At 29.1% G+C, this 94,034-nt stretch carries 79 protein-coding genes and 1 pseudogene (1 of these 80 only partly in view); 13 read left to right on the top strand and 67 right to left on the bottom strand.

Annotated elements, in window-relative coordinates; all coding sequences use genetic code 11:
- Positions 1 to 443 (bottom strand): annotated as a pseudogene (locus CHL78_RS21300) (hypothetical protein); the annotation flags it as partial.
- Positions 444 to 640: 197 nt separating this feature from the next.
- Between CHL78_RS21300 and CHL78_RS06635 the strand changes: the two are divergent.
- Positions 641 to 2,020, top strand: a complete 1,380-nt coding sequence (locus tag CHL78_RS06635; RefSeq protein ID WP_116041296.1) for a GntP family permease — start codon at positions 641 to 643, stop codon at positions 2,018 to 2,020.
- A 100-nt stretch (positions 2,021 to 2,120) separates the two neighbouring features.
- Here the strand turns inward: CHL78_RS06635 and CHL78_RS06630 are convergent, their stop codons facing one another.
- From CHL78_RS06630 to CHL78_RS06575, 12 genes are all read right to left on the bottom strand, one after another.
- Complete coding sequence (locus CHL78_RS06630; protein ID WP_116041294.1) at positions 2,121 to 3,056, bottom strand: S8 family peptidase; 936 nt, start codon at positions 3,054 to 3,056, stop codon at positions 2,121 to 2,123.
- A 158-nt stretch (positions 3,057 to 3,214) separates the two neighbouring features.
- Entirely contained in the window at positions 3,215 to 3,517 is a 303-nt protein-coding gene (gene hfq, locus CHL78_RS06625; protein WP_094369029.1) for an RNA chaperone Hfq, read from the bottom strand.
- Positions 3,518 to 3,596: 79 nt separating this feature from the next.
- A complete protein-coding gene (gene miaA / locus CHL78_RS06620) occupies positions 3,597 to 4,538 on the bottom strand; it encodes a tRNA (adenosine(37)-N6)-dimethylallyltransferase MiaA (protein WP_094369030.1) in 942 nt (313 codons plus the stop codon).
- A 19-nt stretch (positions 4,539 to 4,557) separates the two neighbouring features.
- Positions 4,558 to 6,714 (bottom strand): DNA mismatch repair endonuclease MutL, encoded by a 2,157-nt coding sequence (gene mutL, locus CHL78_RS06615; protein ID WP_094369031.1) that lies wholly within the window; start codon positions 6,712 to 6,714, stop codon positions 4,558 to 4,560.
- Positions 6,715 to 6,731: 17 nt separating this feature from the next.
- Positions 6,732 to 9,596: a DNA mismatch repair protein MutS gene (mutS, locus tag CHL78_RS06610; RefSeq protein WP_094369032.1), complete on the bottom strand. Its 2,865-nt coding sequence runs from the start codon at positions 9,594 to 9,596 to the stop codon at positions 6,732 to 6,734.
- A gap of 208 nt (positions 9,597 to 9,804) precedes the next feature.
- A complete protein-coding gene (locus CHL78_RS20965; RefSeq protein WP_116041292.1) occupies positions 9,805 to 11,016 on the bottom strand; it encodes a glycosyltransferase in 1,212 nt (403 codons plus the stop codon).
- Positions 11,017 to 11,053: 37 nt separating this feature from the next.
- On the bottom strand, positions 11,054 to 13,570 hold the full coding sequence (locus CHL78_RS06600; RefSeq protein ID WP_158540648.1) for a glycoside hydrolase family 99-like domain-containing protein: 2,517 nt from the start codon (positions 13,568 to 13,570) through the stop codon (positions 11,054 to 11,056).
- A gap of 70 nt (positions 13,571 to 13,640) precedes the next feature.
- Positions 13,641 to 14,750: a glycoside hydrolase family 10 protein gene (locus CHL78_RS06595; protein WP_094369034.1), complete on the bottom strand. Its 1,110-nt coding sequence runs from the start codon at positions 14,748 to 14,750 to the stop codon at positions 13,641 to 13,643.
- Between the two features lie 276 nt (positions 14,751 to 15,026).
- Positions 15,027 to 15,233, bottom strand: a complete 207-nt coding sequence (locus CHL78_RS06590) for a helix-turn-helix domain-containing protein (protein WP_094369035.1) — start codon at positions 15,231 to 15,233, stop codon at positions 15,027 to 15,029.
- 242 nt (positions 15,234 to 15,475) lie between these two features.
- The gene (locus tag CHL78_RS06585) at positions 15,476 to 16,357 is read right to left on the bottom strand and encodes a DMT family transporter (RefSeq protein ID WP_094369036.1); all 882 of its coding nucleotides are present in this window, start codon (positions 16,355 to 16,357) and stop codon (positions 15,476 to 15,478) included.
- A 211-nt stretch (positions 16,358 to 16,568) separates the two neighbouring features.
- Entirely contained in the window at positions 16,569 to 17,525 is a 957-nt protein-coding gene (locus CHL78_RS06580) for a (4Fe-4S)-binding protein (protein ID WP_094369037.1), read from the bottom strand.
- A gap of 1 nt (position 17,526) precedes the next feature.
- Positions 17,527 to 19,155, bottom strand: coding sequence for an FAD-dependent oxidoreductase (locus CHL78_RS06575; protein WP_094369038.1), 1,629 nt, complete (start codon positions 19,153 to 19,155; stop codon positions 17,527 to 17,529).
- Between the two features lie 160 nt (positions 19,156 to 19,315).
- Between CHL78_RS06575 and CHL78_RS06570 the strand changes: the two genes are divergently transcribed.
- The gene (locus CHL78_RS06570) at positions 19,316 to 20,197 is read left to right on the top strand and encodes a LysR family transcriptional regulator (protein ID WP_094369039.1); all 882 of its coding nucleotides are present in this window, start codon (positions 19,316 to 19,318) and stop codon (positions 20,195 to 20,197) included.
- 66 nt (positions 20,198 to 20,263) lie between these two features.
- On the opposite strand, the gene CHL78_RS06565 is transcribed toward CHL78_RS06570, so the two are convergent.
- The 11 genes from CHL78_RS06565 to CHL78_RS06515 form a co-directional block, all read right to left on the bottom strand.
- The gene (locus CHL78_RS06565; protein ID WP_094369040.1) at positions 20,264 to 20,686 is read right to left on the bottom strand and encodes a PH domain-containing protein; all 423 of its coding nucleotides are present in this window, start codon (positions 20,684 to 20,686) and stop codon (positions 20,264 to 20,266) included.
- Positions 20,679 to 20,873: a hypothetical protein gene (locus CHL78_RS06560; protein ID WP_094369041.1), complete on the bottom strand. Its 195-nt coding sequence runs from the start codon at positions 20,871 to 20,873 to the stop codon at positions 20,679 to 20,681. Before CHL78_RS06560 ends, CHL78_RS06565 begins: the two co-directional genes overlap by 8 nt.
- Positions 20,874 to 20,946: 73 nt before the next feature.
- Positions 20,947 to 21,987 (bottom strand): M42 family metallopeptidase, encoded by a 1,041-nt coding sequence (locus CHL78_RS06555; RefSeq protein ID WP_094369042.1) that lies wholly within the window; start codon positions 21,985 to 21,987, stop codon positions 20,947 to 20,949.
- Positions 21,988 to 22,028: 41 nt separating this feature from the next.
- The gene (locus CHL78_RS06550; protein ID WP_158540647.1) at positions 22,029 to 22,973 is read right to left on the bottom strand and encodes an ABC transporter ATP-binding protein; all 945 of its coding nucleotides are present in this window, start codon (positions 22,971 to 22,973) and stop codon (positions 22,029 to 22,031) included.
- Entirely contained in the window at positions 22,966 to 23,988 is a 1,023-nt protein-coding gene (locus tag CHL78_RS06545) for an ABC transporter ATP-binding protein (RefSeq protein ID WP_199534007.1), read from the bottom strand. The genes CHL78_RS06550 and CHL78_RS06545 overlap by 8 nt, the downstream gene beginning before the upstream one ends.
- A 12-nt stretch (positions 23,989 to 24,000) precedes the next feature.
- Positions 24,001 to 24,903 carry an ABC transporter permease gene (locus CHL78_RS06540; protein WP_094369043.1) on the bottom strand — a complete coding sequence of 301 codons (903 nt, stop codon included), beginning with the start codon at positions 24,901 to 24,903 and terminating at the stop codon, positions 24,001 to 24,003.
- A gap of 14 nt (positions 24,904 to 24,917) precedes the next feature.
- A complete protein-coding gene (nikB, locus tag CHL78_RS06535; protein ID WP_094369044.1) occupies positions 24,918 to 25,844 on the bottom strand; it encodes a nickel ABC transporter permease in 927 nt (308 codons plus the stop codon).
- A 19-nt stretch (positions 25,845 to 25,863) separates the two neighbouring features.
- Complete coding sequence (locus CHL78_RS06530) at positions 25,864 to 27,408, bottom strand: ABC transporter substrate-binding protein (protein WP_158540646.1); 1,545 nt, start codon at positions 27,406 to 27,408, stop codon at positions 25,864 to 25,866.
- 211 nt (positions 27,409 to 27,619) lie between these two features.
- Positions 27,620 to 28,768, bottom strand: coding sequence for a beta-aspartyl-peptidase (gene iadA / locus CHL78_RS06525; protein ID WP_094369051.1), 1,149 nt, complete (start codon positions 28,766 to 28,768; stop codon positions 27,620 to 27,622).
- A gap of 4 nt (positions 28,769 to 28,772) precedes the next feature.
- Entirely contained in the window at positions 28,773 to 30,215 is a 1,443-nt protein-coding gene (nhaC, locus tag CHL78_RS06520) for a Na+/H+ antiporter NhaC (protein WP_094369046.1), read from the bottom strand.
- Between the two features lie 215 nt (positions 30,216 to 30,430).
- The gene (locus tag CHL78_RS06515) at positions 30,431 to 32,458 is read right to left on the bottom strand and encodes a sigma-54 interaction domain-containing protein (protein ID WP_094369047.1); all 2,028 of its coding nucleotides are present in this window, start codon (positions 32,456 to 32,458) and stop codon (positions 30,431 to 30,433) included.
- Between the two features lie 221 nt (positions 32,459 to 32,679).
- Between CHL78_RS06515 and CHL78_RS06510 the strand changes: the two genes are divergently transcribed.
- Positions 32,680 to 33,756: a M24 family metallopeptidase gene (locus CHL78_RS06510; protein WP_116041290.1), complete on the top strand. Its 1,077-nt coding sequence runs from the start codon at positions 32,680 to 32,682 to the stop codon at positions 33,754 to 33,756.
- 213 nt (positions 33,757 to 33,969) lie between these two features.
- Here CHL78_RS06510 and CHL78_RS06505 read toward each other — a convergent pair whose 3' ends face one another.
- The 4 genes from CHL78_RS06505 to CHL78_RS06495 all read right to left on the bottom strand — a co-directional run bounded on the left by CHL78_RS06505 (position 33,970) and on the right by CHL78_RS06495 (position 37,471).
- Positions 33,970 to 35,382 carry an APC family permease gene (locus tag CHL78_RS06505; RefSeq protein ID WP_116041288.1) on the bottom strand — a complete coding sequence of 471 codons (1,413 nt, stop codon included), beginning with the start codon at positions 35,380 to 35,382 and terminating at the stop codon, positions 33,970 to 33,972.
- A gap of 148 nt (positions 35,383 to 35,530) precedes the next feature.
- Entirely contained in the window at positions 35,531 to 36,232 is a 702-nt protein-coding gene (locus tag CHL78_RS06500) for a Type 1 glutamine amidotransferase-like domain-containing protein (RefSeq protein ID WP_116041286.1), read from the bottom strand.
- Positions 36,233 to 36,449: 217 nt separating this feature from the next.
- Positions 36,450 to 36,575: a hypothetical protein gene (locus CHL78_RS21295; protein ID WP_274541840.1), complete on the bottom strand. Its 126-nt coding sequence runs from the start codon at positions 36,573 to 36,575 to the stop codon at positions 36,450 to 36,452.
- A 155-nt stretch (positions 36,576 to 36,730) separates the two neighbouring features.
- Positions 36,731 to 37,471, bottom strand: coding sequence for a YwaF family protein (locus CHL78_RS06495; protein ID WP_116041284.1), 741 nt, complete (start codon positions 37,469 to 37,471; stop codon positions 36,731 to 36,733).
- Positions 37,472 to 37,905: 434 nt separating this feature from the next.
- Between CHL78_RS06495 and nhaC (CHL78_RS06490) the strand changes: the two genes are divergently transcribed.
- A complete protein-coding gene (gene nhaC, locus CHL78_RS06490; RefSeq protein ID WP_116041282.1) occupies positions 37,906 to 39,321 on the top strand; it encodes a Na+/H+ antiporter NhaC in 1,416 nt (471 codons plus the stop codon).
- Between the two features lie 82 nt (positions 39,322 to 39,403).
- Here the strand turns inward: nhaC (CHL78_RS06490) and CHL78_RS06485 are convergent, their stop codons facing one another.
- From CHL78_RS06485 to ord, 11 genes are all read right to left on the bottom strand, one after another.
- Positions 39,404 to 43,192 (bottom strand): polysaccharide lyase family 8 super-sandwich domain-containing protein, encoded by a 3,789-nt coding sequence (locus CHL78_RS06485; RefSeq protein WP_094368622.1) that lies wholly within the window; start codon positions 43,190 to 43,192, stop codon positions 39,404 to 39,406.
- An 801-nt stretch (positions 43,193 to 43,993) separates the two neighbouring features.
- Complete coding sequence (rocF, locus tag CHL78_RS06475; protein ID WP_094368620.1) at positions 43,994 to 44,926, bottom strand: arginase; 933 nt, start codon at positions 44,924 to 44,926, stop codon at positions 43,994 to 43,996.
- 43 nt (positions 44,927 to 44,969) lie between these two features.
- Positions 44,970 to 46,616, bottom strand: a complete 1,647-nt coding sequence (locus CHL78_RS06470; protein ID WP_199534006.1) for a M20/M25/M40 family metallo-hydrolase — start codon at positions 46,614 to 46,616, stop codon at positions 44,970 to 44,972.
- A 31-nt stretch (positions 46,617 to 46,647) separates the two neighbouring features.
- Positions 46,648 to 48,000 carry an alanine/glycine:cation symporter family protein gene (locus tag CHL78_RS06465; RefSeq protein ID WP_094368618.1) on the bottom strand — a complete coding sequence of 451 codons (1,353 nt, stop codon included), beginning with the start codon at positions 47,998 to 48,000 and terminating at the stop codon, positions 46,648 to 46,650.
- Positions 48,001 to 48,113: 113 nt separating this feature from the next.
- Positions 48,114 to 49,199, bottom strand: coding sequence for an ornithine racemase Orr (orr, locus tag CHL78_RS06460; RefSeq protein ID WP_094368617.1), 1,086 nt, complete (start codon positions 49,197 to 49,199; stop codon positions 48,114 to 48,116).
- A gap of 41 nt (positions 49,200 to 49,240) precedes the next feature.
- On the bottom strand, positions 49,241 to 50,626 hold the full coding sequence (locus CHL78_RS06455; protein WP_094368616.1) for a GlmL-related ornithine degradation protein: 1,386 nt from the start codon (positions 50,624 to 50,626) through the stop codon (positions 49,241 to 49,243).
- Complete coding sequence (gene oraE, locus CHL78_RS06450) at positions 50,627 to 52,843, bottom strand: D-ornithine 4,5-aminomutase subunit OraE (protein ID WP_094368615.1); 2,217 nt, start codon at positions 52,841 to 52,843, stop codon at positions 50,627 to 50,629.
- Complete coding sequence (locus CHL78_RS06445; protein ID WP_094368614.1) at positions 52,837 to 53,211, bottom strand: ornithine aminomutase subunit alpha; 375 nt, start codon at positions 53,209 to 53,211, stop codon at positions 52,837 to 52,839. The genes oraE and CHL78_RS06445 overlap by 7 nt, the downstream gene beginning before the upstream one ends.
- A 96-nt stretch (positions 53,212 to 53,307) precedes the next feature.
- Complete coding sequence (ortB, locus tag CHL78_RS06440) at positions 53,308 to 54,741, bottom strand: 2-amino-4-oxopentanoate thiolase subunit OrtB (RefSeq protein WP_094368613.1); 1,434 nt, start codon at positions 54,739 to 54,741, stop codon at positions 53,308 to 53,310.
- On the bottom strand, positions 54,734 to 55,042 hold the full coding sequence (ortA, locus tag CHL78_RS06435) for a 2-amino-4-oxopentanoate thiolase subunit OrtA (RefSeq protein WP_094368612.1): 309 nt from the start codon (positions 55,040 to 55,042) through the stop codon (positions 54,734 to 54,736). The genes ortB and ortA overlap by 8 nt, the downstream gene beginning before the upstream one ends.
- Before the next feature lie 116 nt (positions 55,043 to 55,158).
- On the bottom strand, positions 55,159 to 56,229 hold the full coding sequence (gene ord, locus CHL78_RS06430; RefSeq protein ID WP_094368611.1) for a 2,4-diaminopentanoate dehydrogenase: 1,071 nt from the start codon (positions 56,227 to 56,229) through the stop codon (positions 55,159 to 55,161).
- 403 nt (positions 56,230 to 56,632) lie between these two features.
- Between ord and CHL78_RS06425 the strand changes: the two genes are divergently transcribed.
- Positions 56,633 to 57,103 (top strand): GNAT family N-acetyltransferase, encoded by a 471-nt coding sequence (locus CHL78_RS06425; RefSeq protein ID WP_094368610.1) that lies wholly within the window; start codon positions 56,633 to 56,635, stop codon positions 57,101 to 57,103.
- Between the two features lie 181 nt (positions 57,104 to 57,284).
- Here the strand turns inward: CHL78_RS06425 and CHL78_RS06420 are convergent, their stop codons facing one another.
- Positions 57,285 to 58,679, bottom strand: a complete 1,395-nt coding sequence (locus CHL78_RS06420; RefSeq protein WP_094368609.1) for a sigma-54 interaction domain-containing protein — start codon at positions 58,677 to 58,679, stop codon at positions 57,285 to 57,287.
- 417 nt (positions 58,680 to 59,096) lie between these two features.
- Here CHL78_RS06420 and pgaC point away from each other — a divergent pair, with 417 nt between their 5' ends.
- The 3 genes from pgaC (at position 59,097) to CHL78_RS06405 (ending at position 61,605) form a co-directional block, all read left to right on the top strand.
- Complete coding sequence (gene pgaC / locus CHL78_RS06415; RefSeq protein ID WP_243446386.1) at positions 59,097 to 60,278, top strand: poly-beta-1,6-N-acetyl-D-glucosamine synthase; 1,182 nt, start codon at positions 59,097 to 59,099, stop codon at positions 60,276 to 60,278.
- Entirely contained in the window at positions 60,239 to 60,736 is a 498-nt protein-coding gene (locus CHL78_RS06410; protein WP_094368607.1) for a hypothetical protein, read from the top strand. Before pgaC ends, CHL78_RS06410 begins: the two co-directional genes overlap by 40 nt.
- Positions 60,737 to 60,906: 170 nt before the next feature.
- A complete protein-coding gene (locus tag CHL78_RS06405; RefSeq protein ID WP_199534005.1) occupies positions 60,907 to 61,605 on the top strand; it encodes a polysaccharide deacetylase family protein in 699 nt (232 codons plus the stop codon).
- 77 nt (positions 61,606 to 61,682) lie between these two features.
- Here the strand turns inward: CHL78_RS06405 and CHL78_RS06400 are convergent, their stop codons facing one another.
- Positions 61,683 to 62,123, bottom strand: coding sequence for a hypothetical protein (locus CHL78_RS06400; RefSeq protein WP_094368606.1), 441 nt, complete (start codon positions 62,121 to 62,123; stop codon positions 61,683 to 61,685).
- Between the two features lie 75 nt (positions 62,124 to 62,198).
- Between CHL78_RS06400 and CHL78_RS06395 the strand changes: the two genes are divergently transcribed.
- Together CHL78_RS06395 and CHL78_RS06390 are read left to right on the top strand one after the other, a co-directional pair.
- Positions 62,199 to 63,323, top strand: a complete 1,125-nt coding sequence (locus CHL78_RS06395; protein WP_094368605.1) for a serine/threonine-protein kinase — start codon at positions 62,199 to 62,201, stop codon at positions 63,321 to 63,323.
- 95 nt (positions 63,324 to 63,418) lie between these two features.
- Positions 63,419 to 63,829 carry an FxLYD domain-containing protein gene (locus CHL78_RS06390; protein WP_094368604.1) on the top strand — a complete coding sequence of 137 codons (411 nt, stop codon included), beginning with the start codon at positions 63,419 to 63,421 and terminating at the stop codon, positions 63,827 to 63,829.
- A gap of 36 nt (positions 63,830 to 63,865) precedes the next feature.
- On the opposite strand, the gene CHL78_RS06385 is transcribed toward CHL78_RS06390, so the two are convergent.
- From CHL78_RS06385 to CHL78_RS06325, 13 genes are all read right to left on the bottom strand, one after another.
- On the bottom strand, positions 63,866 to 64,432 hold the full coding sequence (locus CHL78_RS06385; RefSeq protein WP_094368603.1) for a class I SAM-dependent methyltransferase: 567 nt from the start codon (positions 64,430 to 64,432) through the stop codon (positions 63,866 to 63,868).
- A gap of 449 nt (positions 64,433 to 64,881) precedes the next feature.
- Complete coding sequence (locus CHL78_RS06380; RefSeq protein WP_094368602.1) at positions 64,882 to 65,697, bottom strand: ZIP family metal transporter; 816 nt, start codon at positions 65,695 to 65,697, stop codon at positions 64,882 to 64,884.
- A gap of 767 nt (positions 65,698 to 66,464) precedes the next feature.
- Positions 66,465 to 67,034, bottom strand: a complete 570-nt coding sequence (locus tag CHL78_RS06375) for a hypothetical protein (protein WP_094368601.1) — start codon at positions 67,032 to 67,034, stop codon at positions 66,465 to 66,467.
- A gap of 290 nt (positions 67,035 to 67,324) precedes the next feature.
- Positions 67,325 to 67,810 carry a thiol peroxidase gene (tpx, locus tag CHL78_RS06370; protein WP_094368600.1) on the bottom strand — a complete coding sequence of 162 codons (486 nt, stop codon included), beginning with the start codon at positions 67,808 to 67,810 and terminating at the stop codon, positions 67,325 to 67,327.
- Between the two features lie 87 nt (positions 67,811 to 67,897).
- Positions 67,898 to 69,292: a Na+/H+ antiporter NhaC family protein gene (locus CHL78_RS06365; RefSeq protein WP_116041280.1), complete on the bottom strand. Its 1,395-nt coding sequence runs from the start codon at positions 69,290 to 69,292 to the stop codon at positions 67,898 to 67,900.
- Between the two features lie 155 nt (positions 69,293 to 69,447).
- Positions 69,448 to 70,263: a histidinol-phosphatase HisJ family protein gene (locus tag CHL78_RS06360; RefSeq protein ID WP_094366898.1), complete on the bottom strand. Its 816-nt coding sequence runs from the start codon at positions 70,261 to 70,263 to the stop codon at positions 69,448 to 69,450.
- Positions 70,264 to 70,449: 186 nt separating this feature from the next.
- Positions 70,450 to 70,644, bottom strand: a complete 195-nt coding sequence (locus CHL78_RS06355) for a hypothetical protein (protein WP_094366897.1) — start codon at positions 70,642 to 70,644, stop codon at positions 70,450 to 70,452.
- A gap of 111 nt (positions 70,645 to 70,755) precedes the next feature.
- Positions 70,756 to 71,673, bottom strand: a complete 918-nt coding sequence (locus tag CHL78_RS06350) for a prenyltransferase/squalene oxidase repeat-containing protein (RefSeq protein ID WP_094366900.1) — start codon at positions 71,671 to 71,673, stop codon at positions 70,756 to 70,758.
- Positions 71,674 to 71,765: 92 nt separating this feature from the next.
- Entirely contained in the window at positions 71,766 to 72,032 is a 267-nt protein-coding gene (locus CHL78_RS06345) for a hypothetical protein (protein ID WP_116041278.1), read from the bottom strand.
- Between the two features lie 147 nt (positions 72,033 to 72,179).
- Positions 72,180 to 73,193: a GH25 family lysozyme gene (locus CHL78_RS06340; protein WP_116041276.1), complete on the bottom strand. Its 1,014-nt coding sequence runs from the start codon at positions 73,191 to 73,193 to the stop codon at positions 72,180 to 72,182.
- A 210-nt stretch (positions 73,194 to 73,403) separates the two neighbouring features.
- On the bottom strand, positions 73,404 to 73,892 hold the full coding sequence (locus CHL78_RS06335; RefSeq protein ID WP_116041274.1) for a hypothetical protein: 489 nt from the start codon (positions 73,890 to 73,892) through the stop codon (positions 73,404 to 73,406).
- A gap of 83 nt (positions 73,893 to 73,975) precedes the next feature.
- Complete coding sequence (locus CHL78_RS06330) at positions 73,976 to 74,308, bottom strand: inorganic diphosphatase (RefSeq protein ID WP_116041272.1); 333 nt, start codon at positions 74,306 to 74,308, stop codon at positions 73,976 to 73,978.
- A gap of 150 nt (positions 74,309 to 74,458) precedes the next feature.
- Entirely contained in the window at positions 74,459 to 75,301 is an 843-nt protein-coding gene (locus CHL78_RS06325; protein WP_116041270.1) for a pentapeptide repeat-containing protein, read from the bottom strand.
- Positions 75,302 to 75,440: 139 nt separating this feature from the next.
- Between CHL78_RS06325 and CHL78_RS20675 the strand changes: the two genes are divergently transcribed.
- A complete protein-coding gene (locus CHL78_RS20675) occupies positions 75,441 to 75,599 on the top strand; it encodes a hypothetical protein (protein ID WP_158540645.1) in 159 nt (52 codons plus the stop codon).
- Positions 75,600 to 75,707: 108 nt separating this feature from the next.
- Here CHL78_RS20675 and CHL78_RS06320 read toward each other — a convergent pair whose 3' ends face one another.
- Positions 75,708 to 77,105 carry a metallophosphoesterase gene (locus CHL78_RS06320; RefSeq protein WP_116041269.1) on the bottom strand — a complete coding sequence of 466 codons (1,398 nt, stop codon included), beginning with the start codon at positions 77,103 to 77,105 and terminating at the stop codon, positions 75,708 to 75,710.
- A 329-nt stretch (positions 77,106 to 77,434) separates the two neighbouring features.
- Here CHL78_RS06320 and CHL78_RS06315 point away from each other — a divergent pair, with 329 nt between their 5' ends.
- Positions 77,435 to 78,289 (top strand): thermonuclease family protein, encoded by an 855-nt coding sequence (locus CHL78_RS06315; protein WP_116041267.1) that lies wholly within the window; start codon positions 77,435 to 77,437, stop codon positions 78,287 to 78,289.
- A gap of 68 nt (positions 78,290 to 78,357) precedes the next feature.
- On the opposite strand, the gene CHL78_RS06310 is transcribed toward CHL78_RS06315, so the two are convergent.
- The 4 genes from CHL78_RS06310 to CHL78_RS06295 all read right to left on the bottom strand — a co-directional run bounded on the left by CHL78_RS06310 (position 78,358) and on the right by CHL78_RS06295 (position 86,794).
- Entirely contained in the window at positions 78,358 to 81,585 is a 3,228-nt protein-coding gene (locus CHL78_RS06310; RefSeq protein ID WP_094369432.1) for a ligand-binding sensor domain-containing protein, read from the bottom strand.
- 169 nt (positions 81,586 to 81,754) lie between these two features.
- Positions 81,755 to 84,166 (bottom strand): PAS domain S-box protein, encoded by a 2,412-nt coding sequence (locus tag CHL78_RS06305; RefSeq protein WP_094369431.1) that lies wholly within the window; start codon positions 84,164 to 84,166, stop codon positions 81,755 to 81,757.
- Between the two features lie 188 nt (positions 84,167 to 84,354).
- A complete protein-coding gene (locus CHL78_RS06300) occupies positions 84,355 to 84,663 on the bottom strand; it encodes a hypothetical protein (protein ID WP_094369430.1) in 309 nt (102 codons plus the stop codon).
- Positions 84,664 to 84,748: 85 nt separating this feature from the next.
- Positions 84,749 to 86,794: a beta-galactosidase gene (locus CHL78_RS06295; protein ID WP_094369429.1), complete on the bottom strand. Its 2,046-nt coding sequence runs from the start codon at positions 86,792 to 86,794 to the stop codon at positions 84,749 to 84,751.
- Between the two features lie 321 nt (positions 86,795 to 87,115).
- On the opposite strand from CHL78_RS06295, the gene CHL78_RS06290 reads away from it, so the two are divergent.
- The gene (locus tag CHL78_RS06290) at positions 87,116 to 88,114 is read left to right on the top strand and encodes a LacI family DNA-binding transcriptional regulator (RefSeq protein ID WP_094369428.1); all 999 of its coding nucleotides are present in this window, start codon (positions 87,116 to 87,118) and stop codon (positions 88,112 to 88,114) included.
- A 43-nt stretch (positions 88,115 to 88,157) separates the two neighbouring features.
- On the opposite strand, the gene CHL78_RS06285 is transcribed toward CHL78_RS06290, so the two are convergent.
- The 8 genes from CHL78_RS06285 to CHL78_RS06250 form a co-directional block, all read right to left on the bottom strand.
- Positions 88,158 to 89,543 (bottom strand): sensor histidine kinase, encoded by a 1,386-nt coding sequence (locus CHL78_RS06285; protein WP_094369427.1) that lies wholly within the window; start codon positions 89,541 to 89,543, stop codon positions 88,158 to 88,160.
- Entirely contained in the window at positions 89,536 to 90,213 is a 678-nt protein-coding gene (locus CHL78_RS06280) for a response regulator transcription factor (protein WP_094369426.1), read from the bottom strand. The genes CHL78_RS06285 and CHL78_RS06280 overlap by 8 nt, the downstream gene beginning before the upstream one ends.
- Before the next feature lie 26 nt (positions 90,214 to 90,239).
- On the bottom strand, positions 90,240 to 90,806 hold the full coding sequence (locus tag CHL78_RS06275; protein ID WP_330408589.1) for a TlpA family protein disulfide reductase: 567 nt from the start codon (positions 90,804 to 90,806) through the stop codon (positions 90,240 to 90,242).
- 21 nt (positions 90,807 to 90,827) lie between these two features.
- A complete protein-coding gene (locus CHL78_RS06270; RefSeq protein WP_094369425.1) occupies positions 90,828 to 91,511 on the bottom strand; it encodes a cytochrome c biogenesis CcdA family protein in 684 nt (227 codons plus the stop codon).
- A gap of 10 nt (positions 91,512 to 91,521) precedes the next feature.
- Positions 91,522 to 92,004, bottom strand: coding sequence for a hypothetical protein (locus CHL78_RS06265; RefSeq protein ID WP_094369424.1), 483 nt, complete (start codon positions 92,002 to 92,004; stop codon positions 91,522 to 91,524).
- A gap of 228 nt (positions 92,005 to 92,232) precedes the next feature.
- On the bottom strand, positions 92,233 to 93,303 hold the full coding sequence (locus tag CHL78_RS06260; RefSeq protein WP_094369423.1) for an FUSC family protein: 1,071 nt from the start codon (positions 93,301 to 93,303) through the stop codon (positions 92,233 to 92,235).
- A 50-nt stretch (positions 93,304 to 93,353) separates the two neighbouring features.
- Positions 93,354 to 93,764, bottom strand: coding sequence for a MarR family winged helix-turn-helix transcriptional regulator (locus tag CHL78_RS06255; protein ID WP_094369434.1), 411 nt, complete (start codon positions 93,762 to 93,764; stop codon positions 93,354 to 93,356).
- A gap of 184 nt (positions 93,765 to 93,948) precedes the next feature.
- Positions 93,949 to 94,034, bottom strand: partial view of an ABC transporter permease gene (locus CHL78_RS06250; RefSeq protein WP_094369422.1) — the 3' end only. Its footprint extends 1,993 nt past the window's final position; the window shows 86 of its 2,079 coding nt (coding positions 1,994-2,079); its start codon lies off the right edge, out of view; it ends in the stop codon at positions 93,949 to 93,951.

Genomic DNA, 94,034 nt, shown 5'->3' with positions numbered 1-94,034 from the left:
TCTCCTGTATTTCCTGTTGGACCTACTAATCCTTGTTGACCTGGCTCTCCTTGACTTCCTGTTGGTCCCATTAATCCTTGTTCACCTGGTTCTCCTGTATTTCCTGTTGGGCCTATTAATCCCTGTTGACCTGATTCTCCTGTATTTCCTGTTGGACCTACTAATCCTTGACTTCCTGTAGGTCCTGTTATTCCCATTGATCCTTGTTGACCTGGATCCCCTGTATTTCCTGTCGGTCCAGTTGGTCCTGTTACTCCTTTTGATCCTCGTATTCCAGGATCTCCTTGCGGACCAACCATACACCAACATTCACAACAAGTATACTCATTACATCTACACTTATTACAGCAGTTACAATCGTTACTACATTTGTACTCCCTTGTTAAGCAATTTTTCTTATTATCATCTCGATTGCTAAAGTTATTATTATAAGATGAATCCATTTTATCACCTCTATAGAAATATAATTAGTCTAACATGATATTATATGAATATTTTTTTATCATGGTGATATTAAGACATTTTTTAATGCTTAAATATTGTTTATACTCATAAATACAACAATTTATCTAATTAATACTCAAATATATTAGATATTTGGGGCATAATAGTTATTATTAATTAGAAAGAGGACTAATTTATGTTTAGCTTAATTGGATTGATTTTATCATTATCACTTATAATGTATTTAGCCTATAAGGGATTTTCAACAATCATAACCGCACCAATTGTCGCTTTATTGACAGTATTAATTATAGTTGGAATTGATGGACACTTAATGGCTAATTATACAGAGGTGTACATGAGTGGTTTTTCAAACTTTATAAAAAACTACTTCCCAATATTTTTAACTGGAGCTATATTTGCAAAACTTATGGAAGAAGCTCTTTATGCAAAGTCTATTGCATATTTTATTACTAAGAATTTAGGAAAGGATAAAACTATCTTCGCAGTTGTACTTGCAGGTGCTTTACTTACATACGGAGGTGTCTCTTTATTCACAGTCGCGTTTGTATTGTATCCTATAGCAAATGTATTATTTAAAGAATCTAATATACCAAAAAGATTAATTCCAGGTACAATAGCACTTGGTTCTTTTACATTTACAATGACAGCTCTTCCAGGTACACCAGAAATACAAAATGTTATACCTATGAGTTATTTTGGCACAGATACTTTTTCTGCACCTATCATTGGTATAATTGCAAGTATACTTATGCTAGGACTTGGTATGAGTTGGCTTACTTATCGTGCTAAGTCAGCAGAGCTTATTAAGGAAGGATATGGTTCACATATATATGAAGATTTAAATGAATCTGACGAAGAGCTTCCAAATATTTTTTTAGCAATATTGCCTATAGTAATAATATTTGTAAGTAATTTATTTTTTTCAAAGATATTTTATCCTAGGGTTGATGGTAGCTACTTAGGACAATACAATACTACATTAAGTAGTGTCTCTGGTACGTGGAGTGTTATTATTTCAATCGTTATTTCAATAATATATATAATAACTTTAAACTTTAATAAAATAAAACATATGAGTAATGTTTTAAATGCTGGAATAAGTAATTCTTTTTTACCCTTACTTAGCTCTAGTGCCATTGTTGGCTATGGAAGTGTAATCAAATCACTTGCTGTTTTTACAACTATACAAACAATAATTTTAGGTATATCTACTAACCCTATTATTTCTGAGGCTTTATCTGTAAATATTATATGCGGTATTACAGCTTCAGCTTCTGGCGGACTGACTATAACTCTAGATTCTCTAGCGCCAACTTTTATTTCAATGGCACATACTTTAAATATTTCGCCTGAAATACTCCATAGAATAGCATCATTAGCTTCTGGCGGTCTTGATACTTTACCGCATAATGGTGCTGTAATTACTACACTTGCTATATGTAAATTGACACATAAACAATCCTATAAAGATATTTTTGTAACGTCTGTTGTTATACCAATAGCTGTTACTGCATTTGTTGTAGCTCTTTTATCTATTAAGTTTATATCATGATTTTTTTAATACAACTTATAACGTACTGTGAATTTATTATATAACTAAGAAAAGTCACCTTGTATACCAAGTTTGTGATATATAGGGTGACCTGTATTATTTATTTTGTTGTCACTGGGTCTAAATAAACATATCCATTTCCCTGTATAGTCCTTTCTATATTAATTGAAACTGTATTTTTTACTAATTGAGCATATAGCTCTGGTTCATCTAGTGTTCTACCAAATTCTTGCCTTGACCATTCAATTAACAATGCTAAACTTCCGGAAACAAATGGGGTTGCCATGCTTGTTCCACTTAATATAGCGTACATTCCATTTTTATATGTCGATAGTATATTAACTCCAGGTGCTAATACGTCGACTTCTTTGTTTGAATTAGTAAAGTATGCAGGTTCTTTATTTTTGTCAATAGCACCTACTGATATTGATTCTTTATATGCTCCCGGAAAACTTAATTCATTAGTATAAGGTAAATTATCTCCTTCATTTCCAGCAGCAGCTACAACTAATATATTATTACATACTGCTCTAACTATTGCTTCATGTAACTCTTTTATATCGTCTTCACCACCTAAGGACATAGATATTATATCAACCTTTCTTTCTATCGCATAATCTATAGCACCTATAATCCAAGAATACTCCCCTGATCCATTTTTGTCTAGAGCTTTTAATACTAATAACTTAGAATCAGGTGCTACTCCTACTACACCTCTCTTTTTTTTATTTCCAGCAGCTATTATTCCAGCAACGTGAGTACCATGACCATTATAGTCTCTGTAAATTCTTGGATTATAATTATCATCTGATGTAAAGTTTTTTCCACCTATTATCTTTCCCCTAAGATCAGGATGTCTTGTGTCACAACCTGTGTCTATTATTGCTATAGTTACTTTTTTGCCAGTATATCCATTTCTCCACATATATGGTGCATTTATTAAATCTATCCCATATGGTATTGTATAGTTTATTTTTTTTATTTCTTTTTCTAGTATATAGTCTGTAACAACACTATTTATATTTTGATTAGTCATATTTATATACTTCCTTTAGCTAATATAAAGTTTATAGTATATAAATATGATACTTATATTTTTTCGTGTATTTGTTTTCTTCTTAGACATAATAAATAAGAAACTCCACAAAATCTGTGGAGTTTCTTATTTGTTATGTATTACTTTATTTTATATCATTATCTACGGTTATTATAGTTATTATTGTTTTCATGTGATGCATGGTAGTTATTATTAGTACCTTGTTGTGTATTGTTGTTTTGTAAATTTATAGTTTTTGAAGGTAATATAGTAGAAACTGCATGCTTATAAATCATATTTTGTTGTTTGTTATCTCCCTCTACTAATATAACATAGCTATCAAAACCTTTAACAATCCCTTTTACTTGAACTCCATTCATTAAGTATATTGTTACAGGTATTCTTTCTTTTCTTGCATTATTTAAAAATAAGTCCTGTAAATTTAACACTGAGTTTTTCATTAGCCTAATACCCTCCCGAAATTTTAAAATAAGAATAATATTTATTTAATATTTTCTATAATCTTCCTTATCTTATATATTATACAAGTTGAAGTGATTTTTCAACATACATAAGTATATCTTCTTTAAGTATATTTATATCCTTATACTCATCTAAATTGTACCACTTGGCATTTTCATATCTTCTAAACCAAGTTATCTGTCTTTTTGCATATCTTCTTGAGTCTCTTTTTATTATTTCGACAGCTTCATCATATGTGTATTCATCATCTAAATATTTTATTATTTCTTTGTATCCTATTCCTTGCATAGATATTAAGTCTTTGGTATATCCCATATTAAGAAGCTCTTTTACTTCTTTTTCTAGTCCACCATTTATCATAATATCTACTCTTTTGTTTATTCTTTCGTATAAATGTTCTCTTTCTCTATTAAGAACTATGATAATAGGTTCATATTTATCATTGAATCTTAAATCATTTGAAAAATCATTCATTTTCTTACCACTAAGACATACTTCTAAAGCTCTTATTACTCTTTTAGTATTATTTTTGTGTATTCTATTTGCTGATTCTTCGTCTAGCTCTCTTAGCTTATTATGCATATAGTCTATGCCATGTTCTTCAAGTTCTAACCTTAATTGTTCTCTTAATTCATCGTTAGCATCAGATTTTGCAAAGTCCATATTATATATTAGAGAATTAAGGTAAAGACCTGTCCCTCCAGTTACAAGGACTCTGTTCTCATTTTCATCAATCTCTTTTATATACTTATCTGCTCTTTCTTGAAACTCAGATACTGAAAAAGAAAAGTCAGGATCTACTTCATCAATTAAATGATGTACAACTCCGTTCATTTCTTCCTTAGTTACCTTTGCACTACCGATATCCATATGCTTATATATTTGCATTGAATCAGCAGATATTATTTCAGCATTTAAATCTTTTGCTAGTCTTATTGATAAATCTGTTTTTCCAACAGCAGTGGGTCCTGTAAGTATAATAAGTGGTATCTTCTTCATAATGTTCCTTTCTTAAAAGCTACATAATTCTTTTAAACATCTTTTCTATTTCTTTTTTAGATATTTCAACTATTATAGGTCTACCATGAGGACAAGTAAATGGATTTTTACAGTATTGCATTTGATCAAGTAGACTTTCTATTTCTATAGTGTGTATTTTATCATTAGCTTTTATAGCTGCTCTACAAGCCATAGATGCAAATTTTTCTCCCTTTAGCTCATAGTTATTTTTTATTTCATTTATATTGTCTATAATTTGTAGTATGAATTTTTCTGACTCAGGAATTCCAAATGTAGTTGGCACACATCTTATCATTATATGATTATTACCAAATAGTTCTATTTCAAAACCAAAATTAGTAAATAAGTCTAAGTTATTTTCTACTTGTAACATATCTACATTAGATAGTTCTAGAATTATTGGATCAAGAAGCATCTGCATACTTATATCATGGTTATAGAACTTCTCCATGTATTTTTCATAAAGAATTCTTTCATGCGCTACATGCTGGTCTAGTAAATACATAGAATTTCCTTTTTCTAGTACAATATAAGTACTAAATACTGAGCCTATTATCTTATAGTTTTTTAGAGAGAATTTATCTTCATTTTCTTCAAAAAACATTTCTTGTTTTGACTCTTGTGGATCTATGATATTTTTTTCCTCAGAAGTCTTAATACTTGTATCATACATATTATAAGTTTGATTTAAATTAGCATTTGCTTCATCACTTAAGATTTGCTTACCTTGTGATTTAAATTCATACAGTGAATTTTCTTCTTTGACTGTATCTGTATTCTGTTGTAGCTCTTGTGGTTTTATTTTATCCAGCTTTTCCAGTTCTTCAATACTAAAAGATTTACTTATATCAAGATTTCCTTCAATTATATATTCATCTTTTTTGTTTGATAATTCTTTTATAAGTGTAATATTTTCTAGTGGTAAATCTATCTCATTTGATGCTACTTTTTCTTTATCTTCATGTATATTTAGTGCAGAGTTAATATTTCTAAAACTATTATCAGCTTCTTCTTTATTTAATATATCTGATACTGATTTAAAGCTCTCTATTGGCTTTTCATCTGTATTATTTATATCATGAACCGGTATTTCTTTTGGTGCACTCACACGGCTTATAATCTTTTGTTGTGGTGAATTATAAGTTTCATATTTACCTATTAATGTTGAGCCTAATAGTTTTCTTTTTAAATAATCTCTAAGCTCTACATATATTTCTTGTTCATTTTCAAACTTCACTTCAAGTTTTGTTGGATGTATATTTACATCTATTGTTGAAGGTTTTATTTCTAAGTCTAAAAAGCATACTGCATGCTTTCCTCCAGGTATAATAGACTTATAGCTTTCATTTATGGCATCTAGTATTAATTTACTTTTTACAAATCTTTTGTTTATATATATATGTTGCAGATTTTTATTAGATCTATAAACATTATTATTTCCTATATATCCACTTAGCTTAAAGTTAGAACACTCATATTCAACTTCTATTAAGTTGCCTGTTATGTCTTTACCATAGATACTTCTTATAACACTTAATAGCTTATTATCTCCTGGTGTATTTAGCATTGGCTTTCCATTATTGATGTATTTAATTTGAATATTTGGGTTTCCTATTGCAAGTTTATTTATTAAATCACTTATATTTATTGTTTCTGCATGTGTTGACTTTAAAAACTTTTGTCTAACAGGAGTATTGTAAAATATGTCCTTAATAATTATTGTAGTACCATTGGTTGCTCCTATAGGTTCCTTAGTTATTACCTTTCCACCTTCTACATAAACTCTTGTACCAACAGCCTCATCTTTAGTTTTTGTTATCATCTCAAGCTTTGAAACTGCTGATATAGAAGCAAGTGCTTCTCCTCTAAATCCTAGTGAATATAAGTCATATAAATCATCAATCTCTTTTATTTTACTAGTGGCATGTCTTAAAAATGATTTACTTACTTCACTTGAAGGTATGCCTATTCCATTATCTGTAATTCTAATTGATTTTTTACCACCATCAACTATATCTACTATTATTTTAGTAGATTTTGCATCTACACAGTTTTCTATTAATTCTTTAACTACAGAAGAGGGTCTTTCAACTACCTCTCCTGCAGCAATTTTATTTATTGTTAAATCATCTAGTATGTTAATTCTATTTTCCATATCTACCTCCATGAGGTTTAAATTGATTTTGCTTTTTTATGAAGGCTATATAAAGCATTCATAGCATCAAGTGGAGTCATATTTAGTATATCTAGATTCATTATCTCTTCTGCTAAATCATTTTCTGCTATACTATCAAATGACATCTGAGTTACTGCTACTTCATTATTTACTTGTTGACTTTCTAGTTTTTCATTTAAATCTTTATATTCTTTATTTAAATTTTCATATTGTTTTTTATTATCTTCGTAGCTTTTACATAAAGCATCGTGTTCTATCTTTAACTTTTCATATTCTTTATTAAAGTTATTTCCACTTAATTTTTTTAATTCTTCTTGTAACTTATTGATCTTTAACTTTGCTTCATTCAATTCATAAGATGAAGTACTATTCTTAACTTGCTTACTAGAATTTACTTCTAGGCTGTTTGTTTGTTCATTATTAATAGCTACACTATTATATACATGATTTTTTTCTAAATCACTTAATATTTCTCTTGATCTTTCTATTACCTCATCTGGAAGCTTGGCAAGTTTTGCAACATATATACCGTAACTTTTATCTGCTCCTTGAGGTATTATCTTTCTTAAGAATATTATACCTTCTCCATCTTCCTTAACTGCTATTGAATAGTTTTTAACCTCACCAAATTCATTTTCAAGGTCTATTAGTTCATGATAGTGAGTTGCAAATAGTGTTTTGCATTTAATATTATTTTGAATGTATTCTACTATTGACCACGCAAGACTTATTCCATCATAAGTACTTGTCCCTCTACCGATTTCATCTAGTATTACTAAACTTTTTTCTGTAGCATTTTTTAATATATGAGATACCTCTGTCATCTCAACCATAAATGTAGATTGACCTTGAGATAAATCATCACTTGCTCCAACTCTTGTAAATATTCTATCTAGTACTGGTACATTTGCGTATTCTGCTGGTACGAATGAACCAATATGAGCCATAAGAGATATTATTGCACTTTGTCTCATGTAAGTAGATTTACCTGCCATGTTTGGTCCAGTTATTATGTTAATTATATTTTCGCCAGTATTTAAGTAAGTATCATTAGGTACGAAATTTTCTTCTCCCACTATATTTTCAACAACAGGATGACGCCCATTTTTTATGTCTAACTTATTATCTTCATTTATAATCGGTTTAACATAATTATTCATGTATGCGACACTAGCTAGGGATACGAATACGTCTATGTTTGCTATTATTCTTGCAACCTTTTGTATTCTATCTATATTTTTGTAGATTGTGTCTCTTATATTTACAAATATTTCATATTCTAAAGTCTTTATTTTGTCTTCTGCATTTAATATTTTGTCTTCTATTTCCTTAAGTTCTTGTGTTATAAATCTTTCAGCATTACTTAAAGTTTGCTTTCTTACATATCCATCATCAATCTTTGCTGTAGCTAAATTTGCTTTAGTAATTTCAATAAAATATCCAAATACCTTGTTAAATCCTATTTTTAAAGATTTTACACCTGTTTTTTCTCTTTCACGATTTTCTATTTCTTTAATCATGTAAGCACCGTTTTTTGATATATCACGAAGTTCTTTTAGCCCATCATTAAAATCTGATTTTATTATATTTCCATCTTTTATAGTAATAGATGATTCTTCCATAATAGCTTCATCTATTAAATTATAAAGATCATCTAGGTTTTCCATTTCACTTATATAATTTTTAAGTATGTTTGCATTAGAAGAACTTATAGTATTTTTTAAACTTGGAAGTTTTTCTACTGAGTTCTTTAAGTGAATCATTTCCTTTGGAGTTACTTTTTCAAAGGCAATTTTTCCACAAATTCTTTCGATATCATATACATTTTTTAAGATTTCGGTTAGATCTTCTCTAAGCATAAAATCATCTTTAATTTCTTCTATAACATTAAGTCTCTCATCTATTTTTTTCTTATTAACTAATGGTTCTTCCACATATTTTCTAAGAAGTCTACCACCCATAGCAGTAGATGTCTTATCCATTACATGAAGTAATGAACCTTTCTTTTTACTTCCTCTTATAGTTTGAGTAAGCTCAAGGTTTACTCTTGTAAACATATCTAGAACCATATATTCAGTTGCATTATAAACGTTTATACTATTTATGTTTGATGTTACTTGCTTTTGAGTGTTGTAGATATAGTTTAAAAGTATTGATAAACTATTTTTTATTAAATTGTCATTATCAAACTTTACATTTTGTAGATACTCTTCACTAAAGTATTGATTTAATATGTTCAAATCTAAATAGTTTTCACTAAAGTTTTCATTTATATATATATTACTTACTGTAGCTATATTTCTTAATTTATCTATAAAGCTTAAATCGTTAAGTATAATCTCAGTTGGATGTATTTTTGCTATTTCTTCAACTACTTTATCATCTTTTAAATAAGTCGCATTTACTTCTCCTGTACTTATATCTACATAAGTTAAACCTATATCGTCTCCTGATTTATATAGTGATAGTAGGTAGTTATTTTTTTTATTTTCAAGTAAGCTTCCTTCAAGTACTGTACCTGGTGTAACTACTCTTACTACGTCTCTTTTTACTAATCCTTTTGTAGTTGCAGGATCTTCAAGCTGTTCTCCTATTGCTACCTTGTATCCACTTTCTACAAGTTTTGATATGTATGCATTTGCTGCATGGAAAGGTATACCACACATAGGTGCACGCTCTTCAAGCCCGCATGATTTTCCTGTTAGTGCTATTTCTAATGTTTTTGATGCTACTATTGCATCTTCAAAAAACATTTCATAAAAATCTCCTAATCTAAAAAACAGTATACAATCAGGATATCTATCTTTTGCATCGAAGTACTGTTTCATCATAGGAGTTAATTTGTTTCTATCTATTATCATGGATGTTCCTCCTTGTTACTTGCTAACTATAAATTGTTTATTTTACTTATGTCTAATTTATTATTATATCATAGTTTTCTATTTAATTTAAATAGAAAACTTTTCTTTGATCTACATTAATAATATTATCTATACTATAAAAAACTCTATCAATGTCATACTTTATTTTGACATTGATAGAGTTTCTTATTACATATCTATATTATTTTTATTCATTAGCTGAGTCTATAAATTTTTCTATATTATTGCTAAGCAATAGTGGTATATGCTTTTGTATTTTATCATAATCCCAGTTCCACCATTCTATTTCTAATAGTTTTTTAATAGTTTCTTCATCAAATCTATATTTTATTACTTTAGCTGGACAGCCTCCTACAATAGCATAAGGTGGAACATCTTTAGTTACTAATGATCTAGTACCTACTACAGCCCCATGGCCTATAGTTACTCCTGACATTATTGTACTACCATATCCAACCCAAACATCATTACCTATTATTACATCTCCCTTTGACACACCACTTGATTCTCTATGTGAGTACTCTCTCATAAATTTATCAAACGGATATGTGGTTACCCATTCTGGTCTATGCTGTTCTCCTAAAAAAATTGTTGTTTCATCTGCAATTGAGCAGAACTTTCCTATTTTTATTTTATTATCACATTCAAATATAACTAATTTTGGAGTTCCATAAGTAAATGGTCCAATTTCTACTTTGGGTGGTGAAGATCTTATTGGAATTGCTTGCTCTAATTTATTAATATAGTTACTTTTATCATTATAATAGTATCTTAATAAATTAGAGTCTTTTATATTTTCTAAATTATCTTCTGATTCTTTTATGCCTATGCACCATGCTTTCTCTTGCTTTGGTACGACTATTTTGTATCCTCTTCTAATAAATTCCATACTTTGATAAGCACAATATAAGTATTCATTATATTCTAAATCTTCTCTCCAATCTATATCATACTGCGTCACTACCATACATTTATCTAGTTCATCTACAAATTCATAGTCCTTAGTTACTTCTCTAGAATCTAACTCTACGATTTTATTGTCTATATTATTACTTACATTTCCGATTTTAGTTTTTTCAATATTATTGTCTTTTAAAGTGTGTTTATATCCTACTACACCTATCATAGCTATCAACTGATCATTAAATATTTTTAATATATCATAAAAAAAGTTTTTATTAGCTATATATATAGTAGAGTCTAAATATATTTTATATTTAGCATTATTAGCTTTCATACCTATATTATAAAATTTAGTTTTTTGATTTATTTCTGTATTTAATAAGACCTCCATATTATAACCATGAGGTATATCTATTTGATTTATAAAATCTAAGCATTTTTTATAGGATACTTCATCTTGCATATTTACTATTAAGCAGATTTTTTTATTATCCAACTCTATCCCTCCATTAATATACTCTAAGTCTACTGACTTAAAAACTCTTCCTCACATCTTCTATAGCTTTTTTTGTACTATTAAGATATGAATATCCATACTTTGAACAAGGTTCAAGTACTGCACCTTCTCCCCACTCATTCCACGCATTAATAAATACAATATCATCTTCTATATTAGGATTAATCTTATTGTATTTCATTATATCAACCAACCATTTATAATAAAGCTTAGGAGAAGCTCCTTTAAATATCCAACCTCTATTCGATTTTCTAGGTGTATTATCCCAATCAGGGATGATACATTTATATATACTCCTAAACTCATCATCAAAATATTTTTTGTTTTCAACGTAGTCTACAGCATCAAATATATATCCATAGTAATCTCTTATAAACTCAACTTCACTGTTAATCTTATTGTATTTACTAATTTCACTATTGGGATTAAATTCATTTACACCATCATAACCAAGCAATTTGTAATAATTTAAATCATTACTTTTGACATCCTTTGATGCCATGATATAAATTTCGCCTAATCCATTCTCCTTACAATAATCTCTCCAATAATTAAACACCTCATTGCTATTAGGTACATCTAAAGAGCAATGTATCATAATTAATTTCTTACCGTTTATTTTTATATATCTATCGTCTTTTAAATATTTTTGCATATCATGTATTGTTTCTTTATATTCTTTACAAGATCTAAACTGTAAAGCCAATACTTCTGAGTTATCACTTTGATATTTTTTAGTCCAATCATGATTTCCCCAATATATACAAAATGGTATATCTAGGTCTTTATCATCTAGTATTATGTCTAATGGCTTTCTTAGCACTTTTAATCCATTTGATAAATTATAATAATATATTGCAAAGCCATATATTCCACCATGTTTTGCTAATTCTATTTGTCTTTTTAAATTATCTTTTAATTCTAAGTTGTAAAATCCCATATCTTTTGGGAATCTAGGTTGGTAATGCTTCAAATACTGTGGCAGTGCTCTTGTAACATTATCCCATTCCGTTGCTCCTCTTCCCCACCAAATATTATTATTTTCATCATTGTGATATTGAGGCAAATAGTATGCAATAATTTTACTATCTCCTTTTTCATATTCAAAACCTTCATCAAGATTCTCTTCATAATAACTATTTAAATTATCCTTTTCAAATAAATAGTCAATATAATCCTTACATTTATAAATTAAATTCTTTAATTTTATTTCCTCATCAATATTTTTTTGAGATACTACAATATAATCGAATGTAATATATTGTTCTATAAGATGTGCTGCACTTAGAGAAGTTAATGTTTTAGCTTTCTCTATGGTATCATTATCAAATAAATTGGTTGTTTTATACGTTGAAATAACTGAAAAATTGCATTCAGATAGAATATTATTTATTTCGTTTACAGTATAAAACCTTAAATTTTCTTTATTTAAAATTCCTGAATCTTGGTAGGTAAAATTTCCATTTATAAGATCATACAATACATCTACGTACATAAGATTTGCTATTACTGAAATTAACTTGCCTTCTGGTTTTAGTAGTGTAGATAATTTTTCTAATAACTTTTTAGGATATATTGTTTTTTCTATAGCATTTTCTATAAATACATAATCAAAAAACTGATTATCATAACAAAGGGATAAATTGTTTACATCTTCTACTTTGGTAAATCTATTATGTGTATTTGCCAAGTTGGTGTTGATTTCAACACCATATACTTTACTTTCTCTATATATATTTTTAATGTATAAGATTGTTTCTTTAATATTACTTCCTATATACAAAACATTAAACTTTTCATTCCTACTGTTTGAAATTAGATTTATCATTTGATAATTAATAATATTTTCATCAGATTTTTCTGCTGTGTATTTATCTTTATCATCAAATATTTGAAAAACTATTGTATTCCTACATAGAATTATATCAAACAGATTACTTACTTGGTCTGATTCTAGATAGCTATCTATATCTTTTATCTTATAAAATGTATCTTTTTTCATCATGCAACAATAAGTACTTATTTTACTGCAGTAGTCCCACATTTTTTTATTTTCATGGTTGTATAAGTTTGCGTATTCTAGCTTTCCAATAGTTGAATCTGATTCAAAATCACTCAATGATGGCATAACTATGCCAATGTTATCATCACTATATAAAGCTTCGTCTAAACTCTCTAGCAATCTAGGAGTTGCTAATATTCCGCTATCTAAAAGAACTATATTATCTCCCTTTGATACCTCTAAGCCCTTATTGTAGCAGTTTTGGTAATCTAACTTTTCGTTATTATATAATACTATTAAATCATCTTGATTATTTAACCAAATTTGATTTTCTTCATTAGAGTTGTTATCAATAACTATTATCTCAGTATAATCATTATTAGTAAATTTTCTAATACTTTCTATTGAAACTTTTAAATTATATAAATCATTATTACTAATTATTAATATACTTGATGTATGATTGCAACAATTACTCTGACTGTAATTATATTCCTTTATATTTTGAATATTATAGGAAATATTCTTCATAGTATTTTCTCCTTTAATCATTCTATTTCTAAGTTGTATTTTATTTTAAGATTTTAATTAAATATATGCTTTACTTTCTGTACTTATTAAAGTACTTACTAGGTGTGATTGCCCTACAATAATATACATCCTTAAATTGCTCTACTACACCTCCAGTATTCTCTTCAATATTTGTCATACTAAAAAAAATACTGCCTTCTACTTCATCATATGTTCTATTTATCTCTATCTCCTTAGCTATCTGTTTTGCGATTTCAACATTGCCTATATTTTGACCTACATATAATCTAACATCCGTATCTTCAACTGCATCTATCCACCAATTTAAAAGTGGCTCGTAAGGACTGTTTTTATTTTCTATAGTCCAATAAATCTGAGGTGCTACATAGTCAATAATTCCATCATTTATCCAGGTTATAGTATCAGTATATGCATCATAATAACTCTCTAGATTTTTAGTATCTGAGCCTTTAATATCACTAGTTTTGTTTTTCCACACACCAAATGGGCTTACACCAAATTGTACACACCAGTTTGTTGATTTTATCGCCTTGTGCACTAGTCTAATCATATTTGTTACTGCTTCGCGCCTGCTATTAGCAACCTCTCCATCTCTATCCTCTCCTTTAGGTAGTGGATAATTATATGGGTAGAAATAATCATCTAGATGAATTCCATCTATGCAATAGTTTTTAACGATTTCATATACTGTAGTTGCAATATATTTTATTACCTCTGGATTTTCTGGATTAAAAAATAATGCATTTTCATATGATAATACCCAGTCTGGTTTTAACTTTGCTATATTATTATTTGCCAACTTATTTAAATCTGTTCCTTGTGTATTTATTCTATACGGGTTGATCCATGCATGAAACTCTATATTTCTTTTATGAGATTCTTCAATCATAAACTCAAGTGGATCATATCCTGGATTAACTCCCTGTGTACCAGTAAGATATTCTGACCATGGATTTATTTTAGATTTATATAAAGCATCACCAGCTGGTCTTATTTGAACAAATACTGCGTTAAAGTTTAATCCTTTTAGAGTTTCTAGTATTTTAATAAATTCTTTTTTCTGTTCATCAATATTATTTTTTGTTTTTGGCCAATCTATGCCGTATACGGTCGCTACCCATACACCCCTAAGTTCTACTGATTTACAATTTGAATCCATATTCTCACACTCCTATAAAATAGTATGATAATATATTTTAAAATGTTAAATGTATTAAGTTATTTTATAATTTATACATATGAATTATTTTAATATGTTGATGTATAATATTTTTATTTGTTTAGATATTATTGATAGAAATATCTCAGAATAGATAAATTGAATAGTAGAATATGCATAGAGAAATTTGCATGTTCATTTAATCTTAATGTTTGTTTATATGATTATCTTGACATAAAAATAGGAAGTAACTTTTTTAATTACCTCCTTTCTTCATTAATTTTCGATTTTTAACTTTAGATATTGTAATAACTCATAGTTAGTCATTTCATAAGATTTTGCTGCTCTAATTAATTCAATAGTATTTAAATGTGTTTCATTCTGTTCCCATTTTTTAATTGTAGATAAGCTTACATTAAGTCTTTTAGCCATATCTAATTTAGTTAAGCTTAATCTGTATCTTGCTTCTTTTAAGCTCCTCATTTTTCTATACTCCTTTAGTTTATATTGCTCTTTTATTTATTCAATAAATAAGTATTGACTTACTTATTAAATATTATACCATAAAAATCGTTTTCCTGTTAATGTTATTTTTTACTATATTGAATTTATTATGTATATTTTTATTTTCTACATGCAAAACGCTTAATTCTGACTTAAATTTTTATAAAAAGCGCAGTATATATGAAATTAATACTACGCTTTTTAATCTTATTTTTTGATTATTATTTTTGTTCAGCTTTGTCTAATCTTTTATTATCGAAAAATACATAAAATGCAGCTGAGAATACTATTAAGTACCCTATTATACTTAATGTATCAGGATATTGATTAAAAATAAAAATACTTAATATAGCCGAGAAAATAATATTACTATAGTCAAATATTGATATTTCTTTAGCTGGGGCATATTTATAAGCTAGTGTTATTCCAAATTGTCCTAAACTTGCAAATACTCCTGCTAATAATAAGTATATTAATTGAGATAATGCCATTGGCTCATATACATATATAAATATTGGCAATATTGTTATAAGAGAAAACATAGAGAAGAAAAATACTATAGTATAATACTCTTCTTTATTTCCAAGGGCTCTTAAGCAAGTGTAAGCAGAAGCTGCAAAAAATGCTCCTAACAAACCTCCAATATAAGGTATAACCTCTACACTAAATGTAGGTTTGATAATAAATAAAGCACCAATAAAAGCTACTATTATTGACCCAATTTGCTTAATACTTATCTTTTCTTTTAAAAATATAGCACATAATAGTACTACTAAAAATGGACTAAGCTTTCCTAGCATATTCGCATCCGAAAGTACCAATTTGTCAATTGTGTAGAAATTAAGTATTACACCTAGTGTTCCAAATAATGATCTTAGAAGTAATAAGTTTCTATTTTCTTTTTTACCCGTTAAACTTCCTTTGTGCTTAATTATTAGATAAAGAGCAATAGTTGCTGATACTAAGTTTCTAAAAAATACTTTTTGGAAGTTTGGTAAATCCCCTGCTAGTTTTACACAGGCAGACATAAGAGCAAAACCTAGTGCAGATGCTATTATACACACAATTCCCTTTAATCTATCCGATTTTATTATTGTACTCATAATTTCCTCCTTACTTTGTACTTATTTAGTAAATATTATTGAGTCATAAATATTCCTTCATTATTTTACCATTATTCTGTATATATACAAAAAATAAATTTTTTATATCCTAATATTTCAACTAAAATTAAATAAAAAAGTTGCCATTATGATTATCTTTTCATAAGGCAACTTTATATTATACCGTATTAAATAAAATATTGAATTATCTTTAACAAGTAGCTCCGCCTGTAACATGAAGATTTGCATCTAATATTTCTTCTTTTCTTTCTAGTATATTTCCATATAATAATTCTTCTTCTATTTTTTCAAATCCTATTCTGTCTATCATATCTCCAAAACGCTCACCTGTTTTGCCTTGCTCTCTGTATAATAATATTGTTTTTTCTAATATTTCTTTAGCTTCTTTTTCTGAATAGATTCCTTTTAATACATCCCCTGGTCTAGTTAGTTTACCCCATTTACCACCTAGTATTATCTTTAATCCTTTTTTGCCTCCTTCTATTGCATCAAAGTGGCACTTATCTATACATAGTCCACAGTTATTACATTTATCTATATCTAGTTCTAGTTTTCCATCTATAACTTTTGCTGCTCCTACTTTACAGCTAGCTTCTATTGAACATTTTTTACATCCAGAGCACATATCTTCATCATATTCTGGTACATGTTGTCCCATCACTCCAAAGTCATTTAAACTTGGTTTTATACAGTTATTAGGACATCCACCTATACCTATTTTAAACTTATGAGGTAACTTTACATCATAATATTTATTGAAAAATTCATCATGTAGCTCAGTTCCTAGCTTTTGAGTGTCTAATAATCCAAAGGTACATACTGTCCCTTTACATGGAACTATTGGTCTTACTCTAGAGCCTGTTCCACCCGATCTTAAACCATCCTTAGCTAGATAAGACTTTACTTTTTCAATATTATCAAATTCTATTCCTGGCACTTCAAGAGTTAATCTTGTTGTAAGAGATATATTTCCATTTCCATACTTTTCTGATATTTCACATACATTTTTTAATTGTGCAGATGTAAGTGCTCCATTTTCTGTTATTACTCTACATGAAAAATGTATACCATCGTTATTAGATAAAAAACCTTGACCTTTAACTTCTTTTCTTTGTTCTGGTGTTATTTTTTTATTATCTTTTGCCATTTTATAATTCCCCCATCTCTTTATTTAATGATAATCCACCTTCTAGTACGCTTATATCTGTGTATCCATAGTGCTTCATTCTATTGTAAGTTAAGTATGCTCTTTTTCCCCTTTGGCATACTAATAGAATCTTGTCATCATATTCTAAACCTTCTATTTTTCCATTTATTTTAGAAAGATCTACAAAAAGTGCATCTTCTAAAGTAGCTACTTTATTTACATCAACTATTTTATATTCATCTTGATTGTTTATAAATTCTTCAAATCTTACTATTTCTACATCCTCATAGATTTTATTTAAAAGTACATTTGCTGCATGACCTAATGGAGATATAGCTGTTGAAAACGGAGGTGCATATGCTAAATCTAAATCTTGTAAATCATTTAACTTTCCTTCAAAATGGATTGCTGTTGCTACAGTATCTATTTGTTTATCTACACTTCCCTTACCAAATACTTGAGCCCCTAATATTTTTTCACTTTTTCTATCGGCTATTAATTTAATAAATAATAAACCTGAACCAGGGTAATAGTGGGCTTTATCATCTAATGGTACTATTACACTTTCTACATTATATCCATAAACTTTTGCTTCTTCTTCTGTAAGACCCGTTCTAGCTGCACTTATATCTAGTATTTTTACTATTGATGTACCTAGTACTCCTTTAAACTTACTTTCTTTACCTGCTATAGTTCTAGCTACACATCTGCCTTCTTTATTAGCAGATGAACCCATTGGAGACCATGCTGAGTTATTAGTTAAAATATTTTTTACTGATGCACAATCACCTACCGCAAATATATCTTCATCATCAGTTTGCATCTTATAATTAACACTTATTGTTTTATTATTTTCCAGACTTATACCACAGTCATAAGCTATACGGCTATTTGGTCTTATACCAACACTCATTATAACTATATCTGCTTTTATTGCCCTTTTATCAGTTTTTATTTTACTTACTTTTTCATCTCCAATTATAGAAACTACTTTTTCATTTGTAAGTACCATTATTCCTTCATCTATAAGCTTATCTTGTAAATATCTAGATACATCTTTATCGAATCCAGGAGGAATATTTTCACACGCGTCTACTACAGTAGTTTTAATATTATTTTCTAGTAGATTTTCAGCTATTTCTAACCCTATAAATCCACCACCAACTACTACTGCTCTTTTTATATCTTCATTTTCTATAATCTCTCTTAAATTTATTGCATCTTCTGGAGTTCGTACGTAGTGTACTCCTTGTAAATTTATTCCTTCTAAGTTTGGCTTAATTGGATCTGCACCTGTTGCTATTACTAATTTATTATAGCTAAATTCATTTTCCTCATTAGTAATAGTGTTTATTGCTTTTACTGTTTTTAATTCTCTATTTATTTTTAAAGCTTCTGTATCTGTAATAACCTTTACCCCAGTTAGTTTCTCAAAATTTTTAGGAGTATTTACTATAAGACTTTCTTTGTTTTCTATTACTCCACCTACGTAATAAGGTAGTCCGCAACCTGCATAAGATATATCTTTTCCCTTTGTTATTATTGTTACATTGTAATCCCTATTCTCACGCTTTAGTTTTGCTGCAGTCTTTGTACCTGCTGCAACTCCTCCTATAACTAAAATATCCATTTTCATCACCCTTTAGATATAAATTTAACAACTCATACCTTAATTGTAGTTAGATTTTAGTATAATGTAAAATTATAAATATTTATTGAATTATAAATTTTTCTTATAGTATACTCATATCATAAGGGACAATAAGCTATTAATTTACTAGGGGGATAGTATGATTGATTTTAGATTAATTACCTTTATTGATTTATGTGAGACTAAGAACTATACAAAGACTGCAAAGAATCTTTCTATAACTCAACCAGCAGTAAGTCAACATATAAGGTATTTAGAAGAAAAATATAATTTAAAACTTTTTGATTATATAAGTAAAAAGCTTAGTTTAACTCAAGAAGGAATAGATTTTTTAAATAATGTTCAAAAACTACAGACTATGTCTATAAATATTGAGCATCATCTAAAAGATAGCAATTCAAGATATAAGTCATTAGTATTTGGTGCAACAAGAACTATAGGTGAGTATTACATTCCACCTTATATAAAAAAATATATATCCTTGTATCCTAAAAATAATATTTCTATGATTGTAAATAACACTAAATTTTTACTTGAAAACTTAAATAAGGGTAATATAGAATTTGCAATTATTGAAGGGCATTTTAATAAAGCTGAATATGAAACTCATTTAATTAGCAAAGAAAGATTAGTGGTTGTTGCCTCTCCTCAAAACAAACTTGCATCAAAGAATAATATATCTTTTGATGAACTGTTTAGTGAAACATTGATTGTAAGAGAAAAAGGCTCGGGTAGTCGTGAAATCTTTGAAATGTTTCTTTATGAAAATAACTTTACTTATAAAAATTTTGAACATGTAATTGAAATTGGCAATATTGGTATAATTAAAGATATAGTTAAGAGTAACTTAGGTATCTCTATAATGTATGAAATGGCAGCTCAAACAGAAATTACGAATAATGAACTTGCTGTATTAGATATTAATAATATGAGTATTTTTCATGAATATAATTTTATTTTTTTGAATGATTCTATTTTCAAATCAAACTATATTGATTTTTATAACTTTTTAAGAGATTAGATTTATTGATGAAATAAAAAGCACCCTATTTAGAATCTATAACTTTAATTCTAAATAGGGTACTCTTTATATACGGATATTACTTATATTTAATTTAGGGCATTTTTCTTTTAGTTTATTTATAAACTCCTCCCTATCCTTTGGAGAAATATATGCACCTAGACTTCCCTTATAAATTATCTCTATCCTATCTACTGATAGTGCAGTTGATGATAATACAGATTTTGCTTGCTTTATTTTATTGATATTATTGTAGTAAAACTTTTCCTTTATAGGTCCACTTCTAATAAATAAGTGATCCTCTTTTAATACATAGTAAGTTCCAAACCAAGTCCATATAAAAAATCCTTCTAATATTGTAAATAAAAGTATTGCTGTAATATGTCTATTCATAATAGCATCTAATAAACTTATCATCAAAGCTATTATACAAGCCCATATAACTATTCTTAGCCACCAATCTTTTTTTGAATAATATTTTTTATCCATTACTTAGTTCTTTCTTTTTCATATTTTTAAGTATTTCTAAATCGTCTGGATTTCCTATATATTGATTACCACTGTCATTTCCTATACTCATACTCATGCCTTTTTTTATTGGAGCACACAGAAAACCTATTACAACGCCTCCTAATAAGCAACTAATTCCAAGTAGTACTTTGTTTATATCTTTCATACTTATCTCTCCTTAAATTTAGATATATATTAAATACTTCTTCAAATAGTATGAGTATCCTTTTTATAAAATTTTAGTCTGTTAGCAAATAACAAAGAATTAGCTTTGTAGTATTTTCTATTGCATCTATATGAGTTCTCTCATAGTGATGGCTCGCATCAGTTCCTGGTCCAATGTTAGCAAATCTTAAATCTTCACCCCATTTAATAGCTTGCGATGCATCTGATCCATAGTTATTAAATAAATCTATATTATAATTTATATCATTTTCTTCTGCGATATCAGTAAGCTTAAACCTTAAATATGAATCATATACAGTTTGCTTATCTTTTGCAGTGATACATACACTATGCTCATTAGATGTTTGACCATCACCTACTGGAGCTATATCTATTGAAACAAGCTCTTTTGTCTTAGAAGGAATTGCTCTAGATAAGCCATGCCCTAACTCTTCATAGTTACTTATATATAAATGAGTTGTATGCTTTGGTTGTAAATTATTTTCTTTAAAGTACCTTGCTAATTCAAATAATATTGCAACTGCAGCTTTATTATCTATGTATCTAGTCTTTATAAATCCAGAATCAGTTATCTCTAATCTAGTATCAAAGTATATAAAATCACCTACACTTATTCCTAAATCTAGTACATCTTGCTTTGACATAACATTTTCATCTAATCTTATTTCCATATTGTTAAAGTTTCTTTCACTGTTTGCATTTTCTTGACCATATGTGTGAGTAGATGAATATTTAAACATTGATGTACCTCTTACGTCTCCTTTTTTTCTAGTTATTATAGTACAGTTTTCGCCCTCCACTGCTGACCAACATCCACCACCGATTTTATGATATTTTAATTTTCCATCTGTAGTTATTTCTTTGACCATTGCTCCTAGAGTATCCATATGTGCTGATATTGTAATATGATTTTCATCATCTTCTCCAAGTAATGTTGCTATTAGCCCACCTTTATTAGTTACTTTTGTAGTTAATCCTAATTCTTCAAAGTCTTTTTTAGCTTCTAGTACTGCTTTATCTGTGTATCCACCTGGACTTGGTATTGCTAAGTATTTCTCTAAGTATTCAAGTATATTATTAATATTTATATTCATATCAATCTCCTATGTATTTTAATTATATTTAATATTTATCTTTAAATGTGACATGCTACTTCATGGTTATTATCTAACTCTTTTAAGATAGGTTGCTCCTTAAAACATACATCTTTTGCATACTCACATCTTGGCGCAAACCTACACCCAGGCTTTGGATTTATAGGTGATGTTATTTCACCTTTTATTATTATTCTTTCTTTTTTCTTACCTATACTAGGTATTGGAATTGCTGATAATAGTGCTTTGGTATATGGATGTTTTGGATTGTCAAATAGTTCTGCTGAGGGTGCTTTTTCTACTACCTTTCCTAAGTACATAACTGCAATTTCATCTGAAAAATAATTTACAACTGATAAATCATGAGTTATAAATATGTAAGTTAAACCAAGATCTTTTTGAAGTGTCTTTAATAAATTCAATATTTGTGCTTGAATTGATACATCTAGTGCAGAAACCGGTTCATCGCACAATATAAATTTTGGATTAAGTGCTAGTGCCCTAGCTATACCAATTCTTTGTCTTCTTCCTCCATCAAGTTCATGAGGATATGTATTTACTAATCTCTCTGACAATCCTACAGTTTCCATTAGTTCTAAAACTCTTTTTTCTCTTTCCCCTTTATCTTTTATAATCTTATGTAATCTTAATGGTTCACCTATAATTTCACTGACTGTTTTTCTTGGATTTAGTGATGCAAATGGATCTTGAAATATTATTTGCATGTCTCTTCTTAAATCTCTTATCTCTTTTTTACTATAGTCTAATATATTTTTACCTTCAAATATTACTTCACCATCAGTAGCTTCTAAAAGTCTAAGTATAGCTCTACCTGTTGTTGATTTACCACATCCTGATTCCCCTACTATTCCAAGTGTTTTTCCTTTTTCTATAGAAAAGTTAACATCATCAACTGCATGTAATATTCCTTTTGGTGTATTAAAGTACTTCTTCAACTGTTTCACTTCAAGCAATTTATTATCCATTAATGCCACCCCCAGCTAGCTCTACGCCTACATTTTCATACGCAAGACAAGAAACATAATGTGTATCACTCAATTGTTTAATCGTTGGTACTTTAATTGAGCATTCTTCTTGTGCATACATACATCTAGGATGGAATTGACATCCTTTTGGTAAATTTGTAGGGTCTGGCATAAGTCCTTTTATTGGTATAAGCATTTCACCTCTTTTTTCTATATTGGGAAGAGAGTTGAATAACCCTTCTGTATATGGATGCTTCGTATTATTAAATATATCTTCAAGGGTTCCTTTTTCTACTATTTTACCTGCATACATAATTGCTACTTCGTCACATACTTCTGCAACTATTCCTAAATCATGGGTAATCATCATCATAGCTGTATTATATTTTTCTTTTAATGTCTTCATTAAGTCTAATACTTGTGCTTGTATTGTAACATCTAGTGCTGTTGTTGGTTCATCCGCAATTAATAGTTTTGGATTACATGCAAGCGCTATGGCTATTATAACTCTTTGTTTCATGCCTCCTGAAAACTGATGAGGATATTCATTAGCTCTATTTGGATGTATCCCTACCAAAGCTAACATATCTTTAGTTTTTTCCATAGCTTCTTTGCTACTTATATTTTCATGTATTTGTATTACCTCCGCAATTTGATCTCCTATAGGGATTACTGGATTTAGTGATGTCATAGGATCTTGGAAAATCATTGATACTTTATCTCCTCGTATATTTTCCATTTCAGCTTCTGTATATAAAAATATATCTTCTCCTTCAAGCTCAATTACTCCACTTTTAATTTTGCCTGGTGGGTTTTGCACTAATCTAAGTATTGATAGTGCCATTGTAGTCTTACCTGCACCTGTTTCTCCAACTATACCTAATGTTTTTCCTCTATCGATACTAATACTTACACCATTTACGGCCTCCACAATCCCATCATTTGTTTCGTAATGTACTACTAAATCTTTTATATCTATAATATTTTGTGTATCTATTTTATCCTCTGATGGCATAATTTTTCCCCCTTACTGTTTTAATCTTGGATCTAGGGCATCTCTTAATCCATCCCCTAATAAATTTAGTGCTAGTATTGTTATCATTATTGCTAAACCTGGAAATACAGTTATATGCCATGCGTCTCTTAAATATTGTCTACCTCCTGATAGCATAGCTCCCCATTCTGGTTCTGGAGGCTGTATTCCTAATCCTATGAAGCTTAGTGATGCGATTGATAAAATAACCCCTGCTACACTTAAAGTAACTTGTACTATTATAGGAGATAGACAGTTTGGTATTACCTCTCTAAGAATTATCGTTGCATCTGTAGCTCCTATAGCCCTAGCCGATTCAATAAACTCCTGATCCTTAACTCCTAGTACTGCCGCTCGTACTATTCTTGCATATTTTGGTATTCCTGCAATACCTAGGGCTATTATTACATTTATTAGATTTGTTCCAAATGCTGCTACTATTGTTATTGCTAATAATATACTTGGAACAGCTAATAATATATCCATAAGTCTCATTATAATATTATCAGTCTTTCCTCCATAGTAGCCAGCTATTGATCCGAAAAGTCCTCCTAATATTAAAGACATAGCTACTGATATAACACCCACTTTGATTGATATCCTTGATCCATGTACTATTCTTGAAAATATATCCCTTCCAAATTCATCAGTTCCAAATATATGTTTTTTACTTGGAGGTTGTAATCTTTCCATAATATTTTGTTTTACAACTAAAGTATCATAATCTGCTATTACATCTGCAAATATAGCAAGCAATAGTAAAATAATGATTATCACTAAACCCAACATTGCCATTTTATTTTTTTTCAAACGTGACCATACTTCTACCATTTGATTTCTTTTACGGTAGTTACTAATTTCAGTTTTCTTATCTTGTCTATGTATTTGTTTTTGCATTATATCCCCCCTACCTACTCATATTTAGCTTTTATTCTAGGATCTATATATCCATATAAAATATCTACCAACAAGTTAACCAAACTAAAACATACTGCAAATACAATCAAACAACCTAACACCATTGGTGTATCTTTTGCTTTTATTGCATCTACAATAAGTCTACCTACTCCAGGCCACGAAAATACCGTTTCTGTTAGTACTGCACCACCTAATAAGTTTCCAAACTGAAGACCTATTACTGTTATAACAGGTATTAATGCATTTCTTAATGCATGTTTTCTCACAACTTTTTTCTTATTAACCCCTTTTGCTTTTGCTGTTCTTATATAGTCTTGTCTGATAACATCTAGCATAGATGATCTTGTTGTCCTTGTTATATTTGCTGCACAAGATACCCCAATTGTTATAGCTGGCATTATTAAGCTAATATAAGAGCTTGCTCCACCTGATGGTAACCATCCTAAATTTAAAGAAAAAAGCATTATCATAAGTAATCCAAACCAAAAGTTTGGCATAGATACTCCTATTAGTGCAGCGATCATACTAATACTATCAACCAGCGAGTACTGCTTGGTTGCAGAGATTATACCTACTGGGATAGATACAATTATAGCAACTATCATTGCCCAAAATGTAAGTGCAAATGTATTAGGCAATCTTGACATTACCTCTTCAAATACATCACGTCCTGTTGCATAGGATTCTCCTAAATCTCCTGTTACACACTTTTTCATATATTTTGCATACTGAACTATTACAGGTTCATTTAGCCCAAGTTCTTCCTGTAGTTGAGCTATCGATTCTGCACTAGCATTATCTCCTAATATTATTGCTGCTGGGTCTCCAGGTGAAAAACTCATAATGTAAAATACAAGAAATGTAACTCCTAGTATTACTGGTATCAACATTAGTAGTCTGTTTCTTATATATCTGAACATATACTCACCTCTACTTTATTTATTTTTTAAAGCTTATATTTTCGTATCTATGGGTACCTATTGGATATATTTCTAGACCTTCTATCTTACTACTTGTACCTATTGCACCTAAGGGAGTGTATATTGGTGCTATTGCAGCGTCTTTTGTAATTATCTGTTGTATTTCTTCATATATTTTATTTCGTTTTATCTCATCTTGCTCAATTCTTCCTTCTCGAATTAAACTATCAACTTTTTCGTTTGAGTAGAATGTCCTATTTCCTCCACTACCTTTATTTTCTGTCAAATACAATGGTGCAAATGTGTTATCTGGTTCTGCATTTGGATTCCATCCTCTAACTGCCGCTTGAAAGTCACCGTTCATTTGCTTTTCTAACATTGCTCCAGACTCCATCATTTCTACATTAACTTTTACACCTATTTCTGCTAATGATGCTTGATATACCTGAGCTGTTTTTGATCTTACATCTGATGATGCTAATATGGTAAATTCTAGATTATTATCATATCCTGCTTGTTTTAACAAAGACTTAGCCTTTTTTAAGTTATAATCATAGTTTACTACATTGTTTGAATATCCTATAGATGTTGGCCCCATTATACCTTCTGATTTTATAGCTTCTCCATTTGTTGAAACTGCAATTATAGATGCTTTATCTGTAGCATAATTTATAGCTTCTCTTACCAATTTATTATCAAATGGAGCTTTTTCATTATTCATATCTAAAAATTCTATTGTAGTTGGACTGTACTCATTTAATACTAAATCAATGTTATCTCTTATTCTATTGTAGTCTACTGCATCAACATTAAGTAATACATCTATCTCTCCTGTCTCTAAAGCTATAGCTCGACTACTTCCTTCTGGAATAATTCTAAACTCCAATCCATCATTTTTTACCTCTCCATCAAAATAGTCATCAAATTTAATCAATATAAATCTATCTCCTGGTTTCCATGCTTCAAATTTATATGGTCCAGTGCCAATAGGATTTTCATCAATTTTTTTCCCACTAGCTTCTATTTCTTCTACTGATTTTTTATTTAAAATTGCTCCTCCTATATGTGATAAGCTTGATATTAATGTTGAAGATTTTTTATTTAAGTGAATTATAAAGTTTAAATCATCGATTACTTCTATTGATTCTATCATATCTACTAGGTGTCCTACTTTAGATGATTCCTTTTGCCTTTCTAGACTAAACTTAACATCATCTGATGTTAAAATTTCACCATTATGAAATTTGACTCCATCTTTTAATTTAAATTTTACAGTGGTATCATCTACCTGTTCCCAACTTTCTGCTAAGTCACCTTCAAAGGTATCTTCTGGTGTTAATTTGATTAATGTATTAAAGATATGCCTTGTTGCATTTGATGTTGAACTGTCATTAGCTTGATGTGGATCGAAAGATTTTACGTCTGTATTTTGTGCTAACCTTATAATGTCTTTCTCTCCATTAGAATAACTAGATGCCCCTACATTTGTGTTTAAACATCCAGTAGTTGTCATTACAACTATAGAAGCCAATACTATACTTACAATTTTTTTAGATATTTTCAAATTTACATCCCCCCTTAATCTTTTAATACTGTGAGTGTATAGTTCTAAATACATTATGTCTGATTTTTCTGATTTTTTCAATTATCAATTAATAATATTATTGTATACTTTACTTTTACTATAAATTAGAAGGAGTTTCTTAATTTGTACTTAATTAATAAAAAATAGGACTCGTTTTTACGAGTCCTATTTTTTATTAATTATAATTTTACTACATTTGTTCATATGATCCGTATACTAAAATTTTCTTATCCTCTACCATCACTTTACCATTTGCTATTACTGTACTTATATCTAGATTCTCATCTAATAAAAGTATATCTGCATCAGAGTCTTCAGCTATACATCCTTTTCTCGGATACACTTCTAATCCTTTAGCTACATTAGATGTTATATATGTTAAAGCTTCCTCTACACTAAAATCTAATTCATTTACCATATTTTTAAACTCTTCATGTAAACTTGATACACTAGATACACCCATCTTTACTAAGTTTCCACTTTCATCATACTTAGACCAACTACCATATCCATCAGAGCTTATTGTCATGTTTTCTATTGATACACCTACCTCTTTACCTTTTTGTATACATCTACCTGGAGTAAAGTCATCTCTCATTCCACAAGTTAAATCTATTTTACCTCCGCGCTTAGCATAGTCAAAAGCCTCTTCTAATAATTCTTTTCTTCTATTTACATGAGTAGGTCTTATTGTTTTTAATGGTATTTCAGTTTCTTCTAGGATTTCATTTACTTGAGATAGACCTCTTTTTCCATCCCCCATATGAAGAACTACAATTCCAGCTTTACCGCTAAGCATTCCAGCTACTCTCGCATCTGATGCTACTCTTTTTAATTCATCACTACTTACATTTGGACTTCTATGATCAGATAATGCTAACTTTACTCCTATAATCTCATCAATAAATGCAATATCTCTTTTTATTGAATCTGTCAGTGTAACTGTTGGATATTCATAAGATCCTGTATGAACAAATACTGTTATACCTTCTTCTTTTAATCCTTTTGCCTTAGCTACTAAATTTTCTACACTTCTAGTAGTACCGTCAGTTCCAAGCAAACCTACTACAGTAGTTATTCCTGCAGTTGTTAGCTTAGTTAATGTTATTTCGGGTGCTCTAGTACTAAAGCTACCCTCTCCACCTCCTCCAGTTATATGTACATGTTGATCTATAAATCCTGGAGTAAGTATTTTTCTACTTCCATCTATAATTTTTATCTTTTTATTTTCAAAGTTTATATTATCATCTATTAAAGATATTTTACCCCCACTTACAAAAACATCTTTTCTTCCTATATACTTTGGTGAGTAAACTGCTACATTTTTTATTAATATCATAGTTTTATGCTCCTTCAACTTCTTTAGTATCTTCATCATTATCTTCTATCTTAGCTATTCCAAACCCTGTTATCGCAAATATTATTGCAAATATTATTCCACTATAGTTAAGTATTGCCCATGGTAGATATTCAAGTGTTGGAACTCCTAAAGTAGCCGCCATATATGCTCCCGCTGCCGACCAAGGTACAAGAGGAACTATAACAGTACCAGAGTCTTCTAATGTTCTAGATAAGTTTTTAGCTGCTAAGTTTTTCTTTGGGTAAACCTCTTTAAATAGGTCACCTGGGATAAGTATAGAAAGATAAGAACTTCCTGTTACAAATGCAACTGTAAAACAAGACACTATAGTTGCAAGTATAATACCTACTGTTGATTTAACTTTTGACATTAATAAATCTAATACTACATCAAGCATACCAGAAACACTTACTATTCCTGCAAACCCCATTGCACAGAAAATTAGTACTGTAGTACCTGTAACTGAAACTACTCCACCTCTATTAATAAGTTTGATTACTTCTTCAGTTGGCTCACCTGCAAATCCAGTCATAGTTATATTGAATCCTTCTACTAAAGATTTAAATCCATCTACTATGCTAAATCCTTGTATTACACTCCCTAACAATATAGTAATTATACTTACACCTAGCATAGTAGGTATTGTTGGCCATTTTCTTACTGATCCTAATATTACTAATATTATAGGAAGTAGTAATATTGGATTAAAGTTAAACATTGAATCCAACTGATCCATCATTACTTGAACTAGCTCTGGAGTTACCATTTCTCCACTAGCCTTAAGCCCTACTATAAAATAAACTACTAGCGATACTAATGCTGCTGGTATTGTAGTGTATAACATATGTTTTATATGCTCGTACAACTCACTTCCTGCAGCCATTGGTGCAAGGTTTGTCGTATCTGATAAAGGTGATAATTTATCTCCAAAGAATGCTCCAGCAACTACTGCTCCTGCTGTTGCTGGTAGAGATACTCCAAGACCTCCAGCAATACCCATCATTGCAACTCCTATAGTACCTGCTGCTCCCCAAGATGTTCCTGTAACAATTGAAAGAACTGCTGATGCAAAAAATGCTGTTACTAATAAAAATTTAGGACTTATCATCTGTACTCCATAGTAAATTATCATAGGTACTGTTCCTGCAAACATCAATGATCCTATTAAAAATCCAACACTCCATAATATCAATGTCGCTGGTAAGGCACTTGAAATTTTATCTATTATAGCTTTTTGCATATCATTGTATGTGTATCCTAGTCTTAATGCTATAATAGCTGCTAAGAATGCTGAAATTATCATTATCGGCTCAATTCTTATTTTAAACACTCCATATCCAATTGTTAACGCTACTACCATGAATATTATTGGTATAAGTGCTTGTGCCAGTGTAGGCTTCTTTTTAATCGTTGATTCTTTACTCATACTAAATTACCTCCATAAAATTTATTATGCTGTTAAGTATAAGCAATTAATGTGCCAACCTTAATTTTGTATTACTTTCTTAATAATACAATGTATATTTTGAATATCACTTAAATAATTAAAAGATATTTCGAATTCTATATAAAATTTTAATTTTCTGATTTTTTATTTTTTTGTTTGATTTCTATTTTTTTATCCATTTAACCCTTTTGAATTTATATCCCAACCCTTTCCAACCCTTTATCAAGTACTTTTGTCCCATTTATCCCTTTATTAATTTCTATAAATTTTCTTTCTTTTAAGTTGCTCATTATCCGTCTTAATTTACCTTCACCTAGATTTAAGTTTTCTTCAGAAGCTAATACAGCTAGAGCCCTTCTTCCTATTCCTTTATGCTTGTAAATCTTATTCAAAACCCAAAGCTCATCTTCACTCAAATCTAAATGTTCTTCTATATTAGAAAATATATCTTTATTAATTTCTTCATATTTTTTGGCATCTATATCTTGTATTTGATTGACACTTTGTAAAATATCTCTTGGTAAATCACAAATATTTACTTTTATGCCTTCCTCTTTAGTACTAACTAAATACTCTACTATATTTATAAGCTCTCTTATATTTCCTGGCCACTTATAGCTTTCAAGTACTCTAAGAGCATCATTGCTAAAGAATGTCTCTATATTTTCTTTTACCTCAAACTTTAAAATATAATGCTTAAGCATTAACTTTATATCTTCTTTTCTTTCTCTAAGTGGTATTGAGTATATGGGCATAACATTTAATCTATAATATAAGTCTTCTCTAAATTTTTTGTCTTCTACCTCTTTTAAAAGATTCTTATTAGTCGCTGCTATTATTCTTATATCTACTGGTACTACTTCTGTACTTCCAACAGGAGTTATCTCTCTTTCCTGTAATACTCTAAGAAGCCTGGCTTGCAAATGTAGTGATGCATCTCCTATTTCATCTAAAAATATAGTTCCCTTATGAGCTTTTTTAAATAGACCTGCTTTTCCACCTTTTTTTGCACCAGTAAAAGCTCCATCTTCATAACCAAATAGCTCACTTTCAATTAGATTTTCAGAAAGTGCTGCAAAATTTACAGCTACAAATGGATATTCATATCTTGATGATTCATTGTGTATAGCCTGTGCTAAAATTTCCTTTCCTGTACCCGTTTCTCCTTGGATTAATACCGTAGAATTGCTTTTAGCTATTTTTTTAGCAAGCTTTATATTCTTAGCTGTAATTTCGCAATTTCCTATAAAATTATCAAATGTATATTTTGCATTAAGCTTTTCGCCTTTTCTTTTTCTTCTTAAGTCTTCATCTATTTTATGAATATTATCAGCTGGATTTATTACTATCATATTTCCTACAGCTATACTGTTGTTTTTTATTTCTTCTTTATTTATTAGAAGCTCTTGATCATTAATTTTTGCCATATCTTCTTTTAAACCACTAAACATTTCATATATGTCTTTAGAAATTATTTCATGCCTTTTAACATTTAAAATCTTTAGAGCTTCTTCATTTAGTACTAGTACTTTATTGTCTAAATCAGTATATATGATTCCATTTTTTTGATTATCAAGTATATTAGTAAGCATGTCTTTTAGCTTTAGTGATTTGTGAGCAGTATTTATATATTTTTTAGATATATTTACCATATTTCTATAAAAATAAGAAGATAGCATCTCCCCATGTTTATCAATATCATCTAAGCTAATAAGTACTTCTGTCAAACTTGTAATATCCATTTTTCTAGATTTTATATCTATAACTTCTTTTACTTCTTCTGGAACAATATCTATTTCACCCGGAGTAACTGCAATATTAGTTTTCTTATAACTTTTTATACCAGGATAGTAAGGAAAATAATTTACATGATCTATTCCATGACTCTTAAGTTGCTTTATTACTGTTTCACAAGTTTCTTTATCATCATTTACTAGAAGAATATTTTCACCTTTTTTTAAATTTAGAAGCTTATCTATGTAATCATGTCCTATTACTCTCTTCACCACGAGATATTTTGTACCTTGTTTTATTTTTTCTAGCACCATTTCTTCTACTATTTCACTTGAAAAAATCACTAAATCCCAATTTATATCAAAGTTTACATTTTGTTTTACATTGTACACTTCTATATATATCTTTTTATCTAATATGTTTTCTAGTTGCTCTTTTATAGTTATTCCTGTCTGATCTCCCATTGATATTATAACTATTTTTTTCATATACTCTCCTAAGGTTTATTATTTTTTACTTAATATTTGATTTTAGTATATTATATCTTAGAAATTTATAAAACAGGATACAATCTTTTTCATCAATAATTTAATAATCATTATTTTTTATATAATATTTTTTGATAGAAAATTTTGAATATAATACCTAATATGTATAAATATGTTATAATATATATGGATATACAATTACTTAAAAGGGGGCTTTTTTTATGAAAATGCAAAGACTTAATGCTGTTATTGAAAGAATGAAAGAGGATAACATAGCTCAAATGCTAGTAACTGATCCTACTGCGATCTTTTATTTAACTGGAAAAATGATTCATCCGGGGGAAAGATTACTTGCTTTATATTTAAATATAGAAGGTAATCATAAATTATTTATAAATGAATTATTCCCAGTTCACGAGGACTTAGGTGTAGAAAAGGTTTGGTTTACTGATGTTGATGATGGACTTAAAATAATAACTGAGTACGTTGATAAAAACGCTACTATGGGTGTTGATAAGAACTGGCCTGCAAAATTCTTACTTCGTTTAATGGAACTTGAAGGTGGAAATAAATTTGTTAACTCTTCTTACATAATAGATACTTTAAGAATGTGTAAAGATGAAGAAGAAAAAGATTTAATGAGAAAGGCTTCTGCTTTAAATGATGAAGCTATGAAAAGACTAAAATCTACTTTACCTTCTGGTCTTACTGAAAAACAACTTGTTGGTGAGTTAAATAAAATATATGAAGAAATAGGTGCTGATGGATTCTCATTTGACGCTATAATAGGGTTTGGTGCTAATGGCGCTGACCCTCATGCTTCTGCTGGTGATGCCTTAGTTCAAGAAGGAGATGCAGTAATATTTGATATAGGATGTATAAAGGACAACTATTGTTCAGATATGACTAGAACAGTATTCTATAAAAATGCTCCAGAAAAAGCTAAGGAAGTATTTGAAATAGTACTTGAAGCTAACAAAAGAGCTATCTCTTTAGTTAAACCAGGAGCTAGATTCTGCGATATAGATGCTGCTGCTCGTGACTATATAACTGAAAAAGGTTATGGAAAATACTTTACACACAGAACTGGTCACTCTATAGGTCTTGAAGTACATGATATGGGAGATGTTTCTGCTATAAATACAGATACATTAAAACCAGGAATGATATTCTCTGTTGAGCCAGGTATATACTTACCAGGTGAATTTGGAGTAAGAATAGAAGACTTAATATTAGTTACTGAAGATGGATATGAGAACTTAAATAAACATGATAAGGAACTATGCATAATAGGATAGTAAAACTTTTCATTTTACTTTTTTAAAATTAATATTATTTTATAAAGGAATTTAAAATCATATATAGAATTATATATATAGAATTATTTTTATAATTCACTGAGGTTAGAGCTCTATGGACTTCCACTCCTGGGGCTCTTTTAATGTTGTTTTATATATAAAAGAGCCAGATAGAATTTTATCTATCTGGCTCTTATTTATTTTAAAAGCTATCTACTTTACATTAGATGCTTTTTGTTTCTTTTCAAATCTATTCCAAATTATTATTCCTGATGCTATTACTAGCACTGCTCCACCAATCATTTGTAATTCATATACTATGTTTTCTGCTAATGTTGGCATAACTGGTGCTGCTGATAATACTATACCTACTATAGTAACTACTAAAACTAATCTAGCAACGGCTATACAAGTATTAGTGTTCTTAGATATTACATAAGGTCTAACCTCATTAGGTCTATCTTTTCTAAGTCTTATGTATGCTGCAAATAATAATACATATGGGAATAATGCTGTCAAAGCTGTCATTGTTACAAGTACATTGTATATAGCATCAACTGATGGTAAGAATGTAGTTATACATAATATAACTGAAACTATTATTGCTTGTAGCGTAACTGCCTTTACTGGTATGTTATGTTCATTTAGCTCTGTAAATTTCTTAGAGAATATCCCCTCTTTAACACTACCAAATAACATCTTTATAGGTGAAGCTATGTATAATATTATAGCTCCAAGTACTGAAAATGCTATACCAAACGCAACTATTTGAACAAACCAAGATGGTATTCCAAGTGATACACTTACAGCTGCAAGAGCATCTAATACACCTTTAGAAGCTGTTAATTCTTCTGGAGGTAGTACCATAGTTATTGCTACTGAACCTAATACATATAATACCGCTATTATTACAGCTGATATAATTATAGCTTTTGGGAAGTTCTTTTCCGGCTTATCTATTTCAGTTATAAAGTTTGCAGTAGTTTCTGCTCCTGCTAAACCAAACATAACTGCAGATATTGCAACAAATGAGTCCATATTCATTTGAGGAGTAAGTGTTGCTACTGTATAAGTAGATGCTGATTCATGCTTTCCAAGTACAAATACTGCTAAGAAAGATAAACCTATTAAAAATGCTGCTGGTATAGTTGAACCAAGTGCACCTGCATTAGTAAATATCTTTGCAAAAGACATACCTTTTGTTGCGATGTATGAAAGTACCCAAAATACTATTATAGATGTTACAAATACAAATATTTTATTATCTGCAAGTGCTGGATTACCTATAGTATAAGATACGTTTACACATAAGAACGTTAAGAATGATGTATACCAGAATATCTTAGCTGTCCAGTTTAACCAAGAAACTAAGAATCCATATTTTTCACCATAGGCTTCTTTAACCCACTCGTAAAGACCACCATCTCTTTGGTAAGTTGATGCTAGTTCTGCACATATTAATGCTCCTGGCACGAAGAATATAAAAGTAAATAATACCCACATTGGAATAGCCCCTAGACCCAATCCAAAGCTTGAAGCGGTAGATTTAGCTATCCATCTTATACCAAACATTGCTGATACGTTCATAAATACTAAGCTCCATAACCCAATTTTTTTCTTTTCCATTTTCAATTGTCCCCCTATTATGCTTTTTTATATCTAAAATAAAAGATATATCCCCTTGATAAATCAGGTATTTGTTAATAAATTTTAACATACTGTTAAATATTGTAAATACCTTCTTGATTTATATTACTAAATTTTTACAATATTTTCAATATTTTTTTGTTTTAATAAAAACAGAATAGGGTATATTTTCAAACACTTCTACATCACCAAGTAGTACTATCTCTCCTTTATTTATTAACAATCCACCTGTGTCTTTCATAGCATAAACTCTTTTCACTTTTTCATTCAATACTTTCTTTATAGAATTATTTTGTAAATCAGTATTATTGTAATGTACCTCTATATAGAAATCACTGATTATATTTAATCCTTTTTCATATGAAAATACATCATAATCTTTATCTGGTGTAATATGATAGTTTTCTAGTTGTATCATTGCACCTGCACTACTTCCCATGACAATTCCTTTGAACTCTTCTATTTCTTCTATTATTTTAAACTCCCTTAATCTATCCATCATTCTATCTGGTAGACCTCCAGTAAAGAATAAAATATCACTTTCTTGTATATTTTTCTTAGCTATTTCACTATCATCATTGAAGTAATTTAGCCATTTAATATTTTTCTCACTAATGTTATAACTTAAAAATGGATTAACTACATCATCATAGTATTTACCATCATCTTTATTATAAGCTTTTTCCCATTCATCTTTATTTGTCATCCAATCATCATGAAAAGAAAATGGTATTATTAAAACTTTATGACTATCGCTTATAATGTTTTTTAATTTTTCATAGCACCAACTCTCGTGAAAATTGTATAAATTCAATAATATATTAATCATCTTACCCCACCTTTTAAATATTTTTTAATTATATTTTAGTTTATATATTTCAAAAATGCTAACAGATTGTTATATACCACTATATTTTTATGTAATTAAAAGGAGCAACAAGTATATTATCTTGTTGCCCCTATCATATATAATACTTAATTATAAGTGAATTTTATTATGTTACGTTACATCTTAAAATATTATATGGGTATTTTGATTATGAAAATTATTTACTACTATTATCTACGTCTGCATCTACATCTGCAGCATCTACGACAGCATCCACATCTTCTACAAAGTCCAAATCCAAAAAATATTCTTCTACAGCGTCTACAACAGAAAAACAAAGCATCATCTCCTTCTAAAAAGCGATTTTTATCGCTTAGTATATTATATTAATACTTACATATTATGACACTGTTCTGCAAAATATTTTTCATTTTTGAATTTCTTTAGCAAAATAAAAGTCTAACAAAAGAATATCTCTCCTTAGACTTTAAATTGGCTTTATTTATTTTTTATTACATAATTTTTATAGAATATCAATTTAAATAATATAAACCATATGAAAAAAACACTCATAATAAAAATTTCATAATTAATTAAATAAAAAGTACTTTCTCCAAAGCATTCTATTATCGTTCCTTTAGGACCTATATTACCACTAAATCCAACGTACAAATAGTCGGTATTAAATATTGTATTTAATATTCCCATGATAACTGCTAAAGTTTGTATTATTATAAATACATTTATTGCTTCTCTTTTACTTGGTAAATATTTATATATTATTGCATAGTACATCGGAACAATTGCAATAAGAGAGTGCATACCCATAAATTGATAATATCTATAGTACATCCATGAACAAGAAACATCTGGACTTAATATAGATCCAATTCCTCCAAGTACTCCGCTAAATATTACAAAATTAAATATCTTCTTATTGTTTGTTAATAATAGAATTATACAAAGTAATGCGCTTATTGAGCATAATTGCAGTGGTAACTTGTGTATATTAAACCCTGTTTGCATCCATAGTAATATATAGTTTGATATGTAAAATATACTTAAAGATACTAACATACATATTCTAAATAGTTTGTCTATTTTGATATTAGTTTTTATTTTATATCTAAATCTACTAATACAATATATAATTGTAAATGTAATAAATATAGGTATTAATATTTCTAAAATTGTTGTTCTATGTCCAAAATTTGTATTATAATCAAAAAACTCTTTCATATGAAGCCCCCTTGAGCAAACTAGTTTTTTAATTATATGTTTTTTATATCACCTAAATACCTTCTATCTATAACGTCTATCTATTTTCATATAACATAGATCTTTTAAAGTTTTATAGTAACGAAACGTGACGTAGTGACGTAATATATAAAAATTTACTCGCGCAAGCTTTTTTGCTTTTAGCGCATATTTTTTTGCTGATTTTCTATACTAATGTATACACACTACAATCTACATGAAAATATATATTCAAACTTACTCCTCACGCCTAATTAAGCGCAATTTTCTTAATATTCTTTCCATTGAATTGAAAGTAAATTTTTTTTCTGATAAATTCATAATATGGCATATATATTGCTAAATTATTTTACATCATAAATATTTTCTATCACCTTTAGATTTCTTATATATAAGTTAAGGGAGGATAATTTAATATGAAAAAAAGAGAAAAGAAGAAGGCCACCCTGTTTGATGCCCTAATACCAATCGCATTTCTAATGTTATTTTTAGGAGTATCAATATTTAAATTTGGCTCTTCTCCTCATGTTCCATTAGTTGGTGGTACTATAATTGCTGGGCTCGTTGCAGTTTATAAGCTAGGTTATGAATGGCAAGAACTTGAAGAAAGTATGTTTAGCTCTATTAAAATGGCAATGCAAGCCATCTTAATAATTATGATTATAGGGATATTAATTGGTACATGGATTATAAGCGGTGTAGTTCCAGCTATGATTTACTGGGGTCTTGAGATATTATCTCCTAGTATATTCTTAGTGGCAACTACTTTAATATGTTCTGTTGTTTCTCTTGCTACAGGTTCTTCTTGGAGTACTATGGGAACTGTAGGTGTTGCTCTTTTAGGAATTGGTCAAGGTCTTGGTATACCAAACGGTTTAATAGCAGGTGCTATAATTTCTGGTTCTTATTTTGGTGATAAATTATCTCCACTTTCAGAAACTACTAACTTAGCTCCAGCTATGGCTGGTACTGATATATTCCAACATATTAAATACATGCTTTACTCTACTATTCCAACATTAGTTATATGTCTAATATTATATGGAATAATTGGTATGAGATATGCTGGTCAAGACTTAGATATGTCTCAGATTAATATTATCAGAGAAACTTTAGCAGCTTCATTCAATACTTTATCTCCTATTTTATTTATCCCTCCTGTTGTAGTTATCGGATTAGTTATATTTAAAGTTCCTGCTATTCCAGGATTAATAGTTGGTGCAGTTCTTGGGTTTATATTTGCTATAGTGTTCCAAGGTGCATCCGTTGGTGATATATTATCAGCTGCTCAAGATGGTTACGTCTCTACTACAGGTGTGGTGGCTGTTGATGATTTATTATCTAAGGGCGGCTTAATGGGTATGATGTCAACGGTATCTATGACAATCTGTGCTCTTGCCTTAGGTGGAATACTAGAAAAAACAGGTATGCTTGAGGTTATAGCTTCATCTATTCTTAAGCTTGCAAAGGGTGTATTTGGAACAGTTGCATGTACTATGATTACTTGTGCAATGACTAATGCTGTTGCTGGTGAACAATATCTTTCAATAGTTATCCCAGGTAGAATGTTTAAAGATGAGTATGCAAAACGCGGTCTTCATCCTAAGATGTTGTCTAGGGCACTTGAAGATAGTGGTACGTTAACATCTGCACTTATACCTTGGAATACATGTGGAGCATACATACACGGTACATTAGGAGTTAGTGCATTTACTTATTTACCATATGCATTTTTAAATATAATTAATCCATTAGTTTCTTTATTCTTAATAGCTATTAAATTTAAAATAGCTAGAATAGAACCAAGTGAGCTAGATACAGAAAAAGCATAAAAAAAAGAAGTTGTCTTTAAAGTTTTAAGACAGCTTCTCTTTTTTTACATATAAACGCTCTACTTTGTTTAAATTGATTAAATTACTTTTTTATAACGAAATCTTTGCTCATATCAGACTTATTACCTTGCTTATCTACTGCATATAGGTTTAGTATATGCTCATCTTTTGATATTTTTAATTTAATTTTTTCATTGTTTACTTTATCTATGTACTTACCGTCTAGATAAACCTCATAAAACTTTACTTTTTTATTATTATTTAGATTTTTCCAAGTAAGGCTCACTTGATTGCCTTTTATTTTTTCTATTTTTATGTCAGTTGGTGCATTTAATTTATTTTCTTCTTTTATCTTAAACTCTGCATTTATTGTAGAGCCCTTAGCATCTTTTACATTTATTTCTAGTATTAGTTTATCAGATGATTCAACTACTTTTACTCTATCATCTTTATTGATTACATCTTCAATATTCTTGTCTAATTCTACTCTGATTGTTCCTTCATTTTCCATAGTTGGATCTGATACACCTATTCTTAATACACCACTATCTTCTTTTACCATAACAGATGATTTTTTATCTGTTGAAATAAAATCAATGCTTTGGTTATCTTCCCAGAAGTTAGCTGCAGTAATATTTAATGTATTTTCTCTTACAGCGTGTATACCTTCATTATTCTCTAGAATTTCAATATTTGGGTTTTCATTATATTCTTTTACTTCTTCTTCAGATTTATTAGGTAGTAACACATATGAATATGATTCATTTTCAGGGTCTATTCCATGATCAACCCACATAGTTAAGAAGTTGTTCTCTTCAACTAAACTTGGCTCTGTTTCATTTATATCATTCCAGTTTCCTGTTCTATGATCTCTTAATATATTTATATCAGCTTTATTTGGGAAATAGTATCCTATATCTGTATTTTCTTTGCTTCCTTTAAGGTGAGCCCAACTTACTCCCTCTTTAGATGTTTTATCCCCTATGTTATTTATTGAAGCTTGTCCATCTACAGTAAATACTTCATTACCTTTTTCAGATAATCTTCTATTTTCAACTACAGTTTCAATAGTTCTTCCCTTAGTACTTGTTATATCTGAACCTATAGAAACAACTTCATCATCAAACATAAACCATGACTTTTTAGCTTTTAAATCCATCTTATACTTTTCATCTTTTTCCTTTGGATTTTCTTTATCTAAATACATGCCTGAAGCACCGTATCTTCCTTCTATTGTACTTCCACCTACCCAATTTTCTCCATTGATTACTTTTGAACCACTTGCTTCATTATATAATTTTACAGTGTCTACTGTTGTTCCTGGCAATCTATAAGGGTCTACTGTTGGCCAAAATCCTTTAGAAAATTGTTCTACATCTCCATTGTATAAATACGTCATACCGTCAGCTGTATGGTAACCCTTTGTATTTTCTTTGTTCATTGCTTCATACATGTAGGTTCTATTTGAATATGTACTTATTCCATATACAAACCCTGGTCTTCTGTGTACAACTCTATCCATATTAGCATAATTGTAATGCCCGATTAATTCTTTGCTAGGTTTTATTTTGCTATCATTTAAGATATCTTTAATCATAGCTCTAAACTCTAAATCATTAGTAGTTTCAACCATATCTTTTGAGTCATTAGATTGTAGCCAGTACTTTACAACCCCCTTAAGTCTTAAAGCTTCATCTGGTGTAGCAGCAGGAATAAAGTATTTTACAATACTCTTCATAACCCCTTCACCATTGTTAATATCTTGCCACTTAGATCTTGATATAGATCTTCCATTTACCATATCCATTATCAATCCTTTGTACATTAGAGGTTCAAATGATTTTTCTATTACGTCATAAATTATATTAACTTTATCACTTGGGATTGCCCACTCTGTTCCTTCTAAGAGATAATTCATTCTACCTATACCTGTTAGTAGTATAGCTCCATATGTACCTGTATAAGGTATAGCATCATGTTGTATAATAGACCCATCTTCATATATTCCATTTTTTTCGGTTACATACTGTAACTCTGGCAATAAGTCATTACTTGCTTCTTGTAATTTTTCACTATCTTTTATTAGTAAGCTTCTATATATCACCACTTGGCACATATCTAACCTATTAGCGCCTTCACTTTGTATAGGGTTTTCTCTTGGACTCCACTGATCTCTCGCATTTGGTACATAGTAATCTATTATATCTGTATATTTTTTAATAGTTTCGGCTGTTAAATAGTCTTTTATTAATACTAAAGTATCTGTAAGCCTTTGAGGTGCTCCTATTTGCCAATCCCACCAGTTGCCATAGTAATCTTCATTGTATCTATTTTCCATTAGCCACTCAATGCCATATACAATATCTTTTATCAGCTCGCTATCGCCTTGTAACTCTGAACCCTCTAGTAAAAATGCCTTAGCCATTTCTCTCAATCTTTCAAAGCTTTTAGTTATATGATTAGAATTTGTAGTGCTATCTAAGTCCTTCCAAAGATAATTTTTATTGTTATCTTTATTCATATTGTTCCAATAGATATTTGCTACACTAACAATTTTATCTACTGCTTCTTTATCCTTAATATCATTTGATGACAGTAAGTTATTTGGAACTAGTGAGTTATATATTTTATCTAACGAACTATCATATGTATCCTTTGTATGTTCATTTACTTTTAATTCAAATCTACCTAGCTCTTTCTTACCATCTATTGTTTTAGCTATAATATTTGTAGTTCCAGTATTTATAGCAGTTACTATTCCATCTTTAATAGTCGCTACATTGATATCTTCTACTTCTAAATTATATGATTCTGTCGTATATTCAGGATATGCTTTTGCCTTAACTATGTAATTATTATTATTATCTATATTTATTATTGAATTTTCAAATTCCACTCTTTCAATATCAACAGAGTTACTAACCTCTATATTACATTGTGACTTCAAATCTGGATAATTTTCTAACCAAACTGTGATAGTTGCAGACCCTTCTTTCTTTGATGTTATAACTCCATCTTTAACTTCAACTACGCTTGAGTCACTACTGTTCCATACAACTGGTTCCTTACTAGCTTCAATCGGATCTATATTGTATTTTAATACCCCGCTTTGATCTAAAGACATTTTAACACTTTCTTCTGATAAAGTTATACTTTGAGGCTTTGGCGTTACCTCCTCTAATTTAAAGTCATCAATGTATACTACTCCTGATGTTCCAACATGTAATCCAGAATCAAACTGTACTACCATTCTTAACCTACTTGCATTTTCATTACCTCTAAAAGAAGATTCAAAATTACTCCAATCAGTCGTACCTGAAACTGTACCTAGTGTTATTGTTTCTAAAACTTTGTTTGATGAATCTAATTGCTCTACTTTTACTAAGATAGGACTATGAGTTGTAACACTACAATCAGCTTTCGCTAAATCTTCACCCTTAATCCATGTGCTTATTTTGTACTCCTTATCCTTTTCGATCTTAGGAGATGTTGTAGTAACTGACTTGAAAAATCCAACTGATTTATCTAGAGTTATTTTAACTGCATTATTCCCACTCTTACTGTCTGATGTTATTTCTCCTATCATAGTAGGTGCAAATTGACCATAACTAGAAATCTCCCAGTTTCTAGGTTTAACTTCATCTTTCCATAAGTATGCATCTGAACTTGTTGTTTTAAATGTATCTTCAAAATCTCCATTCATATGTATTATATTATTTCTAGCTTGTGATACATTTTCAATTAAAGTTGCATTATTTTGTACTATATCCTCAGCATTTACTCTTATAGTTGCTAATGCAGCAAAATTATTAACTATTAATATAGCTGCTATGCTTTTGTATAGACCTCTATCTAACCTGCTTTTATTCATAATTACTCCCCCTATATATTTTATAAAAACGTTTTCTTTAGTTTTGTAAAACTATCCCCTATATTTACCAAAGTAAGTTCTGTATTATGAAACCACGTTTCATTTATAAAAACATTGTATATTATTTAATCATTTAAAGTCAATAATCTTTTTCATAAAATATTTAAATTTCAATTGATAAATGAATGTCTCTATATGAATTTATTTAATTATTAGACTTATATTTTAATAAAATATATAATGGTAATAATAATAATACTATTAGAATCTGAAAGGAGCTATTTATATAATGAGAGCAAAAATTGACTTATTAAAGTATCCTATATGTATAGCAATACTTACTATACTCTCTCTTATAATTCCTAAAATTTATGACATAGCTCCTCATTTGCTATATTTTGTTATGATCTCACCTTTGTTAACATGGATAGTCATACCTTACTGCTTTATCATGCAAGGGAGAATTTCTGCCTTAAATAATTATAAATTTGTATTTCCTCTATCTTTATGTTTACTGAGTATATTCTTATTTGAAATAATAACCATTTTACGAGGCATAACTCTATTGTCTGATATTATATACTTAGGAAATTTTATTTTAATAATATTTTATATTCTATCTTATATTACTGGATATGAAATCGGAAAAAATAAAGACAATAATCTTTAGAAATAAATCAAAGTTTACTGTACTTAACCATTTTGATAAGATTACGAAAACAAAGGATACCAATTACTTGGTATCCTTATTAATTAATTCTACTTTTCATATATATAAATTACTTATCTACGCATCAAGTGTTAACATTGCACCTCATTAGACAATCTTTTTTCTAATGAGAATAATAAGGCAATATGATTTAGCAAGTCTATGCATACATCTAAAGTAGTATTTTCTTCATCTATTATTGGATTAAATTCAACGAAGTCCATTGACTTTACTATATTTGTACTCATTATCCTATCTAATATATGCTTTGTATCCTCTAATGTATATCCTCCTTCGACTCTAGTTCCAGTACCAGGTACAAGATCTTTATCCATAAAATCAATATCTAAACTTATATGAATAGCGTCTATTTTTTGTTCTATACATTTCTTTACTATATCTTCTAATACAAAATCAAACCCTTTATTATCTATCATTACTTTATCATATAGATTTACTTTAGTTGACCTTATTAGTTCCTCTTCTTTTATATTTAAATCTCTAGCACCTATATGAAAAATATTCTCTTCTTTTATTTTCTTTCCCTCATAGTATAAATCTACAAGATTTTTTTTCCCAAAACCTGCTAGAGAAGCTAATGGCATACCATGATAATTCTTACTCTCTGATATTTCTTCTGTGTTAAAATCACCATGAGCATCTACCCAAACTACACCTAGATTCTTAAAGTTCCTACTTACTCCTGATATGCTACCTAGGGCTATACTATGATCTCCTCCTAGTATAATGGGAATATTTCCTGATTTAACAGAGTCATAAGTTACTTGAGCTAAGTTATTATTTACTTTATATATACTACTATAATATTTTATATTTTTATCATCTTTAAATCTATCTTCATTCTTTATTTTATCTACTTGTATATCCCCTAAATCAATGACATTAAGACCTGCTTCTCTAAATATATCTGAAATATTATTTTCTCTAAGCTTCTTAGGTCCATATTGAACTCCTTCTCTATCACATCCATAATAAATCGGAACACCGATTAAATTTATCCTCATAAAGTCCCCCTATATAATTTGAATTTTACAATCATATTATCATCTAGCCTAATAAGTTCATTATAGTTTTATAGACAAGGACAGGCGCAACTTCAAAAGAATATTTTTTCTCTATTCTTTCAGTAAACTTGTGAGCATCTTTTCCAAAGCTTCCGATATCTAATACTGGCAAATCAAGCTTTTGCATATCCTCAAGTGGTAAATAGTATTTACTTCCAAATCCAGGCATATTACTTTTAAGTGCGTGTATAATACTTGGATCTTTAGGACAAGCACCATAGCTTAGGTCACTTATATATGGAAAGAACTTCTTATATACGAGATTGTAATCTGTTTTAGTAGTATTTACAGCATTAGCAACAGCATCTAAGAGTACTCTTTCTTTTGGTGATTTTCCTTCTATATAAATATGTGGATAGTACGGTGGTGTAAAATATACTATAACAACTGGTTCTTTATTTGACCATAGCTTATGCAATTCTTCTACCATCTTTAAAGAGAAGTCTCTTTGATCTATACTAGAGTCATTTAGCATTTTACTTTCATATTCTTTCATATGTTCATCAACTTTACTTCCAATCTCATCTTTTACTTTATTGTACAATTCCTCATAAGTAAGTACTCTAGATTCCCATGGTAACTTCACATAATCTCTTTTACTAAGTTCACAAAATCTACTATACTCATTATTTAAACTTTCTATCGCACTATCAAACGCTTTTGTAGCTGCTATTTTCATTTTTATAAGAACTTCATCTGGAGTGCTACAATGAGTTGCATAGTTAAAAAATAATGTTGAAGTCTTAGCAATCTGAGCTGAATATTCTGGTTTTAAATCTCTTTGTTTTAATGTTATTGGAGGAAGAGAAACCTCGCCCTCAGCTATATCACAAAAATCTGTATTTAAATTTATTCTACTAGTAATTGCTGAAGCTATTTGATTTGGATCTAGTCCCTTAAAAGACTCTCCTACATGAGTTTCTTTACCAACAATGTAGAAAGATGGCATCAATTTTCCTACTGTGCCTACATATACATACTTATTTTCGTCTCCTTCATATTCCGAAGTCATATAATCTGTATCTAATAGTGCCAAATATTCAAAGCCTTCTTTTTCCTGCATCTTAACAAGCTCTGGAACACAAGATAGCATACCTCCTGAGTTTCCCTCTTCATCACATACTGCACAGAAGATTAAATTTCCTTCAAACTCTTCAATATTATTTGATATATCTTCCATGATTGCCATAATTATAGCATCACCTGTCTTCATATCAAATAGTCCTCTACCAAATAAATATTCGCCCGATTCTAAATCTCTTCTTACTTCTTCAGGTAAACTCACTTCTTTTAACATATCAGTAAGCTCATAAGGTTTATTTGCATATTCTTTAATATTCCCAAAATCAGATATACCAACTGTATCTGTATGACCTATCATAATTACTGTTTTTTTACTATTTCCTTTTTTACCTCTTAGTGTAACTATTAATGATTTTCTACCTAAGTTATCATTTATAACATCTACAAACTTTATGTCCTTTGGATTGTCTTTATAGTATGGCATCTGAGAAAAGATTTCATATATTTTGTTAACTGAGTCTAATTCTCCAAGTGTTTCTACTATGCTTAGTTGCTCTGTAAGCATAACAGCAATCTCTTCTATTCTCTTTGAAATATTCCTATCCATAAGTATTATCCTCCAATTAATATCTTATTGGCTAACTATTAGATTTCTCTTTACTAACTGCATCAAAGAATTTATCTGACTCTTCTTTTACTTCTTTTCTAAGCATTACAACACCAATCATATTTGTAATTATTACTCCAGCTAATGTAAAGTCTAGTAGTACTATTATCTTTTCTAAGTCAAATATTGCACCAACTATTATAAATGCTAAATAAACCACTCTTACTACTTTAGATGCCTTTAGTCCAAATAAGTATTCAGCTTGTTTTTCTCCATAAAATATTATCACTATAATTGTTGAAAGAACAAACATAAGTATACATATTGTTAAGAATGTTCCTCCAAAGAAATTACCAAGTACGCTTTGAACTGCAATAGAAGGCATAGAAGCCGCTTGACCTCCTCCAATTTCACTCCATACTCCAGTTGTTAACACTAAAAATGCTGATACTGTACATATTAAAAGAGTATCAACTAATATTTCAAATATGCCCCATAACCCTTGTCTAGCAGGAAAATCTGTTACTGCTGCAGAATGAGCAATAGTAGAAGTACCCATACCAGCTTCATTAGAGTAAGCTCCTCTTGCTGCTCCAGCTTTTATAGTAGCCGCTACTGCAGAACCGGCAAACCCACCAAATGCTGCTGTAGGAGTAAATGCGCCTTTAAGTATTAAACTAAATGCATGAGGTATTTGCTCAAAATTAACAAGTATTACGATTAATGCAACTACAAAATATGCTATTGCCATAATTGGAACCATTTTTTCTGTAACTTTTCCTATTCTTTTTATTCCACCATAAACTACTAAACCTACAATGATTATTAATGCCAAAGCACTTACCATAGGTGGGATATTAATAGTACTTGCAGTTTGAATTGCTGATGCTGCTTGAGTTGCAACAGATGGAGCTATTTCTACCATTAAGAAAAATGCAAATAAAGAACCTAGTAGTGGTAACTTTAATCCATTTTTTAGGTAGTACATTGGACCTCCAACATATTCTCCGGCTTCATTTTTTACTCTATACTTTATACCTAGTATTATCTCTGAGTACTTAAGAGCGCAACCAAATAGAGCAATTATCCACATCCAAAATATTGCTCCTGGCCCACCAGTAGCTATTGCTAATGGCACTCCTATAATATTTGCTGCACCTATTGTAGAAGCTAGTGCAGAAGTTGCTGCTTGGAATGGACTTATACTACCTTCTCCACTACTTTTTTTGAATATTCTTCCGAAAGTCTCCCTGACTATAAATGGAAACTTAGTAAATTGGAAAAATCTTAAAGTGATAGTCATTACAATTCCACCGCCAACTAATATAACTAGTACTGGATAAAGCCAAAGCCAATTAGTCAATTGTGTAAAGAGATCAAACATATTCATACCCCCATATAGTTTTTTATATTAAAGGAATGATGAGACGTGTATACATTGTCCCTAATATGAGAAAAGAAAGTAGATAAGCTACTTTCTTTTACATAAGTCACTCCTTAATATGCGGCACTGACTTTCTCATAAATTATTGATTTCTCTACGTATTTACTGGTAGATGCAGACATTAGTCCGCCATACCCTAGTAAAAACTCCACCTTATCTCCTATTAAATAGTTAGTGCTGCTATCTGTTATATCTAATATCATATGGTCTGAGCTAGCACCTAGTATTTCAATAGCCTTATCCATTGGTTCTAGTGATGTTATATCTATATCTTGCTTGCCTATTGCAAGTATTGCTCTTCTTCTAATACCTCTATCTACATATTCTGGCTTATTGCCAAAAGCATCAACACCTATTTCTCCTATAGGCTGTGATGGTTTATCTTTTAACTCTACTATTTCACAAACAAGCTTAAACGCATCTTGATAGCATCCCTTTATAGGATTTCCATAAGCTGTTTCCCTACCAAGTGCTATAGATTCACCTGGTCTTAGATTTGTTATTCCATCTGGCATTTCATCTTTATCTAATAAATAAAGTGAGCTAGAGTTTCCTCCAGAGATAAAATCTAGTTTTATTCTATAATCATCTTCTATAGATTTTGCTAAATCAACTAACCTTTGTAAATTTTCTTTACTGGGAATAATAGCTCCATAGCATGTTAAGTTTGTTGCTAAACCTATTATCTTTATATTTTCCATTTTTACCACTTCATCAATTGCGGCTAATAATTCTTCAACATTGAAAAACCCTTCTCTCAAATCCCCTAAATCTACCATAACAGCTATTTTGTGAATTTTATTTTGTCCTATCGCAACTTCATTTAATCTTCTTATTGTCTCAAGTTCTGAGTTAAAGCTTATGTCACTATATTTGACTACTTCATCTACTTCACTAATCATTGGTATTCTTAGTAAGATTTTTGGTAGTCTAATATGATTAAGGTTCTTAAGGTTATCTATTCTTGAGTCGGCTATATAATCAATACTTTCTTTTGATAAAGCTTCAACAACAGACTCTATAGCACAGTAAGATTTTGTTACCATTGCTACATCAATATTTTTATCGTGACACATTTTACATACTATTCTAGTATTTTCTCTTAGCTTCTTTACATCTATTTCTAATTTAGGGCACATACTTTTCCTCCTCTAAATTTTATTACTATATTTCTATTATTTTAAATACTTGATTCTAAGTTAAAATTAATACCGAGACTCTTTAGCATTAGCTTTAAAGATGCTTCTTCATATTTTTTTGAAAGTACTCCAAGTGATGCCATTATATAATCATTGTCTACTAAAATTTTTGTATTTTCCTTAGGAAATAATAGCTCTTTACTAATATTAAAATAAGTCATATACTCCATAATCTCTATTCTCTTAGGAAGTCTTGTTAAGGCTCCTCCTGTACCGATTAGGTATTTAACTTCTGTTAAATCCTTACCCTCAGCAATCTTTGTCTTTCCACTACTTCCGTATATATTTCTTATTTTACCTGCGTGTCTTAGCGTTGCTTTTATTACTGCCTCTCTTGCAAGTCTTTCCACAAATTTAATTTGATTTTCGGTTTTTGGTATTGGCAAATAGTTTGACATGATTTCTTCTATATCTAGATTTAAATCTTTTTGAAGTTCTTCTTTTCCTATTATCTCTACTATATTTTTCATATTTACATATACCCCAAGGTCACCTTCTACACTTCTTTTTGCCTTAGGCTCAGGATTTATTGATATTCTACCTATTGCTTCGCTTCCATCTGTTACTGAGTGTATGTCAGTAGTAGCTCCACCTACATCTATTGTCATCAAATCTCCAATATATTTACTAAGCATTTTAGATGCTTCCATTACTGCTCCTGGTGTAGGAGTTATATTTTCATTTACCATTTCTTTTATATACTTCATACCTGGAGCATTTATTATATGCTTTTCAAAAGCATTCTGTATTACTTCTCTTGTAGGCTCTATGTTTAGTAAATCTATTTTGGGATAAACATTATCTACAATATATAGTTCATAGTTTGTATCTTCAAATATTAGTTTAATTTCTTCTTGATTTTCAATATTTCCAGCATATATTACTGGTATATTTAAGTTTAGTCCTGCAATAAGCTCTGCATTGTATAGGGCAGTATCTCTTTCTCCGTAATCTACCCCACCTGCAATCAGTATTATATTAGGCTTTATTTCTTTTACTTCTTTAAGATCTGTTCTTCTTAGTTTTCCTGCTGTAACTTTATGAATTATTGCTCCTGCTCCAAGTGCTGCTTCCTTAGCAGCCTTTGCAGTCATATCGTACACAAGTCCATGTACCGTCATTTTTAATCCACCTGCTGCACTTGATGTTGCAAACATATCTTGATATTCTATTGAGCTTACATTTAAGTTTTTTGCTAAATCATCAATTGCTACCGATAGTCCATCTCTTACATCCCCACCCTCAAATACAGTAGTGGGTGCTTGACCCTGACCTATAAAGTCAGGGCAATCACCATTTATATTGTTAAAAGCATTTACAACTGTAGTGGTACTTCCAATCTCAGCAACTAGTACATCGATTTTCATCTAACACTCACCTTCTGATTTTTGCAGCTCTCTTCTTTTTTCGACTAAGAATGTAGCAACATTTATACCCTTGCTATTTCTTCCAAATCCAGCATCTATACCTTGTTCTACTGCTATTTCAGGAGTAACTTGAGTACCTCCACAAACTATCATTATCTTATCTCTTATACCTTTTTCAACACAGTACTCATGAAGTTTTTTCATATTCTTATAGTGAATATCATCATGGCTTATTATTGTTGATGCTAGGATTGCATCGGCGTTTAATTCTATTGCTGCATCTACTAATTTTTCAACTGGAACTGAAGTACCTAAATAATGACACTCTATACCAAATCGTTCTATACCACCATGTTTTATATCTATTATTTCTCTAAGGCCAACAGAGTGTTCGTCTTCTCCTACTGTTGCAGCTACAATCTTCATAGGATTATTTTCTATATCTTCTCTTATTTCTTCATCAGTTAATACTACTGGTTCTTCTGGTATTACAAGTTCATCTAAATCTACACTAAATGGTACTTTTCCCTTAAGCTCTATTCTAGTACCTTCAGCTGAGTGCATTACTTCTCTATGAATAACTTCTACTTCCTCTAAATTCATCTTTTTAGCAAACTCAATAGCTGCAAATTCTGCTGTTCTCGCATCAGTTGGTAGCATCATAGTAAGCATAACTGTACCATCTGCACACCATTCCATTTCTGGTTTTATTTTAGTCGAGTTTCTAAACTCTTCATTTTCTTTTAATCTTACATTTACATTATCAAAATCATCTAATTCATCAATATATATAATTTTTGAATGATCTTCAAAAGTACATCCATCTATTAACTTTGAAGGAGTATCTACACAAGTCTCATCATACTGAGCAACATTATTATATCCAAAGTGTGCTGTTACTGGTGCTAAGTAATCTTCATCTCTTTCATAAACTGTACCTGCTCCTACCCCACCTCTAATTTTTCTAGATATACCGTCACCATTTCTTTCTGGATAATTCCCTGAATCTACAAAGAAACCTTGTTCTACAGCTTCAAAGTATCCGCCAGCTTCGATTATTTCTTCCATGTATAGAACTGCTCTTTCTTTTAATTCACGAGCGTTTTCTCTTAATTCACCTTCATTTTTAAGTTGAATCATATCCATTAATCCATCCATACCAACTAGTGCTTGTTTTGCAGTATCACAAGCTTCTATATTGTACATATGCCATGGAACATTTCTTCCTTCATCCGGTGTAATAGTTGATTGAATATCAGCTCTTGTTAGTACTGATGTCAGTAAGTTAAGTACGTGTGTAACTGTAGCTTCTCTAGTTGATGACTCCATATATTTGGTGTTCATTTGCGCTCTCATTTTGTATTCATCAAATAAATCTCTAAGTGCTACTGCATATGGAAGGTCCATTTTTATACATGGAGCTGGAGGTGCTGTTGGTGGTACTGTCGATAAGCATATATTATCTTTTCTTATTCCTACTTCATATGAGAATATTGAGTTTAGTGCATGTTGTACCATAAGTTCTGGCATAACCTTCCATGCTTCTCTTGCTGTTGCATTGGCATTGTGTGCTCCATCTATTTGAGCCATATTTGCAAATGCCATAATATTTTTTGCTTCACAAGCATCTACAAATGATCTTATCATATTAATATTTCTGTAAAGTACATTGTATTGAGGGTCTTGATGAGCTCCATTTATACCTTCTTCAGCAAACATTACAGCTACTTCAGGTCCTGCTACACCACTTACATATGAATGATAGTTTATTGGTCTTCCTACTTCTTCTTCTATAAAATCAAGAGCTTTTCTCTGTGCTCTTATTTGTTTTCTAGTTATTGGTACTCCACCTATTCCTTGAGGTGTACCTTCAATAAGTCCATCAAAATGAGATTGACCTGCAGTTCTTATAACCATAAGGTGATCTGCTCCATGATGCGCTGCCATTCTCATTCTTCTTATATCATCTTCAAATCTACCTGAAGCTATTTCTGTAGTTATTACTGGTCCTGGTTGAGGGTCTATATTATTGAAATATTTAGCTGATGGAAGTGCCACGCTTTCTTTTAAAGGAGATGAACAATTTGAATATTTAAATGGTCCCATTTGAAGGTCTTTTATCTCCTCTCTCCATGTCCATCCAGTTCTTTGGGGAACGTATTTATCTAAATCCTTTAATATATACTCTATATCTAATTTTTGGTTTTCTTTTAGCATGTCACATCCTCCCTTCTAAATAATTCAACTACATCGTCCCATCCTTCATTATTAACTAGCATAAGACCAGCGTCTCTTATACTTATATTTTTAGTTTTAGCAAGTTTATAAACTACATTCCCACATCCTTTGCCCATAAGTCCTCTGTCTATAACTCCTTCTACTATTGGCTTAGCTTCAAGTGAAGAAAATCCCATTCTAAGCAGTACTGATCTTTCTATTGATGGACTTGTATTTTTCTTTCCAAGTTCGATCATCGGCTGTACTATGTTATGTGCTAATTCCCAAAATCTATTGTATAGCTCTTCATCAGATAAATCTTTTAGATGAGCTCTTCTTACTTCAAAATCATCTATCCTTTTTTCCATAAAGCTACCTCCCCTTAACTTATTAGTGGTATAAATTCTCCTTATAATGTTTAGACACGCTTCAGATTTTCTACTACTATTTCTAGTTACTAGATTTTATATATTTTTGACTTTATTAGCTTCTTTAATTTCACTAAGTGCTTTGTTTACAAATTCAATAGTACTCTTAGTATCTCTAGCTAAAAATTCTATGTCTTCACTGCTTATTTCATTAGAGCTATTATGCTCTAGACAGTTTCTTATATAAGATTTTCTTATTTTATCTATATTAATATCATTTATTTTAAGTAAATTTGGATGAGATGGAAGTATTAAATTTTCTCCACATATTTCATCTTGAGGATTTCCAAATTTTATTTCTATCCCGTTTTCTCTTGCAAAAGTAAGTTGAGGACAGATATGCTTTCCTGCTCCTGTGTATTCTGTTTCTTGAACTACTATTATTTTATCTTCATCTAGCTCTTGAGCTAAACAAAAAGCAGCAGTTAAAGAAGTATTTCCAGCAGGTCCTCTTTCTAATCCTTCAAGCTGAGCTAAAAGTTCAGTCATATAAAATACTTCACCTTGGTTTACCGTAACATATCTGTCCATATATCTTAGTGGTCTCGCAGCTGAACGAGGCACATCGGATCTATCTGGCCAAGTACAAAATGGTATTCCAAATCCTGTATGACCTGTAGTAAATGATTTTTTATTAAATTGTGTGTCACTAGCCATATGTAGCCCTTTTAGGTTTACACTAGCCCCTACTACTTGAGTTTCTAATGCCCCAGCTTTTATAAGACCTCTTGCAGTACCAGTTAAGTTTCCTCCTCCGGCATTTGTACATACTACTACATCTGGATCTCTTCCTTCTCTTTCTCTAAACTGCATAGAAATTTCATACCCCAAAGTTTCTACTCCAGCTATACCAAACGGAGAGTAAAGAGACGCATTGAAATATCCTGTTTCTTCTAATAATGCTAAGAATTTATAAAATAACTCTGGACCTACTGTTAATTGAACTACTTCAGCACCATAGGCTTCACATTTTCTTGCTTTTTCTATTATTTCTGGTTGACCTACTCCTTGGCTATCATAGCATTCTTGAACTATTATACATTTTAATCCTTGCATAGCTGCTTGAGATGCTACTGCAGCTCCGTAGTTTCCACTTGTTGCTGCTATTACTCCTTTATATCCCATTTTTTTAGCGTGATATACTGCTGTTGCCGCTCTTCTTGCTTTGAAACTTCCTGAAGCGTTACTTGCTTCGTCTTTTATAAATAATCTTGCTCCTTTTCCCTTAGGTGCTACCTTTCTTGCTAAGGCTGTTATATTTTTAAGTTCTATAATAGGAGTATTACCTACTGCATATCTTCCTTGTATTTCCTCTATTTGATCTAAGCTATATCCAGTTTCTCTCATCATTTTTTCATAATCAAAAGCAATTGACCCTGATTCAAATTGAGAGTAATCTATTCCTATAGCATTTTTCATTATTTCATTGTTTCTTGCCATAACTGACTCATAACTCATATCTTTACTCATTATCTACACCTCCAAATAGTATTTCTTTTGCACAAATACCTATTTGAAGTAGTTCTGGTATACATTTTCCATAATCGTGAGTATAATACGGATTTACTTCTAGCAAATTTCCACTTACTTTTCTACCTGTTATGGTTTTTATATTAACTAAATCACCAATATTTGCATCATTTTGTATGAATCCTTTGACCCATAATTCTAAAGGAACTTTTTTAGTATCATCAGGTACCTGCGGTGCTCTTTCCTCTGCTTTTAATACTGTAGTGTGTACTATTACCCAATCTCCACTTTTAGCATTCATATTAATTACCACCTTTATGTTTAATTGGGAGTTTAATACAAGATTAAACTCCCTTTTCCTACATAATTTAAAGCTATCTTATATATTTTCGACCATTTATTAAGATAAACTTGATACTAAGCTTCTACTGTAGATTCTATTTCAACCTCTATTAATTCTCTTACATCTCCCATCATAGCTCTTGGTACTGGTATGTCTAACATAGTTTTTAGACCTGGCTTTGCATTTATTACATGAGGTATAGAGTTTACACACATTGCTATTGTTCCTATTCCTCCTGGTATTTCTGGAGTTATTTGAAGATTTATATTTGGAGTACCTGTTATTGTTATGTAGTCTCCAGTTTTTTGTCCTTCTAAATGAGGTAGTACTTGTTGAGGATGTTCCATCTCTATTTTAACTTGGCCATCTACATATCCATATCCACATTGTCTACATCCAGCAACATTTCCTGCTTCTACTTCTACATAATCAGTTTTTCTATATACACTACTCATTATTGGCTCTCTAGTTTGATCTACTTTTTCTAAATTCCACCCTATACCATCAGTTATCATGTTTATTGATTCTGGGAATCCTACATGACCTGCTATAGAACCATTTTTTACTCCTTTTTCAAATGTTTCTTTAGTTATACCAACACCTTGCTCAACCATAACTGCTCTACCAAATGGTGATAAGTCGTTAACTCTAGAAGCTTTTATATGCTCTACTTCTTCACAAGTACCTGTAAGTGCAAGTATTAATAAATCTAGGACAAATCCTGGGTTAATTCCTGTTCCAAGTAGGCTTACTCCATTTGATTTAGCTACTTCATCTAAACTTTTTGCTAATTCTGGTTGTTGTGCTTGTGGGTATGCTAATTCTTCAGCAGTTGATATAACATTGATTTTTTGTTCAAGTACAAATTTTATCCTATCATAAGCATTTTTTGTAAATGAATCAGTAGCTAAAAGTGCAACATCTACACTTTTTTCAGTAAATACTAATTCTGGATTAGAATTTATTATTACTTCTGGTCTTTCTCCTCTTTCTACACCTAGTACATCATACATACTTCTATCTTTTCTTTTTGCATTTCTATCACATACTGCTACTACATCTATTCCTTCTTTCTTTAATAACATTTTTGCCATTCCACTTCCCATTGCTCCAAATCCCCATATACCAACTTTTATATTTCTCATAATTACACTCCCCTTTAATATTTATAATTTTATCGCTAGGCTTAAGCAACTTCCCTTTTGGGGTTTATTGATATTAAGACAGCGAGATATTTTTATTTATATTAATAGTTATAAGCAATAGTCATGCCATATTTATAAATGCAGTATAATCTTGATGTTTATTTTTAATTAACGTTGATATATAGCCTTTTATTTAAATATTTTATTTTTAAATAAAAACTAAAAAGCAGATTTCTTTTTTTGTTTTTTACACATAAAAAAAGCAATAGATTTTGCTTTAAGTGCAAAAAATCTTGCTTTTTTATGAAAATTTTAATTATTATTTTATCCTACTTTATATCTTTATAGTGTAAATATGAATTATAATATAGATGTATAAAAAATATTATGAATGGAGTTTCTTATGTTAATAAGAGAAATACAAGAAAAAGATAATAAAGATGTTGAGATGCTTATTAGAACTTGCTTAATAGAATTTGAAGCTAATAAACCAGGTTGTGCTTGGTCTGACCCTTATCTAGGATGCTTTTCTGAAGTATATAAAGATAAAAAATCAAAGTATTGGGTTGTAGAAGATAATAATAAAATAATTGCTGGATGTGGAATAGGACCATTAGAAAATACTAAAAACATATGTGAATTACAAAAGATGTATTGTTTTAAAGAATCAAGAGGAACTGGAATTGCAAATAAATTATTAGATCTTGCTCTAGACTTTGCTAAAGATCACTATGAGCAGTGCTATTTAGAGACTTTTAGCAATATGATTGCTGCTAACAAATTTTATAAGAAGCACGGATTTAGTGAACTAAATAAGCCAATAATTGAAACTGACCACTATGCTTGTGATGTATGGTATTTAAAATCATTGTAGAATATAAATTTCGTATAATTAAAAAGCAATACTTTTGCTTAAATGCAGAAAGTATTGCTTTTTATATAATCAGTAGCTTGATTACATGCATACTATAAAGCTACATGTTATCTTTTGTGCTACAGGTGGGCAATCTCTAATATTTATTTATGTTGTATACACTCACTTTATGTATACTTTTTTACTTTCTTTTTATATTATACTTTCTCATCTTATACTGTAGATTTTGTCTACCGATTCCAAGTACTGCTGCAGCTTTTGTTATATTGTCTTCTGTTTTATCAAGTGCTTCATTTATGTATTTTTCTTCAATATCAGCAACCACCCAATCTAGTGGCTTAGCTTCAATATCTATCATATAATTATTTTGATCCTCATAGTTATTGTACTGATTGAGGTTAATCACATCATTCGTTATAACGTTTTCCTCGTCCATCATACTCAACGATGAATATATTGTATTTTCTAGTTCTCTTACATTTCCTTTCCAATAATGACACTTTAGAAGTTTTTCACATTTTGGCGACATACTTTCTATATGTTTACCTAATTTATCGTTGTATTTTTTCAAAAATTTATTAGCAAGTAGTATTATATCATTTCCTCTTTCTCTAAGTGGAGGTATATGAACTTGTATTACATTTAATCTGTAGTATAAGTCTTCTCTTAATTTTCCTTCAGCTACTATTGAAATAGGATTTTCATTGGTCGTTGCTATTACTCTTACATCTACAGGTATATCTTTAGTACCTCCTACCCTTCTTACATATCCTTCTTGCAATACTCTAAGTAATTTTGCTTGTAGTTGAAGTGGCATAGAGTTTATTTCATCTAGTAAAAGTGTTCCATTATTAGCTTGTTCAAATAAACCTGGTCTGTCAATTGCACCAGTAAATCCACCTTTTACAGTCCCAAATAATATTCCTTCTAGTAAGCTTTCTGGAAGTGCTGCACAGTTTTGTGCAATAAATGGCTTATCCTTTCTTTTACTAGCGAAGTGTATCGATTGACTTATAAGCTCTTTACCTGTACCAGTCTCTCCATAAATTAATACTGTTGCATCACATTTTGCTGCTTTTTTTGATTTATTTATGGCATTTTTTATGCAGTCACTTTCTCCGATTATGTCTTCAAAACTGTATCCTAACTTCTCAGATTTATTTTCTTTAATACTTTTTATTTCTTCTAATTTTTCTATTTTTTCTTGTAGGTAATTTATTTGAGTAAGGTCTTTTGATATTTCTAATGCTCCGATTAGTTTATTATTTATGGTAAGTGGTATAGTTGTATTTATTGTTGTGATTTCTTTTCCATTTTGATTTAGATATTTTTGGATATTTTCTTTAATTGGCTTTTTGTTTTTTATGACACTTAGTAAGGTGCTATTTTTTATAGACATTTGCTCAGATACTCTTGCAAATGATTTATTTATAATATCTTCTTTTTTCATTCCTTCTAGTTTTGCCATTGCATCGTTGTAAATAATTGTCTTGGAATGTACATCAATAAGATGTATGCCTTCATCAATACTTTCAAGTATTTGTTTTAATATTTCAATATAAATTTTATCTACCATGAGTATCTCCTTACAAATAAATTTATATATCATAATATAATATTATTACATTTATATTCAATATCCTCTATCTATATGACATCTATAAAGTTATGAAATGTACTTTGTCTTATCTTCCTCCCCCTTTATATAATATTATCACATAATTTGTTTAATTGGGTAGTTGAAAGTAATTAGCATACACACTAATAAACTTATTGTTTCTTGGCTAAAGAGTTTCATACTAGTTGAAGTAACTTTCCATACAATAATTGTTATTGTATTATTTTGATGATTTATGTATAATATTGTCTATTATTATACTCTAGCTTGCTATAAGTTAGCTAGATAACAGGGAGGTAATCAATGGACTGGTTTAATGAATCCTCTAAATTTATTGCTATAGTACAACAATTCATTTTCCTCTATCCTTTTTTTATGTCGTTGATATGGATATCTGGAGCGTTAATATTCTCTTTTTATAGAGAAAGACATGCCAAACTTGATTTTAATAAATATAAATGGCCTAAAATTAGTATCTTAGTTCCCTGCTACAATGAGGAAGATACAATAGAAGAAACCATTAAATATCTATCTAGGCTTTCTTATCCAGAATTTGAGATAATAGCTGTCAATGATGGTAGTAAAGATAATACTGGAAATATATTAGTTAGTTTAGCTGATAAATACTCAATGCTAAGAGTAATAGATTGCCATGAAAATAGAGGTAAGGCAAATGCACTACATATGGCTGCGCATGCCTCAACATCTGAGTATTTACTTTGTATAGATTCTGATGCAATATTAGATGATAAAGCACCTTATTACCTTATTAAACATTTCTTAGAAAAAGGTGAGCGTGTTGGTGCTGTTACTGGTAATCCTAGAATAAGAAATAGAGATACTTTACTTGGTAAAATGCAACTCGTTGAATATTCTTCTATTATAGGTTCTATAAAAAGAACTCAACGTATAATGGGTAAAGTAATGACAGTTTCTGGAGTTATCGTTGCTTTTCGTAAAAAGGCACTTTTTGATGTTGGTCTATGGGATAGAGATATGATTACAGAGGATATTGCTGTGTCTTGGAAGCTTCAAAAAAGATTTTGGGATATTCGTTATGAACCTCAAGCTCTTTGTTGGATGCTAGTTCCAGAGACACTGGTAGGAATATGGAAACAACGTGTTAGATGGTCTCAAGGTGGGCAAGAAGTTGTTTTAAGACACTGGGACATATTTACTGATTGGAGACAAAGAAGGCTGTGGCCTATTTATATAGAGCAGGTATTGAGTATATTGTGGGCTTTTGCTTGGTTTTTATGTACTTTATATTTAATACTTACTGCTACTAGCTTTGGTGAGATTATGATTTGGTTTACTTTTACATCATTTGCATTAGTACTTTTGAGCCATATTCAATTAATAATTTCACTTAGAAATGATTCAAGATATGATAATACCATTAAATATTACCTATGGGCTGCGTGGTACCCTGCGCTTTACTGGATGATAAACACATTAATAGTAATAGCCGCTACACCTAAAGCAATTATGTCAAGAATAAAAGGAGGATATGCTACATGGAGTTCTCCAGATCGTGGAAAAAGAAGCAATCAATAAATGAATATGATTTAGATAATAAAAATAAGTATATTATTAAGTCTAATAAAAACTTCTTAGTAAAGATTTTAGAATTTATATTTACTTCATTACTATGGGCATATACTGCCATTGTATTTTACTTTTTTATAAGTGCGTTTTTTAACCATAATGATGATTTTATTGGAATAATAAAAACTGCTTTAAATATTTCAAATAATGATATTCAAAGCTTCATTAAAATCAGCTTATTTTATTTTCTAATTAGTTTTTTTATATTATATTTATGGAGAATATATAATATAAAAAGATTTGGATCACTAAATCGTAGAGTATATCCTGAAAATACAACAAAAAATGAAATACTTCAACTTGATTTAGTTACTCCAGAAGTTTATAAAACTTTGCAAAATAAAAAAATAATTGTATTTGAAGAGAATCCAATTAGAGATATAAACTACAAAGGAGATAAAAAGTGATTAAAAAGATATTAGGTAAGACTATTATATTTTTACTAATTGCAGTTGTTGTTTTAAAAATAGTCAGCCTAGCTTTTCCTGCTTCTAAATATATTTATGATGATCTTGAAGAAGTTACTGATAATAATGTATGTCTAGGATTAAATTATCATCGTGTAAGGACTCCTAGTATGTGGAATAGGTTTGTACAATGGGCAACTAAGACACCCGAACTTACAACCTATAACGTTTACTCTGATGATTTTGAAGAACAGATGACTAAACTTGTTGAGTCTGGTGCTTATTTTGCAACTTTAAATGAGCTATTTGAGTTCAAGAATACTGGAAAGTATCCAGATAAATGCGTTTGGATATCTTTTGACGATGTTGATGAATCGGTTTATAAAAATGCATTTCCAATTTTAAAGGAAAAAAACATTCCTTTTACTCTGTTTGTTATTTCTGGACAGGTAGGAAGCCAGAACTTTAATAATTTAAAGTTGGCTTCTTGGGATAATTTACGTGAAATGCGTGATAGTGGACTTGTATCTTTTGCTTCTCATACTTATAACATGCACTATCTTCAAGATGATAAAGCTGTATTTTTACACGAAGAAAATTATGATCAGTTTAAAAAAGATATTGAAATGAGTAAGGAAACTATGAAAAAAGAGCTAGGTATTGATGTAACTACTATTGCTTATCCTTATGGCGAGACTTCTGATGATATTACTAAAATAGTTAAGGAAAGTGGATTTGAGGGTGCTTATATTTTAAGTCCTAATCCGATAAGTGCAGATAATGACCTTTATTATCAAAATAGATATTTAGTTGATAATGAAGTATTTGAAAGAATTATCTTACCTTGGGTTAATAAAGACAATAAGTAAGGAATTATATAAGGCTATAGTCAAGAATATTGGCTATAGCCTCTTATAATTTTTACATACTGGGTTATGTATCTTTTTTACTCTTCTCCAAGTGTATTTAATTTTCGATTATAAAGCATTGTATTAATCTCTAATATTTTTATACCTCTGTTTATTCCAAAAATAATAATGCTATCCCTAGGTATTTTAGGGTAAAGCTCTGACACATTACCAAGCTTTAGAGCCTTATTACACTCCTCTAATGTAAATCCTGCTCCTATACAAAGTTGTAATATTTTATCTCTACTTGGCTTTTTATCGCCTCTTAATATTTCATAACCATAGGTTCTATCTATATCTGCGTTTTTTATTGCAGTGCTTTTACTAATTCCCTTTTGCTTTAATAATTGCTCAAAGTAGTTGGGGAAATTTAAGTTTTTTATATTTGATAATTTATCACTTAAAAAATTATTTAAGTTTGCTTCATCATCTATATTGTTTAATAAGCTCATAAGCTCTACAGTCTCGATGTTATTCATACTAATCTACCATCCTCTCAAGTAATATGATATAATTTTGAAGGCGCAAAATCAATACTAGTGGGGAGAAATATTATGAATCTAGATATAGAATATAGTTTATCTTTATATGAAGAATTAAAGTCTATATACAGCAGTAAAAAAGTTGAAATAATCTTAGTTCAAAATGTACATGACGATAGAGTTTATATAAAAAAGATATTAAAAGAATATACAAAAGATGTGTATGAGAGCTTACAAAATATAAGGAGCATATATACACCAAAAATTTATGACATATTTGAGATAAATGACAAGTTAATAGTTATAGAAGAATTTATAAATGGAGATACCTTACAAACTATTCTTGAAGAAAAAGGAAAGCTAGGTGAAGAAGTAGTAATAAAGTACATGATATCACTATGTGATGTTTTGGATATAATACATAACCTAGACCCTCCTGTTATTCATAGAGATATAAAGCCTTCTAACATAATAATAAGTAATGATAATGTTTTAAAACTTATAGATTTTGATATAGCAAGAACCTATAAAGATGGTGAAAATATGGACACTACTCTTTTAGGAACAAAGGGGTATGCTTCTCCTGAACAATTTGGATTTGACCAAACTGACTGTAGAAGTGATATATATGCTATGGGAATAATGATGAATGTTTTAAGTGTTGGAAAACACACTAAAGAAGAAATAAGTACTGGTGTTTTAAATGACATTATCAAAAAATGTACTAGTATATCAGCAAATGAAAGATATCAAAATGTAGTTGAATTGAAAAAAGACTTAGAAAATAAAATTAGTAAGAAGATAAATCTATCAAATAGTGAACCTATACAGAAAAAACTATTAAAAAAAGATAGTACTAAATATGACGATATAAAAAAATATAATGAAGAAAAAATGATTAGAAAAATACCTGGTTTTAGAAGGGGAAATCTTCTATTTATGATAACATCAAGTATGTGGTATTTATTTTTAATAATTGGTTTATTTGTTTTTAAAAATCAATCAGAGTTTTTTGCTAATATTACTGTAGTTGTAATGTTATTGGCTTTACAGCTCTTATATGCAAATTTCTTAAATATTAGAGTAAAACTCCCTATAATACGAAGTAAAAATAAAGCCATGAAGATATTTGGTTATTGGCTATATAGCATAGTTATATTCTTTATAGGCGGTATAATTCTTAATTATTTTAGCTAAAATTTTCATTGTATGCTCTCAGCATACCGATCTTCATAAGTCGATAGATATAATAAAGGTATAAAGAAATTATTTAATTTATGGAGGATATGAGGATGAAAAAAGTGTTAATAGGTGTAATAATAGGATTTGTAGTAATTATCGGTGGATGTGTAGCTATTCTAGGTGCTGGTGCTTCAAGCATTGATAGTGCTATTAAAGATGTTGAAACTCAAACAGTTGAAAATGATAAGAAAGTTGAAGAAATAGCTAAAAACATAGAATGGGAAGTAAAGAAGGATGCTTATTCAACTAAAATAGTAGGTATATTTGAAAATACAGGTGATGAGAAAATAGATTATATAGAGTTTAACTACAAATTAGTAGCCGCTGATAAAACAGTTATTGAAAGTTCTTTCACTAATGAAACTGATATAACACCTGGCGAAAAAAGAAAAGTAGAAATATTATGTATGGAAAATGATTTTGATAGCTACGAAATAACTACAAAGTCTAGTGTATTTTAATTTTTTAAGGACCCATTTGGGTCCTTTTTTAGTAATTTACTTTTTGCGGTATATGTAGGTAACTAAATAACCTCTACTGCTTTCTTTTTTTATATAGTTAATCAAATCAAATGAATCAGTTATATTATCAAAATCATCTGATTGTATTAAGTCAGTCTCCTTAATTTTAATATCAACCTTATGTATTTCTCCAAAACCACATATAAATAAAATACCATTTTTAGATATGTGATTTTTTAAGTCAACAAGTCCCTCTTTATTCATTTTGTAGTGATTTATAATAATATTATCAAATATACCAATATCTTTCAGTGCATTAGTATTATTTAAATCAACTTGCTTTAAGTTAATTAAGCAGTTATTTTTATCTGCAAACTTATATAACCTGGCAAGTGCTTCCTCACTAAAATCAATACCTGTTACATCAAACCCTTTTCCAATTAAGTACAATGCATTTCTTCCATCTCCGCATGCTATATCAAGAACAGAACCTTTTTTTAAATACTGTATGTTTTCTACTAATGATATCTCTGGTGCAAATAATGTGTCATCTCTATTCTCATATTTATTGTTCCAGTAATCTCTATCTCCAATAAAATTCATACTATCATCCCCTCTTAAATTTGCTATATATAACAATTGCAAATTTAATTATATAAATAATACTATATTTTATTATAGAGATGTAGTAGTTAAGATATGATTAATAAAATATTAATTTTTATAGCCTTACTGCTCAAATCAAACTCATTAAGTGAGAATAATCTAGACTCTTTACCTGAACAAATGAAATTTTTATATGAAAATATGAGTTATTTTTTTAACATATCAATGTATCTATATATAGAACAGTTAAAGATTCTCAGATACTCCCATATGATAAGAAAATCCTGTAATATGCTATCATGGCGGAACATGTAGCGATAATGTAAATTAGAAGATAAAAAGGCTTTCACCTTATTAAAAAAATACCATGGAGGAACGAATCGTTCCTCTATGGTATTTCTTAAATTTCCCCTAAATATTTTAACAATCTACATAAATCTTAAATCTTAGCCTAGTGCAACATCAAGGATCATCATTACCATGAATCCAACTATAACACCAATAGTTGTAAGATTTTTATTCTCAATACATGCCTCTGGTATTAGCTCTGAAGATACAACACCTATCATTGCACCTGCTGAAAATGCTAGAAGAAACGGTAAAATACTTCTCATACTTAAAGCCATCAAAACCCCAAGTACTCCTGCTATCGGCTCTACTATGCCTGATGCCTGACCATACATAAAGCTTCTAGCTCTAGAAAATCCCTCTCTTCTAAGTGGTAAAGATACTGCTGCACCTTCTGGGAAGTTTTGAAGTCCTATCCCTATTGCTAAAAATATTGCTGCTCCTACTGTACATCCTGGTATACCAAGAGCTGCCCCACCAAATGCAACACCAACTGCAAGACCTTCTGGTATATTATGAAGTGTAACTGCTAAAACCAATAGTACACTTTTCTTGAAGCTTCTAAAACTAAACTCGTCTCTAGCATATTTATTAAAATTTCCTACAAGCTGAATCTTATCTAAAAACTTATCTGAAAGTACTATAAAAAGTCCACCACAAACAAATCCAACGGAAGGTATTAGCCATGCATTGTAACCTAGCTCTTCACATAATTCTATTGCTGGATTTAATAGTGACCAAAAACTTGCTGCAATCATAACTCCTGCACCAAATCCTAACATTAGATTTAGTACACTTTTTTTAACCTCTTTAAAGAAAAGTACTAAAGATGCTCCTAGTGCTGTTACTCCCCAAGTAAATATTGTGGCAATAAGCCCTTGAAGTACTGGATTAAGTGATAAAAAATAGTCCATTCTGTCCACCTCTCAAATTGTTAATATTGTAGTATCAGTATTATATAATATGAAAGGTTGATAAAATTGTGATTTACGAGTAAGAATTTTATGCTTTGGAATATAATTTTTCCATATTGTAAGGTTATAAATATATTTATTAAAATAATGTACATTGATTTTAATTAATGAAACTACTTTGTAATTGGAAATCACTTGAATATTATGTATAATATAATCAATGTTCACAATTGTTATATACTAACAAATAAAGATTTAATAAAATTAGGGGGGTATTTGTATTGATTAGTAATTTAATAAATGCTTTGTATTATAGTTTTATTTTTTACATTGCGTATAGTCTTTTGTATAGAGTAATTGAAATTAAGAAATATTTTTAAAAATCAACTGATGATGATTCATATAGCGAATCATATAAAATAAGATATAGTAAACATTTAAAAGCTAACTGTATTTTAACATCTACAATAATGGGGATTTTTAGTTTTGCAGAAAACTACACTAACACAATATTTTCTCTGGCAATAGGTATTGTAATCGGACTATGCTTAAGCCATATTAAAAAAAAGTATTATCCAAAGCCTGAAGAGAATTTATAAAAATATTACATAATTTATTATGCGTAATTTTAATATACTACGAACGATTTATAGCAAATTAAATAAATAACCACACTTGAGTACTCAAAATATTGAAAATACTAAGATGTGGTTATTTTATACTATATCTATTACGAAGTAGGCTAACAGACCCTAATATTAATATAATTAAACTTCTCTTACATATATAATTGGTGACTCAAATCCAACAAGTACTCTATCACCTTTTTTTAGAATTTCATTTACCTCAAATCTACTTTCACTTAATGTTTCATCTAAAAGAAAAGTTGTATCTGGTCCAAATTGGCTTAAACTTCTTCCATAAAATCCTACATCTTCAGTATAATCATATGTCATAGGATTAAATTTGTCAGATATTTCAAGCTCGTTGTAATCCATTCTTAAGTCCTCATTTGAGTTAGTAAAATCCTTTTTACTTATGCTCTTTGGAATTTCATATGATATTAGTTTTACTTTACCTTCTTCTGTTTCCTCAAATAAGAATAAGTGTGGTAATACATTAGTTCTATTTGTATCTACAAAAGTGTAATAACTTTCTTCTATTACGAAAATTCCGTTAAAATCTTTCGGTAAATTATCTATCTTATCATTACAGATTGAATTAACATGTTTTGCAATAGGATGTACAATCTTTCCTTCAGCTTTTTCCTTTTCGACTTGCTCTAAATTATTAAATTTACCTACAATAACTTTTTTAAATAATTCAAATTCAGACATACTTATTACCTCTTTCATGTTTTATAGATTATAGTTACTTTATATATTATTTAGTGAAATACTTTTTTTATTAAACAATATATATTTATTCTAAATTACATCGCAATATATGTCAATTTTTGTCGAACATCCAATGTAAATCCATTTATCTTATCTAAATAAAATTGTAATAATTTGACTTGATATATATGCTACTATTATAGTATTAAGACTTATATAAATAAAAACTCATTGAGTAATCATAATAGCAATGATTATAAATGAGTTTTTTATGTGCTTATCTGCCTAATTTACTTTAAAGCTTCTAAAGCTTTATCATAATTTGGCTCTTCAGTTATTTCATTTAAGTATTCAACATAAACGACTTTGTTATTTTCATCAATTACAAATACTGCTCTTGATAAAAGTCCTAGTTCATTTATATATACTCCATAGTTTTTACCAAATTCTCTATCCTTATAATCAGAAACTGTCTTAACCTTGTCTATACCAGCAGCTCCACACCATCTGCCTTGAGCAAAAGGTAAATCCATAGATACTGTATAAACTGTCACATCTCCTAAATTAGCGGCTTCTGTATTGAATCTTCTTACTTCTGTATCACAAACTGGAGTGTCTATAGATGGCACTGTTAAAAATACTCTCTTTCCATTTGTATCACTTAGTTTTACTGGATTTAAATCATTACCAACTACTGTAAAGTCCGGTGCAGTATCTCCAACCTTTACTTGAGTTCCTTCTAAAGTTAATGGCGCTCCTTGAAATGTTACCTTCATATAAATACCTCCTAATTGATCTATGTAGATTATTTTTTATTGATTTGAATATATTTATACCCTGAAGGACTTGGTATAATCATTTTTTTATTTATTCCCACTCCGTAACGATTCGTTACTCCTTGATTTAAATGTGTTTTTTATACTACACATGATACATGTAACCAAAGGTGCTATAAAACAAAGCATAGCAAATGGAGCATAAGCTACACATGATACACCTGTAACTAGACTGATAATAAGTGCATTTATATTCCAAGGCATAAGTGGAGCTATTATTGTTCCAGTATCTGATATTGTTCTTGCTAGTACACTATTATCTACTCCAACATCTTTGTATTTTGATTTAAGTAATCTAGATGGTACTACGATTCCCATAGTCTGATCACAAGTTATAGCGGTAAGTACACCGCTAATTAAACCTGTTTTTAGTATTAATTCTTTTCTAGTACTTATTTTATAAATTATATCCTTAGTTAAATAATTTATTATACCTGTACCCTGTAATATAGAGCTAAGAGAAATTGCCCCTATGACTATAATCACAACTGATATCATGGATACAACACCACCGCTTACTAGAGTTTCATTTACAATTTTAAAGTTAGAGTTTGCACTAAACCCAAATATAATATAATTTACAAGCTCTAATATACTAGTATCTTGGAAAAATATACTTACGATTCCTCCTACTACTATACCTGATATCATGCAATAATTTGATTTTACTCCTATAATAGATAATATCACTATTGAAACTGGCATTAGTATTAAGTATGGTGATATTAAAAATTCACTATCCATAGCGTTTATTAGCTGTAGTGCTTTTTCTGAAGTCTCTGATGAAGAATATTGATTACCTATTAAGAAATATATAATTGCACAAATAATTATAGTGGGGATTATAGTATGAGTTGATGATTTTAATACTTCTTTGTAATTGGTTTCTGTTGTTGTAATTGTTAGATTTAATATTCCAGATAAAGGTGATATTTTGTCTGCTAGATAAGCCCCTGATACTATTGCTCCAACAAGTATGTGTTCTGGTATTCCAAAGCCCTTTCCTATGCCTATAATTGCTATACCAATAGTACTAATAGTTCCTACAGCAGTTCCTATAAATATTGAACTTATAGATATTAGTATAAATGCTGAAAATAGTATATTCATTCCCTCCATATAACTAAGTCCATAAAAAATCATACTTGGTACTACTCCAGATGAAAGCCATACAGAAACAGTAGCTCCTATTAATAAGACTACAATATACAGACTTCTACATTCAATAATATCCTTAAATATCATAGTTTTTATTTCATCTGTTGTAAATCCATTTTTCAATGACATCAATATTGCAAAGGTAACACTAAATAGAAATGCATATACCAATGATAGATTCATGATAACGCACAGTACTATTGGAATTATACATAGAAAAAGTGTTATATATATTTGTTTTTTACTAAATTTACAATATTCCATAATCCCTCCTAAAATTTTAACTATTTATATATTAATTCTATATTTGTATATGCTTTCCTACTCTTAGTAAGAAGTATTTATTTTTAAATCAAAAAAAGGACACAATAAAGTATCCTTTTTTGATTTAAAAATAATATGAGCACTATTATTTCTCTTTATAAACTATAAATAATCTCTCTACCAAGAGTTAAAAATTCAGTTTTTCTTTCTCTAAACAAGCATACATACTTAAATCCTAAACTATCTAATATTTCATAAGATTTATCAAAATCTCTACATACATCACTTGCTCTATGAGAATCTGAACCTAGCGTAATTACTTCTCCACCTAGCTCCTTATATCTTTGAAGAATTTCCACATTAGGATGCATTGAATTTAGGTTATATCTATATCCTGATGTATTTAATTCTATTCCTTTTCCTGAGTAGATTATTGTTTTTAGTAATGTGTCAAGTACATCTTTGTAATCATCATAGATTATTTTATTGTCTTCATAGTTTCCATATCTTATTACATAGTCTAAGTGCCCGTAAACATCAAATTTTTTAAACTCTTTAGTGGTTTTTATTATACTTTCAAAATACTTTGTATAAGCTTCTTTTTTATTTAATCCTTTGAAAAAATCAGATTGAATAAGTCTTTGTTTATCCACTCTATGTGTTGAGCATAGCACAAAGTCTAATGGAATTGAGTTTAATGATTCTTCTATCTTATCTTTGATATAACTTTGATATCCAACTTCTATACCTGCTAGTATTTCTATTTCTTTTTTATAAAGTTCCTTGTAGTTGTGAATTTGCATAATGTATTCATTAAGATCCAAACTAAATCCATCTTCACGATATTCCATATGGTCTGTAAAAGTTAAGTGTTTAACCCCTATATTTATTGCTCTTTTTATAACTTTTTCCATATGGTCTTTAGCATCACTTGAAAAATGTGTGTGCACATGATTATCTAATCTATTCATTTAAAACCTCCCTTTATTTTACTCTTCTAATTATATATTATCTTATTTTTACTCAAAAGGTTTTAAATTCTTGTAAAGTTTAAATATTCTTTTTATAAATACTAAAAAATACCCTACTATTTCTTAACTAATATTTTACAGTTAATAAATAATTGGGCATTTTTAGTATTCATAATAATTTTATATTTATATTGTTATATTATCATCTACTACTTGGCAGTTATTTACTTTGCCCATTTTAGTCAAAAGATTATCTTCTGTGTTTGATGTACTTTCTTTACTATCACCATTTATCTCACTTGCTATTATTACCAAAAATATAGGTAATAATGTAAAACCTGCAACTGCAAATATACCTTTTTTATTATCAATACACTTCATAACTCTTAACTATATCTCCTTTATAGTTTTTTATACTTTATTTCTGAGATATTTATTATAAAAATATATACCTTCTTCTAATAATCCTCTTAAATCATTCTAGTCTATAAACTATAAAGATATTCTATTAAATCTATCCAAAATAATTAAAGCTTCTAAGGTTAATACACCTGTCCACTCATTGTAAGCATTATCCAATCCTTCTTTATAAAATACGTTTCCCCAAGGAGGAATCAACCTTTCATTGAGTTTTAGTTCCCTAATTATAAAGTCTAAATTACTGTCAATTTTTGATTCTATAATTTCAAATCTGTGACTATCAGTCTTTTTTATAAAATCTAGTGGTGTAGGTACATATTTAAGCCACTTTTTTTCATCATAAACTATAACTTGATCTATTGCTATTGCTAGCTTTTTCTCTAATCTATCTTTTAAATTATTAGGTAATTCATTAAATAGTTTTAGGTAACAATATAGCTCATGCTCTGAGTTAAAATGATTCTTATTTTCTATATAACTTATTGCATATTCAACTAATAGTTCTACATCTAATGTTTTTACGTAGTCCTTGTATTTATAAAGATATCCTATTATTTCAGCTGTAGGATTTCCCCAACTCTTGTCTATAACAGTCATTTCTATCTTATCATCATAGCTCCACCAAGGTGCATGTGGAAAGTCATTTACTTCTTTTGGTACTGAAAACCAACCATTTCTATATGTATTATAAGTTTTTTCAAGATAATCTATTGCTAATTTTATAATATCATTAACTTCTTTACTTCTCTCTAAGTTAGATAGTAATCTCAAACCTACTGATGTTGCCATTGGAGATGATTGAGGTAATATAAAATCTGATTCTATCCCATTACCAAATCCTCCGTCTTCATTTTGATATTTCTTTAACTCAAGTATAATGTCTTCCTCTGGTCCGTCTTTAAAATATTTTTGATAAACACTCTTCTCAAGTGGCCTTGCGTACTTCATTATTGATTCACTCGCCTGATTAAAACATTCTCTACTTATCATTATCAATTTTATCCCCCTATAAACTTAATAATTATTAAATAAATACTTTAAAGTTACACTTATTTTTTTATATCATGAATTGTCATTTCGATTTATTCTGATAACTCTTTATTATTATTTATATTTTTACACACAGATATTGATATAATGATCATCGATACTACAAGTACAAACATTATGAAGTTTGCAGTAGTATTATAGCCACTATTATTTTCAAATAAAGAGTAGTTAAATTTAGAAATAAAAATCTCATCTATACATGTTACTGCAAGTCTAGAAACTGCCCAAGACGCTATAAATCCTCCTATACCCCATATTGCTATTTTTGTTATATTTTTTTCTTCAGTAATTTTACTCATTATTCTCCCCTTTTCCCTTATTTTCCCATATACTTATATATTAGCAAATATCATCCAAAATATATAGTTACAATATGTCTATAAATAAAATGCTTTAGTCCATAGATAAAATAAGTATCTATGAACTAAAGCCATTACTCTTTGAATTTAATTACCTTTTTTTATTTTTAAAACTTGATTTACATATATTAAGTTAACATTAGATAGATGATTTAAGTTAGCTATACTTCTTACCGTTGTATTATACTTATTAGCTATTTCTGATAATGTATCTCCTGATTTTACCCTATAACTTATATATTGGCTACTTGGTGTTGCTGTAGTTTTATTACCTTCATCTATTTTTAAGACTTGACCTATATCTATTATATTAGGGTTTGATATGTTATTAAGACTTGCTATGCTACTTACTGTTGTATTATATTTTTGTGCTATTTGCGATAATGTATCTCCTGGTTGTACTGTATAGTGTATATAGCCATCACTATTTGTTCCTTCATTGTTATTATTTGATGTGTTATTATCACTTTGATTTTCATTGAATGAACCATTATATTTTAATAATATTTCTGGTCTAAATTCATCCATATCAACTTTTCCTGATATACCTCTTACGCTACCTGATTCAGAGTATTGAAATCCTATCCAACTATCCCATACACCATTATATCCAGGCGTACTTACGCCATAATGTGCAATCCATACTGGATAAACACTTATTGCCTTATTAAAGTGCTCTTTTGCAAAAGATGTATAAGTGTATACTACTACATCTAGTCCTGTAAGCTTTTTAACTTCTTCTAAAAATTTCATACATAAATTTGTTATATTAGATTTACTTAATCCATTAGCTACTTCTATATCTAAGGCTAATCTACAATCTGATTCATAATTTTTAATTGTTTTTACAAAATAACGAGCTTCAGCTAGTGCATCTGATTCAGTACTTGGTCTAAAGAAATGATAAAAACCTACTAATAATCCTTGAGCTTTTGCATTTTTATAATTAGTGTGTAGTGTTGGATCTACATAATTTGTGCCTTCACTTGACTTCATATAGACTATCTTTATTCCACTTTCTGCAACACTTTTATAGTTTATACTTCCTGACCAATGACTCACATCTATTCCTTTATAATTACTATTGCTTCTGCTTTGCATTAAATTCTCTCCTTTATATAAACATTCTTATCCTTATATCATATGACTGTCTTGACAAAATGTTTATAAATTTGATAGATTTTGCGAAACAAAAATATTGTTTAAAGTCTAATGGCTAGTTTATATAAATATTCTTGCATAATATACATATTTTGAATATTATATAAAAAAGTGTCCACTAAAACAGATGCTTTATTGAACACTTACTTATTATTCTATTCCTGCAAATTGATCTCCCATTATTTCTTTTAAGTCAGATATTATTTTTTCATCATCCCCAATATATTGAACTATAATCTTTCCTTTTTTATAAAAATGCGGAGTTCTGGCCCATTCAATTTGTGTCTTATTGTTAGTTCTACTAATTTGGCTAGCATCTTTATTTATAGTACTTGCATCTTTTTTCATTTCTCCATTATCTTCATAAGAGTAAATAATTACATCGGTATCATATAATATAACTTGCTTACCATCTATTATCATGCTATCATTTAAAATCATATATTGAGATACAGGTGTTAGTATACTCTCTTGCAAATCCTGTCTTTTATATTCATATCCTTTTGATTTCATTTTATTTTCAAAGTATACTAAATCAAATCCACTTTCTAATTTCTCTACACTATTACAACCCATTACTCCAACCAAACTAACAATTACTAATAAGCCTAAAATTAATACTTGCCTTAATTTTATCATGTTTTATCTTTAGAGAGAGTGTATCATAAGTACCAAACTCCCACTAAAGTTTACCTCCTTTCATTTTATACACTTTTTAGTGTCTAATAAGTTAATATTGTAGATTCAAAAAATCTTTCTTGAAATTCTACTAACACTTTTATTTGCTCTTTGTTATATTTATTTAATTCTTTACAAACTACTAATTTATCCTCAATATCATTTGTTCTTTTTATTATTGCTACAACATATCCTTCATATGTTTCCAAAGGTTCAAATTCTCCAATAACATATGCATCAATTTCTTCTCCATCTCCTGATGTTGTATTAGGAATGAAACCATAATTTAAAGGGTATATAAAGTTATGTTTAGGGTGCTTAGAGCCTAATGGTCTATCCATTTTAACTGTAACAAGTTCCCCTAAATAGGATTCCATATAATTTCCTCCTTATTTTATACTTTTTATTTTATCTATTGCTTTATTAACCTTTTCGATAGTTTCTTGGTTTTTCTTTTCGGCAAATGCCTTTAAACCTTATGTATTTTTGTTATTTTTATAATACTTTTATATGACATTATAAAACCATTACTTCTCCCAATAAAAAGGTCTATTAAGTGTTTTAGGAAGCTTTGTACTAAAATCTCCTTTGGCTGTGTTAATTTGAGACTGAGTAATATAAATACATTCCGATAAATCCGCACCTCTAATATCTGCATCTCTTAAATCTGCACCAATCAAGTCAGCTTTACTTAAATCAACACCTCTAAGATTTGTAGCAATAAGAAATGCTCCTCTTAAGTTAGCTCCTTTTAGATTGAACTTTCTAAGGTCTGAACCTATACAATCAAGACCTCTTGGTATCTTTTTATTGTTTTTCACTTTAGCACGTTCTTTGCTTCTAACTATTTCACTAGTTTCTAAAAGCAGTTCATTTACAGTATCTTGATGAGATGATATATTTAATACTAAAAGTTCTTCTGGTTTTAAGAATGTAAGCTTCTCTGTTTCTTCTATCATAAGCATAATCTTATTATGTATATTTCTATTTTCCTCAAATGATATAGCTTGGTTTAAGTACCATAACATTTCATGTAACTGTCTCATAACTAAAAATACATCATACATTTGACTTGAAGACTTGTTGTTTTTTCTCCAGTCACATCCACCATATGTTACCTGAGCTACTTTTTGCCCAGCACCAAAACAATCATATGCTGTGCATCCCTTAAGTCCTTCTTCTCTAAGATTTTTATGAATTGAACATCTAAAATCAGATTCTAAATTTATACATGGCTTACCTGCGTCCTTATCAGTTGGAAATCCTTCTGAGGAAGAAAAATATAATGCAACACAACATAGTCCAAAACATTTTTCACAATCTACCCTTAAATCTTTATAGCGTTCTTCATTTTTACTTATATATTCCATATCTATTTCTCCTATATCTAATACTTCTTCCCTATATATTTTTTACATGTTTTCTTATTAAGTATAACATATACTCGTAATAGATTTGATAGTCTTTAGTCATTAACTAATCATACACTATAATTAGGGAGGTGAGTTTATGAGTTATTTACTTGATCTAATTGGTGTAAATTATTCAAATTGGGAGTGGATAAGCTGGGCAGGTTTAATTTACTCTGTATTTTTAATTATAAGTATAGCCTATTATTTTGGTGAAATAGCTGTGAATAATTATAGAATTAAGAAATTTCATCAGTAGCCATTATTTCTCAAAATTATCTTTATTTGAATATAAAAAAGAGCCAATAATATTAGGATTGGCTCTTAATTCCTTAATGATTCAAAGTTTAAATACTAAAATGCAGTATTATTTTTTAATATGCGTTAAATAAGTAGTAAAAGCATCTTCTCCTTTTTCTACTTTGAATCTATCATTATCATTAGGATATATGGTAATTACATTGTCTTTATAATCCGACTCATCAAAATCTATATCTACTCCCATTTCACTTGCGTAGGCATATACATAACAAACTACCTTCTCATCCTTCATAAATACCATTTGAATCACATCTTCACTTTCAGTTTCAGTAATGTTTCTCCACTTGTATCCTACCGTATTATATATAATATCTCTAGGTGTAGAAGTTTTAAACTTATATGCCTTGTCCCACTCAAATGAAGATATTTCTGATAAATTAATTTCTTCTTTTTTACCATCGATTGAAGCAATATCATATATTAATTTCCCAAAATTATCAACCTCTGGACTTTTTTCAAATTGTGTAATCTTACTAGATTTGCTTACAACTTCCCATCCATCTTTATTTTTATCTAGTTTAAAATTTATCTTAGAAATACATTCTGCATGCTTACCTGGCTGAGTAACTATAACATCTTCTCCAGACTTATTCTTATAATCATGTTGTTCAATCTGTTTATGAGTGTGACCTGCAACTATTGCATCTATACCTTCAACCTCTTGAGCTATTTCTTGTATTCTATTTCCAGGATTTTTGGGTTTTTTAGGTTTTTCTCCTGAGTGAACAACGGCTACAATAATATCTGCTTTATCTTCTTTCATTACTTTAACCCATTTTTTAGCATCTTCCACTAAATCATTCATATATAATTGTCCATCATATCCATATTGATCTTTTAACTCTCTAGACTTTGCTGGCACCAAGTTTCCATTTTCATCAAAATCATTTTTTTCTCCCACCTCTTTTATAGTAAGTCCTAAGATACCTAAATTAACAGTTCCCTCAGATGTGTCTACTTGTTTTATTGTATAAGGCTTCACATAACTTTTTCTATCTGATTCATAAGTGTTAGCAGATAATACATCTATCCCTTGTTTTTCAAAATCTGATATCATATTATCTAATGAAGATTTATTATTAGCTATAAACTCGTGATTTCCCAGTACTACAGCATCATATCCCACTTCCTTCATTTCTTTTGCTATAGGTGCTTCTATGTACTCATTGCTATTATTCTCAAAAGCTTTTCTTCTTTTTCTAAAATACTTTTCCATATCCCCTGAAGACCCATCACTAGAATCAAAAAAATCTCCTGCATCTACTAACGTTATATTCTTATCTTTTTCTACCTCCTCTTTTACATAAGACGATAACTCATAAGGTAGCGAACCATGTATGTCTGTAGTTGCCAATACATTTAACTCTACTGTCTTGATATCACTGCATCCAATCATAAATAGTGCGGTTAGTCCTAATATACTCGTTACTATTTTCTTTTTCATAATATCCCCTTTTTATCTTTTATTTTATTAATACTTAAATTATATATATAAATAATTATATTTTGATATATTTCTCTAATTTATATTTGAAAATAACATTACAAATCAACTATAAAAGGATATCACCCTTTATTTTTTTCTACAATATATTTGACCCAACTGGTATACTAAATTGCACAACTGTCATGTTTTATTGTGTTCTTATATTAATATTGGTAATTGTAACTTTATAAGCTAAATGAATATATTTTATTAAAATTCGACATATTTTTCCGTCTAAGTCAAATATTGTAGTATAATATATAAATCAGGTTTATAGGAGGTTGTGTATGTTTTTAAAGAATAAAAAGAACTTACTTGTATCATTGATTGCGTCTCTTGCTTTATTTGTAGGAGGATGTAGCTCTAATCAAAATACAGTTAAACAGTCTAGTACTGTATCATCTAGTAATATTTCAACAAATAGTCATACTAGTGCTATATCTAATAAAATAGATATAAATAATATAGGTAATAATGTCATAAAAGCAACTGTTGATAGAGTGGTAGATGGAGACACTGTCGAAATCATTCTTCCAAGTGGAGAAGAAGTTGATACTAGATTGCTTTTAATAGATACTCCAGAGACAAAGCATCCAAACCTTGGAGTTCAAAAGTTTGGTCCTGAAGCTTCTGAGTTTGCAAAGTCTGTTCTACAACAAGGTGATACAGTTTACTTTGAACTAGATGGAAAATCTAAGACTGACAAATATGGAAGGTATCTAGGATATCTATGGTATACTTGTCCTGAACATAGCACTGTTGAGATGTATAATGAAAGAGTTGTAGAAGAGGGACTTGCTAGAGTTGGATATATTTATGACCAAACTAAGCATCTTGATGCTCTTTTAGAAACGGAAACTGTTGCTAAAAATAATAAAGCTAACATATGGTCAATTGATGGATATGTTACTGATAAAGGTTTTGATATGTCTAAGGTTGATACTTCTAGCGATATAGATAGTTCGCCTAATGATACTTCTAGTGGTGATAGTTCTGAGGTTGTTTATCTAAATGGTGGAAAGAGCTCTTCCAATGTTTTTCATAAGAGTAGTAACGCTCACGGTATGAAGGGCGCTGTTAAAACGACTAAAAAAGATGCAATTGATAAGGGATATACTCCTTGTTCAAGTTGCTTTAAGTAATTTAATAGACCGTATATACTTAGGTATATACGGTCTATTTTTATATTAATTGTAAATATACTCAATTATTATTTATCAGTTATATTTTCTAAATTTAGATTGACTGGTAATATTATTATAAATTTACTACCTTCTCCAGGCTTACTTTCTACAGATATTTCACCCTTATGTAGCTTCACTATTTGATTAGTTATTGTAAGACCTAATCCACTTCCACATTTTACTTCATTATCTAAATCTACTACTTGGTTAAATCTATCAAATATTACTTTATGATATTTTTCATCTATTCCAATACCTGTATCTAAGACACTAATCATAACTTTATCATCTAAATCTTTAATACTTATAGTTATACTTCCACCTTCAGCTGTAAACTTAACTGCATTTCCAACTAAATTAATCACACATCTTTCAATATCATTATGATCGCACCAAATAATTTTTTCTTCAATTTCTGGATCTATTATAAGTTCTATATTCTTTGATTTTACATAATCAGTTAATGTTAATGCAGTTTCTTCAACTAAATAGACTATATCTACTTCTTTTAAATTTATTACATACATATCATTTTGAAGCTTAGTACCATCCACTATATTATTAACTAGATTTAATAGTCTATTGCTGTTTCTTTGGGATATATCAATATAATGAATTAACTTTTCTTCTTTAATAGGAGTATTTTTTTTGATTAATCCTAGTATTAACTGATTAGTGCTACTTATAACATTTAAAGGTGTTCTTAATTCATGAGATAAATTTACTAAATATTTATTTTTATTTTCTTCTAATTTTATATTCTTGTTAAATAAAACTACATTTCGCTCCATCTCCTCTTCTAGCTTTTCTGTTCTCTTTCTTACTAATTGGTCTAATGTCTTTACCTTATTTTTCTGTATAATTATAAATAGTGCTATTAAAATCATATAAATAATAAAAGCAGCAGGACTTATCCAGAAAGGATACTCTATTGAAAAACTAACACTTGCCTTATCACTTATATATCCTCTACTATCTAGTGCACTTACCTCAAAAATATAATTACCAGGACGTAAGTCATTATAAATAACGTAATTCTCCTTAGTTGTTGATGTTGCTGAGCTAGTTCCAATTAACTTATATTCATAGCTATAATTTTTATTACTAGAATATATAGGAGTGAAGAATTTTATTTTTAAAGTATCTGTTTTTTTATCTAGCTTTAATCCTTGAATATTCGAATACTCTCTGTTATTTACTTCAAAACCATCAAATAATATTTTTGATTTGCTACCTACATTATTTATCTCACCTGGATAAAAAGAGTTTAATCCATTAGTACCACCAAAGAATAGTTCTCCACTATTACTTTTAAATGAAGCATTTCCATTAAATTCATTCCCCTGAAGCCCATCTGTAACACTTAGGTTATTAATGGTATTATCCTTAGGATTGATTTTACTAATTCCCTTATTTGTACTTATCCATATATTATCATCATCGTCAATTAATACTCCATATATTGTATTATTAGCTATTTTATCTTTAGTTGTATATCTATTGAATTTTTCTGTTTTTGGATCAAGCTTATTCAATCCATAACTAGTTCCAATCCAAATATTACCTTCAGAGTCTCCATTTATATACCTTATACGATTGCTACTTATACTATTTTTATCTCCTTTTATATTCTTATAATATTTAATATAGTTTTCATTAGTATTTATAACGCATAAACCACCATCTTTTAATAGACCTAAATAATAATTTCCATAACTGTCTTGATATATATGCCTAACATATGCCCCTTCTGTTATATGCTTACTCATATCAATAACCTCATCAGTTTCTATATTAAGTATACTCAGCCCATTGGTTGTTCCTAGCCATAAATAGCCTTTATCATCTACTAAAATATCTTTAATCTTTTCATTTATTATTCCATCTTCTAAGTTATAGTTTTTTATATTTTTAGATTTTTTATCTATCTTTATTAGTCCATTATCTGTTGCTATAAATATAAAATCTTCATATCCTGTTATATCATTTATAGAGTTGCTACTCATTGTGATATTATTTTCAGTATCAATATAAGTAGATGTCATATTTTTTCTATCTATTATATTAACACCTTTTGATTTTGTACCTACCCAAATATATCCTTCATTATCTTCATATACACCGTGAATCATATTTTCATTTAATAGGTAATCATCATCTGGACCAGCATTATAATGTGTTATGCTACTCTTTGTATCAAATATACTAATTCCAGAATATGTTCCAACCCATATTACACCTTCTCTATCTTCTATCAAAGACCTTACATCATCATATACTAAGCTATTTTTATCATAAATCTTATTTTTATAAATATCAAAGTTATCATTCTGTTCGTTATAAGTAGCAAGCCCATCTGTAGTTCCAATCCACAAATTACCTTCTCTATCTCTCATTATTGCACCAATTTGATTTGATGGAATAGATTTTTTATCCATAGGATTGTTTCTGTATCCAGTTATATTTTTTATCTTTGTATCTATTTTAAATACACCTGAACTATCCGTACCTGCCCATACAAGATCAGATTCATCGTCACAATATAATACATAAACTTCACTTTCACCTAATGAATTTTCTGTCACACTAATTGGATAAGTCTCTAAAACTTCAAAATCCTTAGATACCTTATTAACTCCCAACTCAGTTCCTATCCATATGTTCCCATATTTATCTTCTTCTACAGCATAAATAACATTACTTAATATACCATCGTCTTCATCTAGTACTGTATCAAATCTATCAGTCTTTTCATTATAAATATTTAATCCTTCATATGTTCCCACTAAAACCTTATCGTTCTGGGTCGTTAAAATTTCACTAGTACTGTCCTCTTTTATTCTACTATTATATTCAGTATAGCTATTTATTTGATCTGTATCCGGATTTATTTTGCTCACACCTTGAACAGTTGCAACCCATATATTTCCTTCTTCATCTTCAGTTATATCAGTTATACCATTGTGGCTTATACTATTTTGATCTTCTTCGTAATTGTATATTTTAAAGTCATATCCATTATATCTATTTAGACCATCATTAGTCCCAAGCCAGATATAGCCCTTACTATCTTGGAATATAACTTCTATAGTCGATTGACTTATTCCATGCTCTATATTTATATTGTTAAAAGTCAAATTCTTTTGTTTAGCATATGACTTATCTCCTACAAGTACAAATATACTAACATTAAGTAGTATTCCTACTATAAATTTATTAAGCCGTTTATTTATAAACATATTTCTACCTTTCATATAAGTCTAAATATTTCTAAAGCTTTTCTATTATATATTATAATAATTTCCATAATATGACAATATTTTCCAATTATATATTATATCTTAATTTAATTTGATCATTAAATAGAGTAATAAAAAAACACATTGATAAAATATCAATGTGTTTTATATTTCTAGAATCTTTCTACGAGTATATATCAGAGAATTCTATATTACATTTTTCTATCTGTGTGACTTTTGAAATATCTCTGTCTAATATAATCTTAGAGTTATCTTTAGCTAATATATCCGGTAGTTCAAAGGTAAATTCTGAACCTAGGCCTAGTTCACTATTTACATATATATTTCCATTTTGTAGCTCTACTAGTGATTTTACTAAAGATAATCCGATTCCACTTCCTTCACACTTTCGGTTTAGATTATTATCTATTTTTTTAAATCTATCAAAAATTATATCTAGTTTATCCTTAGACATTCCTACTCCGCTATCCTTAACAGATACCTTTACTTTATTATTTTCGACTTGTAAATCTACATATATATATCCATCTTTATCTGTATATTTTATTGCGTTAGATAATAAATTTAGCACTATCCTCTCTATTTTATCTGGATCACAAGCAATTATTTTTTCTTCGCTATCCGTATCAAATATAAGGTTTACACCTTGATCTTTAGTATACTGTGCTACTGATAAAGTAATATTTTCTACTATATCTACTATATTATAATTTCCTAACTGTAACTGATAATATCCTGAATCAATACATGTAATATCAATAAGATTATTTACTAACCTTAACAATCTATATGAATTTTGCTTTATGTAATTTATATGATCTTCTAAATTTAAACTACTATCCCAACTTATTTTATTTTTTTCTACGTTTCTCTGCATAAGTTGCATGGTTCCTAATATTATATTAAGCGGTGTTCTAAATTCATGAGATATATTTGCGAAAAATTCATTTTTTAAACTCTCCATCTGAATAGCTTCTTCTAGAAGTTTTCTTTCATCTTCTTGTTTTCTTTGTTCACTTATGTCTTTAGCTGTGATAATGAATTTATCCTCAGCTCTTATTATTTTGTAATTAAGCTCTATCCATTTATAGCTACCATCTTTACAAATCAATTTACTAACTATACACCCAGAGTCATCTTTTGAACCATTTAGAATATTTTTGTATTCATTTCTATTATCTGGATGAACTATATCTAACATATTCATAGACAATAACTCATCTTCAGTCCATCCCAAGGTTTTTGACCAGTTGCTATTTATATGTTTTATCCCTCCATATAAATTCCCCCTAGCTATAAGATCTACAGAAATATCTAAGAAAAGTTCTAGTTCACTTTCTATTTGTCTACGCTTTTTAAACTCTTCTTGCACAGACTTAGATAGTGTATGACTTTTAATCATAGTAGCAATATTTCCAGATATAGTTTTTAAATAATCAAATTTATTGAACTTTAGCATATTATTTTCTAAGAAAGTAAGAACTAAAAATCCTATTGTCTCATCGTTAAATGATATATCATATACTCCAATATTTTCGATATTATTTTTACACATATATTTTTTTAACACTTCATTATCTATATTATTAATATTATTTATACTGTTTAAATAATTAATATTATTTAACCCTTTATAAAGCTCTAAATCAAATTTAAGGAGTTTATCATTAGCGTTGCCATTTATCGTGCCTATATTTAAGGTTAAATCTAAACATGATTTTTCTTCATTTACAGACAATACAGATACTCCATCACATTCAATATAGTTTAGAATATTTTCGCATACATTTTTTAATAAACCATTTATATTATCTTTTGTGTTGGTTTTCATAAGTATATTATTTAAATTATTCATTTCTTGATTGTTAACATGCATTTCATTCTCTAATTTTTTCTGTAAAGTTATATCTTTTGTAAATCCAATTATATACTCTACTTCATTGTTTTTATTGACTATAGGTGCTTTATATATTTCCACCCATAAATCAGAGTCCCCTTGTTTTGTGTAATCTTCTGTTAGCTGATATTTTTTACTTTCTATAACCTCTTTATCCATTTTAGCAAATAAATCGCATATTTCTTCATTCCAGTATTCACTAGTATTTCTCCCTAATATGTTTAACCTATCATCTTTTAGCTCTCTTGCATAAGATTCATTTACATATATATAATCGCCGTTTGTATTTTTTAGCCAACAATCAAATGGCATACCATCTAAAATTTTTTCTAAGTCTTCTCTTTTATATGACTTTTCGCAAACATCCCTTGATATGATGATAATAGATTCCTCTTCTTTAAAATTATCTAGTACTATTTCACTGTATACAGAAACTTTTTCACCACATTTAGAATATAAATCCAAATTGATTTTTATATTATTTTCTCTATTAATTTTATTTATTTCAGTATTTAAATTCTCATTATCAACATATATAATTTCTTCAATACTTATATTTTTTAACTCTGCCAAGTTATATCCAAGCTTTGTTAATAATTTTCTGTTACAAAATTGTATACTCCCACTTTTGTCTAAGATTATAATATAATCATCGACTATATCTAATATTTTTTCCATATTACCCCCTGTTCAAGCTTAAATCTATAAAACATAAATACATTTGTATATTTTTGACATTATATGTAAGTTTTTATATTATTAATATTAAACCATTTATACATTAATAGTAAATAATTTTATTAAATAGTTACAAAAGAAAAACCATATTGACTATTTATCAATATGGTTTTATTTTGTATTAAAATTTAAAAATCGTCATTCTTGATACCTTCTTGGTATTTCTTTTCTCTGTATAATTTATCATATGCACTCTCTTTATATTCGCTAACTTTATTAATATCAAAAAAGTCTTCCTTAAAATCTATTCCACCGCTAATAGATATGATTGCACAATACTTAACTTCATTTGAATCTGATAATTCAATATAGTATTCTTTTAGCTCATCTTTAATATTGCTCATATATTCTCTTACCCTTGGAATATAGTATTTAAAGTTATGTTTGTCTAAAAAGCTAACAGCTTCTTCTCTAGTTTTAAAAGTATATTTCTTCATAGTAATCTCCTTTTTTGTTTATGTATATATTTTGTTAATTACTATAGGTTAATATACTTTTTTATTTATTTTTCTATAATATATTTTATTTATTTTGTTTTAATACATAAATACCATATGGCTCTAGTGTATTTAAACCACTTATTATCTCTTCTGAAACCAAATCAAAATAAGAGTTTGTTATTTCTATGTTTTTATTTTCTTCTGTAAAGTTCATTATGAAATAATATTTTGCATTATCATTTTCTCTTATTTGAATTGATACACCTTCTGGAGAAATAAAATCCTCTAAATCATTAATCTTTAACTCTTCTACTATACCATCATAAAATTTTTCTATAAAATCATCATTAGTTCTCGCACCTATAAAGTAAGATATTCCTAGTTCAAGTTTATTTCTAGTTATAGATGGACTATCCTTATAAAAATCACCTTCATAAGTACCTAATACTTCTGCTTCTTTTTTTGATATTATAGTACAATAGTCTTTCACTTCAAAACTTTCCTCTTTAAATTTAATACTATTTCTATCTTTTGGATAAAGTGTATCAGTTTCTGCTACATCTATTCCGTATATTTCTTGTAATACCTCTGGCCATCCACCTATATAAGTTAAGTCCGCTTCATTTACTAAGCCACTTAAGTAAGATCCTACCAATACGCCTCCATTTTTGACATAATTTCTAAACTTATCCATAGTATCTTCTGTAATTAAATACATCATAGGAGCTATTACTAAGCTATATTTAGATAAATCTTGACTAGAAGTTATAACATCTACTGATATATTTTTGTTCCAGAAGTATTTGTAATGTTCTTGTAAAGTTTGAGGATATCTTTTTGACTCTTTTGAAAATCCTTGTGCATCTTTTAACGCCCAATCATTTTCCCAATCGTATATAATTGCTACTTTAGATTCCTTCATACTTCCCTTTATTTCTTTTATTTTATCTAGCGCTTCTCCTACTTTAGAAACTTCTTTAAATACTCTGTTATCTTTAGAGTTATCATGATCTACAACTGCACCATGGAATTTTTCAGATGATCCTCTAGATTTTCTCCATTGGAAATAAAGTATACTGTCAGAACCATGTGCTAATAGCTGCATAGAAGAAAGCATATGCATACCAGGTCTTTTAGCTTTATTTACATTGTGCCAGTTTACACAACTTGGAGTACACTCCATAATTAAAAATGGCTTTTGTTTTATACTGCGATATAAATCATTTATAAATCCTACCTTACTAGCTAAATCTTGTGTTCTTTCCCAATCATTATGCCATGCAGGATAGCAGTCCCAGCTTAATATATCTACTTCTTTTGAGAACTTTTCATAATTAAGACTTTGAAATGGTATTAAGTCGTCCGTATCTGCCATAAAGTTTGTAGTTATAGGTATATTTGGAGATAGTTCTCTCATAGGTTTTATTTCATTTCTATAAAAATTTATTGTTTGATCAGTAACAAATCTTTTCCAATCTAAGTTTAATCCGTGAACAGCATTTTCTCCAATAGATGATGGTGACTCTATTTGTGACCAATCACTATAAGTATGACTCCAAAATGGTCCCCACCAAGCTTTATTTACATTATCTATAGTTTTATATTTATCTTTTAACCAGATTCTAAAGTTTTCTTGGCATAAATCACAGTGGCACTCTCCACCATATTCATTAGATATATGCCACATAATTATTGCAGGATGGTCTTTATATCTTTGAGCTAATTTGTAATTGAGAGCTTGTGTTTTCTCTCTATATACAGGCGATGAAAAGCAATGGTTATGCCTTGCACCATGAAGCATCTTTTCTCTTCTTTCATTTGTTCTTAATACTTCTGGATATGTTTGAGACAACCAAGCTGGTCTTGCTCCACTTGGAGTAGCCAGTATGACTCTTCCACCTTGATTGTATATATCATCTATTATGTTATCTAACCATTCAAAATTGTAATTTCCTTCACTTGGCTCCAGTGCACTCCAAGCAAATATTCCCAAGGTCATAGTATTGACATTAGCCAGTTTCATCAAGTCTAAATCATCCTTTAATATTTCTGGATAATCTAACCATTGATCTGGATTATAGTCCCCCCCATGAAGTAGTCTTTTTTCGTTTTCATATACATTTTTCATGTTTTATTCCCCCATTTATCCTTTTGTCAGCCAGTTGCAATGTGTTTTTGTAGTGACATAATTAATATTACATCTTCTGCAAATTCGGTATAATTTGCTCTCATTTTATATATAATATCTATTCCTCAACACTCTCGAAAACGTTTCGATAATTAAATTATATTCTAACTCTATATTGTTTGTAAATATATTTAGTAATTATTTTTCATAATATTAGTAAATATATTTACTAAATTAATTTACCTTTCTATAATAAATATATTATAATAAAGTAGTAGGGTAAATAATAACGTTTATACATTAAAGTATACGGAGGGGTACATGGTTACTATAAAAGAAATAGCACAGCAGTCTGGATTTTCACCATCTACAGTTTCAAGGTTACTAAATAACGATACATCTTTATCGATTTCACCTGAAACTAAAAATAAGATAATAAAAACAGCTCTTGCTTTAGAATATGATAGAAAATATATACAAACAGTTATTGAAAAAGTCGCTTTACTATTTTGGATTGCTGATAGAAAAGAATTGGAGGATATTTATTTTAAAGAAATACGTATTAATATTGAAAAGTATGCTAACGAAAATAATATGGAATTAATTATTATTAAGCAACAAGATGGAGTAAATAAAGTTCCTAAGGATATAAATGGATTTATAGCTATTGGAGGGTTTTCTGAAGTTGAAATCTCAAAACTTGAAAGTATAACTCCTAATGGTGTTTTTATAGACTCAAATCCAGCTCCTGATACATACGACTCTGTAAATGCTAATACTGTGAGAATAACTCAAATGGCAGTAGATTATTTTGTGAAAAATGGTCATACTGACATTGGATTTATTGGTGGAATGTATAATAATCCAAATACTAATCTATACGAAAAAGATATTAGAGAAATATCATTTAGAGATTATATGCAAAAGCTTGGACTACTTAATTCTAAAAATATATTTTCAGACAAATATTTTTCTGTAGATAATGGATATAAATTAGGAAAAAAAGCTATTGATGAGTTAAAGGAAGATTTACCTACAGCATTTTTTGTAGCCTCTGACCCGATAGCTATAGGAGTACTTCAAGCTCTAAATGAGCACAATATATCTATACCTTCAAGAGTAAGTCTTATAAGTGTAAATAATATAGATGTGGCTAAATATGTTTCTCCACCACTTAGTACTTTCCATATTGATATTGATGAACTTTGTAAGACGGCTATTAGTCTATTATCAGAAAGAATTATTGATAATAGATCACTTCAAAAGACAATTTATTTAAATTCTAATCTTATTATTAGAAAAAGTTTTGTTATGGCGTAAAAATATGAGCCCATTTAATAATGGGCTCATATTTTTATATTATTTATTTTATTGGCAATTTTATTATAAAATTGCTGCCTTCATTTACTTTACTATATACATTTATACTCCCCTTATGAGCTTTGACTATTTCTCTAGAGATTGTAAGTCCTATACCAATTCCTCCCGTTTCTCTAGCCCTTGATTTGTCTGTTCTATAAAATCTTTCAAATATATAGTCTATATCCTCTTTATTAATACCTATTCCACTATCTTTTATTAATATATATACATTATCATTTTTATTAAAACATTTTACAAATATCTCGCCTTTATTGGGAGTATACTTTATAGCATTTGAGATAATATTAATTATTACCTGGCTTATTTTATCTTTATCCACATTAATATTAATATCTTTTAGATCTACTTGTAAATTTATACTTTTATCTGATAGTTGCTTCTCAAAATTAGTCAAAATAGTAGTTATTGCTGACTTTAAATTCACATTAGATTTATTTAATTCCAGCTTATTGCTATCATATCTTGATAAATTCTCAGTTGATACGATTAGCCTATTCAATCTTTGAAGTTCATCATATATACTTTTTAATCTTTCTTGAGATGGCTCCCATAGACCATCCATTATAGCTTCAAGCTGTGCTTGCACAGTTGTAAGAGGTGTTCTAAGTTCATGTGATATATCATTAGTCAATTCTTGTCTTATTTTCTCTTGCTTATTTAAATCTCTTGCCATCATATTTACTGATTTTACAAGTTTATTTATTTCGTATATACTATGATCTTCATTTATGCGTTTGGAATAATTTCCTTCTGATATATAGTTTGTAGCATCTATTACCTTTAATATAGGTCTTCCAATAGCATAAGATAATACTCCCCCTACTATAATAGATATAATAAAGAATAACACCGCTAGTATAAATAATACTCTATCTAACATTTCAAAGAATACAACGTCTGAATCCTCATAATAAATAGGACCTATATACTCAATATCCAACTCTCCTATTTCAGTCTGACCTTGTTTTAGGTTAAATCGTTCGAAAGTATTTACAATATCTGAATTTGGATTTATTTTATTTACATTTTCTCTAATTTTACTTAATACTTTTTCACATTTGATATTATTATAATCTCTTGCATTCCAAATTGTATGTTTATCTTTGTCTTTAATTGTTATAAGCAACCCTGAACTTATTGCATCTGATCCTATATCTTCAATACTTTTTTCATCCCAAGAATTATCATTATATGTTTTTGCTATTTTATTTTTAATTTCTAGCTTTGATTGTTGAATTCTATCACTAGTATATATATTAAATTTCTTTTCAATATAATGATGGTTTACTATATTTACTAAAAAAATGATACTTAAAGAAAATAAAATAAAAATAAAACTTAATCTATACCTTAATTTATTAAACATTGAATCTATACCCCATACCACGAATAGTTTTTATATATGTTGGGTTTTTAATATCTTGATTTAATTTAGCTCTTATATTTTTTATATGCGTATCAATTATTCTATCATAAATAAAACTATTATCATCGCTTATATAGTCCATTAGCTCTTCCCTTGAAAATACTCTATTTGGATTTTTAGCTAATACAGATAAAATTTTATATTCTGAAGCTGTTAGTATAATCTCATCATCGTTGTACTCTATCTTCTTATTTTCAATATGTATTTTTAGTTCATTGTTGAAAGTTAAAGTTTCATATTGGTTTCCTTTAATTCTTCTAAGCATTGCATTAACTTTTGCAACTAGTTGTTTTGGACTAAATGGTTTTGTTATATAGTCATCACTTCCAACTGAGTATCCCTTTAGAGCATTATCTTCACTCGACTTTGCTGTAAGCATAATTATTGGAACCTGAGATCCTGTTCTTATATGCTCACATACATCTTCTCCAGATATATCAGGTAACATCAAGTCTAATATTATTAAATCCGGATTGTGTTTGTCTTGCTTTTTTAGTGCTTCAATCCCATTTGTTGCCTGTATTATATTATACCCTTCATTCTCTAGATACAGTTTTATGACTTCTATTATCTTTATTTCATCGTCCACAATAAGTATAGTCTCTTTCATAAAGTCTACCTCCACAGGTATTCTAATTATTTTATTAATTGTTTTATGCCTTCATTAAGCATAGTTTTTGTAATAAGTCCTACATGATCATAAGCTATATTTCCTTCTTTATCTATAAATACAGTCCTTGGTAGTGAGCTTACTTGATAGCTTTGAGCTGCACTATAGTCTAGATCAAATAAAACATTCATATCATATCCTTCATTTTCCATATATTCTTTTGCTGTTTCTTTTGTTTCTCTCATTCCATCTGTAGCGTTTACCATTAGTATTTCTATATCATCATTGTTATATTTTTCTGTTGCTTCTTGAAAATGTGGCATCTCAAACTTACATGGAGGACACCAACTTGCCCAGAAATTTATTACTACAGCCTTTTTTCCTTTGTAATCTGATAAATTTACCTTGTTATTATCTTTATCATAAACTGTAAAATCTGGTGCTGCTTTAGTATTTAAAGATGCCTCCCTTATAGATGTACTATTATCATAATTATTTGATAAATAGTCATATCCAATTTTAACTGAGACTATCAAGACTACCATTATAACACTTATATATATATATCTTTTATTATTTTTATTATTTTTCAAATTTATCACTCCTTTTATAAATTAAAATGTAAGCATAGCTAATAAGAAATTCAAGTATCCAGTCATCATCATAAATCCAATTATTATAAGTAAAACACCAGATATTCTATTGATTATCTTGTAGTTTTTCTTTATGAAATCAAAAGTAGATTTTACTGAGTCTATAAGAAGTGCAGATAATATAAATGGAATTCCTAGACCTAAGCTATAAGTTAATAGCATAGATACTCCTGTAAATGAATGATCCGAATTTGTTGCTATCATTAGTGCTGACCCTAAAAATGGTCCTACACATGGCGTCCATCCAATTCCAAATATCATCCCAAATAATACTGTAGACATAATTGTTGATTTCTTGTTTTCTGTTGAATTATTTAATTTAAAGCTTTTATGTAGAAATTTTATATTTATTGTACCTAGATAGTTTAGACCAAATATAATCATAATCCATCCTGATACTATATTGATTTGTCTCATATATTTGTTAAATATTAAGCCTACAGTTCCTGCCGCTGCACCTAATAAGGTAAATATAAAAGTAAAACCTATTACAAATGCTATTGAATGTATTAAAGCTCTATTTTTATTGTTCTTATTGTCTATGTCTCCTCCTGCAAAATAGGAAACATATATTGGTACCATTGGTAATATGCAAGGTGATATAAAGGTTATTATTCCTTCTAAAAATAGTAATATATAGTTCATTTTCTACCTCCTAAAGCCCACATTGTAAATTTTCCATTACTTCTTCATAGATTTTCTCTTTATCTGCTTTTTCCAATCCATTTACAACTCTTATTGATCCAATCAACCTGTTATCCAAAAGAATCCCATAGTCTATACCTTCATTAAGTTTAGTATCTAAAACAAATCCATTGCCTTCTGTATAATTTAGATCTGTCATCTCTCCGATTGATGAGTTTATGAGAGTTACCTTAGCATTTTTATCAATATTTTTGATTTTAATTTTAAATTCTTCCTTAGCTTCAACCATAGTTACCAGCCTATCTAGGTAACTTCCATCGTAATTTTTGTTTATCTCACTACTATAAACCTCATCAAATTGTTTAAATTCTTCCATTTTATTATTTGAAGAGATTTTAGATTCATCTTCTGTAAACTTATTATGTATATACAGACCTGTAGTAGTTAAAATTAATACACTTGCTCCTACTATAATTAATTTCTTTAGTCTCATTGCATCACTCCTATCCTTGATAATAAAATAATACCTAGTCTATTTGTTGTTAGTATGAAGATTTATTTTTTCTTTTTGTGAAAACATAAAAAGCTCATACCGAATAAGGTATGAGCTAAATAACTTTAAACTCTTTATTTTTAGTCTATAAATTCTATTTTTTAATTCTATAAGGTACTTCATTGTAGCTTTATCTATACCTAGTACATATTAAGTAATATATCTAATTTACGCCATCTCTTCGTCTATTACATCTCTATTTGAAATCATATCATCAATTTTATTAAATACTTTATCAAATGCCTTAGTATATATAGCTCCAAATAAATTATTAATTATACGGAAAATTATAGCACCTTCAAAGCCTAAAATAGGTATAGCTGTTGATAAGGCTCCAAAGCAGTTAAACACAGTTTGCCACTTATACGTTGCTGAGAAACCAACAAGTAAACCACCTATTATACCGATATTACTCTTGATAGCTTGCGGTAAAATCAGATAAACTATAGCAAACACTAGGCTCCCTAAAATAATAAACTTAGGTCTTTCCTTAAATCTTAGTTCTAGCTTATCTTGACTAGTCTGTAATATTGACATGCACGAAAAGCCTATCCATATTGCTCTTGGTAAATGTATAAGCTCTCCAATTAATACACCTGTACATATTAAAATGCTAAGCTTTAATTGCCATTTAGTACGCTCACTCTTAAAATCAATATCTTTAATTATTGTTGAGAATGTATTTTTAAATTCAACTTTTCTTTGCTTATAATAAAAAATACCCGCTACAATAATTCCACCTAATATCAATCCAAATATACGATTAATATATATGTTTATATCATGTACTTCATATCCATATAAAAGTAAATATGATAAAACTAGTATTGAGTGATTAGATAAAGCTATATTATGACACGATAAAGTAACTATCGTAAATATAGATACAAAATTTATTAAGCTAGCTACTATTGGATTTGATATTGACGCTAAGTAAGGTCCCAATATTAAAATCACAAAAATACCCAAAATTGTAAATGCAGACTGCTTAACATTAAAATCTAAATTTGAAAATCTAAACGTCAGCAATGCAAGAATAGTAACTACACCTACTATGCTATTTTCTTGCCCAAAAACACTACTAAAAAATATAACTACAACCATACAAAATAAAATGCATAAAAAGCTCTTAAGTATAAGAGCTGTAGTATATTTCCTTTTTAAACTTTTCTCTTCACTATCTTTTATTAAAGGTTTTAACTCCCTTGCACCTAGTTGCATAGATTGATAGAATGTCATTTTTTATCTACCCCCTACTATATCTTTATATTATATAAATAATTTATATATTAGTCTTCGTTTAACTTTGCATTTGCTCTTTCTATACAAAACATTAATTCAAAAAATTCTTCGTCTCCTAATTTCTTACGAAGTTTGTATATTGGTTCTAGATAATAGGTGTATATTTTATCAATTTCTTCTATACCTAGATCTGTAATTGAAATAGAATAGCTTCTTTTATCATTTTGATCTTTAGCTTTTATTAAGTATCCACCTTCACTTAGCTTATCTATTATCCGGCTTATAACTGTTTTATTTACTTCCATAATTTTACTAAGTTCCATAGGAGTCATACTTTTTTTACTAAGTGCAAGTTGAGATAGTAAATCTAAATGCTGTGCTGGTATTTTATACTCTTTAGTTGTACGATGTATTAGTTTTCTGCTAAACAATCTTATTTCTTGCATTTTTTCCATCATATAATTCAAATTTGAATCTTGCACCTATTTTTTCACCACTTTCATTTAGTTAACCTCGTATAGTATATTAAAATATAGTTTACTTTGTTAACTATATTTTAATATATTTTCCTTATATTTGTAAATATTGAATACAAAAAAACCACTAGTATGTTTTACTAATGGTCTTTTTTGTAATCAACATTTACATACTTTCCTTAATATATCTTCTTTTACTGATTAAATAAAATATGAATTGAATAAGAATTCCTATAGCTAATACTAGTATAG

This window comes from Romboutsia weinsteinii (assembly GCF_002250835.2).
Lineage (GTDB): Bacteria > Bacillota > Clostridia > Peptostreptococcales > Peptostreptococcaceae > Romboutsia_A > Romboutsia_A weinsteinii.
The sequence above is the reverse complement of the archived record's forward strand: the minus strand, read 5'-3'. Positions and strand labels throughout refer to the sequence as shown.

Excerpts from the sequence above, each read along its gene's own strand:
- ortB (WP_094368613.1), bottom strand. The coding sequence starts at position 54,741 with ATGAGTAAAGATATGAGTTATGAGTCAGTTATGGCAAGAAACAATGAA.
- orr (WP_094368617.1), bottom strand. The coding sequence starts at position 49,199 with ATGTGCCCTAAATTAGAAATAGATGTAAAGAAGCTAAGAGAAAATACT.
- CHL78_RS06355 (WP_094366897.1), bottom strand. The coding sequence starts at position 70,644 with ATGAAGTGTATTGATAATAAAAAAGGTATATTTGCAGTTGCAGGTTTT.
- CHL78_RS06455 (WP_094368616.1), bottom strand. The coding sequence starts at position 50,626 with ATGAAAATCGATGTACTAGTTGCTGAGATTGGAAGTACCACTACAGTT.
- nhaC (WP_094369046.1), bottom strand. The coding sequence starts at position 30,215 with ATGAGTAAAGAATCAACGATTAAAAAGAAGCCTACACTGGCACAAGCA.
- CHL78_RS06375 (WP_094368601.1), bottom strand. The coding sequence starts at position 67,034 with ATGTCTGAATTTGAATTATTTAAAAAAGTTATTGTAGGTAAATTTAAT.
- CHL78_RS06340 (WP_116041276.1), bottom strand. The coding sequence starts at position 73,193 with ATGCAAAGCAGAAGCAATAGTAATTATAAAGGAATAGATGTGAGTCAT.
- CHL78_RS06280 (WP_094369426.1), bottom strand. The coding sequence starts at position 90,213 with ATGAAAGAGACTATACTTATTGTGGACGATGAAATAAAGATAATAGAA.
- CHL78_RS21295 (WP_274541840.1), bottom strand. The coding sequence starts at position 36,575 with ATGCTTTGTTTTTCTGTTGTAGACGCTGTAGAAGAATATTTTTTGGAT.
- CHL78_RS06295 (WP_094369429.1), bottom strand. The coding sequence starts at position 86,794 with ATGAAAAATGTATATGAAAACGAAAAAAGACTACTTCATGGGGGGGAC.
- CHL78_RS06590 (WP_094369035.1), bottom strand. The coding sequence starts at position 15,233 with ATGAGGAGCTTAAAAGAAGCAAGATACAGATTAAGCTTAACTAAATTA.
- CHL78_RS06300 (WP_094369430.1), bottom strand. The coding sequence starts at position 84,663 with ATGAAGAAATATACTTTTAAAACTAGAGAAGAAGCTGTTAGCTTTTTA.
- CHL78_RS06425 (WP_094368610.1), top strand. The coding sequence starts at position 56,633 with ATGTTAATAAGAGAAATACAAGAAAAAGATAATAAAGATGTTGAGATG.
- CHL78_RS06395 (WP_094368605.1), top strand. The coding sequence starts at position 62,199 with ATGAATCTAGATATAGAATATAGTTTATCTTTATATGAAGAATTAAAG.
- CHL78_RS06495 (WP_116041284.1), bottom strand. The coding sequence starts at position 37,471 with ATGAAAGAGTTTTTTGATTATAATACAAATTTTGGACATAGAACAACA.
- rocF (WP_094368620.1), bottom strand. The coding sequence starts at position 44,926 with ATGAGGATAAATTTAATCGGTGTTCCGATTTATTATGGATGTGATAGA.
- CHL78_RS06570 (WP_094369039.1), top strand. The coding sequence starts at position 19,316 with ATGATTGATTTTAGATTAATTACCTTTATTGATTTATGTGAGACTAAG.
- CHL78_RS06385 (WP_094368603.1), bottom strand. The coding sequence starts at position 64,432 with ATGAATTTTATTGGAGATAGAGATTACTGGAACAATAAATATGAGAAT.
- CHL78_RS06265 (WP_094369424.1), bottom strand. The coding sequence starts at position 92,004 with ATGAGACTAAAGAAATTAATTATAGTAGGAGCAAGTGTATTAATTTTA.
- CHL78_RS06555 (WP_094369042.1), bottom strand. The coding sequence starts at position 21,987 with ATGAATATAAATATTAATAATATACTTGAATACTTAGAGAAATACTTA.
- CHL78_RS20675 (WP_158540645.1), top strand. The coding sequence starts at position 75,441 with ATGAGTTATTTACTTGATCTAATTGGTGTAAATTATTCAAATTGGGAG.
- CHL78_RS06260 (WP_094369423.1), bottom strand. The coding sequence starts at position 93,303 with ATGACATTCTATCAATCTATGCAACTAGGTGCAAGGGAGTTAAAACCT.
- CHL78_RS06600 (WP_158540648.1), bottom strand. The coding sequence starts at position 13,570 with ATGAAGAATATTTCCTATAATATTCAAAATATAAAGGAATATAATTAC.
- CHL78_RS06290 (WP_094369428.1), top strand. The coding sequence starts at position 87,116 with ATGGTTACTATAAAAGAAATAGCACAGCAGTCTGGATTTTCACCATCT.
- CHL78_RS06410 (WP_094368607.1), top strand. The coding sequence starts at position 60,239 with ATGGAGTTCTCCAGATCGTGGAAAAAGAAGCAATCAATAAATGAATAT.
- CHL78_RS06400 (WP_094368606.1), bottom strand. The coding sequence starts at position 62,123 with ATGAATAACATCGAGACTGTAGAGCTTATGAGCTTATTAAACAATATA.
- iadA (WP_094369051.1), bottom strand. The coding sequence starts at position 28,768 with ATGATATTAATAAAAAATGTAGCAGTTTACTCACCAAAGTATATAGGA.
- ord (WP_094368611.1), bottom strand. The coding sequence starts at position 56,229 with ATGAGAAATATAAAAGTTGGTATATGGGGATTTGGAGCAATGGGAAGT.
- hfq (WP_094369029.1), bottom strand. The coding sequence starts at position 3,517 with ATGAAAAACTCAGTGTTAAATTTACAGGACTTATTTTTAAATAATGCA.
- CHL78_RS06500 (WP_116041286.1), bottom strand. The coding sequence starts at position 36,232 with ATGATTAATATATTATTGAATTTATACAATTTTCACGAGAGTTGGTGC.
- CHL78_RS06310 (WP_094369432.1), bottom strand. The coding sequence starts at position 81,585 with ATGAAAGGTAGAAATATGTTTATAAATAAACGGCTTAATAAATTTATA.
- CHL78_RS06540 (WP_094369043.1), bottom strand. The coding sequence starts at position 24,903 with ATGCAAAAACAAATACATAGACAAGATAAGAAAACTGAAATTAGTAAC.
- CHL78_RS06365 (WP_116041280.1), bottom strand. The coding sequence starts at position 69,292 with ATGGAATATTGTAAATTTAGTAAAAAACAAATATATATAACACTTTTT.
- CHL78_RS06325 (WP_116041270.1), bottom strand. The coding sequence starts at position 75,301 with ATGGAATATATAAGTAAAAATGAAGAACGCTATAAAGATTTAAGGGTA.
- CHL78_RS06255 (WP_094369434.1), bottom strand. The coding sequence starts at position 93,764 with ATGATGGAAAAAATGCAAGAAATAAGATTGTTTAGCAGAAAACTAATA.
- pgaC (WP_243446386.1), top strand. The coding sequence starts at position 59,097 with ATGTCGTTGATATGGATATCTGGAGCGTTAATATTCTCTTTTTATAGA.
- CHL78_RS06550 (WP_158540647.1), bottom strand. The coding sequence starts at position 22,973 with ATGGATAATAAATTGCTTGAAGTGAAACAGTTGAAGAAGTACTTTAAT.
- CHL78_RS06630 (WP_116041294.1), bottom strand. The coding sequence starts at position 3,056 with ATGACTAATCAAAATATAAATAGTGTTGTTACAGACTATATACTAGAA.
- CHL78_RS06510 (WP_116041290.1), top strand. The coding sequence starts at position 32,680 with ATGAAAATGCAAAGACTTAATGCTGTTATTGAAAGAATGAAAGAGGAT.
- nhaC (WP_116041282.1), top strand. The coding sequence starts at position 37,906 with ATGAAAAAAAGAGAAAAGAAGAAGGCCACCCTGTTTGATGCCCTAATA.
- CHL78_RS06405 (WP_199534005.1), top strand. The coding sequence starts at position 60,907 with ATGTGGAATAGGTTTGTACAATGGGCAACTAAGACACCCGAACTTACA.
- tpx (WP_094368600.1), bottom strand. The coding sequence starts at position 67,810 with ATGAAGGTAACATTTCAAGGAGCGCCATTAACTTTAGAAGGAACTCAA.
- CHL78_RS06270 (WP_094369425.1), bottom strand. The coding sequence starts at position 91,511 with ATGAACTATATATTACTATTTTTAGAAGGAATAATAACCTTTATATCA.
- CHL78_RS06305 (WP_094369431.1), bottom strand. The coding sequence starts at position 84,166 with ATGGAAAAAATATTAGATATAGTCGATGATTATATTATAATCTTAGAC.
- CHL78_RS06335 (WP_116041274.1), bottom strand. The coding sequence starts at position 73,892 with ATGATAAAATTAAGGCAAGTATTAATTTTAGGCTTATTAGTAATTGTT.
- CHL78_RS06515 (WP_094369047.1), bottom strand. The coding sequence starts at position 32,458 with ATGAAAAAAATAGTTATAATATCAATGGGAGATCAGACAGGAATAACT.
- CHL78_RS06575 (WP_094369038.1), bottom strand. The coding sequence starts at position 19,155 with ATGGATATTTTAGTTATAGGAGGAGTTGCAGCAGGTACAAAGACTGCA.
- CHL78_RS06565 (WP_094369040.1), bottom strand. The coding sequence starts at position 20,686 with ATGGATAAAAAATATTATTCAAAAAAAGATTGGTGGCTAAGAATAGTT.
- oraE (WP_094368615.1), bottom strand. The coding sequence starts at position 52,843 with ATGCTAAAAGAAAACCAAAAATTAGATATAGAGTATATATTAAAGGAT.
- CHL78_RS06545 (WP_199534007.1), bottom strand. The coding sequence starts at position 23,988 with ATGCCATCAGAGGATAAAATAGATACACAAAATATTATAGATATAAAA.
- CHL78_RS06635 (WP_116041296.1), top strand. The coding sequence starts at position 641 with ATGTTTAGCTTAATTGGATTGATTTTATCATTATCACTTATAATGTAT.
- CHL78_RS06420 (WP_094368609.1), bottom strand. The coding sequence starts at position 58,679 with ATGGTAGATAAAATTTATATTGAAATATTAAAACAAATACTTGAAAGT.
- CHL78_RS06315 (WP_116041267.1), top strand. The coding sequence starts at position 77,435 with ATGTTTTTAAAGAATAAAAAGAACTTACTTGTATCATTGATTGCGTCT.
- CHL78_RS06595 (WP_094369034.1), bottom strand. The coding sequence starts at position 14,750 with ATGGATTCAAATTGTAAATCAGTAGAACTTAGGGGTGTATGGGTAGCG.
- CHL78_RS06330 (WP_116041272.1), bottom strand. The coding sequence starts at position 74,308 with ATGGAATCCTATTTAGGGGAACTTGTTACAGTTAAAATGGATAGACCA.
- miaA (WP_094369030.1), bottom strand. The coding sequence starts at position 4,538 with ATGAAGAAGATACCACTTATTATACTTACAGGACCCACTGCTGTTGGA.
- CHL78_RS06285 (WP_094369427.1), bottom strand. The coding sequence starts at position 89,543 with ATGTTTAATAAATTAAGGTATAGATTAAGTTTTATTTTTATTTTATTT.
- CHL78_RS06320 (WP_116041269.1), bottom strand. The coding sequence starts at position 77,105 with ATGAAAAAGAAAATAGTAACGAGTATATTAGGACTAACCGCACTATTT.
- CHL78_RS06345 (WP_116041278.1), bottom strand. The coding sequence starts at position 72,032 with ATGAGTAAAATTACTGAAGAAAAAAATATAACAAAAATAGCAATATGG.
- CHL78_RS06360 (WP_094366898.1), bottom strand. The coding sequence starts at position 70,263 with ATGAATAGATTAGATAATCATGTGCACACACATTTTTCAAGTGATGCT.
- CHL78_RS06465 (WP_094368618.1), bottom strand. The coding sequence starts at position 48,000 with ATGTTTGATCTCTTTACACAATTGACTAATTGGCTTTGGCTTTATCCA.
- CHL78_RS06470 (WP_199534006.1), bottom strand. The coding sequence starts at position 46,616 with ATGGATAGGAATATTTCAAAGAGAATAGAAGAGATTGCTGTTATGCTT.
- mutS (WP_094369032.1), bottom strand. The coding sequence starts at position 9,596 with ATGATAATAGATAGAAACAAATTAACTCCTATGATGAAACAGTACTTC.
- CHL78_RS06380 (WP_094368602.1), bottom strand. The coding sequence starts at position 65,697 with ATGGACTATTTTTTATCACTTAATCCAGTACTTCAAGGGCTTATTGCC.
- CHL78_RS06505 (WP_116041288.1), bottom strand. The coding sequence starts at position 35,382 with ATGGAAAAGAAAAAAATTGGGTTATGGAGCTTAGTATTTATGAACGTA.
- CHL78_RS06585 (WP_094369036.1), bottom strand. The coding sequence starts at position 16,357 with ATGAGTACAATAATAAAATCGGATAGATTAAAGGGAATTGTGTGTATA.
- CHL78_RS06485 (WP_094368622.1), bottom strand. The coding sequence starts at position 43,192 with ATGAATAAAAGCAGGTTAGATAGAGGTCTATACAAAAGCATAGCAGCT.
- CHL78_RS06390 (WP_094368604.1), top strand. The coding sequence starts at position 63,419 with ATGAAAAAAGTGTTAATAGGTGTAATAATAGGATTTGTAGTAATTATC.
- ortA (WP_094368612.1), bottom strand. The coding sequence starts at position 55,042 with ATGAATGCTAAAAGTGGAGATTGGGTAATAGTACACACTACAGTATTA.
- mutL (WP_094369031.1), bottom strand. The coding sequence starts at position 6,714 with ATGGAAAATAGAATTAACATACTAGATGATTTAACAATAAATAAAATT.
- CHL78_RS06350 (WP_094366900.1), bottom strand. The coding sequence starts at position 71,673 with ATGATAAGTAGAGAATGTTTTAATCAGGCGAGTGAATCAATAATGAAG.
- CHL78_RS06560 (WP_094369041.1), bottom strand. The coding sequence starts at position 20,873 with ATGAAAGATATAAACAAAGTACTACTTGGAATTAGTTGCTTATTAGGA.
- CHL78_RS06445 (WP_094368614.1), bottom strand. The coding sequence starts at position 53,211 with ATGGAAAAAAGGATAGATGATTTTGAAGTAAGAAGAGCTCATCTAAAA.
- CHL78_RS06580 (WP_094369037.1), bottom strand. The coding sequence starts at position 17,525 with ATGGCAAAAGATAATAAAAAAATAACACCAGAACAAAGAAAAGAAGTT.
- nikB (WP_094369044.1), bottom strand. The coding sequence starts at position 25,844 with ATGTTCAGATATATAAGAAACAGACTACTAATGTTGATACCAGTAATA.